113 protein-coding genes, 1 tRNA gene and 2 riboswitches are annotated in these 111,599 nt (G+C 71.2%); of the genes, 48 read left to right on the top strand and 66 right to left on the bottom strand.

The features are described from left to right. Positions 1-25: 25 nt before the first annotated feature. Together A6A25_RS12400 and A6A25_RS12395 are read right to left on the bottom strand one after the other, a co-directional pair. Positions 26-1,936 (bottom strand): S9 family peptidase, encoded by a 1,911-nt coding sequence (locus A6A25_RS12400; protein WP_073888718.1) that lies wholly within the window; start codon positions 1,934-1,936, stop codon positions 26-28. Between the two features lie 63 nt (positions 1,937-1,999). Beyond that, positions 2,000-3,010 (bottom strand): TerC family protein, encoded by a 1,011-nt coding sequence (locus A6A25_RS12395; protein WP_073888716.1) that lies wholly within the window; start codon positions 3,008-3,010, stop codon positions 2,000-2,002. A 292-nt stretch (positions 3,011-3,302) separates the two neighbouring features. On the opposite strand from A6A25_RS12395, the gene A6A25_RS12390 reads away from it, so the two are divergent. Continuing rightward, positions 3,303-6,161, top strand: coding sequence for an alpha/beta fold hydrolase (locus A6A25_RS12390; RefSeq protein ID WP_083668285.1), 2,859 nt, complete (start codon positions 3,303-3,305; stop codon positions 6,159-6,161). Continuing rightward, the gene (locus A6A25_RS12385; RefSeq protein WP_073888712.1) at positions 6,158-7,084 is read left to right on the top strand and encodes an ABC transporter permease; all 927 of its coding nucleotides are present in this window, start codon (positions 6,158-6,160) and stop codon (positions 7,082-7,084) included. The genes A6A25_RS12390 and A6A25_RS12385 overlap by 4 nt, the downstream gene beginning before the upstream one ends. 55 nt (positions 7,085-7,139) lie before the next feature. On the opposite strand, the gene A6A25_RS12380 is transcribed toward A6A25_RS12385, so the two are convergent. Beyond that, positions 7,140-7,493, bottom strand: a complete 354-nt coding sequence (locus tag A6A25_RS12380) for an MmcQ/YjbR family DNA-binding protein (RefSeq protein WP_073888710.1) — start codon at positions 7,491-7,493, stop codon at positions 7,140-7,142. Positions 7,494-7,532: 39 nt separating this feature from the next. Here A6A25_RS12380 and A6A25_RS12375 point away from each other — a divergent pair, with 39 nt between their 5' ends. The 4 genes from A6A25_RS12375 (at position 7,533) to A6A25_RS12365 (ending at position 9,853) form a co-directional block, all read left to right on the top strand. Further along, positions 7,533-7,922 (top strand): hypothetical protein, encoded by a 390-nt coding sequence (locus A6A25_RS12375; RefSeq protein WP_073888708.1) that lies wholly within the window; start codon positions 7,533-7,535, stop codon positions 7,920-7,922. Between the two features lie 103 nt (positions 7,923-8,025). Further along, a complete protein-coding gene (locus A6A25_RS43995) occupies positions 8,026-8,181 on the top strand; it encodes a hypothetical protein (protein WP_158073721.1) in 156 nt (51 codons plus the stop codon). Then, a complete protein-coding gene (locus tag A6A25_RS12370) occupies positions 8,178-8,744 on the top strand; it encodes an RNA polymerase sigma factor (protein ID WP_083668272.1) in 567 nt (188 codons plus the stop codon). Before A6A25_RS43995 ends, A6A25_RS12370 begins: the two co-directional genes overlap by 4 nt. Then, complete coding sequence (locus A6A25_RS12365) at positions 8,741-9,853, top strand: hypothetical protein (protein ID WP_073888706.1); 1,113 nt, start codon at positions 8,741-8,743, stop codon at positions 9,851-9,853. The genes A6A25_RS12370 and A6A25_RS12365 overlap by 4 nt, the downstream gene beginning before the upstream one ends. Here the strand turns inward: A6A25_RS12365 and uvrB are convergent. Together uvrB and A6A25_RS12355 are read right to left on the bottom strand one after the other, a co-directional pair. After that, positions 9,846-12,005: an excinuclease ABC subunit UvrB gene (uvrB, locus tag A6A25_RS12360; protein WP_073888704.1), complete on the bottom strand. Its 2,160-nt coding sequence runs from the start codon at positions 12,003-12,005 to the stop codon at positions 9,846-9,848. The two genes, A6A25_RS12365 and uvrB, sit on opposite strands and share 8 nt — an antisense overlap. Before the next feature lie 61 nt (positions 12,006-12,066). Then, positions 12,067-13,368 (bottom strand): DUF5685 family protein, encoded by a 1,302-nt coding sequence (locus A6A25_RS12355; RefSeq protein WP_073888702.1) that lies wholly within the window; start codon positions 13,366-13,368, stop codon positions 12,067-12,069. 57 nt (positions 13,369-13,425) lie between these two features. On the opposite strand from A6A25_RS12355, the gene A6A25_RS12350 reads away from it, so the two are divergent. Then, the gene (locus A6A25_RS12350; RefSeq protein WP_083668271.1) at positions 13,426-13,944 is read left to right on the top strand and encodes a DUF402 domain-containing protein; all 519 of its coding nucleotides are present in this window, start codon (positions 13,426-13,428) and stop codon (positions 13,942-13,944) included. Between the two features lie 927 nt (positions 13,945-14,871). Here A6A25_RS12350 and A6A25_RS12345 read toward each other — a convergent pair. Both A6A25_RS12345 and A6A25_RS12340 read right to left on the bottom strand, forming a co-directional pair. After that, entirely contained in the window at positions 14,872-15,243 is a 372-nt protein-coding gene (locus tag A6A25_RS12345) for a type II toxin-antitoxin system RelE family toxin (protein ID WP_073888700.1), read from the bottom strand. A 3-nt stretch (positions 15,244-15,246) separates the two neighbouring features. Further along, positions 15,247-15,552 (bottom strand): type II toxin-antitoxin system Phd/YefM family antitoxin, encoded by a 306-nt coding sequence (locus tag A6A25_RS12340; protein WP_083668270.1) that lies wholly within the window; start codon positions 15,550-15,552, stop codon positions 15,247-15,249. 468 nt (positions 15,553-16,020) lie between these two features. Between A6A25_RS12340 and A6A25_RS12335 the strand changes: the two genes are divergently transcribed. Continuing rightward, the gene (locus A6A25_RS12335) at positions 16,021-16,539 is read left to right on the top strand and encodes a DUF402 domain-containing protein (RefSeq protein ID WP_073888698.1); all 519 of its coding nucleotides are present in this window, start codon (positions 16,021-16,023) and stop codon (positions 16,537-16,539) included. Here A6A25_RS12335 and coaE read toward each other — a convergent pair. The 3 genes from coaE to rpsA all read right to left on the bottom strand — a co-directional run bounded on the left by coaE (position 16,515) and on the right by rpsA (position 19,965). Continuing rightward, a complete protein-coding gene (gene coaE, locus A6A25_RS12330) occupies positions 16,515-17,690 on the bottom strand; it encodes a dephospho-CoA kinase (protein WP_073888696.1) in 1,176 nt (391 codons plus the stop codon). The two genes, A6A25_RS12335 and coaE, sit on opposite strands and share 25 nt — an antisense overlap. 28 nt (positions 17,691-17,718) lie before the next feature. Further along, positions 17,719-18,327: a hypothetical protein gene (locus tag A6A25_RS12325; RefSeq protein ID WP_241828611.1), complete on the bottom strand. Its 609-nt coding sequence runs from the start codon at positions 18,325-18,327 to the stop codon at positions 17,719-17,721. Positions 18,328-18,468: 141 nt separating this feature from the next. Next, positions 18,469-19,965 carry a 30S ribosomal protein S1 gene (gene rpsA, locus A6A25_RS12320; RefSeq protein ID WP_073888692.1) on the bottom strand — a complete coding sequence of 499 codons (1,497 nt, stop codon included), beginning with the start codon at positions 19,963-19,965 and terminating at the stop codon, positions 18,469-18,471. A gap of 192 nt (positions 19,966-20,157) precedes the next feature. Here rpsA and A6A25_RS12315 point away from each other — a divergent pair, with 192 nt between their 5' ends. The 5 genes from A6A25_RS12315 to A6A25_RS12295 all read left to right on the top strand — a co-directional run bounded on the left by A6A25_RS12315 (position 20,158) and on the right by A6A25_RS12295 (position 25,103). Then, on the top strand, positions 20,158-20,991 hold the full coding sequence (locus A6A25_RS12315) for a class I SAM-dependent methyltransferase (RefSeq protein WP_073888690.1): 834 nt from the start codon (positions 20,158-20,160) through the stop codon (positions 20,989-20,991). 10 nt (positions 20,992-21,001) lie between these two features. Continuing rightward, the gene (locus tag A6A25_RS12310; RefSeq protein ID WP_073888688.1) at positions 21,002-21,925 is read left to right on the top strand and encodes a GNAT family N-acetyltransferase; all 924 of its coding nucleotides are present in this window, start codon (positions 21,002-21,004) and stop codon (positions 21,923-21,925) included. 84 nt (positions 21,926-22,009) lie between these two features. Next, positions 22,010-22,627: a hypothetical protein gene (locus tag A6A25_RS12305; RefSeq protein ID WP_073888686.1), complete on the top strand. Its 618-nt coding sequence runs from the start codon at positions 22,010-22,012 to the stop codon at positions 22,625-22,627. After that, positions 22,624-24,519 carry a YhgE/Pip domain-containing protein gene (locus A6A25_RS12300; RefSeq protein WP_073888684.1) on the top strand — a complete coding sequence of 632 codons (1,896 nt, stop codon included), beginning with the start codon at positions 22,624-22,626 and terminating at the stop codon, positions 24,517-24,519. The genes A6A25_RS12305 and A6A25_RS12300 overlap by 4 nt, the downstream gene beginning before the upstream one ends. Next, complete coding sequence (locus A6A25_RS12295) at positions 24,516-25,103, top strand: TetR/AcrR family transcriptional regulator (RefSeq protein ID WP_073888682.1); 588 nt, start codon at positions 24,516-24,518, stop codon at positions 25,101-25,103. Before A6A25_RS12300 ends, A6A25_RS12295 begins: the two co-directional genes overlap by 4 nt. Here A6A25_RS12295 and A6A25_RS43990 read toward each other — a convergent pair whose 3' ends face one another. From A6A25_RS43990 to A6A25_RS12270, 6 genes are all read right to left on the bottom strand, one after another. After that, positions 25,104-25,277, bottom strand: a complete 174-nt coding sequence (locus tag A6A25_RS43990) for a hypothetical protein (RefSeq protein WP_158073720.1) — start codon at positions 25,275-25,277, stop codon at positions 25,104-25,106. Between the two features lie 25 nt (positions 25,278-25,302). Further along, positions 25,303-25,896 carry a hypothetical protein gene (locus A6A25_RS12290; RefSeq protein ID WP_083668268.1) on the bottom strand — a complete coding sequence of 198 codons (594 nt, stop codon included), beginning with the start codon at positions 25,894-25,896 and terminating at the stop codon, positions 25,303-25,305. Then, a complete protein-coding gene (locus A6A25_RS12285) occupies positions 25,893-26,489 on the bottom strand; it encodes an AAA family ATPase (protein ID WP_073888680.1) in 597 nt (198 codons plus the stop codon). Before A6A25_RS12285 ends, A6A25_RS12290 begins: the two co-directional genes overlap by 4 nt. A gap of 9 nt (positions 26,490-26,498) precedes the next feature. Further along, positions 26,499-27,791 (bottom strand): Gfo/Idh/MocA family protein, encoded by a 1,293-nt coding sequence (locus A6A25_RS12280; RefSeq protein WP_073888678.1) that lies wholly within the window; start codon positions 27,789-27,791, stop codon positions 26,499-26,501. Between the two features lie 126 nt (positions 27,792-27,917). After that, the gene (locus tag A6A25_RS12275) at positions 27,918-29,228 is read right to left on the bottom strand and encodes a hypothetical protein (RefSeq protein WP_073888676.1); all 1,311 of its coding nucleotides are present in this window, start codon (positions 29,226-29,228) and stop codon (positions 27,918-27,920) included. 5 nt (positions 29,229-29,233) lie between these two features. Next, complete coding sequence (locus tag A6A25_RS12270) at positions 29,234-29,737, bottom strand: GNAT family N-acetyltransferase (protein ID WP_073888674.1); 504 nt, start codon at positions 29,735-29,737, stop codon at positions 29,234-29,236. Between the two features lie 77 nt (positions 29,738-29,814). Here A6A25_RS12270 and A6A25_RS12265 point away from each other — a divergent pair, with 77 nt between their 5' ends. Further along, positions 29,815-30,270: a winged helix-turn-helix transcriptional regulator gene (locus tag A6A25_RS12265; protein ID WP_073888672.1), complete on the top strand. Its 456-nt coding sequence runs from the start codon at positions 29,815-29,817 to the stop codon at positions 30,268-30,270. 475 nt (positions 30,271-30,745) lie between these two features. On the opposite strand, the gene polA is transcribed toward A6A25_RS12265, so the two are convergent. Then, positions 30,746-33,421 carry a DNA polymerase I gene (gene polA / locus A6A25_RS12260; RefSeq protein WP_198932677.1) on the bottom strand — a complete coding sequence of 892 codons (2,676 nt, stop codon included), beginning with the start codon at positions 33,419-33,421 and terminating at the stop codon, positions 30,746-30,748. Between the two features lie 51 nt (positions 33,422-33,472). Here polA and A6A25_RS12255 point away from each other — a divergent pair, with 51 nt between their 5' ends. Together A6A25_RS12255 and A6A25_RS12250 are read left to right on the top strand one after the other, a co-directional pair. Further along, positions 33,473-33,892, top strand: a complete 420-nt coding sequence (locus tag A6A25_RS12255; protein WP_073888670.1) for a hotdog fold thioesterase — start codon at positions 33,473-33,475, stop codon at positions 33,890-33,892. A gap of 81 nt (positions 33,893-33,973) precedes the next feature. Further along, positions 33,974-34,528, top strand: coding sequence for a DUF4352 domain-containing protein (locus tag A6A25_RS12250; RefSeq protein ID WP_073888853.1), 555 nt, complete (start codon positions 33,974-33,976; stop codon positions 34,526-34,528). Between the two features lie 28 nt (positions 34,529-34,556). Here A6A25_RS12250 and A6A25_RS12245 read toward each other — a convergent pair whose 3' ends face one another. The 8 genes from A6A25_RS12245 to A6A25_RS12210 form a co-directional block, all read right to left on the bottom strand. Beyond that, entirely contained in the window at positions 34,557-35,261 is a 705-nt protein-coding gene (locus tag A6A25_RS12245; RefSeq protein WP_073888668.1) for an ABC transporter ATP-binding protein, read from the bottom strand. Continuing rightward, on the bottom strand, positions 35,251-35,991 hold the full coding sequence (locus tag A6A25_RS12240) for an ABC transporter ATP-binding protein (protein ID WP_143193128.1): 741 nt from the start codon (positions 35,989-35,991) through the stop codon (positions 35,251-35,253). The genes A6A25_RS12245 and A6A25_RS12240 overlap by 11 nt, the downstream gene beginning before the upstream one ends. 32 nt (positions 35,992-36,023) lie before the next feature. Further along, a complete protein-coding gene (locus A6A25_RS12235; protein ID WP_073888663.1) occupies positions 36,024-37,187 on the bottom strand; it encodes a branched-chain amino acid ABC transporter permease in 1,164 nt (387 codons plus the stop codon). After that, complete coding sequence (locus A6A25_RS12230; protein WP_073888661.1) at positions 37,184-38,146, bottom strand: branched-chain amino acid ABC transporter permease; 963 nt, start codon at positions 38,144-38,146, stop codon at positions 37,184-37,186. The genes A6A25_RS12235 and A6A25_RS12230 overlap by 4 nt, the downstream gene beginning before the upstream one ends. A 128-nt stretch (positions 38,147-38,274) precedes the next feature. Next, complete coding sequence (locus A6A25_RS12225) at positions 38,275-39,450, bottom strand: branched-chain amino acid ABC transporter substrate-binding protein (protein WP_241828609.1); 1,176 nt, start codon at positions 39,448-39,450, stop codon at positions 38,275-38,277. 278 nt (positions 39,451-39,728) lie between these two features. Then, complete coding sequence (locus tag A6A25_RS12220) at positions 39,729-40,334, bottom strand: ANTAR domain-containing response regulator (RefSeq protein WP_073888656.1); 606 nt, start codon at positions 40,332-40,334, stop codon at positions 39,729-39,731. Between the two features lie 208 nt (positions 40,335-40,542). Beyond that, on the bottom strand, positions 40,543-41,505 hold the full coding sequence (locus tag A6A25_RS12215) for a hypothetical protein (protein ID WP_073888654.1): 963 nt from the start codon (positions 41,503-41,505) through the stop codon (positions 40,543-40,545). A 190-nt stretch (positions 41,506-41,695) separates the two neighbouring features. Continuing rightward, positions 41,696-42,277: a hypothetical protein gene (locus A6A25_RS12210; protein ID WP_198932676.1), complete on the bottom strand. Its 582-nt coding sequence runs from the start codon at positions 42,275-42,277 to the stop codon at positions 41,696-41,698. A gap of 63 nt (positions 42,278-42,340) precedes the next feature. Here A6A25_RS12210 and A6A25_RS12205 point away from each other — a divergent pair, with 63 nt between their 5' ends. Genes A6A25_RS12205 through A6A25_RS12190 form a run of 4 tightly spaced genes read left to right on the top strand, consistent with a single transcriptional unit; the run spans position 42,341 to position 46,468 of the window. Then, positions 42,341-43,924, top strand: a complete 1,584-nt coding sequence (locus tag A6A25_RS12205) for a thiamine pyrophosphate-binding protein (protein WP_073888652.1) — start codon at positions 42,341-42,343, stop codon at positions 43,922-43,924. A 38-nt stretch (positions 43,925-43,962) separates the two neighbouring features. After that, positions 43,963-44,472: a DinB family protein gene (locus A6A25_RS12200; RefSeq protein WP_143193116.1), complete on the top strand. Its 510-nt coding sequence runs from the start codon at positions 43,963-43,965 to the stop codon at positions 44,470-44,472. Positions 44,473-44,502: 30 nt separating this feature from the next. Continuing rightward, positions 44,503-45,594, top strand: coding sequence for a CaiB/BaiF CoA transferase family protein (locus A6A25_RS12195; RefSeq protein WP_073888647.1), 1,092 nt, complete (start codon positions 44,503-44,505; stop codon positions 45,592-45,594). Between the two features lie 43 nt (positions 45,595-45,637). Next, positions 45,638-46,468, top strand: a complete 831-nt coding sequence (locus A6A25_RS12190; RefSeq protein WP_073888645.1) for a S1 family peptidase — start codon at positions 45,638-45,640, stop codon at positions 46,466-46,468. Positions 46,469-46,472: 4 nt separating this feature from the next. On the opposite strand, the gene A6A25_RS12185 is transcribed toward A6A25_RS12190, so the two are convergent. Continuing rightward, on the bottom strand, positions 46,473-47,777 hold the full coding sequence (locus A6A25_RS12185; RefSeq protein ID WP_073888643.1) for a PI-PLC domain-containing protein: 1,305 nt from the start codon (positions 47,775-47,777) through the stop codon (positions 46,473-46,475). A 90-nt stretch (positions 47,778-47,867) separates the two neighbouring features. On the opposite strand from A6A25_RS12185, the gene A6A25_RS12180 reads away from it, so the two are divergent. Further along, entirely contained in the window at positions 47,868-48,287 is a 420-nt protein-coding gene (locus A6A25_RS12180) for a CoA-binding protein (RefSeq protein ID WP_073888641.1), read from the top strand. Here A6A25_RS12180 and A6A25_RS12175 read toward each other — a convergent pair whose 3' ends face one another. Beyond that, positions 48,288-49,484: an MFS transporter gene (locus A6A25_RS12175; RefSeq protein ID WP_073888639.1), complete on the bottom strand. Its 1,197-nt coding sequence runs from the start codon at positions 49,482-49,484 to the stop codon at positions 48,288-48,290. A 70-nt stretch (positions 49,485-49,554) separates the two neighbouring features. Next, positions 49,555-49,938 (bottom strand): RidA family protein, encoded by a 384-nt coding sequence (locus tag A6A25_RS12170; protein ID WP_073888637.1) that lies wholly within the window; start codon positions 49,936-49,938, stop codon positions 49,555-49,557. 92 nt (positions 49,939-50,030) lie between these two features. Between A6A25_RS12170 and A6A25_RS12165 the strand changes: the two genes are divergently transcribed. Together A6A25_RS12165 and A6A25_RS12160 are read left to right on the top strand one after the other, a co-directional pair. Continuing rightward, the gene (locus tag A6A25_RS12165; RefSeq protein ID WP_073888635.1) at positions 50,031-50,831 is read left to right on the top strand and encodes an alpha/beta fold hydrolase; all 801 of its coding nucleotides are present in this window, start codon (positions 50,031-50,033) and stop codon (positions 50,829-50,831) included. Between the two features lie 128 nt (positions 50,832-50,959). After that, a complete protein-coding gene (locus tag A6A25_RS12160; protein ID WP_073888633.1) occupies positions 50,960-52,960 on the top strand; it encodes an NACHT domain-containing protein in 2,001 nt (666 codons plus the stop codon). On the opposite strand, the gene A6A25_RS12155 is transcribed toward A6A25_RS12160, so the two are convergent. Genes A6A25_RS12155 through A6A25_RS12140 form a run of 4 tightly spaced genes read right to left on the bottom strand, consistent with a single transcriptional unit; the run spans position 52,926 to position 56,458 of the window. Continuing rightward, positions 52,926-53,366, bottom strand: coding sequence for a hypothetical protein (locus tag A6A25_RS12155; RefSeq protein ID WP_073888631.1), 441 nt, complete (start codon positions 53,364-53,366; stop codon positions 52,926-52,928). The two genes, A6A25_RS12160 and A6A25_RS12155, sit on opposite strands and share 35 nt — an antisense overlap. A gap of 60 nt (positions 53,367-53,426) precedes the next feature. Further along, complete coding sequence (locus A6A25_RS12150) at positions 53,427-54,224, bottom strand: pentapeptide repeat-containing protein (RefSeq protein ID WP_073888629.1); 798 nt, start codon at positions 54,222-54,224, stop codon at positions 53,427-53,429. Continuing rightward, positions 54,221-56,023, bottom strand: a complete 1,803-nt coding sequence (gene recQ, locus A6A25_RS12145) for a DNA helicase RecQ (RefSeq protein ID WP_073888606.1) — start codon at positions 56,021-56,023, stop codon at positions 54,221-54,223. Before recQ ends, A6A25_RS12150 begins: the two co-directional genes overlap by 4 nt. A 9-nt stretch (positions 56,024-56,032) precedes the next feature. Continuing rightward, complete coding sequence (locus tag A6A25_RS12140; RefSeq protein WP_143193115.1) at positions 56,033-56,458, bottom strand: HNH endonuclease; 426 nt, start codon at positions 56,456-56,458, stop codon at positions 56,033-56,035. 144 nt (positions 56,459-56,602) lie between these two features. On the opposite strand from A6A25_RS12140, the gene A6A25_RS12135 reads away from it, so the two are divergent. From A6A25_RS12135 to A6A25_RS12125, 3 genes are all read left to right on the top strand, one after another. After that, positions 56,603-58,126 carry an AAA family ATPase gene (locus A6A25_RS12135; protein ID WP_241828608.1) on the top strand — a complete coding sequence of 508 codons (1,524 nt, stop codon included), beginning with the start codon at positions 56,603-56,605 and terminating at the stop codon, positions 58,124-58,126. Positions 58,127-58,258: 132 nt separating this feature from the next. After that, positions 58,259-59,155, top strand: coding sequence for a helix-turn-helix transcriptional regulator (locus A6A25_RS12130; RefSeq protein ID WP_073888602.1), 897 nt, complete (start codon positions 58,259-58,261; stop codon positions 59,153-59,155). 125 nt (positions 59,156-59,280) lie between these two features. After that, positions 59,281-60,156: a dioxygenase family protein gene (locus A6A25_RS12125; protein WP_083668266.1), complete on the top strand. Its 876-nt coding sequence runs from the start codon at positions 59,281-59,283 to the stop codon at positions 60,154-60,156. Between the two features lie 91 nt (positions 60,157-60,247). Here A6A25_RS12125 and A6A25_RS43985 read toward each other — a convergent pair whose 3' ends face one another. Then, positions 60,248-60,400, bottom strand: a complete 153-nt coding sequence (locus A6A25_RS43985) for a hypothetical protein (RefSeq protein ID WP_158073719.1) — start codon at positions 60,398-60,400, stop codon at positions 60,248-60,250. A 419-nt stretch (positions 60,401-60,819) separates the two neighbouring features. On the opposite strand from A6A25_RS43985, the gene A6A25_RS12120 reads away from it, so the two are divergent. Next, the gene (locus tag A6A25_RS12120; RefSeq protein ID WP_073888849.1) at positions 60,820-61,020 is read left to right on the top strand and encodes a cold-shock protein; all 201 of its coding nucleotides are present in this window, start codon (positions 60,820-60,822) and stop codon (positions 61,018-61,020) included. 139 nt (positions 61,021-61,159) lie between these two features. Here A6A25_RS12120 and A6A25_RS45415 read toward each other — a convergent pair whose 3' ends face one another. Further along, positions 61,160-61,372 (bottom strand): BRCT domain-containing protein, encoded by a 213-nt coding sequence (locus tag A6A25_RS45415; protein WP_073888600.1) that lies wholly within the window; start codon positions 61,370-61,372, stop codon positions 61,160-61,162. Positions 61,373-61,379: 7 nt separating this feature from the next. Here A6A25_RS45415 and A6A25_RS42170 point away from each other — a divergent pair, with 7 nt between their 5' ends. After that, on the top strand, positions 61,380-63,104 hold the full coding sequence (locus A6A25_RS42170; protein WP_073888598.1) for a tetratricopeptide repeat protein: 1,725 nt from the start codon (positions 61,380-61,382) through the stop codon (positions 63,102-63,104). Positions 63,105-63,114: 10 nt separating this feature from the next. On the opposite strand, the gene A6A25_RS12105 is transcribed toward A6A25_RS42170, so the two are convergent. The 5 genes from A6A25_RS12105 to A6A25_RS12085 all read right to left on the bottom strand — a co-directional run bounded on the left by A6A25_RS12105 (position 63,115) and on the right by A6A25_RS12085 (position 66,380). Then, the gene (locus A6A25_RS12105) at positions 63,115-63,591 is read right to left on the bottom strand and encodes a YbaB/EbfC family nucleoid-associated protein (RefSeq protein WP_241828607.1); all 477 of its coding nucleotides are present in this window, start codon (positions 63,589-63,591) and stop codon (positions 63,115-63,117) included. After that, positions 63,588-64,073, bottom strand: coding sequence for a hypothetical protein (locus tag A6A25_RS12100; protein ID WP_073888596.1), 486 nt, complete (start codon positions 64,071-64,073; stop codon positions 63,588-63,590). The genes A6A25_RS12105 and A6A25_RS12100 overlap by 4 nt, the downstream gene beginning before the upstream one ends. Positions 64,074-64,096: 23 nt before the next feature. Then, positions 64,097-65,458: a putative T7SS-secreted protein gene (locus A6A25_RS43980; RefSeq protein WP_158073718.1), complete on the bottom strand. Its 1,362-nt coding sequence runs from the start codon at positions 65,456-65,458 to the stop codon at positions 64,097-64,099. Beyond that, positions 65,458-65,757 carry a hypothetical protein gene (locus tag A6A25_RS12090; protein WP_073888594.1) on the bottom strand — a complete coding sequence of 100 codons (300 nt, stop codon included), beginning with the start codon at positions 65,755-65,757 and terminating at the stop codon, positions 65,458-65,460. The genes A6A25_RS43980 and A6A25_RS12090 overlap by 1 nt, the downstream gene beginning before the upstream one ends. A gap of 128 nt (positions 65,758-65,885) precedes the next feature. Beyond that, positions 65,886-66,380 (bottom strand): RrF2 family transcriptional regulator, encoded by a 495-nt coding sequence (locus A6A25_RS12085; RefSeq protein ID WP_073888591.1) that lies wholly within the window; start codon positions 66,378-66,380, stop codon positions 65,886-65,888. A gap of 81 nt (positions 66,381-66,461) precedes the next feature. Here A6A25_RS12085 and A6A25_RS12080 point away from each other — a divergent pair, with 81 nt between their 5' ends. Then, positions 66,462-67,211 carry an SDR family oxidoreductase gene (locus A6A25_RS12080; protein WP_073888589.1) on the top strand — a complete coding sequence of 250 codons (750 nt, stop codon included), beginning with the start codon at positions 66,462-66,464 and terminating at the stop codon, positions 67,209-67,211. Positions 67,212-67,326: 115 nt separating this feature from the next. Continuing rightward, on the top strand, positions 67,327-67,818 hold the full coding sequence (locus tag A6A25_RS12075) for a hypothetical protein (protein ID WP_143193113.1): 492 nt from the start codon (positions 67,327-67,329) through the stop codon (positions 67,816-67,818). Between the two features lie 33 nt (positions 67,819-67,851). Here A6A25_RS12075 and A6A25_RS12070 read toward each other — a convergent pair whose 3' ends face one another. From A6A25_RS12070 to A6A25_RS12060, 3 genes are all read right to left on the bottom strand, one after another. Continuing rightward, positions 67,852-70,014, bottom strand: a complete 2,163-nt coding sequence (locus A6A25_RS12070; protein ID WP_073888585.1) for an MMPL family transporter — start codon at positions 70,012-70,014, stop codon at positions 67,852-67,854. Positions 70,015-70,019: 5 nt separating this feature from the next. Continuing rightward, entirely contained in the window at positions 70,020-70,601 is a 582-nt protein-coding gene (locus A6A25_RS12065; RefSeq protein WP_073888583.1) for a TetR/AcrR family transcriptional regulator, read from the bottom strand. 78 nt (positions 70,602-70,679) lie between these two features. Then, entirely contained in the window at positions 70,680-71,027 is a 348-nt protein-coding gene (locus A6A25_RS12060) for a MerR family transcriptional regulator (protein ID WP_073888581.1), read from the bottom strand. A 118-nt stretch (positions 71,028-71,145) separates the two neighbouring features. Here A6A25_RS12060 and A6A25_RS12055 point away from each other — a divergent pair, with 118 nt between their 5' ends. From A6A25_RS12055 to A6A25_RS12040, 4 genes are all read left to right on the top strand, one after another. Continuing rightward, positions 71,146-71,733, top strand: a complete 588-nt coding sequence (locus A6A25_RS12055) for a DsbA family oxidoreductase (RefSeq protein ID WP_073888579.1) — start codon at positions 71,146-71,148, stop codon at positions 71,731-71,733. Positions 71,734-71,775: 42 nt separating this feature from the next. Continuing rightward, positions 71,776-72,096 (top strand): DMT family transporter, encoded by a 321-nt coding sequence (locus tag A6A25_RS12050; RefSeq protein WP_073888577.1) that lies wholly within the window; start codon positions 71,776-71,778, stop codon positions 72,094-72,096. After that, positions 72,096-72,518 carry a DMT family transporter gene (locus tag A6A25_RS12045; RefSeq protein ID WP_241828606.1) on the top strand — a complete coding sequence of 141 codons (423 nt, stop codon included), beginning with the start codon at positions 72,096-72,098 and terminating at the stop codon, positions 72,516-72,518. Before A6A25_RS12050 ends, A6A25_RS12045 begins: the two co-directional genes overlap by 1 nt. 170 nt (positions 72,519-72,688) lie before the next feature. Then, positions 72,689-73,108 carry a hypothetical protein gene (locus A6A25_RS12040; RefSeq protein ID WP_073888575.1) on the top strand — a complete coding sequence of 140 codons (420 nt, stop codon included), beginning with the start codon at positions 72,689-72,691 and terminating at the stop codon, positions 73,106-73,108. Positions 73,109-73,380: 272 nt separating this feature from the next. On the opposite strand, the gene A6A25_RS12035 is transcribed toward A6A25_RS12040, so the two are convergent. The 4 genes from A6A25_RS12035 to A6A25_RS12020 all read right to left on the bottom strand — a co-directional run bounded on the left by A6A25_RS12035 (position 73,381) and on the right by A6A25_RS12020 (position 75,254). Continuing rightward, positions 73,381-73,854, bottom strand: a complete 474-nt coding sequence (locus A6A25_RS12035; RefSeq protein WP_073888573.1) for a hypothetical protein — start codon at positions 73,852-73,854, stop codon at positions 73,381-73,383. A 406-nt stretch (positions 73,855-74,260) separates the two neighbouring features. Then, positions 74,261-74,668 carry a helix-turn-helix domain-containing protein gene (locus A6A25_RS12030; RefSeq protein WP_073888571.1) on the bottom strand — a complete coding sequence of 136 codons (408 nt, stop codon included), beginning with the start codon at positions 74,666-74,668 and terminating at the stop codon, positions 74,261-74,263. A gap of 162 nt (positions 74,669-74,830) precedes the next feature. Beyond that, positions 74,831-74,904, bottom strand: a tRNA-Leu gene (locus A6A25_RS12025). A 68-nt stretch (positions 74,905-74,972) separates the two neighbouring features. Further along, the gene (locus tag A6A25_RS12020; RefSeq protein WP_073888569.1) at positions 74,973-75,254 is read right to left on the bottom strand and encodes a metal-sensitive transcriptional regulator; all 282 of its coding nucleotides are present in this window, start codon (positions 75,252-75,254) and stop codon (positions 74,973-74,975) included. Positions 75,255-75,528: 274 nt separating this feature from the next. Between A6A25_RS12020 and A6A25_RS12015 the strand changes: the two genes are divergently transcribed. Further along, a complete protein-coding gene (locus A6A25_RS12015) occupies positions 75,529-75,870 on the top strand; it encodes a histone-like nucleoid-structuring protein Lsr2 (RefSeq protein ID WP_015104119.1) in 342 nt (113 codons plus the stop codon). 66 nt (positions 75,871-75,936) lie between these two features. Here the strand turns inward: A6A25_RS12015 and pabB are convergent, their stop codons facing one another. The 3 genes from pabB to A6A25_RS12000 form a co-directional block, all read right to left on the bottom strand. Then, positions 75,937-77,955, bottom strand: coding sequence for an aminodeoxychorismate synthase component I (gene pabB / locus A6A25_RS12010; protein ID WP_073888567.1), 2,019 nt, complete (start codon positions 77,953-77,955; stop codon positions 75,937-75,939). Between the two features lie 123 nt (positions 77,956-78,078). Continuing rightward, positions 78,079-79,020 (bottom strand): hypothetical protein, encoded by a 942-nt coding sequence (locus A6A25_RS12005; RefSeq protein ID WP_073888565.1) that lies wholly within the window; start codon positions 79,018-79,020, stop codon positions 78,079-78,081. Further along, positions 79,017-79,520, bottom strand: coding sequence for a SigE family RNA polymerase sigma factor (locus A6A25_RS12000; RefSeq protein ID WP_073888563.1), 504 nt, complete (start codon positions 79,518-79,520; stop codon positions 79,017-79,019). Before A6A25_RS12000 ends, A6A25_RS12005 begins: the two co-directional genes overlap by 4 nt. Before the next feature lie 118 nt (positions 79,521-79,638). Here A6A25_RS12000 and A6A25_RS11995 point away from each other — a divergent pair, with 118 nt between their 5' ends. The 4 genes from A6A25_RS11995 (at position 79,639) to A6A25_RS11980 (ending at position 83,438) form a co-directional block, all read left to right on the top strand. Further along, entirely contained in the window at positions 79,639-80,850 is a 1,212-nt protein-coding gene (locus A6A25_RS11995; RefSeq protein WP_073888843.1) for a metallophosphoesterase, read from the top strand. A 98-nt stretch (positions 80,851-80,948) separates the two neighbouring features. Then, positions 80,949-82,130: a type III PLP-dependent enzyme gene (locus tag A6A25_RS11990; RefSeq protein ID WP_073888561.1), complete on the top strand. Its 1,182-nt coding sequence runs from the start codon at positions 80,949-80,951 to the stop codon at positions 82,128-82,130. 55 nt (positions 82,131-82,185) lie between these two features. Continuing rightward, positions 82,186-82,599, top strand: a complete 414-nt coding sequence (speD, locus tag A6A25_RS11985; RefSeq protein ID WP_073888559.1) for an adenosylmethionine decarboxylase — start codon at positions 82,186-82,188, stop codon at positions 82,597-82,599. After that, positions 82,596-83,438: a spermidine synthase gene (locus tag A6A25_RS11980; RefSeq protein ID WP_073888557.1), complete on the top strand. Its 843-nt coding sequence runs from the start codon at positions 82,596-82,598 to the stop codon at positions 83,436-83,438. The genes speD and A6A25_RS11980 overlap by 4 nt, the downstream gene beginning before the upstream one ends. Positions 83,439-83,586: 148 nt before the next feature. Here the strand turns inward: A6A25_RS11980 and A6A25_RS11975 are convergent, their stop codons facing one another. Beyond that, on the bottom strand, positions 83,587-85,650 hold the full coding sequence (locus tag A6A25_RS11975) for a S9 family peptidase (RefSeq protein WP_073888555.1): 2,064 nt from the start codon (positions 85,648-85,650) through the stop codon (positions 83,587-83,589). 176 nt (positions 85,651-85,826) lie between these two features. On the opposite strand from A6A25_RS11975, the gene A6A25_RS11970 reads away from it, so the two are divergent. Both A6A25_RS11970 and A6A25_RS11965 read left to right on the top strand, forming a co-directional pair. Continuing rightward, the gene (locus A6A25_RS11970) at positions 85,827-87,296 is read left to right on the top strand and encodes a ricin-type beta-trefoil lectin domain protein (RefSeq protein WP_143193112.1); all 1,470 of its coding nucleotides are present in this window, start codon (positions 85,827-85,829) and stop codon (positions 87,294-87,296) included. 93 nt (positions 87,297-87,389) lie between these two features. Then, positions 87,390-88,052, top strand: a complete 663-nt coding sequence (locus A6A25_RS11965) for a hypothetical protein (RefSeq protein ID WP_073888551.1) — start codon at positions 87,390-87,392, stop codon at positions 88,050-88,052. Between the two features lie 68 nt (positions 88,053-88,120). On the opposite strand, the gene A6A25_RS11960 is transcribed toward A6A25_RS11965, so the two are convergent. The 9 genes from A6A25_RS11960 to A6A25_RS11925 all read right to left on the bottom strand — a co-directional run bounded on the left by A6A25_RS11960 (position 88,121) and on the right by A6A25_RS11925 (position 95,915). Continuing rightward, positions 88,121-88,726, bottom strand: a complete 606-nt coding sequence (locus tag A6A25_RS11960; RefSeq protein WP_073888549.1) for a malonic semialdehyde reductase — start codon at positions 88,724-88,726, stop codon at positions 88,121-88,123. Between the two features lie 79 nt (positions 88,727-88,805). Further along, a complete protein-coding gene (glyA, locus tag A6A25_RS11955; protein WP_073888547.1) occupies positions 88,806-90,071 on the bottom strand; it encodes a serine hydroxymethyltransferase in 1,266 nt (421 codons plus the stop codon). Between the two features lie 15 nt (positions 90,072-90,086). Continuing rightward, positions 90,087-91,190, bottom strand: a complete 1,104-nt coding sequence (gene gcvT, locus A6A25_RS11950) for a glycine cleavage system aminomethyltransferase GcvT (RefSeq protein WP_143193111.1) — start codon at positions 91,188-91,190, stop codon at positions 90,087-90,089. 125 nt (positions 91,191-91,315) lie between these two features. Continuing rightward, positions 91,316-91,410, bottom strand: a riboswitch (glycine riboswitch). 1 nt (position 91,411) lies between these two features. Then, positions 91,412-91,499: riboswitch (glycine riboswitch) on the bottom strand. Between the two features lie 63 nt (positions 91,500-91,562). Then, positions 91,563-91,865 carry a DUF3817 domain-containing protein gene (locus A6A25_RS11945; RefSeq protein WP_073888543.1) on the bottom strand — a complete coding sequence of 101 codons (303 nt, stop codon included), beginning with the start codon at positions 91,863-91,865 and terminating at the stop codon, positions 91,563-91,565. 15 nt (positions 91,866-91,880) lie between these two features. After that, entirely contained in the window at positions 91,881-92,267 is a 387-nt protein-coding gene (locus A6A25_RS11940; RefSeq protein ID WP_073888541.1) for a hypothetical protein, read from the bottom strand. A gap of 112 nt (positions 92,268-92,379) precedes the next feature. After that, entirely contained in the window at positions 92,380-92,868 is a 489-nt protein-coding gene (locus tag A6A25_RS11935) for a transcriptional regulator (protein ID WP_073888539.1), read from the bottom strand. A gap of 201 nt (positions 92,869-93,069) precedes the next feature. Then, positions 93,070-93,231, bottom strand: a complete 162-nt coding sequence (locus A6A25_RS44690) for a hypothetical protein (RefSeq protein WP_181319924.1) — start codon at positions 93,229-93,231, stop codon at positions 93,070-93,072. A 409-nt stretch (positions 93,232-93,640) separates the two neighbouring features. Further along, the gene (locus A6A25_RS11930) at positions 93,641-94,765 is read right to left on the bottom strand and encodes a CaiB/BaiF CoA transferase family protein (protein WP_073888537.1); all 1,125 of its coding nucleotides are present in this window, start codon (positions 94,763-94,765) and stop codon (positions 93,641-93,643) included. Between the two features lies 1 nt (position 94,766). Then, positions 94,767-95,915 (bottom strand): acyl-CoA dehydrogenase family protein, encoded by a 1,149-nt coding sequence (locus A6A25_RS11925; protein ID WP_073888535.1) that lies wholly within the window; start codon positions 95,913-95,915, stop codon positions 94,767-94,769. 196 nt (positions 95,916-96,111) lie between these two features. Here A6A25_RS11925 and A6A25_RS11920 point away from each other — a divergent pair, with 196 nt between their 5' ends. Continuing rightward, on the top strand, positions 96,112-97,314 hold the full coding sequence (locus A6A25_RS11920; protein ID WP_073888841.1) for an acetyl-CoA C-acetyltransferase: 1,203 nt from the start codon (positions 96,112-96,114) through the stop codon (positions 97,312-97,314). After that, positions 97,314-99,377, top strand: a complete 2,064-nt coding sequence (locus A6A25_RS11915; RefSeq protein WP_073888532.1) for a 3-hydroxyacyl-CoA dehydrogenase NAD-binding domain-containing protein — start codon at positions 97,314-97,316, stop codon at positions 99,375-99,377. Before A6A25_RS11920 ends, A6A25_RS11915 begins: the two co-directional genes overlap by 1 nt. A gap of 195 nt (positions 99,378-99,572) precedes the next feature. Here A6A25_RS11915 and A6A25_RS11910 read toward each other — a convergent pair whose 3' ends face one another. The 3 genes from A6A25_RS11910 to A6A25_RS11900 all read right to left on the bottom strand — a co-directional run bounded on the left by A6A25_RS11910 (position 99,573) and on the right by A6A25_RS11900 (position 102,035). Continuing rightward, positions 99,573-100,118: a hypothetical protein gene (locus tag A6A25_RS11910; RefSeq protein WP_241828605.1), complete on the bottom strand. Its 546-nt coding sequence runs from the start codon at positions 100,116-100,118 to the stop codon at positions 99,573-99,575. A 117-nt stretch (positions 100,119-100,235) separates the two neighbouring features. Next, positions 100,236-101,228 carry an AraC family transcriptional regulator gene (locus tag A6A25_RS11905; protein ID WP_073888529.1) on the bottom strand — a complete coding sequence of 331 codons (993 nt, stop codon included), beginning with the start codon at positions 101,226-101,228 and terminating at the stop codon, positions 100,236-100,238. A 249-nt stretch (positions 101,229-101,477) separates the two neighbouring features. After that, the gene (locus A6A25_RS11900; protein ID WP_073888527.1) at positions 101,478-102,035 is read right to left on the bottom strand and encodes a DM13 domain-containing protein; all 558 of its coding nucleotides are present in this window, start codon (positions 102,033-102,035) and stop codon (positions 101,478-101,480) included. Between the two features lie 124 nt (positions 102,036-102,159). Here A6A25_RS11900 and A6A25_RS11895 point away from each other — a divergent pair, with 124 nt between their 5' ends. The 5 genes from A6A25_RS11895 to A6A25_RS11875 all read left to right on the top strand — a co-directional run bounded on the left by A6A25_RS11895 (position 102,160) and on the right by A6A25_RS11875 (position 106,328). Beyond that, entirely contained in the window at positions 102,160-102,555 is a 396-nt protein-coding gene (locus tag A6A25_RS11895) for a hypothetical protein (RefSeq protein WP_073888525.1), read from the top strand. Beyond that, on the top strand, positions 102,552-103,652 hold the full coding sequence (locus A6A25_RS11890) for a winged helix DNA-binding domain-containing protein (RefSeq protein ID WP_143193110.1): 1,101 nt from the start codon (positions 102,552-102,554) through the stop codon (positions 103,650-103,652). The genes A6A25_RS11895 and A6A25_RS11890 overlap by 4 nt, the downstream gene beginning before the upstream one ends. 72 nt (positions 103,653-103,724) lie before the next feature. Continuing rightward, a complete protein-coding gene (locus A6A25_RS11885; RefSeq protein ID WP_073888521.1) occupies positions 103,725-104,108 on the top strand; it encodes a hypothetical protein in 384 nt (127 codons plus the stop codon). A gap of 77 nt (positions 104,109-104,185) precedes the next feature. Next, positions 104,186-105,259 (top strand): GNAT family N-acetyltransferase, encoded by a 1,074-nt coding sequence (locus tag A6A25_RS11880; RefSeq protein ID WP_073888519.1) that lies wholly within the window; start codon positions 104,186-104,188, stop codon positions 105,257-105,259. Between the two features lie 82 nt (positions 105,260-105,341). Further along, positions 105,342-106,328 (top strand): LacI family DNA-binding transcriptional regulator, encoded by a 987-nt coding sequence (locus A6A25_RS11875; RefSeq protein WP_241828604.1) that lies wholly within the window; start codon positions 105,342-105,344, stop codon positions 106,326-106,328. A gap of 59 nt (positions 106,329-106,387) precedes the next feature. Here the strand turns inward: A6A25_RS11875 and A6A25_RS11870 are convergent, their stop codons facing one another. From A6A25_RS11870 to A6A25_RS11855, 4 genes are all read right to left on the bottom strand, one after another. Continuing rightward, positions 106,388-107,806, bottom strand: a complete 1,419-nt coding sequence (locus A6A25_RS11870; RefSeq protein ID WP_073888837.1) for a GH1 family beta-glucosidase — start codon at positions 107,804-107,806, stop codon at positions 106,388-106,390. Between the two features lie 8 nt (positions 107,807-107,814). Next, complete coding sequence (locus tag A6A25_RS11865; RefSeq protein WP_073888835.1) at positions 107,815-108,639, bottom strand: carbohydrate ABC transporter permease; 825 nt, start codon at positions 108,637-108,639, stop codon at positions 107,815-107,817. A gap of 23 nt (positions 108,640-108,662) precedes the next feature. Then, positions 108,663-109,577, bottom strand: coding sequence for a carbohydrate ABC transporter permease (locus tag A6A25_RS11860; RefSeq protein ID WP_073888833.1), 915 nt, complete (start codon positions 109,575-109,577; stop codon positions 108,663-108,665). A gap of 62 nt (positions 109,578-109,639) precedes the next feature. Beyond that, positions 109,640-110,914: an extracellular solute-binding protein gene (locus A6A25_RS11855; protein WP_073888517.1), complete on the bottom strand. Its 1,275-nt coding sequence runs from the start codon at positions 110,912-110,914 to the stop codon at positions 109,640-109,642. Positions 110,915-111,599 lie beyond the last annotated feature (685 nt).

Raw genomic sequence — 111,599 nt, 5'->3', positions numbered from 1 at the left:
CGGGCGGTCATCAGGACAGGTGAGCTCAGGACAGGTGGCGCGCCCACCAGTCGAGGACGTGCGCGAACCGCTGCGCCCGGTGGCGCGGCTTGCCCGAGCGGGTCAGCTCGTGCCCCTCGCCGGGGAACACCAGCATCTCGGCCTCGACCCCGTTGCGGCGCAGTGCGACGAACATCCGCTGCGCCTGCTCCAGCGGGCACCGCCAGTCGTGCTCGGAGTGCACCACCATGAACGGCAGGGAGATCTTCTCGGCGTAGGTCAGCGGGCTCATGGCGCGCTGCGCCTCCAGACCCGGCCCGCAGTAGGCGTCGGTGAAGAACCAACCGATGTCCGACGACCCGGAGAACGAGTCCCACGCGTTGACGGCGCGCTCGCTCCACGCGGCGCGGAACCGCTCGCCGTGGTGCGCGGCCAGCCAGGACGTCATGAAGCCGCCGTAGGAGCCGCCCATCACGCCGACCCGGCCCGCGTCGAGCTCGGGGCGCTCCAGCGCGAGGTCCAGCACGGCGAGGATGTCGTCCACGTCGACCGTGCCGAACCCGCCGATCACGGCCTGGCCGTGCGCCTGGCCGTACCCGGCCGATCCGCGCGGGTTGGGCAGCACGACCGCGTAACCGGCCGCGGCGTACACCTGCGCCTCGTCGAAGAAGCCCCAGCCGTGGTACATGAACGGGCCGCCGTGCACGGCCAGCAGCACCGGGTGCGGCCCTTCGCCCTCGGGCAGCACGACCCACCCGTGCACCGGGTAGCCGTCCGGCGCGGTACCGGTCAGCTCGACCGACGGCCGCAGCGGCACGGTCGAGCCGAAGTCCGTCAGCGTGCCGCCGCCGACCAGCTCGACCTCGCCGGTGTTGTCCGAAGTGGTCACCACGGCCACGATCCGGTCACCGTCGGCGGCGAACGACTTCACCTCGGCCTGCTCGCCCGCGAGCAGCTCCAGGTCGGCCAGCACGGCGTTGTCGGCGTCCAGCGGCACGCGGCGCAGCTCGACGGCGCCCCGGTTGCGGACCGCCACGAGCACGCCCGCGTCCGTCACCACCGGCGCACCGGCGGCCTTCTCGCAGTCGACGGTCTCCATGTCGGTGAGCCGGGTGAGGCCCTCGCCGTCGAACCGCCACAGGCTCATGTTCCGGGCGACGGCGGCCGCGCGCGGCGCCTGCTCCGGCGAGTAGAACAGCACGCCGCCGTCGGGCAGCGCGACCGGGTACGCGGCCCAGCCCGGGGTCTGCACGACCAGCTCGGGCTCGCCGCCCGCCGCGGCCACGCGGTAGACGTCGTTGTTGAACGACTCGGCCGCGCCGAGGTCGCGCTCGGCCAGGAACAGCACGGCCTCGCCGTCGGTCGTCCAGGTGGGGTCCAGGGCGGAGAACGTGCCGTCGGTCAGCTCCACCGGCTCGGCGTCCGGGTCGAGCGCGTCGACGGTGAACAGCCGCGCGTGCCGGTCGGTGGTGAAGCCGACGTCGTCCACCCGGTAGTCGAGCCGGGTGATGTGCCGCGGCGCCTCGGCGTCCGGTGTCGGCGCCTCACCGCCCGTGACGGGCGGCGCGCCGTAGCGGCCGGGTTCGGGAACCCGCGAGGTGAACGCGAGCCGCCGCGAGTCCGGCGCCCACACCGGCACGCCCGCGCCGAGCTTGAGGTCGGTGAGCGCACGCGCCTCGCCGCCGTCGGACGGCATCACGTGCAGCTGCGGTGGCTTGCCGCGCTCGGTGACGCGCAGGAACGCGACCCAGCGGCCGTCCGGGGAGATCCGGGGTGCCAGGTCGCGTTCCACCCACGTCCAACGCCTCGTGCCGCTGCCGTCCAGGGCGACCCGGTGCAGGCCGCCCCGGTAGGCGTTCGCGGTGACGTCCGGGGTGGAGACGTTCACCAGGACGAGGTCCCCACGCACCGACACGGAGCCGGGCTGGGTCAACGACTGCAAGTCATCGGGGCGCACGCTTCAGCACGTTACCCCAACGATTATTAGCAAGGCTCACGAGATTTTGACGCTCACAGATGCTCACACGTGGTCGCTGGGAGCGGGGACCTGCTTCACCGCTTCCGGGTTCCGCCGCACCTTGACCAGGCTGGCGATCGTGGTGATGGCCAGCACGCCGATGATCACCGACAGCGACACCTCGATGCCGATGGTCGGCACGTGCAGCGGCTCACCGCCGTTGAGGAACGGCAGCGAGTTGGTGTGCAGCGCCTCCAGGATCAGCTTCACGCCGATGAACCCCAGGATCACCGACAGGCCGATCGACAGGTACACCAGCTTGTTCAGCAGGCCGCCGAGCAGGAAGTACAGCTGGCGCAGGCCCATCAGCGCGAACGCGTTCGCGGTGAAGACCAGGAACGGCTCCTTGGTCAGGCCGAAGATCGCCGGGATGGAGTCGAGCGCGAACAGCAGGTCCGTGGTGCCGATGGCGACGATGACGATGAACATCGGCGTGACGAACCGGCGGCCGTCGATCTTCACGAACGACTTCGAGCCCTGGTAGGTGTCCGTCACCGGGTAGACCTTGCGGACGACCTTGAGCGCGACGTTCTCCTTGTACTCCTCTTCCTCCTCGTCGTGGTCCGTGCGCGCCAGCTTGTAGCCGGTGTAGATGAGGAACGCGCCGAAGAGGTAGAAGACCCAGCTGAACTGCGCGATGACCGCCGCGCCGACGGCGATGAAGATGCCGCGCATGACCAGCGCCATGAGGATGCCGATCAGCAGCACCCTGTGCTGGTGGATCGCGGGCACCTTGAAGGTGGTCATGATGATCAAGAAGATGAACAGGTTGTCGACGCTCAGCGAGTACTCGGTGATGTACCCGGCGAAGAACTCACCGGCGTAGACACCACCCGACCAGAACCAGATGCCGAGACCGAACAGCACCGCGACGCCCACGTAGAACGTGACCCACCGGGCGGCTTCGCCGATGGTGACCTCGTGCGGTTTGCGGTCGACGATGAAGAGGTCGATGGCCAAGAGGACCACCAGGCCGGCGATCGTGGCGAGCCACAGCCACACGGGTACAGACATTGATTAACCCTCCGGTGCATCGCGCGCACGCCAATGACCGGAGGTCTCCTCCGCCGGCTTTGAACGACCGACCGGCGGCACCGGGAACCTCACGCCAGGCTCCGTGCTGACGACACCGCCGCGAGGGAGTACTCCCCTCCACGCCTACACAGTCTCACGCATGAATGCGGTCTCGCGCCAGCGGAGGTGATCAGAGGCACCCGACCGGGCCGCCGGAACCAGCGGGTTCCGCTGAGAGCGCGACGCCGTGCTGACAGCCCGTTCTCAGCTAATCACGCCTATGGTCAACTCCGTGGCCTCCCTCAACCGCCTCCGCGGTAGGTGGTCGCTCCCCGCGCTGGTCGTGCTGGTCGCCCTGGTGGGCGCCATCGTGGTCTTCACGCGCCAGGGGGACGACCCCGCCCCGGTGAGCACCCGCGACGCGGTGATCGACGTGCCGGAAAGTCCGGACAGCGACCGCACCGTGCAGATCGACACCACCCTGTACCTGCCCGAACGCACACCCGCACCCGCCGTCCTGCTGCCGCACGGCTTCGGCGGCAGCAAGGCGAGCGTGGACTCCCAGGCCACCGAGCTGGCCCGCCGCGGGTTCGTCGTGCTGGCCTACTCGGCGCGCGGCTTCGGCCGCAGCACCGGCCAGATCGCGCTGAACTCGCTCGACCACGAGGTCCGCGACGCGCAGAAGCTGCTCGACTGGCTGGCCACCCGCGCGGAGGTGGTCACCGACGGCGCCGGGGACCCGAAGGTGGGTGTGACCGGCGGCTCGTACGGCGGCGCGCTCGCCCTGTCGCTGGCGGGCGTGGACCCGCGGGTCGACACCATCGCCCCCGTCATCACCTACAACGACCTGGCCCAGGCCCTGCTGCCGAACTCGGCGAGCACCGGCGACGTGCCGACCGCCACCCCGGCGGCCAACGCGTTCGCCGACGAGGGCGTGTTCAAGCGGTCGTGGGCGGGCATCTTCTTCTCCGCCGGCTTGTCCGGCGCGGACGTGACCAATCCCGGCCAGGAGGCCTCCGAGCCAGGTCAGGACGATGACGACGACCGGGGCGTGGACAGCGCCGCCGCCGCGGTCACCGCGCCGCCCCAGCAGCAGGGCGACGCCCGGCCCGTCGGACCGGTCAACGGCGCGTGCGGCCGCTTCCAGGCCGACGTGTGCGCCGCGTACACCGAGGTCGCGACCACCGGCAAGGCCGGCCCGCAGACCCTGGAGGTGCTGCGCCGCGCGTCGCCGTCGACCGTGGCGGACCAGATCACCCAGCCGACGCTGCTGGTCCAGGGCGAGCAGGACACCCTGTTCGGCCTCGACCAGGCCGACGCCAACGCCCGCCAGATCGCCGCGAACGGCGCCAAGGTCAAGGTCGTCTGGTACTCCGGCGGCCACGACGGCGGCTCGCCCGGCCCCGAGCTGCGCGGGCAGATCGCCGACTGGATGGCGTTCCACCTGGCGGGCGAGGGCACCGACCCCGGCACGAGCTTCGAGTACACCGTGGTCGGCGCGTTCCGCAGCAGCGGGTCGCCGTCGTTGCGCAACGTGATCGCGCCGAGCTACCCGGGCCTGGCCGGCTCGGTCGTGGAACGGCGTGACGTGCCCTTGACCGGCCGCGAGCAGGTGGTGGTGAACCCGGCGGGCGGCAACCCGGCGGCGGTGTCCAGCCTGCCCGGCCTCGGGTCGGTGGTGTCGCGGTCCAGCTCGCTGTCGTCGCGGCTGTCGATCGACCTGCCCGGCCAGGCGGCGGTGTTCCAGAGCGAGCCGCAGACCGCGCAGACGCTGCTGACCGGCGCGTCCACGGTGCGGCTGCGGGTGGCCGCCGTGCCGGGTCAGCCGGTGCCCGCCGAGGGCGCGGTGCTGTTCGTGAAGCTGTACGACGCCGACGCGAGCGGCGTGCGGACGCTGCCCGGCTCGGCCGTCGCGCCGGTGCGGGTGACGGACCTGCCCGCCGACGGCACGCCGGTCGAGGTCACCGTGACGCTGCCCGGCGCGGTGCGCCCGGTCGAGGCCGACCACCGGTTGCAGCTCGTCGTGTCGACCACCGACATGGCGTACTCGAACGCCGCCGAGCCCGCCGCGTACCGGATCTCGCTGGCCTCGCCCGCGCTGTCGGTGCCGGTGGTGCCGGGCGTGAACGCGACCAGCGAGGTGCCGACCGGCGCGCTGTGGGGCATCGCGATCGTGCTCATCGCGTGCGTCATCGCGGCCGTGATCGCGTGGTTCCGCCGCAGGCTGACCGCGGACGTCGACCCGGAGCTCGAATCCGTGCCGCTGGTGATCGAGAACCTGAGCAAGTCCTACCCCGGCGGGTTCGTCGCGGTGAAGGACCTGTCGTTCCGGGTGGAGCACGGCCAGGTGCTCGGCCTGCTCGGGCCCAACGGCGCGGGCAAGACCACCACCCTGCGGATGCTGATGGGCCTGATCCGACCCACCGAGGGCGGGATCAGGGTGTTCGGCCACCGGGTCAGCCCCGGCGCGCCGGTGCTGTCGCGGATCGGGTCGTTCGTCGAGGGCTCGGGCTTCCTGCCGCACCTGTCCGGCGCGGAGAACCTGCGGCTGTACTGGGCGGCCACCGGTCGCCCGCTGGAGCAGGCGCACGTCGAGGAGGCCCTGGAGATCGCGGGCCTGGGCAACGCCGTACACCGGCGCGTGCGGACCTACAGCCAGGGCATGCGGCAGCGGCTGGCGATCGCGCAGGCCATGCTCGGCCTGCCGGACCTGCTGGTCTTGGACGAGCCGACCAACGGGCTCGACCCGCCGCAGATCCACCAGATGCGCGAGGTGCTGCGCCGCTACGCGGCGGCCGGGCGGACCGTGCTGGTGTCGTCCCACCTGCTCGCCGAGGTCGAGCAGACGTGCACCCACGTGGTCGTCATGCACAAGGGTTCACTGGTCGCGGCCGGTCCGGTGGACGAGATCGCGACGGGCGGCGGCGAGGCCAGCTTCAAGGTCGACCAGCCGGACGAGGCGGCCACCGTGCTGCGCGGGCTGTCCGGCGTGCACGACGTGCACGTGGACGGCGAGCAGGTCCACGCGAGCCTCAACGGCACCCCTCGCGCGTCGGCGCTGCAGGCGCTCGTGGCGGCGGGCGTGGCGGTGGACCAGGCCGGTCCACGCCGGCGGTTGGAAGACGCGTTCCTCGAGTTGGTGGGTGAATGAGCGAGAACGGTGTGCACACCGATCCGGCCGCGATCTCCGATCTGACGGACGCCGCGGAGGCCGAGCACTCGGCGGTCGCGCCGGACGGGTCGAAGGTCGGGTACCGGGCGTCGCGGACGTTGCCGGTGCGGGTGGAGCTGGTGCGGCAGTTGCGCCGCAGGCGGACGCAGTTGGTGCTGGGTTTCCTGGTGCTGCTGCCGTTCATCCTGGTGGTGGCGTTCGAGCTGGGGCAGGCGTCGCCGAACCGGCGGTCGGGCGGGTTCGTCGACCTGGCCACGGCCAGCGGCGTGAACTTCGTGATCCTGACGTTGTTCGTCAGCGGCAGCTTCCTGCTGCCGATGATCGTGGCGCTGTTCTTCGGCGACACGATCGCGTCGGAGGCGTCGTGGTCGTCGTTGAAGTACCTGTTGGCCGCGCCGATCCCGCGGCACCGGCTGCTGCGGCGCAAGGCGGTCGCGTCCGGGCTGATGTCGGTGTTCGCGCTGGCGCTGCTGCCCGCGGTGGCGCTGGCCGTCGGCGTGGTCTGGTACGGGGCGGGTGAGGCGGTGTCGCCGACCGGTGAGGCCGCGTCGTTCGGCGCCGGGGTGTACGGGGTGGCGCTGGCCGTCGTCTACATCTCGATCCACCTGTTCTGGGTGGCCGGGCTGGCGCTGTACCTGTCGGTGTCCACGGACGCGCCGCTGGGCGCGGTGGGCGGCGCGGTGCTGGCCTCGATCGTGTCGCAGATCCTCGACCAGATCACCGCGTTGGAAGGCCTGCGCGACTACCTGCCGACGCACTACGCGTTGGCGTGGGCGGACCTGCTGTCGTCGGACGTGGACTGGTCGGAGATGGCCAAGGGCACGTTCTCGGCGCTGGCGTACGGTGCGTTCTTCAGCCTGCTGGCGGCGCGGAAGTTCGCGCGCAAGGACATCACCAGCTGACCTCCGGTGACGGGCGAACGGCGCATCGGGACGAACCCCGGTGCGCCGTTTCGCGTCAGGAGGCCGACGGCCGCTGGGACTTGGGCAGCTTGGCCACGACGAGCCGGTAGGACAGGTCGAGGAGTTCGAGCAGCTCGTCGTCCGGGACCGAACCGCCGAGCCGCACCCGGTTCCACCCGTGGCGCCCGATGTAGGGGCTGACCGTGACGTCGTCCGGGTACAGCTCGCGCCAGTGCCCCGCGTCGTCGGCGGTGGCGCCCGACTTCACGCCGACGCTGCCGCCGTCCAGGCTGATGAACGCGAAGATCTTGCCGCCGACCTTGCAGCACAGCTCGCCGTCGCCGAACGGGTAGGTCTCCTCGGCTCCGGGCTTGGCCAGGCAGTGCGTGATCACGTCGTCCAACGTCATGGCGCCACGCTAGCCGTTGGTGGCATTTAAGGTGATCACGTGACGGTTTACACGGACGAGGAGAGCCGGATCCTGCGCACCGCCGTTTTCGGCGCGATGGTGCTGGTCTCGACGGCCGAGCCCGGTGCGCTGGACGAGGAGAGCCACGCGGGCATCCGGGCGATGACGGCGTTCTCGCCCCGGCTGCGCCAGGTGCTCGGTGCCGCTCGTCCCGAACTGCCCGGGGGCTCCGCGGCCGACGTGGAGGTCGGCGTGCTGGAGGCGCTGCGTCGGTCGGTCGAGGTCCTGTCGGCGAAGACGCCGGACGAGGCCGCGGCGTTCCCGGCGGCGGTGCTCGCGGTGTGCGCGGAAGTCGCCGGGGCGGACGGTCGCGTGGGTGCGGCCGAGGACGCGGTGCTGGGCAAGGTCCGGGCCGCGTTGGAGGGCTGAGCCCGCAGGGCCGATCGAGTGGTTCACCGGCGCCCGGTGCACGGCGCGGCCGACCGACGCCTCTTACCCCGTGACGGACCAGTCACGGGGAGTGGGGAATCGGATGGACCACTGGTTGGTGGTGCTGCTCGGCGCGCAGGTGGCCGGGTTGACCGGGGCGGGACTGCGGGTGCGGTGGCAGGCCGTGCGAGGACGGCGGCGGGCGCGGGTCACCGTGAGCCTGACGGTCGGGTGGGCGCTCGCGGGTGGTGAGCGGTGAGCGGGGCGGAGCCGGCCGAGGCGCCGGTCGGCGGCACCGACCAGGTCGAGGTACCGGGCCAGGCCGGGCGCGCCCGCGCGGGGCACGAGGTGGCGTTCACCGACTTCTACCGGGCCACGACACCGTCCCTGGTCGCGTTCCTGGTGGTGCGGGGCGCGCGGTTGGCCGACGCGGCCGACGTGGCGCAGGAGACGATGGCCGCGGCCTACCGGCGCCGGCACGACCTGGACCACCCGCGGGCGTGGGCGTTCCGGGTGGCGTCACGGGCGCTGGCCCGGCGGCTCGCGTCGGCCCGGGAGGAGCCGGTCGCCGAACCGCCCGAACCGTCACCGCTGCTGCGGCCGACCGCGATCGAGAACTGGGAGCGGCACCACGACGTCGCCCGCGCGGTGACGCGGCTGCCGGAGCGCCAACGGCAGGTGATGGCGTGGACGCTGGCGGGCAGCACGCCCGCCGAGATCGCCGCCGAACTCGGCCTGAGGGCCGACACCGTGCGGTCCACGCTGCTCAAGGCCCGTCGCGCGCTGATCAGGGACCTGCACGGCAACGGAGGTGACCGGTGAACCCGTCCGAGGAGCACGAACTCGACCAACGGCTGGCCGCGCTGGCAGGTGACGTCGGGGCCGTCCTCGACCTCGACGCCGGGCTCGCCGCGATCCTGCCCGCCACACCGCGTCCGCCGGCCGTGAGCACCGCACGACGTGACCGGGCGGGGACGACCTTGCGCGGGTTCGCGGACCACTTCGCCGCACGGCCGCCGCACGAGCGCGTCGTCGCCCGGAGCTGGCTCCCCCGGCGGGAACTGGCCGCCGCGCGGTCGTTCACCCTGCTCAGGGCCGCGGTGCCGGCCCACGACCACCTCGCCCGCACGCGCGACGTGGCGCTCACCGAACGGATCGAGCACCGGCTCCGCGAGCACGCCTCGCCCCGCGACCTGGTCGCGCTCCGGGCCGACCTGCGGGACCGGGCCCGCGAGCTGGGCCGTGACCTGGACGACGTCCTCGACCGGGCGGTGCTGTCCGCGCTCGACCTCGGCGTCGGGCTCGACTTGGGGCAGGCCCGTGCCGCGGCCGACGACCTGGCTCGCGCGCGGGCCCTGACCACCACCGTGGACCACGCGCTGTTCCTCGCGGTGACCATCGTCGTGGGCACCGCTCGCGGCCGAACGACGACTCGTACTCGGAATCGGCTGCGCGTCCTGCTCGCCGACCTCGACCTGCCGGCGTCGGGGTACGACGTGGGCCTGCTGGTCCGGCTGAACACCGTGCGCGCGGCGGCGCGGGACGTGGTGCTGGCTCGGGAGCGGGACACGGCCGACCTGCTCGCGGTGGTGCTCGACCAAGCCCGCGACCTGGCCCTCGACCAGGCACGGCAACGGGTCGAGGGCTCCGTCGACGCGGCGGCGCGGGCACTGGCCGACGCGCTCGCCACCGGGCCGCACGACGACGTGGCCGACGACGTGGACCGCATCACCGACGCCGTCACGGACGTGGTCGACGCCGACCTCGCGCACGTGCCTCTCGACGGCATCCCTCTGGAGGGCCTGCGCTGGTCGGAGCGCACCCGCTGGCACCAGGCGTGGCAGGACCGCGTCCGGCGCGGCTCGGTCGAGCTGCGGCCCGGCCTCTACGAGGTCCGGGCCGACACCGCCGACGCCGGGGCGGTCACTTGACGCCGGCCGCGTCCATGCCGCGCAGCTCCTTCTTCAGGTCCTGGATCTCGTCGCGCAGCCGGGCGGCCAGCTCGAACTGCAGCTCCCGGGCCGCGTTCATCATCTGGTCGGTCAGCTGCTGGACGAGGTCGGCCAGCTCGGAACGGGCCATGGCGGTGGTGTCGCGATCGGCCAACACGCCCGAGCTGGCACGGCCGCTCGCGCCCGGGTCGCCGGTCGGCTTCTTGCCGCGCGAGGTGTTGCGGCCGGAGCCGCCGGGGGCGATCGCGTCCTCCGCCTCGGCGTAGACCTGCTCCAGGATGTCGGTGATCTTCTTGCGCAACGGCTGCGGGTCCAGGCCGCGTTCCTCGTTGTAGGCGATCTGCTTGGCCCGCCTGCGGTTGGTCTCCTCGATCGCGTGCCGCATCGAGTCGGTGATCCGGTCCGCGTACATGTGGACCTGGCCGGACACGTTGCGGGCCGCGCGGCCGATCGTCTGGATCAGGCTGGTGCCCGAGCGCAGGAAGCCTTCCTTGTCCGCGTCCAGGATCGCGACCAGGGAGACCTCGGGCAGGTCGAGGCCCTCGCGGAGCAGGTTGATGCCGATCAGCACGTCGTACTCGCCCAGGCGCAGCTGGCGCAGCAGCTCGACCCGGCGCAGCGTGTCGACCTCCGAGTGCAGGTAGCGGACCCGGATGCCGAGTTCGAGCAGGTAGTCGGTCAGGTCCTCGGCCATCTTCTTGGTCAGCGTGGTGACCAGGACCCGCTCGTCCTTCTCCGCCCGCACCCGGATCTCGTGCACCAGGTCGTCGATCTGGCCCTCGGTCGGCTTGACCACGACCTCCGGGTCGACCAGGCCGGTCGGGCGGATGACCTGCTCGACGAACTCGCCGCCCGTCTGGCCCATCTCGTACGGGCCGGGCGTGGCCGACAGGTAGACGGTCTGGCCGATCCGGTCGGCGAACTCCTCCCACGTCAGCGGGCGGTTGTCCAGGGCGCTGGGCAGGCGGAACCCGTGGTCCACCAGGTTGCGCTTGCGCGACGCGTCGCCCTCGTACATGCCGCCGATCTGCGGCACCGTCACGTGCGACTCGTCGACGACCAGCAGGAAGTCGTCCGGGAAGTAGTCGATCAGGGTCGCGGGCGCGGTGCCCGGACCGCGGTCGTCGATGTGGCGCGAGTAGTTCTCGATGCCGTTGCAGAAGCCGACCTGGCGCATCATCTCGATGTCGTACGACGTGCGCATGCGCAGCCGCTGCGCTTCCAGCAGCTTGCCCTGCCGCTCCAGGGTGGCCAGCCGGTCGGCCAGCTCGGCCTCGATGTTGCGGATCGCCTTCTCCATCCGCTCCGGACCCGCCACGTAGTGGGTGGCCGGGAAGATGCGCAGCTCGTCCACCTCCTTGACCACGTCACCGGTCAGGGGGTGCAGGTAGTAGAGCTTGTCGATCTCGTCGCCGAAGAACTCGACCCGCAGCGCCAGCTCCTCGTACGCCGGGATGATCTCCACCGTGTCACCGCGCACGCGGAACGTGCCGCGGTTGAACGCGATGTCGTTGCGCGTGTACTGGACGTCGACCAGGGCGCGCAGCAGCAGGTCGCGCTCGACCTCGGCGCCCACCTCCAGCTTGATCGACCGGTCCAGGTACGACTGCGGCGTGCCGAGGCCGTAGATGCACGACACGGACGCCACCACGATCACGTCACGCCTGGTGAGCAGGCTCATCGTGGCCGAGTGGCGCAGCCGCTCGACGTCCTCGTTGATCGAGGAGTCCTTCTCGATGTAGGTGTCGGTCTGCGGGATGTACGCCTCGGGCTGGTAGTAGTCGTAGTAGCTGACGAAGTACTCCACCGCGTTGTCCGGGAAGAACCCCTTCAGCTCGTTCGCCAGCTGCGCGGCCAGCGTCTTGTTCGGCGCCATCACCAGCGTGGGCCGCTGCACCTTCTCCACCAGCCACGCCGTGGTGGCCGACTTGCCGGTGCCGGTCGCGCCGAGCAGCACGACGTCCTTCTCCCCGGCGCGGATGCGCCGTTCGAGCTCCGCGATCGCCGCGGGCTGGTCGCCCGCCGGCTGGTAGTCGCTGACCACGCGGAACTTCCCGTCGGTGCGGGGGATGTCACCGACGGGACGATGCGACGAGTGCGCCTTGACCGGGATCTCGGTTGGGAAAGCCACGGGTACGACGGTACGCCGGGGGTACGACAATTCCGATCCGGCCCAGGTCAGGGGCGAGGGGTCAGCAGTTGCAGTCGCAGCCGCAGCAGTCGCAGTTGCAGTCGCAGTTCGGGCCGCAGTCGCAGTTGCTGCACCACGCCTCGCGCGGCTTGCCGCTGAACGGGCCGGGGTACGGGTCGCGGCAGCAGTACTGGCACGTGCCGCACTGGTAGAGCACGGCCAGGCAGCCCAGGAACGCGCCGCGGGTCACCGGCGGCTGCTTCAGCTTGGGCCAGCACCACAGGCCGCTGCCGGGAGAAGGCGGCTCGTTGCCGCGCCTGCGCTTCTTGCCGCCCTTCGGTGGGTCCGGCGGACCGTTGTGACCGGGTGCGGACGGTGGCGGTACCGGGCCGGGAGGCGGCACGGCGCCGTAGGGGCCGGGTTGGCCGTGCGGTTGGGCGGGCGGCGGGTACACGCCCGGCGCGGGTTGCCAACCGGGCGGCGGCGGTGGCGTGTGCGAGTGGGGCGCGTGGGTGTGGGGATCGCCGAACGCCCGGCGGATCGACTCCTGCACCTCGTGCACCAGCAGGACGTGCACCAACCGGTCGTCGGCGAACTCGACGTCCTTCATCGCCAGCTTGATGCCCAGCGCCGCGTCCTCGCACAACCGCCGCGCCTCGGCGAGCGTCGTCCCGGTCGCGAGCAGCGGGTTCCACGCTCCTGACGCCCGGTCCGCCGCCAGGTCCTCCACCGCGTCCAGCAGGTGCGCCAACCGCCCGAACAGCCGGCCGACCTCGCGCAACGACGCCGCGTTCCCAGGACGCCCGGCCAGCACCGCGGTCTGCGCCACGGCCGCGCCCGCCGCCGTCTCGGTCGGCTCGGTCACGGTCAGCACGGACGACCCGAGCCCGGCCGACGCCTCCACCGACGACTGCCGCCGCACGGCGTCCACCAGCACCGCGGTGTCGAAGCCCAGGTCGAGGCCCGTCTCCGAGGCCTGCGCCGCCCACCGCCGCGCCACCTGCCTGCCCACGCCGCGCATCGGCGCCCGCGCGAACACGCCGTCACCGTCGGCCACGTGGTCGCCCACCTTCGCGGACGCCAGCACCAGGGACACGGAGGCCGCCAGGCGCGCGCCCGTGCCCACGGCGACGTCCGCCGACTGCATGCCCCGCAGGGCGCACGGACCGGCGGCGCGCCGCGCCCGACCCGCCTGCGCCTCCACCAGCGCGGAGATCACCAGCCCGTCGTAGTTGGTGACCACGCGGGCCAGGTGGCCGTGGTCGTCGCGCAGCGCCAGGCACAGCCCGCACAGGTGCGCCAGCCACGATCCACGCAGTTCAGGGCCCAAGCGGTTGCGGCAGGGGCGGATGATGCCGAACATGGCCGGAAGAGTAAGCGATCATCCTGCTTTCGGGTGTCGCAAAGGAGACTTTTGCCGGTGCCGCCGCACATCCACCCGCCGAAGATCGAGTACTTCGACCTCGACGCGAAGAGCAACACCGATCCCAAGGGCCACCTGCGCGGCGTCGAGGAGTACCGGCTGACCCGGCACGGCCTCTACATGTTCCGCCCGGTGCCCGGCCACCCGCACCTGTCGCACTTCGAGTCGTGGCTGCTGCCCGCGCACGGCCTGCGCGTCACCCGGCAGTCGTGGCACCCGGGCCACGAGCGCGACTACGACCTGTACGTGGACGTGGTCGAGATCAGTTCGAGCGGTTCGGTGTGGAAGACCGTCGACCTGTACCTGGACCTGGTGGTGCGCACGGGCCGCAGCGTGACCGTGCTGGACACCGACGAGCTGCTGACCGCGCTCGACCACGGGCTCATCCAGGCCGACCGGGCGCAGTGGGCGTTGGAGACGACCTACCGCGCGGTCGCCGGCATCGCCGCGCACGGGCACGACGCGGTGCGCTGGCTCGCGGCCCAGGGAACGATCACCACCTGGCGTCAGCGGTAATAGAGGGTCACTCCGAGGCTACTCACCTAGGTCCATCGGCGGCACGGACCGCGGCGGCCCTTCCTCTGTGATGTCGATGGGTGTGCCGATGTCGGAGCGTCGCCACCGGTACCTATCGATGTCCAGGAAGCAGATAGTCACCTGGATGTGTGCACTGCCTAGCCCTCCGCATCAGCGCTCTCTACCTGCAGTCCGCTTACGCTCGCCGGGCTGCCTGGCCCGATCAACTGCGCCACGCAGCATCGGCGTTACGACCGGCAACTGCTCGCTCTCGCGACGTCCAACCTGTGCAGACGCCGGCTGCGAGCAGGGTTGAGCAAGAAGTTCTCCAGCCACACCTCCAGGATCGGGCGCGTGCGGTGATTCTCCACCGTGACACCCCGACCGGCTCTCAAGTAGCGCGCGAGCTTGCTCGCTGGGCTTGAACTGGATCATCTCGTACGCCCTGGCGATGGTTCTGGCGAGTGAGGCGCGCGCTCCTGTGCCTTCTTCGCCTCAGTCTCCACAGCGCCTTCTCCGCCAGCCCCGCTTCCCAGCGCCGTCGCCGTTCGGCTCGACTGTCCGGACGATGAGGTATAGCGCCACGCTCACCGCAGCGATGCTGCCGATGCCGCCTGCCCACTACCCCCAGGCGGCGAATACGTCGGTGTCGACGTCCACCAGGGCATCGGTACGTAACTTGCGCGTGCGGAGGTCACCATCGGCGCAGGCTAGACAATCGTCCCCGTCTCCTGCGCGGACCGAACCGGCGAGGTCCGCATACCTCCACACAAGAGGACTACGGCCCGTACAGCGCAGCTCAGCGCGCTGTACGGGCCGTAGCACGTTTCCGATGGCCGTCCGGCCTCCCCAGCAGGGACTGCGCTCAGCCTGGCAGAACCTACTTCAGGCACTACCTGCCAGGCTGAGGCATCGCTTAAGGCGACGTCACTTCCGGGCCGACTGCCAAGCCTGATCCGAAAGGTGCCGAGCCGCATCAGCCAGGTCTCGATCGCCGTGAAGCTCCAGTCGTGAACACGCCAACGTGTAGCACTCTTCGTCGGCGCGCTTGCCGATCACCCAAACGACTACAACCGTGCCATCGCGGTCGATGCGATAGACGATCCTGTAGTCCCGATCTCCCACAACCAGCTTGCGGAACGTGGTCAGGTCGCTGCCCTGTCGACTACCCAGAGGGTCGCCACGCTGCTCGGGTGACGTCTCAAGCTTCTTAAGCGCTTTACCCACAAGCTTCCGTGCTGAGCCGTCAAGCTCTCGGAGGTCTTCGAGAGCGTCGTCGGTCAGCACTACCTCAGCCATGACTCAGTCCTCGTCCTCATCCTCGCCAAGATCGATGTCGAGATCAGCCAGGACGTCATCCAGGCGATGACGTGCACCGGAATCGGTCAAGGCTCGAACCCAAGCGACACTGAGGAGTCTCATGTCATCCTCCAGTTCGTCCAGGCGTTGCAGACGTGTCATGGTCTTGATGTCAACGATGGCGGCGGCGGGTTGATTGTTGCGCATCACGACACGGGTCTGACCAGCGCTTGCCTCTGCGACCAGCTTCGAGATGCCCTTCGCGTTTGCGTCGGAGACGCTGATCATGTCATCAGAGTCGATCTTCATGTGGGGTGCTCCTTGGGCGGGACACCACTACTCTACCCAGAATCCTGGGTAGACGAGACAAGTTTGCATCACTTCACACTTCCAGACGACAACCAGTCGAGACGCGGGTGCACGGCGCTCATCGAAGCATGATCCCAGCAGACCGCGCTTGAACGTGGCCAACCCCAGGCCCGGCCACTCGGTGACCCGAAGGCGAGGCTGCGAGTCAGGCCATTTTCACCCATGAACGAGCCGCGACGACCGGGGAACACCCAACGCCAAGTTGCCAAACGGCCTAGCGCCGACGCTGGCTCGCAGTCCAAAAAACGATCACCAACTGGCGTCAGCGGTAATACAGAGGGTCACACTCGCAGGTCAACCGCCATCCGTGTCCGTCACCTGATAGAGACCGCTTCCAACACAGACCGTGATGTAACGAATCAAACCTGTTAGTTACCAAGGCCACATCTGCGTCTACCCTCGGGTCGCGTGGGAGCGGTCATCACACCTCAGCTCGTTGACGTGGTCGACACCGTCAGCGCAGTTCGCAGCTATTCCAGCGGCATGTCGCGGTACCTGTCGACGTGTCGGGTGGAGCCGTGGGGACTGCGGCTGGAGTGCCCGACGCCGGAGGACCCGTTCTCCGATTCGGAGGTCACCTGGTTGATGCCCTCGCTCGGGCTCCGGCTCACGCACCAGCGGCCCCGGTCCCGGCACGCGCGCAGCGGACCCAGCGTGCTCAGCGCGGTCCGCGTGCAGCGCGACGGCCGCGCCTGGCGCACCACCGACCTGCTGCTCGGCTTGGCCGTGCCGGGTGGCACGACCGCGCGGATCGTGCGCTGCGAGGAGTTCGCCGCCGCCGTCGCCGGACGCGTCCTCGGACCGGGTGACGCCGACCAGGCGCTGCGCATCGTGCACCGCACCCTGGAAGAGGTGAGCCTGCACCGGCACGACCTCGGCTCGTGGCTGACCCACCGGGGCATCTACGACGCCTGGCCGTCCCTGTAGAAGGCGTCCACGCGCGCGGTCGCCGCGGCCATCCACGGGTCCTTCGCGTCGCCGTAGGCGAACCCCTCCGCGTCCCCCTTGTGCTTCTCCGACAGCTCCAGCTTGATCGCCGCGTACTCGTCGCGCGCCGCCGCGTCCGCCCGCAGCCAGTCGCGGAACCGGATCGCCCAGTTCCAGGCCGGACCGCCCTCCACCCGGACGTGCAGGTTGACCCGCCGTCCCGGGTCCGCGCCCCCGTGCAGCCGCTTGAGCCAGTCCTCCTGCTTGTCGCCCTCGTACCTCACGGCGTCCTCGGCATCGCCCCAGCACGGAAAACCCGCCTGCGTCAACGCCTCTTCCAGCTCCGCGGCCTCGGCCAGCGACTTCACGCCCAGCTGGAAGTCGAGCACGTCCTTCGCGGCGAGACCGGGCACGGCCGTGGAGCCGATGTGCTCGACCGTGCGGCCACCGGCGGCGAGCCGGATCCGGGCGGCGATCCGGGCCGCCTGGACGGGCCACGTCTCGTCGTACGGCACCACGATCGGCGGACCGCCGGCGTAGCGGCGCAGCCGGATGTTCGACTCGTACCGCACCAGCCGGTCCGCCCACAGCGCGTCCACCCGCGCCAGCACCAGGTCGGGCGTGCCGGAGTTGTCCAGCCACACGTCGGCCACGGCCCGGCGTCGCTCGTCGTCGGCCTGGGCGGCGATGCGCCGGCGCGCGTCCTCCTCGGCCACGCCGCGGTCGCGCAGCCGGACCAGGCGCTGGTCCAGGTCCGCGTGCACGATCACCACCAGGTGGTACAGCGGCGCCATGTCCTTCTCCACCAGCAACGGCACGTCGTGCACGACGATCGCGTCCTCGGGCGCGGCGGCGATCAGCTCGCCGGTGCGGGCCGCGATCCTCGGGTGCGTGATGCCGTTGAGCGTGGCCAGGGCCTGCTCGTCGCCGAACACCTTCGCCGCGAGCGCGGGCCGGTTCAGCGCGCCGTCCGGGCCGAGGACCTCCGCGCCGAACGCCGCCACGACCTCCCGCAGCCCGTCGGTGCCGGGTTCGACCACCTCACGGGCCAGCCGGTCGGCGTCGATCACCACCGCGCCGTGCTCGGCGAGCCTGCCCGCCACCGTCGACTTGCCTGAACCGATGCCCCCGGAGAGCCCCACGCGCAACATGGCGTCCAGCCTGCCACGCGAAGGATCTTCAGGCTCCCTCAATAGGTGTCATCGCCTGCTGGGCCAGTGCCGCCAGGAACCCGGCGATCGCGTCGTCCGGCAGCACGCCGAGCTTCGCCCGGGCCACGAACGTGGTCTTGCCCAGCGACCCCATGACCAGCCGCTCGTCCTTCGTGCTGACGAACTGGCCCTTCTTCTTGCCCACGTCGACCTCGCGGACCGTCGCGCCCTCCTGGCGTTCGGCGTTGACGCTGTCCGCGACCCGGCCACTGGCCGTCGGCGCGTCGGTGTAGGTGGCCAGGCCGATGATGACCGGCGCGGCGGCGATGGGCTTGCGCTCGGGCACGGCGTAGTAGCAGTCGATCTTCCCGGTGCGGCCCAGCGACGGCTCCGGGATGCCGATGATGGTCTTCAGCTCACCGGGCAGCTCGCGGCCGAGCTTCTGGTGGAACAGCTCGACCGGGACGACCAGCTCGCAGTCGTCCGGGATCGGGCGGTCCACCATCTGCGGGATGCGGCTGAGCGTGGTGGGCGGCAGGATCGTCGGGATCTGCGGCTGGGCCACGGGCTGCGGCTGCACGGCGGCGCAGCCCGCGCACACGAGCACCACCATCGCCGCCAACACCGTCGCCCGCATGTTCATAGCATTCTCAACTTAGCGCACGGCAACCCCAATTCACCCCCGAAGGAGTGAACGACGATCGCCCCCCGCCCGAAGTGGGCGAGGGGCGATCAGGGTCGTTCAGTCAGCCGGCGAGGATCCGCCGACCGGTGCTGCTCAGGCGCCGCCCGACAGCTTCTCGCGCAGCGCGGCCAGCTGCTCGTCGCTGGCCAGCGTGCCACCGGCCTGAGCCGGGGCGCCCGTGCTGGACGACGACGCGGCGGCCGGGGCCTCGCCACCGGACGAGTAGTTCGTCTCGCCCGCGGCCTCTTCCTCGGCGGCAGCGGCCTTGGCGACCTGCTTCATGTGGGCCTCGTAGCGCGTGTGGGCCTCGGCGTACTGCCGCTCCCACTCCTCGCGCTGCTTGTCGAAGCCTTCCTGCCACTCCTGGGTCTCCGGGTCGAAGCCCTCGGGGTAGATGTAGTTGCCCTGGTCGTCGTACTCGGCGGCCATGCCGTACTGGGTCGGGTCGAACTCGGAGTCGACCGTGAAGCCCTCGTTGGCCTGCTTGAGCGACAGCGAGATGCGGCGGCGGTCCAGATCGATGTCGATGACCTTGACCATGACGTCGTCGCCGACCTGCACGACCTGCTCCGGGATCTCGACGTGGCGCTCGGCCAGCTCGGAGATGTGGACCAGGCCCTCGATGCCCTCGTCCACCCGGACGAACGCGCCGAACGGGACCAGCTTGGTGACCTTGCCCGGCACGATCTGGCCGATCGCGTGGGTGCGGGCGAACTGGCGCCACGGGTCTTCCTGCGTCGCCTTGAGCGACAGCGACACGCGCTCGCGCTCCATGTCGACGTCCAGGACCTCGACCGTGACCTCCTGGCCGACCTCGACGACCTCGGACGGGTGGTCGATGTGCTTCCAGGACAGCTCCGAGACGTGCACCAGGCCGTCCACGCCACCCAGGTCCACGAAGGCACCGAAGTTGACGATGGAGGACACGACGCCCTTGCGGACCTGGCCCTTCTGCAGCTGGTTGAGGAACTCGCTGCGGACCTCGGACTGCGTCTGCTCCAGCCACGCGCGGCGGGACAGGACCACGTTGTTGCGGTTCTTGTCCAGCTCGATGATCTTGGCTTCGAGCTCGCGGCCGACGTACGGCTGCAGGTCGCGGACGCGACGCATCTCGACGAGGGAGGCGGGCAGGAAGCCGCGCAGGCCGATGTCCAGGATCAGGCCGCCCTTGACGACCTCGATGACCGTGCCCTTGACGGGCTCGTCCTTCTCCTTGAGGGCCTCGATGGTGCCCCAGGCGCGCTCGTACTGGGCGCGCTTCTTGGAGAGGATCAGCCGACCTTCCTTGTCCTCCTTCTGGAGGACAAGAGCCTCGACCTCGTCACCGACCTTGACGACCTCGTTCGGGTCGACGTCGTGCTTGATCGACAACTCGCGCGAGGGGATGACACCCTCGGTCTTGTAGCCGATGTCGAGCAGGACCTCGTCCCGGTCGACCTTGACGATGGTGCCCTCGACGATATCGCCATCGTTGAAGTACTTGATCGTCTTGTCGATGGCGGCGAGGAAGTCCTCCTCCGTCCCGATATCGTTGATGGCGACCTGCTTCGGCGCAGCGGCAACCGGGACAGTGGTGGTGTCGGTGGACATTAGGTAGGTGGCTCCGGTACGGATTGGGGTTTGTGGCCTGCGGGTTCAACGCTTGCGCGACAGGGCCCGCCCCACCGAGAAGACCGACTCACCAGGTGATCACCGATCAGGACAGCGCGAACCCACTACGCGGGCGATATCGTACGCGGCTTCGAGCCCGCCGGGCAAACCGGCACCCTTGAATGGAGCAGTGTGTCCGACCAGCACGCGAGCGCCGAACTGGCGCTCGGCACCACCGGCATCGCCAAGCGGGACGTGGACGCGGCCGAGTCGCGCGCGGCCAACCGCATGTGGTGGGACGCCGACGCCGACGACTACCACGCCGAGCACGGCGACTTCCTGGGCGCGGCGGACTTCGTGTGGTGCCCCGAGGGCGTCCGCGAGGAGGACGCCGGGTACCTCGGTGACCTGCGCGGACGCCGGGTCCTGGAGGTCGGCTGCGGCTCGGCGCCGTGCGCCAGGTGGCTGGCGTCGCGCGGCGCGCACGCGGTGGCGTTCGACATCTCGGCGGGGATGCTGCGGCACGCGGCGGCGGCGAACGCGGCGACCGGCGTGGCCGTGCCGCTGGTGCAGGCCAGCGCCGACCAGCTGCCGTTCGCGGCGGCCAGCTTCGACGCGGCCTGCTCGGCGTTCGGCGCGGTGCCGTTCGTGGCGGACGTGGGTGAGGTCTTCCACGAGGTGGCGCGGGTGCTGCGGCCGGGTGCGCCGTGGGTGTTCTCGGTCACTCACCCGATCCGGTGGATTTTCCCGGACGACCCGGGACCGGGCGGGCTGACCGTCACCCAGTCGTACTTCGACCGCACGCCGTACGTGGAAGTGGACGACACCGGTCGGGCGACGTACGTGGAGCACCACCGGACCACCGGCGACTACGTGCGGGCGCTCGTCGGCGCGGGCCTGGAGCTGCTGGACGTGGTGGAACCGGAGTGGCCCGCCGGCCACACCCGCACGTGGGGGCAGTGGAGCCCGCTGCGCGGCCGGCTGTTCCCCGGCACGGCGATCTTCCGCACCCGGAAGAGGCCGTAACCTGCCAGGCATGACCGTCGGTCAAGGGTTGATGGAGGCGCAGAGCTCGCGCTTCGCGAGCGTCGACCCGCTGCTGCCGGTGGTGGTCGCGCCGCCGGACGGTGACGTGATCACGGCGGCGCTGCCGGACGGCACGAGGGTCGCGGGCGTGCTGCAGCGCCAGGTGCACGACCTGCGCTCGCCCGCCCGGCTCTGGTCGGCCACCGAGGTGTGGGAGCTGACGCCGCTGCTGGGCGGCGCGGGCGCGGCGGGCATGGACGCGTTGCTGCGCGCCTGGCGCAAGCGGCTGGACCTGCTCGGACCGGCCGAGCGCGATTCGGCGTGCGTGCTGACCTGGCCGAGCCGGGACGCCGAGGCGACCAGGGCGCTGCTGGACCACGGCCTGGTGCCGCTGACCGTGATCGCGGTGCGGCAGGCCCCTCCCCCGCCGGTGACGGGTGCCGCGACGGTCCGCCGCGCCACGACCGCGGACCTGGAGACGGTGCTGGGCCTGGCGCTGGCCGAGCTGCGCTACTCGTCCATGGTGGGCTCGACGGTGCACCGGCCGGACGCGGCGGCGCTGAAGCGGCGGACGCTGGCCGACCGGCTGGCCGCGGGCGGTCCGGCGTGGCTGGCCGAGCGGGACGGCATCGCGGTGGCGCTGGCCGAGTGCGCGGTGGTGACCTCGGAGCCGGGCAACTGGACGGCGACCAGGCTGCCACCGGGCCGCTGGGGTTACGTGAACTGCGTGTCCGTGCTGCCGGGCGCGCGGGGCACCGGGATCGGCCGCCAGCTGATGGCGCACGCGCACCGGGAGCTGCACCGGCTGGGCACGGTCGGCACCTACCTCTACTACAACCCGCCGAACCCGCTGTCCTCGGTGTTCTGGCCGCGCCAGGGCTACCGTCCACTGTGGACGATGTGGGAGGTCCGCCCCGCCGGGGCGTTGCGCTAGGCGTCACATCACGTCGAGTTGCGCGACACCCCCGTCCGGACGACTATTTGAACTGACTGGTCAGTTCAAATAGGAGGTCGCACGGTGCGCATCCACGCTCGGCGCGTCGGCGTCACCGGGCCGCACGGCCCGCTGCTGAAGCCGACGTCACTGCTGGTGGAACCGGGTGAGCCGGTGCTGGTGGCGGGCGATCCGGGCACCGGGCACACCGCGCTGGCGCTGGTGCTGTCCGGCCGGATGCGCCCGAGCACCGGCGAGGTCTCTCCCTCGGCCGCCGAGCTGCGCCGGCACGTCGTGCTGGTCGACTCCCCCGGCGTCAGCGAGCCCGAGGCGGCGCTGACCCTGGTGGGCGTGGTCGGCGAGGAGCTGGCGGTGAACGGCGCGCGCAGCGGGCGCAAGGCGGTGGCCGACTGGCTGGTCGAGCGCGGCGCGGAGGAGCACCTGGACCGCCGGTTCGAGCACGTGCCCGCCGCCACCCGGTGCGCGCTGATGCTGGAGCTGGCCGCGGGCCGTCCCGGCGCGACGACGCTCGTGCTGGACAGCCCCGACCGCTACCACGGCGACCCGGCGGGCTGGTGGGAGCCGGCGCGGCGGCACGTCACGCCCGAGCGGTCCGTCGTCGTCCTGTGCACCACGACCAGCGCCGCCGCGCTCGACGTGCCGCTCGCGCGCATCGGCGCGGACAACGAGGAGTCCGGGTGACCGCCCTCCGGATGGCGTTCAACGAGCTGCGCCGGATCACCTCCGGCACGCTGCCCAAGCTCGCGGTGCTGGCACTGACGCTCGTGCCGCTGCTCTACGCGGCGCTGTACCTGTACGCCAACAAGGACCCCTACGCGCACCTCAACCAGGTGCCCGCCGCGCTGGTCGTGGAGGACAAGGGTGCGACCGCGAGCGACGGCACACGCCTGGACGCGGGCCACGAGGTGGCCGAGGAGCTGGTGCGCGGCGACAGGTTCGACTGGCGTCGGGTGGACGCCGCGCAGGCCGAGCGGGGAGTGCGCGACGGTACCTACACGTTCGCGCTGACCCTGCCCGAGGACTTCTCGCAGGCCCTGCTGTCGTCCGGCGACTTCACGCCGCGCCAAGGCGTGATCGTGCTGACCACCAACGACGCGAACAACTACCTCGGCTCCACGATCGCCAACCAGATGGTGACCGAGGTGCGCCGGTCGGTGTCGGTGGAGGTGGGCGCGGAGGCCGCGGACAAGCTGCTGCTCGGCTTCGCCACGATCCGGCAGAAGACCGCCGAGGCGGCCGACGGCGCGACGAAGCTGGCCGCGGGCCAGCGGGACGCCCACACCGGCGCGCAACAGCTCGCCGACGGCACCGTGCCGCTGGCGGACGGTGCGGCGCAGGTGTCGGCCGGCCTCACCCGGCTGCGCGACTCGACCGCGGACCTGCCGGTCAAGTCCCAGCAGCCGGCGTCCGGGGCCAAGCAGGTGGCCGACGGCAACGAGACCGTCGCCCGGACCGCCGAGGACTACGCCGCCAAGGCGCGGGACCTGGTCGGCCGGCTGGACGCGGTCAACGGCGACGTGGCCGTCAGGCTGCGCGCGCTCGGGTTCACCGAGGAGCAGGTGCAACGCGTGCTGGCGACGTTGGGCGAGGCGCGCAAGCCGGTGGACGACGCCAACGCCGAGGTGCAGGGCACGGCCGGGCAGCTGCGCACGCTCGCCGACGGCGCCAAGCAGGTCTCCGACGGTGCGGACCGGTTGGCCGCCAGCACGCCCGCGCTGACCGATGCCATCACCCGGCTCAACGACGGCGCGGCGCAGGTCTCGTCCGGTGCGGCGCAGGTGCGGGACGGCGCGGGGCGGCTGCGTGACGGCGAGGCGCAGTTGGTGGACGGCTCGAACCAGCTGCGTGACGGGCTGGCCGCGGGCGTCTCGCAGATCCCCGACCCCGACGACCCGACCCGCGAGTCGACCGCGCGGACCATCGGCGACCCGGTCACCGTGCGCGGGGTGAGCCAGACGTCGGCGGGCAGCTACGGCGCGGGCCTGGCGCCGTTCTTCCTCGGGTTGGCCACCTGGATCGGCGCGTTCGTGCTGTTCCTGCTGCTCAGGCCGCTGTCCCGGCGCGGGCTGGCGGCCGGGCAGCCGTCGTGGCGGGTGGCGGTCGGCGGCTGGCTGCCGGGCGTGCTGCTGGGCGCGGCGCAGGTCGTGGTGATGTACGCGGCGGTGACGCTCGTGGTGGACATCCGGCCGGCGCACCCGCTGGGCACGTTGGCGTTCCTGCTGCTGGTGTCGGCGACGTTCGTGGCCGTGCTGCACGCGTTGAACGCCCTGTTCGGCGCGGTCGGCAAGTTCATCGGCCTGGTGCTGCTGATCCTGCAGCTCGTCAGCGCCGGTGGGACGTTCCCGTGGCAGACCATCCCCGTGCCGCTGTACCCGCTGCACTACGGGCTGCCCATGGGCTACGCCGTGGACGGCCTGCGGCACCTCATGTACGGCGGTTCGCTGGGCGGCGTGGGCCGGGACGCGCTGATCCTGGTCGGCTACCTGGCGGCGAGCCTTGCCTTGACGACGCTCGCCGCGTACAAGCAGCGGGTGTGGACGCCGTCTCGCCTCAAGCCCGAGCTGGTGCTGTGACCCGCCCCGGCCGCACCGCCGCGACCAAGCAGAAGCTGTTCGACGCCGCGCTGCGGCTCGTCGGCGAGCGGGGCGCGGCCAGTGTCACGGTCGAGGAGATCGCCGCCGAGGCCGGCGTCGCGAAGGGCACCGTCTACTACAACTTCGCCAGCAAGGACGCGCTGGTGGACGCGTTGCTGCGGCACGGGGTCGACCTGCTGGCGGCACGGCTGAAGGCCGCCGAGGAGCAGGACGACACGGCCGCGGCGATGGCGTCGCTGGTGGACGGGATGCTGGGGTTCTTCGCCGAGTACCCCGCGTTCGGGCAGCTGCTGGTGTCCGAGCTGTGGCGCACGCCCGGTCAGTGGCACGACACGTTGAGCCTGCTGCGCGACGACATCGTGTCCATCGTGCGCGGACAGATGCAGCGGCTGTCCGACGCCGGGCTGCTGCCCGACGGCGTGCAGGTCGGCACGGCGTCGGCGGCGTTGTTCGGCACCCTGCTGGTGACCGCGCTGGACTGGCAGGTGTTCCAGCCCGAACGCAGCCTCGCCGACGTGCGCGAGTCGGTGTTGTCGCTGGTCCGAGGCCTGCGGCCGGGCTGATCAGGGCAGTCGGTGCTCGACCGGCCGACCGGTCCGCAGGTCGCGCAGCACGACCGTGGCCGGCCGGGGGTCGTCCCGACCGGGGCCGAAGTACAGGCCGGGCTGCCGGCGCACGGCGTCGTGGAACTCCAGCACCGTGATGTCGGCGGCGCTGTACCCGTGCTCCTGCCCCATGCGGACACGCTAGCCGGATGACGCCCTAGTGCCGCATCACCCAGGTGTCGATCTCGCCCACCTGGTGCACCGATGGCGGCCTGCCGTCGAGGGCCCGGTGGACGGCTTCCAGCACGCCGACCGAGGCCTCCTCGTGGCTGAGCCAGCGGGTGCTGCCGCCGTGCCGGACGAAGCCGAGCACCACCTGCTGCGTCGGGTGGCCGTCCAGGGCCGGGTCGGGAACCCCCTCCACCGCGTTGATGGAGCCGCTGTCGTGCACCTCGACCACCGGCGCGTGCGGCGCGAGCAGGGGTGCGACGGCCCGCAGCACGGCGTCCCGGTAGCTCGCGTGCACCCACGCCACCAGGAGGTCGGCGGGCCGCTCCAGCACCTCGCGGACCCGGTCGGCCAGCTCGGCCGGTCTGGCCCAGTCCGCCGCCACCGCGACCCGCGCCCCCTGCCCCTTCGTCACCTGCGGCACGTGGTCGCGACCGCGCAGGGCGGCCTTCGCCGCACGACCCAGCACGCCGTCGGGCCGCCTGCTCGGCAGCACCACCTGCCAGCCCTGCGCCAGCAGCTCGTCCGCGCACCCCTTCAGCATCCCGGTACCGCCCAGCACCAACGCCGTCCGCTCGCTCATCGCACCGACTCCTCGCCGCGCTCCGCGGCCCGCCGCAACGGGCCTGACCGCCATTGGTCGACCTCACGCTGCCCGCGCAACCGCACCACCGCGAGCCGGTCCGCGTGCTCGCCGCGGAGCACCTCGCGGACCCGTTCGCCGGTGCGGGCGTGCGACTTCCACGCCCACCGCAACAGGTGCTCCGGATCGGTGAACACCGTGCGCAGGGGCGGTTCGACGTTGCCGTTCCACAGCTCCTGGCGGCGCAGCCGGCGCACCGCCGTCCGCACCGTCACCCGCCGCATCACCACGTGCCGCGGGTGGTCCAGCCAGACCAGCGTGTCGGCGTGCTCCAGCAGCACCGGCCGCGCCAGGCTGTACTGCCACTCGGTGGCCCACGCGTCGCCCTTGACGAACCGGCGCACGTCGTCCTCGAACTCCGGCCTTGGCGTCCACTGTGGACCGTGGAACAGCGAGTCCATCTCCACATAGGACAGCCGGAGGGTGCGGGCGACGAGACTGGCCAGGGTCGATTTCCCGGAGCCGGACGTGCCGGTCACGAGCACCCGGCGCGGCGGGTGCGGCAACTCGTCGGCTGGTCCCAGGAGCGGCACCGAGCCAGGCTACCGCCAACCGACGCCCGGCAACTCCGCCACGCGCACGGGTTCTCCGGTCTCGAAGCTGCGGTTCGCCGCAAAGCCCGTGACCAGCGACAACGCCCCGTCGCGGTGCGTGGCGCGGCGGCCGAGCGGGTCAGGTTGACCCGGTTCGCCGTACAGCACCTCCGTCATCCGCGCGTCCGCGCCGCCGTGCCCGGCGCCACCGGCCGCCAGCGGGATCTCGACGGCCCGCTCGAACAGCGGCTGCACGGTCAGCCGCACGTGCCCCTCCTCGGGGTTGGCCTCCTTGCCGTGCACCGCGGGCTGCTGGCCGCTGACCCAGCTGTTCTCCACGACCTCCAGCTCCAGCCTGCCGCGGCTGCCGTTGACCATCAGCCGGTAGCCCTCCCACGGCGAGTAGGCCGTGAGGTGGTAGGTCAGGTTGGCGCCGTTGGCGTAGCGCACCAGCACCGACATGTCGTCCTCAATGGACACCCCGGGCGCGAACGGGTTGCGGTCGCGGTGGTAGCCGTCGTGGTGCTCGGCGTCGAGGTAGAGCCGGCGCAGCCAGTCGTTCCGCTCGACGTGCAGCGCGAACGGGTCGTCCCGGGCCTCCGGTGAGCCGTGCACCCGGTCGTAGGGCCGGTGGTTGCCGTGGCGCTTGCCGCTCTCGTCGCCGTAGAAGAACAGCCGCCCGTGCGCGTACACGACCTCCGGCACCGAGTCGACCCACCAGTTGAGCAGGTCGAAGTGGTGGGTGGCCTTGTGCACCATCAGGCCGCCGGAACTGGCCTTGTCCCGGTGCCAGCGGCGGAAGTAGTCGGCGCCGTGGCGCACGTCGAGCAGCCACTCGAAGTGCACCGAGCCGATCTCGCCGACCGCGCCGCCGGTCAGCAGCTCGCGGGCCTTCTCGTGCACCGGGTTGTAGCGGTAGTTGAACGTGACCGTGACCTGGCCACCGGTGCGGTCGACCGCGTCGAAGACCTTGCCGACACCGGCCGGGTCGACCGTCATCGGCTTCTCGGTGACGACGTCGCAGCCCGCGTCCAGCGCCTCCACGATGTAGGTGTCGTGGTGGCGGTCGACCGTGCAGACGACGACCACGTCGACCCGCTCGCGCTCGATCATCCGCAGGAAGTCCTCGGCGGCGTAGGTCGGCACCGGCCGGTCGAGGCGTTCGTTGTGCACCGCCATGCGGGTGGGGTTGACGTCGCAGAACGCGACCAGCTCGCCCTGGTCGGAGTGCCGGACGATCGCGTCGACGTGCAGCTCGGCCCGTGCGCCGGTGCCGACGACCGCGTAACGCCTGCGTGCCATGCGTGCCTCCTGGTAAGCGCTTTCCACCACGCTAACAGGCTAGGACCGGACGATGGCCGCCGAGACGAGCCGGCCCGGGGAACGGCCGTGGACTGCCAGACGGGTCCGCCCCCGGGCCGGCCGGTGTCAGCAGGGCGGGAAGAGGCGGCGGGTGCTGTTCGGCGCGGTGTAGGCGGCCGGGTCGCTGAACTCGCAGCCGTAGTCCGGCGCGGCGACGACGGCCGGGTCGTCCACCACGTCCCCGGCGGGCTTGCGGCCGGTGTCCACCCAGGTCAGCAGGTCGTCCCAGGCGGCGCCGACCTCGTTCGGGCTGAACTCGCAGTGGTTGACCGCGCGGATCGCCCGCTGCGCGAGCAGGTGGCCGCGTCCGTTGCGCTCGACGTCGCGCTCGTAGGCCTGCTCCATCGAGAACGGCACGAACAGGTCGCCCAGGTCGTGCAGCGACAGCACCGGCGCGGTCGGGCGGCCGTCGATGCGCGCCACCTCGGTCAGCTTCGGCGTGACGCGGGCCTTCACGTTCTCCGGCAGCACGCGCTGCACCTCGCGGTTGACGTCGACCGGCGCGTTCGGCTCGTACCGGGTCAGGGCGTTGGTGGCGATCTGGCCCGGGTCGGCCGCCAGGCCCTCACCTGCCGACGGCGCGGCCAGGCCGAACAGGAAGTCCTTCCAGAACGCGACCGCCGGCGCCGCACCGGGACGCGGGCCGCCGCTGCGGTTGGTGACGACCGCGGCGAACTGCGCGCCCCGTCCGTTCGGCGTGCCGGTCAGCCCCAGTTCGGCCTGGATCCGCGGCACGACCGAGGTCAGGTAGTCGTCTGGCGCGGGCCACGCGCGGATGCCGCTGATGGCCTGCGCGGTGAGGTTGTAGTCGAGGAAGAAGTCGAACAGCTCGTGGTCACCGAGCACGCCGCACAACGGCAGCGCGCCCCGGTAGAAGCCGGGGAACTGCTCCAGCGACCGACCGATGACGTGACCGCCCATGGAGACGCCGGCGATGAACGTGTCGCGGGGCTTGCCGACCAGCTTGTGGAAGTGCTTGGCCAGCGCGTGCGTGCCCAGCACGCCGGCCTTCACGTCGTAACCGTTGGCGTAGTAGCTGGACGCCGCCCAGGCGAAGCCCTGGTCGAGCAGCTTCTGGCGCAGGCCGTAGCCGGGCGGGTCGACGGTGAGCACGGTGCTCGCGCCGCGGTAGCCGTGCGCCCACATGGCCAGGCGGCCGTTCCAGCGCGGCGGCACCTCGATCGTGTAAGCGGCGTGTTCGTGCACGCCTTGCAGCACCCGCGACGGCTCGCCACCGACCAGCGCCGGAGGCAACGGCGGGTTGTTGATCGTGTAGCCGGGCAGCGGCTGATCACCGGGCGGCGTCGCCGCCGCGGCCGGTGGTGCCAGCAGGACCAGGACGAGCGCCAACCCGAAGATCCGTCGCATAGTGCCCATTCTGCTCACCACCGCAGGTCGGCCACCAGTTCTTCGTGGGTCAACTGGTAGTTCAACGGATAGTTGACCCGGATCACGTCGTCGTCCTCGCGGATCAGGCGCGCACCCAGGAACGCGCGGGCGACCAGGCCGAGCATCGCCTCGTTCTCCCCGAGCACGTCGCCGTGCAACTCCGCGTAGCGCCGATCGGTGGCGAGCCGGACCAGGGCGGTGATCAACTCGGTGCCGACACCCTTGCGCTGCCACGGGTCCACCACGGCCAAGGCGATCTCCGCGGTGTCGTCACCCGTGGCGATCAGCCGGGCGATGCCGATCGGCGTGCCGCGGCACTCGGCGACCACGGCGGCCTTGCGGTAGCCGTCGAGATCGGTCAACCGACGGCGCATGGATGTGGTGAGGCGGGGCACCGGGGCGTGGAAGCGCAGGTAGCGGCTCCGCGGTGACAGGCCGTGGAAGACGGTGTCGACGGCGTGGCCCGCCTCGGCGGCGTGCAGTTCGCGGACTCTCATGACGGACGCCCCTTGGGTTCGGATTCCGAACCCTAGCTGGATCCGTTTTCCGAACGCAAGGAGTATCGTCGTTGGACATGGCCCACGTGAAGGTTGCCGACGAGCTGTGCACCGTGTCGCTGCCCGCCGCCCTGCTGGGCGAGCGGTGGACGTTGCTGCTGCTGAGGCAGGCATTCCTGGGCACGCGCCGGTTCGAGGACTTCCAGACGTCCATGGACATCTCGCGCAGCGTGCTGACCGAACGACTGGGCACCCTGGTCGAGGAAGGCATCCTGCGCCGCGAGGCCTACAAGGACGTCCGAACCCGCTACGAGTACCGACTGACCGAAAAGGGCCTCGACCTCTACCCCGTGCTGATGGCCCTGCGAAAGTGGGGCGACCGCTGGATGTCCCCCGCCGGGGGCCCATCATTCGACCTCCACCACCGCACGTGCGGCGGCGACGTCGGCGTCCACGTCTCCTGCGAGTCCTGCGGCACCGAACTAACCGCCCGCGACGTCCGCGTCACTCCCCTGCGCGACCCCCGTCCTTGACCAAGCCCCGCCCCACAACGGACCCGCCGCCACCCGCCCTTACCGCGCCACAACGGACCCGCAGCCAGCCCACCGAGGCTCGATTTGACATGGGTTCGGGTGCTTTAGGCTGGTCGAAGCCGGCAGGCCCGGCGGGACGCTCTTCCCCGCCGGGCCTGCCGGCTTTGGCCTGCCTGGAGTGCCCGTAAGGGCCCCATGTCAAATCGAGCCGGACTCAACCACCGAGCCGCCTGAACGTTGAACTCAGCTGACCTGAACGTAGGACACGCGCGTTCTGAACGTAGGACACGCGCGTTCTGAACGTTCGACTCACGACCGCGAGGCGAGCACCCGCTCCACCACCGAGATCACGAAGATCAATAGCGCACCGGTCGGCCATGGCCACCCCCTTCGTCACCACGAATGATGAGCGGGCGGTGTGGCGGGCGAAGTACGGGTGTCCGTCGCACCCACCCAGCCTGACCAGGCGAAACAGTCAGTGGGCAGCGGCGTCCCAGGAGCGGCCCACGCCCACCGAGACCTCCAACGCCACCGACAACTCGTACGCGCCACCCATCTGCGCGCGCACCAGCGCCTCGACCTGCTCCCGCTCCCCCTCGGCGATCTCCAGCACCAGTTCGTCGTGCACCTGCAGCAGCATCCGCGACCGCAGCCCCGACTCCTCCAGCGCCCGGAACACGCCGAGCATCGCCACCTTGATGATGTCCGCCGCGCTGCCCTGGATCGGCGCGTTCAACGCCATCCGCTCGGCCATCTCCCGGCGCTGCCGGTTGTCGCTGGTCAGGTCGGGCAGGTAGCGGCGCCGGCCGAGGATCGTCTCGGTGTAGCCCTTCTTCCGCGCGTCCTCGACCACGGCGTGCAGGTAGTCGCGCACCCCGCCGAACCGGGCGAAGTACGCCTCCTTCTGCTCCCGCGCCTCGGCCGCCGAGATCCGCAACTGCTGCGCCAGCCCGTACTCCGAGAGCCCGTAGGCCAGCCCGTACGACATGGCCTTCACCCGGCGGCGCTGCTCGGCGGTGACCTCCGAGGTCGGCACGGAGAACGCCCGCGACGCGACGAACGTGTGCAGGTCCTCCCCGCTGCGGAACGCCTCGATCAGCCCCTCGTCCTCGGACAGGTGCGCCATGATCCGCATCTCGATCTGGCTGTAGTCCGCGGTCATCAACTCGGCGTAGCCCGGCCCGACCACGAACGCCTCGCGGATGCGCCTGCCCTCGTCCGTGCGGATCGGGATGTTCTGCAGGTTCGGGTCGGTGGACGACAGCCGCCCCGTCGCCGCGATCGTCTGGTGGAACGTGGTGTGGATGCGGCCGTCGTCGGCCACCGACTTGAGCAGGCCGTCCACGGTCGACTTGAGCCTGGTCACGTCCCGGTGCGCGAGCAGGTGCTGCAGGAACGGGTGCTGGGTCGACTCGAACAGGTTCTGCAGCGCGTCCGCGTCCGTGGTGTACCCGGTCTTGGTCTTCTTCGTCTTCGGCATCTGCAGCTCGTCGAACAGCACGGTCTGCAGCTGCTTGGGCGAGCCGAGGTTGATCTCCTTGCCGATCACCGAGTACGCGTCCTGCGCGGCCTGCTTCACACCCGCCGCGAAGTGTGCCTCCAACGCCGCCAAGTGCTCGGCGTCGATCGCGATGCCGACCGCCTCCACCTCGTCCAGCACCATCATCAGCGGCAGCTCCAGCTCGGCCAGCAGCGGCTCCTGGCCGGTGGCGACCAGCTCCGCGTCCAGCGCGTCGGCCAGCTCCGCCACCGCGAACGCCCGCACGATCGCCGCCTGCGCGGTCTTCTGCCGCTCCTCGGACTCGTCGGCCAGCAGCGACAGCTGGCCGTCGTCGGGCTCCTCGGCCCGCAGCTCGCGCTTGAGGTAGCGCAGCGCCAGGTCGTCCAGCGCGAACGACCGCTGGCCGGGCCGCACCAGGTAGGCGGCCAGCGCGGTGTCGCTGCTCACCCCGCGCAGCTCCCACCCGCGCGCCCGCAGCTGCCGCAGCGGCAGCTTCAGGTCGTGCGCCGCCTTGGCCACCGACTCGTCGGCCAGCCACGCGGCCAGCGCGTTCTCGTCGGCCTCGGTCAGCGAGCCGACCTCGACGTACCCGCCCTCACCCCCGACCGCGGCCAGTGCCAGGCCCTCCAGCTCGCCGCCGGCGGAGCGGAACGCGATGCCGACCCGCCCCGACCGGGCGTGCGCGTCGAGCCAGGACGCCACCGAACCCGCGGGCACCTCACCGCCGCTGACCGTGAAACCCTCCTCGGCCTCCGGCTCGGCGGTGGACAGGGTGGAGAACAGCCGGTCCCGCAGCACCCGGAACTCCAGCTCGTCGAACAGCCGGTGCACCGCGTCGCGGTCCCACGGCCTGGCCTCCAACCCGGCGGGGCCGACGGGCAGCTCCACGTCGCGCACCAGCTCGGTGAGCTGCCGGTTCAGCATGATGTTGGACAGGTTCGCCCGCAGCGCGTCGCCGACCTTGCCCGGCACCTCGTCGATGTGGTCGATGAGCCCGTTCAGCGAACCGAACTGGGTGAGCAGCTTCACGATCGTCTTCGGACCGACGCCGGGGGTGTTCGGCAGGTTGTCCGACGAGTCGCCGCGCACCGCCGCGTAGTCGGCGTACAGCTCCGGCGGCACGCCCTGCTTCTCCAGCACCAGCTCGGGGGTGTAGCGGGCCAGCTCGGACACGCCCTTGACCGGGTACAGCACCGTCACCTCGTCGGTGACCAGCTGCAACGCGTCGCGGTCGCCGGTGCAGATCAGCACCTCGTAGCCCAGCGCCGTGGCCTGCGTGGTGAGCGTGGCGATCAGGTCGTCCGCCTCGTAGTTGGCCTTGGACAGCACCGGGATGTTCAGCGTGCCCAGCACGTCCTCGATCAGGCTGACCTGACCTCGGAACTCGTCCGGCGTCTCGCTGCGACCGGCCTTGTACTCCGCGTAGGCCTCGGTGCGGAACGTCTTGCGCGAGACGTCGAACGCCACCGCGACGTGCGTCGGCTTCTCGTCCCGCAGCAGGTTGATGAGCATCGACGTGAAGCCGTAGACCGCGTTGGTGGTCTGACCCGTGCCCGTCTGGAAGTTCTCCTTGGGCAGCGCGAAGAAGGCGCGGTAGGCCATGGAGTGACCGTCGACCAGCAGCAGGCGGGAGGCTTCTGAAGTGCTCACGCGCCGAGTCTAGGGTGGGGGTCCGACAGTTCCGCACCGACTGGAGCAACCGTGACGCCAGCACCCGAGGACATCCCCGGCGCCGACCAGGCCGTCGCCCACGAGCAGCTCACCTCGAAGCTGGGCATCGAGATCACCCGATGGGATGCCGACCAACTCGTCGGCACGATGCCGGTGAAGGGCAACCGCCAGCCGTACGGGCTGCTGCACGGCGGGGCGAACGCGGCGCTGGCGGAGACCCTGGGCTCGGTCGCGGCGGCCATGCACGCGGCGCCGGACCGGCTGGCGGTCGGTTTGGAGCTGTCCTGCACGCACCACCGGGGTGTCACCGAGGGCGTCGTCACGGGGGTGTGCACGCCGATCCACCGCGGCCGCAGCACCGCCACCTACGAGATCGTCATCACCGACGACCAGGGCAGGCGCGCCTGCACGGCCCGGCTCACGTGCTTCCTCAAGGATCGCCCGAAATAAGAGAAGCACCGAAAGTGTGAAGGTGCGGTTCGGTCCGCCGAGGTGTGCAATTCAAGGTGACCCGGTGAGTCGGAGGTGGGCGTGCGGCGCGTGGTGGCGGTGATGGCCGTGGTGCTGGTGGCGGCCGGGTGCGGTGACACCCCGGTCGTGGCCGGGCCGGAGACCACGGCGTCGTCGGCGCCGACGTACCCGGTGCCCGCGCAGACCGTGCGGCCGGACGAGAAGCCGCTCAAGATTCCCACCACCGCGGACGGCGACACGGCGTTCACGCTGGTCGGGCTCACCACCGGGATGCCGACGCTGATCGGCAGCCACGCCGAGTTCCACGCCAAGGGCCAGTTCGTCCGGATCCGGATGAGCGTGATCAACAACGGGCGCAGCAGCGTGTCGTTCGACGCGCGCAGGCACGTGCTGATCGACGACCGCGAGGCCGAGCACCAGGTGGACGCGCAGGCCATGACCATCAAGCGGCAGCCGGAGACGATCGACCTCGGCGCGAACGTGCGCCTGGAGTACGACGTCTACTACGACCTGCCCGAGGACGCGAAACCGCTCGCCCTGCGCGTGTACGGCGGTCCGACGCTGACCGACCTGAAGGACGAGTCGAGCACGGAGATCCCGCTGGCCCAGCCCTAGCCGGGCCGGCGGGATCATCCGGTGACCGTCAGTGACCGCCGAGGTACGCCGCGCGCACCTGGGGGTCGTCCAGCAGCTCCGGCCCGGGTGCGCTCTTCACGACCCGGCCGGTCTCCAGCACGTACGCGCGGTCGGAGAGCTTCAGCGCCTGCTGCGCGTTCTGCTCGACCAGCAGCACGGTCGTGCCGCGCTTGTTGATCTCCTTGATGATCTCGAAGATCTGCGCGATGAGCATGGGCGCGAGGCCCATCGACGGCTCGTCCAGCAGGAGCACCTTCGGCTTGGTCATCAACGCCCGGCCGATGGCGATCATCTGCTGCTCGCCGCCGGACATCGTGCCGCCGAACTGGCTCTTGCGCTCCGCCAGCCGCGGGAACAGCTCGTAGACCTCGGCCAGGTCGGCGTCGAGCGCGTCCTTGCGGGTGTAGGCGCCCATCAGCAGGTTCTCCTGCACCGTCATGCCGGGGAACACGCCGCGGCCTTCCGGTGACTGGCCGATGCCCGCCATGACCCGCTTGTGGCCGGGCATCTTGGAGATGTCCTCGCCGTTGAACAGGATCTGGCCGCTGGTCAGCGGGCGCAGGCCCGAGATGGTCTTCAGCGTGGTCGTCTTGCCCGCGCCGTTGGCGCCGATGAGCGAGACGATCTCACCGTCCTCGACCTCCAGGCTGATGCCCTTGATCGCGGCGATCTTGCCGTAGTGGACGTGGACGTCCTTGAGCTCAAGAAGCATCTTCGGACACCCCCAGGTACGCCTCGATGACCTTCGGGTTGTTCTGCACCTCTTGCGGGAGCCCTTCTGCGATCAGCTGGCCGAAGTCCAGCACCGCCACGCGGTCGCTGACGCCCATGACCAGGCTCATGTCGTGCTCGATCAGCAGCACGGTCCGACCGCTGTCGCGGATCTTGCGGATGAGCGTCTGGAGCGCTTCCTTCTCGGCCGGGTTCATGCCGGCCGCGGGCTCGTCCAGCAGCAGCAGCTTCGGGTCCGTGGCCAGGGCGCGGGCGATCTCCAGCCGCCGCTGGTCGCCGTAGGGCAGGTTCTTCGCGGTCTCGGTCATCCGGCCGGGGATGCCGACGAAGTCGAGCAGCTCCCGGGCCAGCTCACGGCCGCGCTTCTCCTCCTTGCGGTGCCACGGCAGGCCGAGCGTGGCGCCGATCGCACCGGTCTTGTGGTGCGCGTCCGCGCCGACCATCACGTTCTCCAGCGCCGACATGTTGTGGAACAGCCGGATGTTCTGGAACGTGCGGGCGATGCCCTGCTTGGTGATCTTGAACCGCTTGGTGCCGTCGAGCCGGGCGCCGTTGAACAGCACCTGGCCCTCGGTGGGCTGGTAGACGCCGGTGACCACGTTGAACACCGTGGTCTTGCCCGCGCCGTTCGGCCCGATCAGGGCGAAGATCTCGCCCTGGCCGACGCTGATCTTCGCTTCGCGGAGCGCGACCACGCCGCCGAAGCGCATGGTCACGTTGTCCAGCTGAAGGACGGGAGTGCTCACTTGGCCGCCTCCGTCGAGACATCGGTGTCCGGACCCGCGACCTCGGCGCCCATCGCGCCCATGCCGCCGGTGCCCTCGTGCAGTTCGGCCTTGCGCCTGCGGGAGGGCAGCAGGCCCTCCGGCCGCAACGCCATCATCAGCACCAGCACGCCGCCGAACAGCAGGATGCGGTACTCGGCCGGGTCCTTGCCCAGCGCTTCCTTCAGCCAGTCGACCTCGCGGAACCGCTCGGGCAGCCAGGCGATGACGAACGCGCCGAGCATGACGCCGGGCAGGTTGCCCGCGCCGCCGAGGACGACCGCCGCGAGGATGGTCGCGGACAGGATGAACGGGAACGTGCCCGGCTCGATGAACACGGCCTTGCCCGCGTAGATGCCGCCGGCCAGACCGCCGATCATCGCGCCGATGGCGAACGCGAGCAGCTTGAACTTGAACGTCGGCACGCCCATCAGCTCGGCCGCGTCCTCGTCCTCCCGGATCGCCGCCCACGCGCGGCCGACGCGGCTCTTCTGCAGCCGCACCGAGAAGATGATCACCACCGCGATGGCGGCGACCATCAGGTAGTAGTACGGGGCGGGCAGCACGCCGAACTCCAGGCCGATCGCCGGCATGTCCGTCGGGTGCGGGATGTTGGGGATGCCGCGCGCGCCGCCGATCTCGTCGGTGTTGTTCGCGGTGATGCGGATGATCTCACCGAAACCGAGCGTCACGATCGCCAGGTAGTCGCCGCGCAGCCGCAGCGTCGGCGCGCCGAGGATGACGCCGGAGACCGCCGCCAGGAAGATGCCGAACAACACCGTCGGCCAGTACCACCAGCCGTGCTCGGTGGCGAAGTAGGCCAGCGTGTAGCCGCCGATGGCGAAGAACGCCACGAAACCGAGGTCGAGCAGGCCCGCTTGGCCGACGACCACGTTCAGGCCGATCGCCAGCAGGATGTAGGTGCCGATCGGGTAGATCAGCACCGTCGTCCAGTCCGCGCCGGGCGACATGAACGAGCCGATCCACGGGGCGGGCAGGATCAGCGCGAACACGAGCGCGCCGAGGTACACCACGGTCCGCTGCCAGGTTTTGGCGCGTTCCCACCAGTCGCGTGCGCCGTCGAACAGGGCGCCGACGCGCCTCAACGGATTCGCGTTGCCAGTCACTCCGTTGCCTTTCATGCGCGGGCCTTCTGCAGGGATTCGCCGAGGATGCCGGTCGGGCGGAACATCAACACGACCACCAGCACGGTGAACGCGATCACGTCCTTCCACTCCGAACCCAGGAAGATCGCGCCCCAGTTCTCGATGAGGCCGAGCACGATACCGCCGAGCAGCGCGCCGCGCAGGTTGCCGATACCGCCGAGGACGGCCGCGGTGAACGCCTTGATGCCGAGCACGAAACCGACGTTGAAGACGGTGTTCTCGAACTCCATCAAATACAGCGCGCCCGCGACACCCGCCATCGCGCCACCGAGGAGGAACGTGACCCGCACGATGTTGTCGATGCTGACGCCCATGAGCACGGCCGCTTCGGGGTCTTGCGCCGTGGCGCGGATACCGCGGCCGATCTTGGTCTTGTTCACCAGGCGGTCCAGCGCGATCATCATGATGACCGCGGCGACCACGACGATGATGTGGTCGGTGCGCACCGCGGCGTTGCCGATGGTGAACACCGTGTCGCGGTCCACGATCCGCGGCGAGGACTGCTGGTTGCGCCCGGCGTTGCCGGTCAACCACGGGATGATCACGAGGGCGAACAGCTCCTGCAGGAAGAGCGACGCGCCGATCGCGGAGATGAGCGCGGTGAGCCTGGTCGCGCCCTTCTTGCGCAGCGGCCGGTAGGCCACGAGCTCCAGCAGCATCGCGGCGCCGCCGGAGATAGCCGCGGACGCCACGATGATCAACAGCATCACGCCGAACAGGGCGATCCCGGTCAGCGGCGCCGCGGGGGCGATCGCCGTGATCACCACCAGCGACGTGAAGGTGCCGATCATGAAGATCTCGGAGTGCGCGAAGTTGATCAGACGCAGCACGCCGTAGACCATCGTGTAGCCGAGGGCGATGAGCGCGTAGATGGAGCCGAACACCAGCCCGCCCACCGTGCTGGGCAGGAACTGGTTGAGGAAATCATCAAGCATGACAGGTTTGCCTCACGAGACGGGCGGGGAGAGAAACTTCGCCATAGTGGTGGGGAGCGGGAGTTGTCGTTCCCACGACACTCCCGCTCCCCAGCGCGCTAGCTTGCTTACCTGATCCGTCTGTCGGATCAGCCCTCGAGCTTCGCTTCCTCCGCGGCACCCAGCAGCTTCACCTTGCCGTCGACGACCTGGTAGATGAAGATCGCGTTGTTCTCCGGCTCGCCGTTCGCCTTGAACTTGATCGGCTTGGAGACGCCCTCGAAGCTGACGCCCTTGAGGAACTCGTTGATCTTCTCGCCGGTGGTGTTGCCCGCCTCCACGGCCTTGATGAACGCGGTCGCGGCGTCGTAGCCCTCGGTCGCGTAGATCGCGGGGTCGACGTTGGCGCTCTTCTTGTAGTTGTCGAAGAACGTCTTCAGCGCGCCGGTCACGTCGGGCGTCGGGATGTTGCACGGGCAGGCGAGGACGGCGCCCTCGGCGGCCGCGGTGCCCGCGCCGGTGACGAGCTGCTGGTCGAGCGAGCCGTCACCGGAGGCGAACGTGGCCGTCACCTTGGCGTCGCGCAGCTGCTTGAGCAGCCGGCCGGCCTGCGCGTAGTAACCACCGAAGACGATCACGTCGGGGTTCGACGCGGCAACCTTGGTGACCGTGGACGAGTAGTCGGACGCGTCCTTGGAGAACTTGTCCCGCTCGACCGTGACGTTCGACTTCTCGAACGACTGGGCGACGGCGTCGGCCAGGCCGACGCTGTACTCCTGGTCGTCGGACAGGACGAACGCCTTCTTCGGGCTCTTGGCCTTCACCAGGAAGTCCGCGATGCCGGGGCCCTGGTCGGCGTCGTTGGCCACGACGCGGTGCCAGTAGGTCCAGCCGTTCTCGGCCAGACCGGGGTTCGTGGCCGACGGCGACACGCTGGGGATCTTGCCCTCTTCCAGCTGCCCGCCGATGGCCTTGGACTCACCGGAGAAGGCCGGGCCGATGAGGGCCACGATCTTGTCCTGGGTGATGGCCTTCGTGATCAACGAGGTGGCCTGGTCCGCCTTGCCCTGGCTGTCGTACTGCACCAGCTCGATCTTGACCTTGGGGTTCTTGGCGTTGTACTCCTCGACCGCCATCACCGCACCGTTCCGGGGCGGGATCACGATCGCCGCGTTCTCACCGGTGAGGTCACCCATGAACCCGATCTTGACCGAGGTGACGTCGCCACCCGCTTCGCCACCGCCGCCGCCTCCGGCACAAGCCGCGAGCACCAGCGACGAAGCCGCCGCCAGCGCCAGAACTCGGCCGAGTCGTGCTCCTGACACCGGAATACCTCCCATGACACCAACCATCCCGCCGGTAGGCGGAGCCCTCACACGAGGGCGTGGGTTAGGGCAGGAACGTAGCTTCAGTTGCAGCCGCTGAACAGGTGGACTTACTGCTCTGTGTCCACATCGTGACGGTTGTCACGGGGAAATCCCCCACGTTAACAAGCTCAAATCCAGCTCAAATCGCCGCAGGTCACATGGTCAATGCGAACAGTAACCGAGAATGACCTGACCGACCGTCCGATACTCGAACGTGTATCACTCTCGGGGATACTTCACCCGAAGTTTTCGATGACGGCTTCGGCCACTGCCTTCATCGTGGTGCGCCGATCCATCGCGGTGCGCTGCACCCAGCGGAATGCCTCGGGCTCCGACAGACCCTGCTTGGTCATCAGCAATCCCTTGGCGCGCTCGACGACCTTGCGCGTCTCCAGCCGCTCGGTCAGCCCGGCGACCTCGTTCTCCAACGCCTGCAGCTCGGCGAACCGGCTCATCGCCAGCTCGATCGCGGGCACCAGGTCGCGCTTGGCGAACGGCTTGACCAGGTAGGCCATCGCACCCGCGTCACGGGCGCGCTCCACCAGGTCGCGCTGGCTGAACGCGGTGAGGATGACCACCGGCGCGATGCGCTTGCCCGCGATCACCGACGCGGCCTCGATGCCGTCGACCTTCGGCATCTTCACGTCCATGATCACCAAGTCGGGCCGCAGCTCGGTGGCCAGCGTGACCGCCTCGTCGCCGTCGGCGGCCTGACCGGCCACCTCGTACCCCTCTTCGCGCAGCATCTCGACCAGGTCGAGGCGGATGAGGGCTTCGTCCTCGGCCACGAGCACGCGCCGGGGCGCGACCTCGGGCTGGGCCTCGGCAGCCTGTTGGGTCACCGGGGTCCTCCTGACACTCTGACGGGCGGCTCGACGCGGTCGCGTCGGACGAAACCGCAGTCTACCGGCGTGCACCGCGCCGTCCGCGCGGTTGGGCCGTGATCACGGCCACCGGCGAGGACTTCGTCGGTTCGGACGGCTCCGCTGGTCCGAACGCCGTGGGTGAACACCTCCCCGGGCAGGTGTCGCCCGCCCGGGGAGGTGCGGCTCACTTGACCGCCTGCGGCGGCTCCCACCAGCCGGTGACGCCTTCGGGCCACTCCATCGCGGCCAGCGCGGGCTCGTGCTCGGGGTCCGGCGCGTCGACCTCGCGCAGGAACAGGTCGTACCAGCCGGTGGACAGCCCGAGGCCGCCGCCCGCACTGGGGATCTCCACCGCGCCGGGCAGGCCGAACACGGGGTGCAGCAGGTGGTCGGCGACCTTCGGCACGCCCAGGCTCGCGGGCCACTCGACCCACCACCGGTCACCCTGCGCCAGCGCGCGCACCCACGGCGCCGCGCTGAACAGGTGGTAGCGGCGCAGCACTGCGCTGCCCACCCCGGTCGGGTAAGGCGTCTCGGCCAGGTGGTCGCGCTCGACGGCGGCCAGCGGGCCGTCGATGAACGCGGCGCTCAGGCCACGGCCCTTGAGCAGCGTGCGCACGTACTTCATGCCGTCGGCCCAGGCCCGCTCGTCCACACCCGCGAGGTGCACAGCCGCGTCCAGCCCGACCAGTCGCAGCTCCACCGAGCGCGGGTGGTGGGTGACGCGCAGCCCGGCCACGCCCGCCACCCACGAGTCGTCGTGGCGCGGCAGCAGCTCGTACAGCAGCGGGCCGAGGGCGTGGTCGGTGAGGTGGACGCGCGGGTGCCTGCCCGGTTCGACGGTGCGGAACGCGTGCGCCGGGCGCAGCATGCTCGCGGGCGGGCGCAGTTGCAGGTGCAGGCCCGCGTCGATGCCCGCCTTCAGCAGCACGCACTCCAGCGCGCGCTGGTCGTCCTCCTCGGCGTCGGGCAAGAACAAGCCCCGCACGTCGGCCTCGCCGCGCAGGGCGTCCACCACGCGTTCGCGGCGGTCGTCGGGCAGGTCGTGCAGCACGGCCTTCACCGCGGGCACGGCCTGGGTGAGGTTCTCGCCGGTGTAGCGCCGGCGGAGGTCGACCAGCTGTTCGGTCAACGATGATCGCGCCATGGCAGTCCTCGCTCCCGCCGCCCGGCTCGGCGCAACAAGGACGCGTCACGCGTCGTTCAACGGACTTCGGTGATCCCTCGTGAGCAGGGGTGCCTTCACCCCGCGGCGGATCACGCCACCCGTTGCCGGGGAGTGGCTCCAGCCTCACGTCTGCTCACACACGCCGTTTCCGACGATAGCAAAACGGGTGCTACAGCGACGACTCCCGCACGATCAGGCGGTAGTGGGCGGTGGTGCGGAAACCGTCGCTGCGGCCGTCGATCAGCAGGTCGTGCTCGCCGGGCGGCAGCGGCGGGATGTGCACCCACAGCCCGCAGGCGTAGGTGCGGAACGTGCCTTCCTCGCCGGTCACCGCGTTGGCCTCGGTGCCGCGGAACGTGATGCGGTCGGGCCCGAGGCGTCGCACGTCCTGCGGTCGCCCGTCGAGCGTGACCTCGCCGTAGGCGTTCTCGGCGGTGTCCGCGCAGGCGTCGGCGGTGTCGGCGGTGTGGTTGACGACGGGCCCGACTAGCTCGCGGCCGGCGGGAACCTCGCAGGTGCGCTCCACCGCGCCGCCGAACGTGCCCGCGACGAACCACAGGTCCGCGGGCTGGTCCACCGCGCAGAACTCGCCGGTGTCGTCGACGACCGGGTTGCGGCTGGTCGGGCTGGACGCGGCCCAGGTCCACCAGCGCGCCTGCACGTCGTCCGGTTCGGGGCCCGGTGCGCCGGGCACCGCCGACGTGCAGCCGGCGAGCAGCGCGAGGAGGACTACCAGGGACAATCGGGGCACGGCGCATGATGACACGACCGGGTGACGTTGCCCGGGAGGCCGTGCGTCCCTAGCGTCTGGCTCATGGTGAGCGGGGCGGAGCGGTTGCTGGGTGTGCTGGCCGCGCACGGCGTCGAGGTCGTGTTCGGGTTGCCCGGCGTGCACAACCTGCCCGTGTGGGAGGCGCTGCGGACCTCCGGCATCCGGCTGGTCGGCGTCCGGCACGAGCAGACCGCGGTGTACGCGGCCGACGGCTACGCCCGCGCCACCGGGCGGCTGGGCGTCGCGCTGGTGACCACCGGGCCGGGCGCGGCGAACTGCCTGGGCGCGACCGGCGAGGCGTACGCGTCGGGGTCGCCGGTGCTGGTGATCGCCACCGACATCCCGTCCACGCTGCGCCGTCCCGGCGAGTACCGGGGCACGCTGCACGAGACGCGGGACCAGCGGGCGATGTTCCTGCCGGTGGTGAAGGGCGGCTGGACGCTGCGGGCGGCCGAGTCGGTCGGCATCTACGCCGACAGCGCCGCGCTGCTGGCCACCGCCGCGCCGCAGGGACCGGTGTACCTGGGCGTGCCGACCGACTTCCTCACCGCGGACGCGGGCGTGTGGAACCGGATCCCGACCCGTGCGCCGTCGGTGCCGGACGTGGCGGCGGGCGTGGAGCTGGTGGCGGCTGCCGAGCGGCCGCTGATCTGGGCAGGCGGCGGCGCGGCGCGGTCGGGCGCGGGTGCGGCGGTGGGTGAGCTGGCCTCGCGCATCGGCGCGCCGATCGTCACCACGTACGGCGCACGCGGGCTGGTCGACCACCCGCACGTGGTGCACGGTCCCGTGCACCTGCCCGAGGTCGGCGCGCTGTGGGACGAGGCCGACCTGGTCATCGGGGTGGGCAGCGACTTCGACGGGATGATGACGCAGAACTGGCGGCAGCCCGCGCCGCCCCGGTTGCTGAACGTCAACGTCGAGGCGATCCGCAACTACCGGCCGGACGTGACGCTGCGCGGTGACGCCCGGATGGTGGTGTCGGCGCTGGCTGCCGCCGTGCCCGAGCGGCCGGACACCGGCGTGGCCGAGCGGGTCGCCGAGCTGAACGACCTGGTGCGCAAGGCGGTGGAGGCCGACGAGCCGCGCGCGGTGCCGTTGCTGGAGGCGCTGGAAGGACACCGGGTCGTGGCGGACATGTGCGTGGCCGGGTACTGGGTCGGCGGGTTCGGCCGGATCACCCGGCCGCGCGGCCTGGCTTACCCGGTGGGGTGGGGCACGCTCGGCTTCGGCTTCCCCGCCGCGCTGGGTGCCGCCGTGACCGGGCGGGTGGTGGCCGTGTGCGGTGACGGCGGTTTCCTGTTCGCCGTGGGCGACCTGGCCACGGCCGCGCAGGAGCAGCTGCCGGTGACCGTGGTGCTGGTGGACGACAACGGGTACGGGATGCTGCGGCACGACCAGGCGCGGGCCGGGCACGAGCCGTTCGGCGTGGACCTGCGGTCACCGGACTTCGTCGCGCTGGTGCGGAGCTTCGGCATCGAGGCGTCCGTTGTGGACGGTTTCGGGAGGGACTTCCGCGCGCGGCTGGACGACTACGCCGCGCGGTCCGGGCCGAACGTGCTCGTGGTGCGCGCGGCGGCGCTGAAACCACCGGTCAACACGTCGCCGCGCTGGTATCGCGCGGCATAGCGCGTTCGGAGATCCCCACATCCCTTAGGGTGTCGAACATGAGTTCGAATCAACGCGTGTGGCCCGCGGCGGACGCACCTGACGAGCTGCGGTTGATGACCGAGTTCCTGACCTTCCTGCGTCTGACGGCCGTGTCGAAGGTGGAGGGCCTGAGCTGGGAGGACGCCTCGGCCTCGCCGATCCCGACGTCACCGGTGGTGAGCGCGCTCGGCGTGCTGCGGCACTTGACGGCGGTCGAGCGGTGGTGGCTGTCGATCGAGGCGGGTGGCGTGGAGCTGCCGTCGCTGTGGGGTGCGGACGCGGACGCGTCGTGGCGCCTGCACGAGGGCGACACGGTCGAGTCGGTGATCGCCGAGTACCGCGCCGAGTGGAGGCGGTCGGCCGACGCGCTGCAGGGGCTCGGCCCGGACGACCGGACGCGCGGCGACCATGACGGCAAGGGTCGCACCGTGCGCTGGGTCCTCGCCCACCTGGTGCAGGAGACCGGCAGGCACGTCGGCCACCTGGACTTCCTGCGCGAGCTGGCGGACGGCGAGAAGGGCGAGTAGCGCGGGGCGGGGCATTCGGACCGGTGGGAGGTGGACGTGGGCGCGTTGGACGGGGTCGTGATCGCGGACTTCGGGCGGGTGCTGGCCGCGCCGTACGCGACGATGGTGCTGGCCGACCTCGGTGCCGAGGTGGTCAAGGTCGAGCACCCGCGCGGTGACGAGACGCGGGCCTGGGGTCCGCCGCACGCGCGCGGTGAGGCCACGTACTTCCTCTCGGTGAACCGGAACAAGCGCTCGCGGGTGCTGGACCTGGCCACGGCGGAGGGCCGTGCGGCGGCGTGGGAGCTCGCGCTGGGCGCGGACGTGCTGGTGGAGAACTTCCGGCCGGGCACCATGCGGAAGTTCGGGCTCGACTACGAGACGCTGGCCGAGCAGCACGGGCGGCTCGTCTACTGCTCGGTGACGGGGTTCGGCGCGGGCCGGGGCGCCCACCTGCCGGGCTACGACCTGCTGGTGCAGGCGGTCGGCGGGCTGATGAGCGTGACCGGCGCGGACGAGCCGACCAAGGTCGGTGTGGCGCTGGTGGACGTGCTGACCGGGATGCACGCGGCCGTGGGCATCCTCACCGCGCTGCGGCACCGCGACGCGACCGGCGAGGGTCAGCTGGTGGAGGTCGACCTGCTGTCCGTGCTGCTGTCGAGCATGGTCAACCAGAGCGCCGGCTACACGCTGGCCGGGGTCGTGCCCGGACCGCTGGGCAACCGGCACCCGTCGATCGCGCCCTACGAGGTGTTCCCGACGGCCGACCGGCCGGTGGTGCTGGCCGTGGGCAACGACCGGCAGTTCACCCGGCTGTGTGAAGCGCTGGACCTGCCGCCGGACCCGCGGTTCGCCACGAACGAGCGGCGGGTCGCGCACGTGCGGGAGCTGGCGGAGCGGGTGGGCGCGCGGTTGCGGACGCGTCCGGCGGCGCACTGGTTCGAGGTGCTGACGCCGCTGGGCGTGCCGTGCGGTCCGGTGAACGACCTGGCCGGTGCGTTCGCGCTGGCCGAGTCGCTCGGCCTGCGGCCCACCGCCGACGTCGACGGGCTGCCGCTGGTGGCGAACCCGATCCGGCTGTCCGCGACCCCGCCGACGTACCGGCTGCCGCCGCCGAAGCTTGGTGGTGACGCGAGCGGGTGAACGGGCGTGCGTCGCCCGGCGACGGCTGATTGGATCAACGCCCATGCGCCACCTGGTCGCGGTGCTCGCCGCGTTCGTGCTGTCCGTGTCCGCCGCACCGGCGTACGCCGCCCATGCCGCACCGTCCGCTCCCCCGCGCGTCGAGGTCGACTTCACCGGCGCCGTGTCGTTGGACGGCTGCTCGGGCTCGGTGGTCCGGCCGCCCGAGCACCAGCCGTCCGACCCAGCCCTGGTGATGACGAACGGGCACTGCGTGCGGTTCATGGACCCCGGCGTGGTCGTGGTCGACCAGCCGTCGGACAAGAAGTTCACGCTGCTCGCCGGCAACGGCGAGGACGAGCTCGGCACCCTGCGCGCGGACACCCTGGTCTACGCCACGATGACCGGCACCGACGTCGCCCTGTACCGGATCACCGCCACCTACGGCGAGATCGAGGCGATGGGCGGCCGGGCGCTGGAGCTGTCGGCGGAGCACCCGGGCACCGGCATCGACATCGGCGTGGTGTCGGGCTTCTGGCGGCACATCTACTCGTGCCAGGTGGACGGTTACGTGCACGAGCTGCGCGAGGGCCGGTGGAGTTGGCAGGACTCGATGCGCTACAGCAAGGACTGCCGCACCAGGGGCGGCACGTCCGGCTCCCCCGTGGTGGACGTGGCCACCGGCAAGGTGGTGGCGGTCAACAACACCGGCAACGAGGACGGCGAGCGGTGCACCGACAACAACCCGTGCGAGGTGGACGAGAACGGTGAGGTGACCGTGCGCCAGGGCATCGGGTACGCGCAGCAGACCTACCAGATCGTGCCGTGCCTGACCGGGGGCGGCCGGGTTGACCTGACCGCTCCCGGTTGCGGGCTGGCGAAACCGGCGGCGTAGAGCTCTAGGGTTCGAATCGCTCACCGGTCAGGGCCTGGACCGCCGCCATCGGGTTGCCCAGGTGGTAGTGGTCCACGGCCAGGTAAGTCGGGGTCTTGCGGGCGGCGGGCTCGCAGAACCGGCGGGCCCGGTCGGCGAGCTTGCCGTTGTCCGTGGTCGCGGTGCCGGTGAACGGGACGTCGCGGAAGTGGTTCATCACGAACAACGGCCGGAATCCGGGCTCGGTGCGGGTCAGCGGCGTACCCCAGCGGCTGTAGCAGGACCAGTCCGAAGTGCCCAGGCCCGAGCCCATCGACCAGTGGTTCTCCACCGTCCACTCCGGCTGGTACATCACGCCGAAGCTGTCACGCGGCACGGCGTCACCGGAACGGCTGTGGTCGGTGAAGATCATCAGGCGCTTGCCGGTGGCGCGCAGGGTGTTCAGCGTGGGCCAGCCGTTCGCCCGCACGCCCGCCTGGTCCGGGCGGAACAGGATGTCGCCCAGGCCCGTGACGCGGCTCAGCTCGGCGCGCAGCACCTCGGCGGAGACGTAGTCCTCCAGGAAGATCGTGACGAACTCGGTCGGGTTGCGGTGCAGGAAGTCCACGACCCGCTGCACGTCGACCCACAGCGCCACCGGGCGGCTGACCCACGTGCAGCTGTTGTGGCACAGGATCGCGCCGTCCGGGGTCTGGCGGACGTCCAGCTGGAACCCGCGCACACCGTCCCTGAGCTGCTGTTCGAGGCCGCGCGCCTGGTTGGGGGCGAGGTTGATGAACGGCGGGGCGAAGCCACCGTCCACGCCGTTGGCGTAGGCGTTGTGCGCGGTGAGGAAGGTGACCTGGTCCAGCCGCCGCTCACCCTCCGGCGGCACGGGCACCCGCTGGGGTGACACCGGGGTGAGGTACCAGCGATCGGCTCCGACCCCGATCCGCACCTGGTCCGTGCCGGACGCGATCAGGTAGCGGTCGACGCCGGGCACCTTCAACCGGAACCGGTCACCGTCCGGCAGCACGTCCCACTGGGCGTCGGCGCTGCCGCAGGACAGCACCACGGCCTGGTCGCCCTGGCGGCCCAGGCACTGGGTGCCCTCGCGCAGCGTGCGGCCGGCCAGCGCCCACTGCTGGCGGTCCTCGTCGCCCTTCGGCCGGCGCTGGAGCACGGACGTGCCCGAAACACCGGCATTCAGGCCCGTGGTGACGCTTTGCACGTAGTAGAGGCCGTCGGCGGGCGCGGCTTGGGCGGCGAGCGGTGCGGCGGCGGCGGCGGTGGTGGCGGCAGTCAGGGAGGCGACGAGCGTGGCGATCAGAGCTGATCGGGTGGCGCGCATCAAGAAGTCCTCTCGAAGGCTCCGCGGCGGCGGGCAGTCCACAGAGTAAACGCGAAAGCCCTTCACGTCAGCCCGTCCTACGCTGGTGCCATGACCGAACCCTGGGGTGACCCCGACAAGATCCGCCGCGTCCTCGCCGACGGCGGCACGTGGGCCGTGGTCGGGCTGGCCGACCACCCGCACCGCGCCGCCTACGGCGTGGCGAAGTTCCTCCAGCAGCGCGGCAAGCGCATCGTGCCCGTGCACCCGGACGCGCCGACCGTGCACGGCGAGCAGGGCTACGCGACGCTGGCCGACATCCCGTTCCCGGTGGACGTGGTGGACGTGTTCCGCCGGTCCGAGGCGGCGGGCGCGTTCGCCGACGAGGCCGTGCGGATCGGTGCCAAGGCGGTGTGGTTCCAACTCGACGTCATCGACGAGGAGGCCTACGAACGGGCCACGGCCGCCGGGCTGGACGTCGTCATGGACCGCTGCCCCGCCATCGAGTGGGCCGAGCACGGGCCGCGCTGATCACCGCCGGACCGCCGGGAAGCCGTGTGAGCGGGCGGCGACGACCACGGTGAGGGCGGGCACGAGGAGCACCAACGCGCTCCACGGCAACGACCCCGCACCGAACCCGTCGAGCAGCAACCCGCCCGCCACACCGCCGCCCGCCATGGCCGCGTTCCACAACGTGACCAGCAGGGCCTGCGCGGAGTCCGCCGCCTCGCCGCCCGCGTCACCGGCCGCCGTGGTCAGCAGCGTCGGCACACCACCGAACCCCAAGCCCCACAACGCCACCGCGACGTAGACGAGGGGCGCGGAGGCCAGGTCGGCGGCCAGCACGGTGACCGCGACCGCGAACAGCACGGCGGCGCCGATCATCAACGCGCGCAACCGGCGGTCGATGTGCGCGCCCACGACCCAGATGCCCGCCACCGACGCCACGCCGAACACGAGCAGCACCGCGTCGACCCGGTCGGCCAGGCCGAGCCGCGCCAGGTACGCGGCGATGTAGGTGTAGAGGATCGTGTGCGCGAGCACGAACACCAGCGTCACGACCATCACCGGCACCACACCGGGCAGCGCCAGCGTCCGCCCGACCGGGATCCGTTCGCCGCGCGGCTGACCGGGCCGGTCCGGCACCACCGCGACCGTCCACGCGATCAGCGCGACCGCCAGCGCCGTCATCGCCCAGAACGCGGCACGCCAGCCGAGCGCGGTGCCGAGGAACGTGCCCGCGGGCACGCCGAGCGACAACGCCACCGGGATGCCGGCCATGACCAGCGCGGTGGCCTTGCCGCGCAGGTGGTCGGGCGCGACGCGGCGGGCGTACCCCGCCAGCAGCGCCCACACCACGCCCGCGGCCACACCGGCGACGAACCGGGCGGCCAGGGTGAGCGGGAAGTGCGACGACACGGCGGTGACGGTGTTGGCGAGGGCGAAACCCGCGACCCCGGCCAGGAGCAAGCGCTTGCGCGGCCAGGTGGACGTGACGGCGGACAGCGGGATCGCCGCCGCGACCGTGCCGATCGCGTAGACGGTGACCAGTTGGCCGGTCGCGGACTCGCTCACGCCTAGGCCGGCGCTCATCCCGCGCAGCACGCCCGCGGGCAACGCCTCGGTCAGGACGGTGGTGAACGCGGCCGTGGCCAGTGCGAGCAGCGGTCGCAGGGGCAGCTTCGCCGTGCGCGGCACGGTGTCGGTTCGAGCAGCGGTGATGCGCATACCACATGGTCGAACCTGACACCGGCGTCAGTTTCAATCCCCGGTGGCGTGAGCCGGGACACACACCGCGCTAGCGGGCCTGGCGACGCGCCGTCACCTCGATCTCGATGCGCATCCGCGGGTCGGCCAGGCCGCACTCCAGCATCGTCGCGGCCGGGCGGACCTCGCCGAACGCCGCGCGCAGCACCGGCCAGCACGGCTCGAAGTCCTTGGCGTCGGGCAGGTAGTAGGTCACGCGCACCACGTCGGCGAAGCCGCTCTCCGCCTCGGCCAGCGCCGCGCCGATGTTGGCCAGGCACTGCTCGGCCTGAGCCACCACGTCGTCGGAGATGGTCATGGTGGTGTAGTCGAAGCCGGTGGTGCCGGAGACGTGCACCCAGTCGCCGTCGACCACCGCACGCGCGTAGCCGATCTGTTCTTCGAACGTGGAACCGGACAGGATCGCTCGCCTCATGGCGTCACCTTAAGCGCCGCCCACGCCGCGCCCGCAGCGTTTTCGGCGCGGTGATAGCCCTGGTGCGGAGCCGGTCGGTAACCTCCCGGGCCATGCCGGTCGTCGCGCTCAACGGGATCAACCTCAGCTACCAGGTGGAGGGCGACGGTGACCTCGTCGTCCTGGTGATGGGCACCGGCAGCCCCGGGCGGGTGTGGCACGCGCACCAGGTGCCCGCGCTGCGCGAGGCCGGTTTCCGGGTGGCGACCGTGGACAACCGGGGCATCCCGCCGACGGACGAGTGCGCGTCCGGGATGGTCATCGAGGACCTGGTCGGCGACGTCGCGGCGTTGATCTCCGAGCTCGGCGGCCGGGCGCACGTCGTCGGCACGTCGATGGGCGCGCGGGTCACCCAGGAACTCGCGCTGGCCCGGCCGGACCTGGTGTCGAAGGCCGTGATGCTGGCCACCGCGGGCCGAAACGACGCCGTGCAGACCGCGTTGTCCCAAGGCGAGCGCGCGCTGCACGACCAGGGGATCACGCTGCCATCGAAGTACTACGCGGCGGTGAACGCGGTGCTGAACCTGTCGCCCGCGACGCTGCGCGACCAGGTGGGCGTGCGGGACTGGCTGGACGTGTTCGAGTACACCGGGTCCGCGGTGAGCAAGGGCGTGCGCGCGCAGATGGAGATGAACGAGTTCGCCGACCGGCTCGACGCCTACCGCGCCATCTCCGTGCCGTGCCTGGTGGTGGGTTTCGCCGACGACCGCGTGCTGCCGCCGCACCTGGCCCGCGAGGTCGCCGACGCCATCCCGGGCGCGCGGTACGAGGAGGTGGCCGACGCGGGCCACTTCGGCTTCCTCGAACAGCCGGCCGCGGTCAACCGGCTCCTGGTGGACTTCCTCAAGGGCTGAACCGGTTCGCCGCCGCGGCCGTTGGTGGAGGTGGATGACCACCGACGGTGACCGGCCGACCACGCTAGCCCGCCTACCCCCGCGTCGCGAACGCCGTTACCGTCGATCGCGACCTGGTGGGAGGGCACATGGACGCGCGACGACTCGGCCGCACCACCCGGCTGGTCGCCTTGATCGCGGTCGGCGGCGTCACGGGTCTCGTGCTCGTGCCCGTCGCGATCAACGCCGCCACCGGCGGTTCGGCGCTGCCCGTCCTCGGCCCGCACGCGCGGTGGCTGTGGCCGGCGCTGGTCGTGCTGTCCGCGCTCACCGCGTGCCTGGCGGCGTGGGACCGGCTCGGTGCCCTGCTGGTGCGAAGACGTCCGGCGCACCCGGCGAACCGGCGCGTGGCGCTGGACCGGGTGGAGCGGTACGTGCGGGACCGGGTGGACGGGTCGCTGGCCGAGCAGCTGCGGCTCAAGCTCGGCGTCGTGCCCAGGGTCGGACCGCGCCTGTCGACGCGCCTGCGCAACCCCGTCGTGGTGACCGGTGAGCCGGGCGCGGGCAAGACGACGTTGCTGCTGGAGCTGGCCGAGGCGCTGCTCGCGCGGGCCGCGCTCGACCCGGTGCGGCCGATACCGGTGGTGGTGGACCTCGGTGGGTGGCGGCGTGACGACGATTTCGGCCGGTGGCTGCTCGGCGTGCTCGCCGAGCGGTACCGGATCGCGCCGCGGGTCGGCCGGGCGTGGCTGCGCGAGCGCAACCTCGTGCTGCTGTTCGACGGGCTGGACGACCTGGCGCCCGCCGACCGGGTCGAGTGCCTGGCCTGGATCACCGCGTTGAACGTGCCGCAGGTCGTGCTGTGCACCGCGAGCGACGAGCACGAGCACCTGCCCCGCTACGACGTCGTGCGGGTGGAACCGTTGTCCCGCACCGTGGTGCAGGAGCTGATCGCCGCGTGCGGCCCGCGCCTGGACGGGCTGCACGACGAGCTGGAGAAGAACCCGGACCTGTGGGACGAGCTGCGCACGCCGCTCGCGTTCGGCCTGCTGGCCCTGGCGTACCGGGCGGGGCGGGCGGAGTACCGGGGCGTGCTGGACACCTACGTGGTCGAGTCGGCGGCACGGGGTGCGGTGCGTCCGGAGCGGACGGTGCGTGCGTTGCGGTTCCTGGCCCGGATCGCGCGGCGCAAGCGTGACCTGGTGGCGCGGTCGCGGCTGCCCGCGCGGCACGTGTGGCTGGACTTCGTCGGCCCGGAGGTGGTGTGGCGGCTGTTCCGGCGGGCCGCGCCGGGTGCGTTGGCGGGTGCGGCGACGGCGTTGTGCTTCGTGGTGGGCGTGCGGCTGGGGCTGGTGGCGGCCGGGGTCGCCGCCGTGGCGACGGTGCTGGTGCCGAACAGCACCTTCCGGGTGACGCGCGGTGACCCGCGGCGGGGAAACCTCTGGGCGGCAACGGGTTTCGTGGCCGGCGCGGTGGTGACCGGCGCGGTGGCCCTGCTCGGCGGGGTGATCGGCACGCAGGTCGCGCGGTGGCCGTGGGCGGTGGGGTTCGGCGTGGTCGTCTTGGTCTCGTTGGGCGTCGCGTACGGCACCACCCGTGACCGCTACCTGGCGGTGGCGTGCGAACTCGTGCCCGTTGGGGTGGTGGTCGTGGTGGGTCCGGCGGAGGTGTTGGTGGGGCTGGGGATCGGGCTCGGCGCGGGCGCGGTGGCGGGTGCGTTCGTCGGCGGTCTGCGGGAGGTGTGGTCGGGGCTGCGGGTGCGGCCGGCCGCCGGGTTGCGCTGGCTGCCGGCGGCAGGTGCGGTCGGGGTCGGTCTGGCGGTGCTCGCGGGCGCGGATGTACGGCTGTCGGCGGTGGGCGCGGTGACCGGGCTGCTGGTCGGGCTGGCCGTGACGCCGATCGCGAACCGGCCGCTGCACCTCGTGGCCGAACTGCTGGCCCGGCCGCTCGCGCTGGACGAGTTCCCGTTGCGGCGCAAGGCGGTCCTGCAGTCGGCGCGGGACCGGGTGCTGCTCGTCGACGAACACCGGTTCCCGCACGACGTGGTCCGCGACCACCTCGCCGAGTGCGACCCGGCGGAGCTGACGGCGAACGTCGAGCGCCGGCGTGCCGGGCTCAGCGCGCCCACCGGGTCCGGCCCCAGGGCTTGAACACCGACAGCACGGTGTTGAACGTGTAGAGCGCCGACGACACGCACGCCGCCGCCAGCACGTCACCGCCCGCCGCCGTGACGCCGTCCGCCGCCTCGTGCAGACCCGAGCGCAGCGAGAACGTCGTGGCGACCACCGCGACGACGGTCAGCACGAACTTCACCAGCACCCACTTGTGCTTCACCAGGCCCCACTTCGTGCCCACCGACAGCACCACGCCGGTGGCCAGCGCGCCTAACGCCAGCGGCAGCACCACGAGGTCGCCGAGCAGCTCCATCGCCTGGTAGAGCTGCGGCGCGTCGAACGCCGCCAGCGCCAGCACGAGCATGCCGACCGTGACGCCGAGCCAGCCGACGGAGGTGATGACGTGCAGCAGCAGCCACGTCTTGCGCGCTTTCGGTTTCATGGCGCACAGCGTGGCCCGCCGTGGTCCGTCACCGCGTCCGCCCGACAGCGGCTCGCTCGCCTACGCCTGTCGACGTACCCAGTGCGCCGGGCGGGTCACGGACTTCGGCAGCTTCGTCGCCTCGTCACCCTTGGCGGCGTCCACCTGGGCCTGGGTGAGGAAGAAGGCCCCGGTGAGGTTCGCGCCGGACAGGTCCGCGCCGCGCAGGTCCGCGCCGATGAAGTCGACCAGCCTCAGGTCCGCGTTGGTCAGCGTGGCGCCGATCAGGTACGCGCCGCGCAGGTTGGACGCCCTCAGGTTCGCGCCCCTGAGGTCCTTGCCGATCAGGTCCGCGCCGCGCCGGTTCTTGCCCTTGCCCCTGGTCAGCTCGCTGGCGCGCAGCAGCAGGGCGTTCGCGCGCTGCCAGTACGGGCCGACGTCCAGCTTCAGCAGCTCCTCGGGGGTGCCGGTGGTGAGCGTTTCGATCGTCTTCTTCAGATCACGTGCGTCGGGGTGCAGCGCGCGGGCGGGTTCCAGGTCCAGCGCCTCGGTGAGGTACCAGAGCAGTTCGTGCAGCTGCCGCATGACCGGGAAGACGTCGAACATCGCTTGCGCGGACGCCGGGTCGTCCCGCCAGCTCGTGCCGCCGAACGTCACCTGCGCCACCTGCTGGCCCGCGCCGAAGCAGTCGTACACCGTGCAGCCGGTGAAACCGGTGTCCCGCAGCTTGGTGTGGATGCCGCAGCGGAAGTCGTCGCGCAGGTTCGGGCACGGCGTGCGGGCCGGTTTGTCGATCGCGAAGTCGACCGACTCGGCGAAGGCGGGAACCACGCAGCACAGGGCGAAGCAGCGCGTGCAATCGGCGCGGAGGTCGTTCATGCGCTCAACGTGTCCAGGATCTGCTGACCGTACTTGGCGAGCTTGTTCTCGCCGACGCCGCTGATCGCGCTCAGCTCGTCCAGCGTGGTCGGCGTGGTCGCGGCGATCTGCCGCAACGTGGCGTCGTTGAAGATGATGTAGGGCGGGACGCCCTGCTCGCGCGCCTGCGCCGTGCGCCAGGCGCGCAGCTTCTCGAACACCGGCGCGGCCTCGGCGGGCATCTCCACCTGCGCGGCCTTGGCCGGCTTGGCGGCCTTGACCTTGGCCGCGCGTTCCGGCTCGCGCCGCATCGGCACCTCGCGGCCCTGGTAGAGCACCTCGTCGGAGGCGGGTGTGAGGACGAGCGTGGAGTACTCGCCCTCGACCGCGAGCAGGCCCTGCGCGAGCAGTTGGCGGATCACGCCGCGCCAGCCGCTCTCGTTCAGCTCGGTGCCGATGCCGAAGACCTTCAACTGGTCGTGGTCGTGCTGGATGACCTTCGCGGTCTTGCGGCCGAGCAGGATGTCGATCGTCTGGCCCGCGCCGAACTTCTGCCGCCGTTCGTTGCGCAGCCGCACCACGGTGGACAGCACCTTCTGCGCGGCCACCGTGCCGTCCCAGGTCTGCGGCGGTGCCAGGCACGTGTCGCAGTTGCCGCACGGCGTGGAGGACTGGCCGAAGTAGTCGAGCAGCCGCACGCGGCGGCACTCGACCGTCTCGCACAGGGCGAGCATCGCGTCGAGGTGTGCCATGAGCTTGCGGCGGTGCTGCTGGTCGCCCTCGGAGTCGTCGATCATCTTGCGCTGCTGCACGACGTCCTGCAGGCCGTACGCCAGCCACGCGGTGGACGGCAGCCCGTCCCGGCCCGCGCGGCCCGTCTCCTGGTAGTAGCCCTCCACGGACTTCGGCAGGTCCAGGTGCGCGACGAACCTCACGTCCGGCTTGTCGATGCCCATGCCGAACGCGATCGTGGCGACCATCACCAGGCCGTCCTCGCGCAGGAACCGCGACTGGTTGCGCGAGCGGACGCCCGCGTCCAGGCCCGCGTGGTAGGGCAGCGCCGGGATGCCGTTCTGGGTGAGGAACTCGGCGGTCTTCTCCACCGAGTTGCGGGACAGGCAGTAGACGATGCCCGCGTCGCCCTGGTGCTCGGTGCGCAGCAGTTCCAGCAACTGCTTCTTCGGCTCGTTCTTGGGCACGATCCGGTACTGGATGTTCGGGCGGTCGAAGCTGGCGACGAAGTGCTTGGCGGCGCCGAGGTTGAGTCGTTCGGCGATCTCGGCGTGCGTGGCCGGGGTGGCGGTCGCGGTGAGCGCCACCCGGGGCACCTCCGGCCACCGCTCGTGCAGGTGCGACAGCGCCAGGTACTCGGGCCGGAAGTCGTGGCCCCACTGGGAGACGCAGTGCGCCTCGTCGATGGCGAACAGGGCGATCTTGCCGCGCGCCAGCAGCCGGGTGGTCTGCTCGGTGCGCAGGCGTTCGGGTGCGAGGTAGAGCAGGTCCAGCTCACCGGCCAGGAACTCGGCCTCGACCAGGGCGCGCTCGTCGGGGAACTGGGTCGAGTTGAGGAACCCGGCGCGCACGCCGAGGTCCCGCAGCGCGTCCACCTGGTCCTGCATCAGCGCGATCAGGGGCGAGATCACCACACCGGTGCCCTCGCGCACCAGGGAGGGAATCTGGTAGCACAGCGACTTCCCGCCCCCGGTGGGCATGAGCACCAACGCGTCCCCGCCCGAGACGACGTGGTCGACGATGTCCTGCTGGTCCCCACGGAAGGACTCGTACCCGAAGATCCTTCGCAGCACCTCTTGCGAAGCCATCGCGCGATCCTAACGGATCCCTCCGACACTCCCTCCGGTCCGACCCCGGAACACGGTGCGGCGATGCCACCGGAAGTACCCCGCCGACCGCTCGTGGAAGGCGTCCGTGACACGGCCCTTCAGGTGTTCCAGGTGCGGGTCGAGCGACCCCCCGGTGGAGGCGACGAGCACCGCGCCGTCGTCGTCCACCGTGATGTGGCCCAGCTCGAAGAGCCGGTCGCAGCCGAACGAGCACGCGAGCATCGCCACGTTGCGCAGGTCGTTGCGCTCGTCGTCATCGCACACCGCCCGCCGCTTGATGTGCGCCGCGACCAGCAGGCCGACCGGGAACACCCGCCCGCACAACGCGCACGGCGCCTCCGCGACCGGTCGGAGGTAGGCGAACTCCGCCGCGTCCCAGGTCACGACATCGAGGACGCCCACATCGCCTACCACCGGAACCTCTGCGTGATCGCACCTCCGAGCGCGCCCGGCAGGCCGTAGGACGGGCGGAGCAAAGGCTCCAGCGGCGGCGGTGGGCCACCGTTCTCCCAGGCGTACGGCGCGGTGTCGTACCCGGCAGCCCGCAGTCTGTGACGGATGCGCGACAAGACCGCTCCGGTGCGTGATGATGAAGGCGAGGGGGTGGAGGCCGTGGGGGAACTCTCCGGGGACGAAGCGAAGGCGTTGGCAGGTAGTTTGCGGCGGCTCATGCAGTTGACCGCGAACCTGGTCGAGCAGGACGGTGAGGGGGCGCCGTTGATCGGGCGCGTCCGTGATCACCTCGGGTGCGAGTTGGCGCAGGTGCTGTCGGTCGCGACGCGGTTCGAGGCGTGGGAGCACGTCAACCTGCACCGAGGTGTCGAGGCGTACCTCGCCGAGCACACGCCGGAGGCCCAGTGGTTCGGGGTCGGTGGGCAGCACCGCGGCCACGAGGACATCATGGGGATGCTCATCGCCGCACGGCACTCGGTCGGGTATGGGCTCGGGTCGGCGGATTACGCGACGGCGGCGGTGGGGCCCGAGGACAGCGTGGAGGTCGTCCAGCTCGGGCTGGTGCCGACGACCGCACCCGACGGCACGCCCGTGCTGGTGGGCATCCGCGGGCCGAACGACTACGGGCCGCCGGCCAGTCGGTTGGAGGTGCTCGCGGCGGACCGCGGGGCGGCGCGGGCGGTCGGTGCGGAGATCGAGCGGTTGATGCGGGAGCACGACGCGTTCCGACGGCAGGTGCTGGCGTTCGGGGTGAGCGAGCACCGGGGCAACGAGCTGGTGACGTTCCTGCCCCGGCCGACGCTCGACGCCGACGACGTGGTGCTGCCGGACGGTGTGCTGGACTCGATCGAGGAGCACGTGATCGGCATCGCCGAGCACTCCGAACGGCTGCTCGCGGCGGGGCAGCACCTCAAGCGCGGCCTGCTGCTGCACGGCCCGCCCGGCACCGGCAAGACGCACACCGTCCGCTACCTGATGAGCCGGTTGTCCGACTGCACGGTGATCCTGCTGACCGGCCAGGCGATGCGGCTGATCGGGCAGGCGGCGGCGTTGGCGCGGCGGTTGCAGCCGTCGATGGTCGTGGTGGAGGACGTGGACCTGGTGGCCATGGACCGCGGGTTCGCGGCCGGACCCACGAACCCGCTGCTGTTCACGCTGCTCGACGCGATGGACGGGGTCGGCGCGGACGCGGACGTCACGTTCGTGCTCACCACCAACCGGGCCGACGAGCTGGAACGCGCGCTGGCCGACCGGCCGGGACGCGTCGACCTGGCCATCGAGGTGCCCCGGCCGGACGCCGACGGCCGCCGCCGGCTGATCGAGCTGTACGGCCGCGGTGTGGACCTGCGCGCCGACCTGGACCCGGTGGTCGAGGCGACCGAGGGCGTCACGGCGTCGTTCATCAAGGAGCTGTTGCGGCGGGCCGTGCTGGGTGCGGTGCGGGCGGACGGCGCGGGCGGCGTGCCGGTGGTGGGCGACGAACTCGCCGACGTGGCACGGACCATGGCCGACGAACGGTCCTCGCTCACCGGGGTCCTGCTCGGCGGCTCGGACGGTCCGCCCGGCGGGCCGGGTCTGCCGCAACCCGGGCCGGCACCGCACATCACGCACCGCCGGTATTCGTGGTGAGGGCGCCCTGGACCTGCCGCGCGCCACATCGAGCATGGCCGCCCCCGTTCCGTTCCCTGGCGCACCCGGTCGTGCCATGGTGACGGGAGCCGGAATTGGTCTGGACCTTCACCGGAGAGGGGACGGTAGGCGATGCGCGGCACCACCGTGTTACCGGGAACGCCCTGCCGGGCGGCACGCGAGGGCGAGCTGCCCCTGCACCGGCTGGAGGTGCCGGTGCCCGACGCGCTGCCGTTCGCGGTCGGCACGTTCGACTCCATCGGGCCGATGTCGCGCGCGTCGTTCCCGCACCGGCACACGTTCCACGAGATCGTGCACGTCACCGGCGGCAGCGGCACGCACGTGGTCGACCTGGCCCGCTGGGAACTGCGCCCGCCGCACCTGTGCGTGATCGCGCCCGGTCAGGTGCACCACTGGGACGACGCCCGCGACCTGCAGGGGTCGGTGCTGCTGTTCACCGACGACTTCCTGCTCGACCACCCCGCCGACCGCGAGCTGCTGCGCCAGTTGAGCGCACGGCCCTGGCTGACCCTGGACGAGCACGCGCACGCCCGGATGGGCCGCACGATCGCCGACCTGCACGACGAGTACCGGCGCGGCGAGGCGGGCGTGGAGACGGTGCTGCGGGCGCTGCTGCACGTGCTCGTCGTGCGCGCGGCCCGGCTGTCCGCGACACCGGCCGCCGCGCCGCCCGCCCGGCCCGGCGCGGTGGCCGAGGAGTTCGCCCGGCTGTCCACCCGCACCGACCACCGGCTGTGGTCCGTGCGGGCGTACGCGGAACGGATCGGCGTCACCCCCGGCTACCTGACCGAGGCGGTGAAAGCGGCGACCGGGCGCACGCCGTCGCAGCTGGTCCGCCAGGCACGCACCCAGGAAGCGCAGCGGCTGCTGGCGAAGACCGAGCTGACCGTGCGGCAGGTGGCGCACCGGGTGGGTTTCGACGATCCCGCCTACTTCTGCCGCTTCTTCCGCCGCGAGACCGGCGTGAGCCCCGGCGCGTTCCGCCGCGCGGCCGGCCGTTCACAGTGAGCGCGAGCGGCAACGGCGACCGCGAGGATCACCACGAACGACGGTGTCAGTCCATCGTGCGCGGCCGGACCGCGTCCGTAGGTTCGTGGTGAATCGGAGAACCGAAGCCCCACGAGGAGCAAGGCATGGACGCATCCACGGACGGCGACCGCGGCACGTCAGGGGAACCCCTCGGCGACGGGACGGACGCCCGCCACCTCAGCCGCAAGACGGTGCTGCGCGCCGCGGTCGCCGCGGGGGTCGCGCTGCCGGTGGCCATGATGGGCGTACCCGCGCTGGCCCGCACGATCGGTGCGAACGGCGGTCCGCTGGAGCTGACCCCGGCGTGCGACGACGGCGACGACCCGACACCGCCGCAGACCGAGGGACCGTACTTCAAACCGAACTCGCCGCACCGCACGTCGCTGGTCGACGCGGGCACGCCCGGCACCAGGCTCACCGTCACCGGCTACGTGTTCGGCCTGGCGTGCCAGCCGCTCGGCAACGTGCTGATGGACTTTTGGCAGGCCGACGTCAACGGCGTGTACGACAACGCGGGCTTCCGGTTCCGCGGCCACCAGTTCACCAACCCGGACGGCACGTTCTCGCTGACCACGATCGTGCCCGGCCTCTACCCGGGCCGCACCAGGCACATCCACGTGAAGGTGCAGGCACCAGGACGGCCGGTGCTCACCACGCAGCTGTACTTCCCTGGCGAGCCGCGCAACAACACCGACAGCATCTTCGACCCGCGGCTGCTGATGGAGGTGCGCAACGTCGGCAGCGGTCGCGAGGCGAAGTTCGACTTCGTGCTGAACGTGCCGCAGAGCACCACCACGCGGCCGACCTCCACGACCACCACCCCGTCGTCACCGGGCGGCGGCACGTGGGCCGCGGGCACGAACTACGCGATCGGCGCGACCGTCACCTACAACGGCGTCGGGTACGTGTGCTTGCAGGGGCACCTCGCCCAGCCGGGCTGGGAACCACCGAACGTGCCCGCGCTGTGGCGCGCGGAGTGACCGCGGCCTGACGCCCGCGAAGGGAACCCCTCGGTGTGCGGAGGCGCCGAGGGGTTTCCCGCGCCTGCGGGGTACCGGTGACCCGGTCGGGTCAGGCGGTGCCGCCGGTGTTCTGCGGCGGCACGTCGACCGGCTCGCGGAACAGGTCGGTGTAGGAGCGCTGCTCGTCGCGGCGCGGTCCGCGCGCGTCCTCGGGCCGGTCCGTGTCCGGGTGGCTGAACAGCGCGTCGTGCGTTGATGACATGTGTTTTCCGACTTTCTTCGCGTCCGGTGCGTGCTCACGGTCGGCGATGCCGGTCCGGAGTTCCCCGCACGGCGCGAGGGTATTCGGGGTTCGCAGACAAAGATCGCCCCGATGCGGCCCACGGTACACGTCGCGGTGCGGTGACCGCCACAGCATTCGGACTTCCCGCGCGGCGGCCCGGCGACACCTCCCACCCCGACCGGGTGACTTGGGCCACCACGGGGAACGAAACCGGTCGCCGCCTGGTTGTACCGGGTGGTCGTCAATTTTGTGTCCGTGTTTCCATCGGAGTTTCGCGGGAATGATGTTGCGGACGAAGTTCTTTCTTTACCTTGCCGGACAAGCTGGAGAAGTCGTCGTCTGAAATCCGACCCGGAGCCCCGACCGGGGCGCCGTCCAGCACCGCCAAGGAGAAGATCATGGCTCAGGGCACCGTGAAGTGGTTCAACTCGGAGAAGGGCTTCGGCTTCCTCGCCCGCGAGGACGGCCCGGACGTGTTCGTCCACTACTCCGAGATCGAGGGCAACGGCTACCGCAGCCTCGAGGAGAACCAGCGCGTCGAGTTCGACGTCAACCAGGGTCCCAAGGGCCCGCAGGCCGTCGGCGTCCGCGCCCTCTGACCTGACGCGCCACCCCGACGCCCTTCGGTTCCTCCCGGAGCCGAGGGGCGTCGGCTTTCCCACCCGTCACGCGGGCCGGTAGGCGCTTCTCCCACACAGGCGCCAACACCGTGGGTCGCCGAACGACGTCCGCAGGTAGTCACACCTCCTGCAGCCGGACGACGTTGAGCAGGCGACCGAAAGCGTCCTCGGTGACGATCGGGATCCCGTACTTGGCGGCCTTCTTCGCCTTGCCGGACAACGAGTCCGGGTCCGCGGCGACGACCACGGCGGTCTTCTTGGTCACGTTGTCCCGCACGACGAGCCCGGCGGCGAGGGCGCGTTCCTCCCACACCTCGCGGGGCACGCTCATCTGCCCCGTGAAGACGACCGGTGCACCGGGCTCGAGCCGGAACTCCCCCGCCGCGTCGTCGATTTCCGCGTCACGGGCCGAGGCGCTCGCCGAGCTCGTCGCCCGCGCGGGCGGGCCGGAGCACGCGTTGCGGCGCTTCGAGCCCGAGCCGGAGCGGACGTTCATCGGCACGGTCGCCGCGCACGCCCACGTGTGCGCGATGGCGGGCCGCTGGGACCAGGCCGTGCAGGAGCTGTTCACGGTCGCCGCGCACGAACCGCACCGGCCGTGGCTGGACGTCGCCTGGCTGCACCGCCCCGACCTGCCCGACCTGCTCGACCCCAACGCCGCCGCCATCGCCGTGGCCCGGTTCGCGCAACCGCTGGCCGACCCGGTGGACGAGGGCGAACGCCCGCCGCTGCTGCCCGCGCTGGCACTGCTGCGCGGCTGCGTCGCCCGCCACCCCGAGCACGCGATGCTGCTGTGGTGCGGTTCGACGCTGGCCCGCCGGCTCGGCGCGTTCGACGAGGCGATCACCTGGGCGCAGCGGTCGTTCGACGTCGAGCCGACCCACCAGGCGGCGGTGGTGAAGGGGTACGCGCTGCGCACCGCCGGTCGCCACGACGACGCGCTCGCCGCCTGGCAGCGTGAAGCGGCACGCACGCCCGAGGACCACGACCTGTTCCTGGACATCGCCGACCTGCTGGAGGCGATGGGCCGCCCGGCCGAAGGGCTGGAGTGGGCGCAACGCGCGGTCGACGCCACCCCCGAGCACCCGAAGGCCCTCGCCACCGCACTGGGCCTGCGGCACGTGCTGGACGACGACGTGCGGCACCTCGTCGCGCTCGCCGACCACCTGCGCGACCACCCCGAGCACGGCTACGCCGCCGACGTGCTCGCGCGGCGCGCCTGGGGCCGGTCGTGGCTGGGCCGCGTGCCCGACCCGACCGAGGCCGTGGTCAACCTGCTGCGCGAGGTGCTGGAGGACCACGAGCCCGCGCCGGACGCCGCGCTGGAGGTGACGCTGTCCGCGCTCGAACCGCCGAGCGCGCTGCTGGCGTTGCGCTCGGCGTTCCCGCTGGCTTCCGTGACGCCCGAGCACGCGCCTGAACCGGACCTCAGACAGCCGGTCGGCGACGTCCGGCACAGCGTGTGGGCCTACGACGGGCTGGTGGCACGCCCCGCCGTGCCGCCGCCGGCACCGGAAGCAGCCGAGGCGGTGCGCGGCGTCGCGGCGTTCCACTGGCCGGCCCTGCCCGCCGCCTACGACCGGGCCGTGGTGCTGTCCGCGCTCGACCCGCGCGACCTGCTCGGCGTGCTGGTCCACCCGCCCGTGCCGCCGGACGACGAGATGGGCCGCGCCCTGGCCAGGCACGCGCCGCAGCTGTGGGTGCGCGGCGTGCAGGCGTGGGCGTGCCTGGGCCTGGCGCACCACCGCGCGGACGAGCCGTGGCCGTCCTCGCGCCGCCGCGAGATCCTGGCGGACCTGCTCAACGGGCCGGAGGACTGGGTGTCGGAGGCCGCCGGCCTGGCGCTCGTGGCGACGGCGTGGGTGGAGCCCGCGACCCGGGCCGACGTCCAGGGGCTGGTCGTGCGCCGGATGCTCGACGCGGCGAAGGCGCGGCAGACCCGCGAGGTCACCGTGCTGGCCTCGCTGTGCGAGCTGGTGCTGGCCGTACCGGAGTTGGACGACCGGTTCGCCGCACTGGCCCGTGACGTGCTCGCCGCCGAGAGGGCTCCGGCGGACGGCTAGCGCCGGGTCCTCACCAGGCGTCGCGGCTGCGGTAGGCGGGTTCCGGCTCCTCGTCCTCCACCGGCGCGACCCGGCGGATCACGCGGGGCGGCACGGCGGGCAGTTCCTGCGGCGGCTCGTCGCCGAACACCCGCCGGTCCTCGGCGAGCACCTGGTCGAGCAGCTTCGCGTCACCCAACGCGGAGCGGACGACCTCGGCCTGCTTGCGCGCCGCGTCGGCGCGGGCCAGCGCGATCACGCGCAGGGTGGTGGACGACAGCGCGGCCGGGTCGGTCGTGCGCACGGCCGGGCCGAACGTGATCGCCTTGACCGCGCCGTCCGACCCGGCGACCACGGTGACCACGCCGTCGTCGGACGTCGCCGTGCCGACCACGTCCCGCAGCCCTTCGGCCATGCGCTGGAACGACTCCGCGCGCAACCGGTTGTCGGCCGCGGCCGTGTCGATGGCCTCGATGCGGCGCAGCAGGATGTCGGCGGACTCCGTCACCGGCTCGCCCCTTCGTCCGGTCGGATGGTCTTCAGGAACGCCTGGAAGTCACCGACCAGGTCCTCGAACTGCCCGGTCGTGGCGCTGAGCACGATCTCGAGCACGGCACGCCTGCGCTCGTCGCGCACGTCCGCCATGGCCAGGAACACCTGCAGCTGCACCAGCTCCACCGGACGTCCGCCGACGGGCGCGGTCAGGCGCAGCACCTGCGTGTAGGCGGACTCCAGCTCGTTGCGCCTGCCCACCTCCACCGCGCCGACGTCTTGCCGCAACCGGTCCGCGGCCCGTTCGGCGAGCTGCGCCAACGTCACGTCGTCGGCCCGGACCTCGCCGCTGATCGTGATGTTCGCGGTGAAGCCCGCGCTCGAACCGGGGTGCAGCGCGACGAACGCCGCCTGCGGCGCGCCGACCTCGTCGGGCGGCGCCGACAGCCACCCGTCGGGCAGCGAGAACTCGATCGGCACCGGAAGGGTGGTGGCCATGCCTGGTGTCCTCCTGGGTGGTTTCATCGGCCGAACAGGCGGCCGATCGCGCGGCCGGCGTTCTCCACGCCCTGGCCGACGTCCTTCGCGATCTCGCCGACGTCGTCCGCGACGTCAACCACCGTCTCCACGACCTCGACCGGGTCGACGCTGACGTCGAACCCGACCTTGCCACCCACGCCGAACGCGAGCCCCACCGACCCTCCGACGTGGAACTTGCCGTCCTCGCCCATGCCGAACTGGCCACTGGCGTGCCCGCCGATCCCGGCCCACGCCTCGCCGTTCACGCCCGCGCCGATGCCCGCGACCTCGGCGCCCGCCTGGCCGGAGACCTTGGCGCCCGCGAACCCCTCCACGTTGCCCTTGGCGCCGAGCAGCCCGATCGAGCCCTTGGCCTCCGCGGCGGCGCCGATGGTGCCCTCGGCGCTGCCGGACACGCTCGCGTGCTGCCCGAACTTGACCTCACCGTCGGCGTACCCGCTGGCCAGGTACGCGCCCGCGTGCGCGCCGACCGACACGCCCGCGTAGCTCGCGGTCGCCGTGTACCCGGCGTCCGCGCCGAGCACGGAGCCGCCGATCCGGCCCTTGCCGGTGACCGGGCCCGCGTCGAAGTCGCCGTCCTTCTCGCCGTGCTTGACGTCGACGTGCTTGTCGTCGCCCCACTCACGTTCGTGCAGGTCGATGCCGAACTTCTCGGCGATCTCACCGAGCGCGTCGGTGAGCAGGCGCTTGGACTCGCTGCCGGACTTGCCCTCGTACGAGCGCCCGTCGACGCTGTACTGCCAGCCGCCGGTGTCCTCGCCGTCCTCGTCCTTCTCGCGGTGCGCCGCGCCGTAGGACTTCTTGCCGAACGACTTCTTGTAGCCGCCCTTGCCGTCGGACTCCCAGCCGAGCGCCTTGGCCACCACGTCACCGATGCCGGACAGGCCCTCGCGGGCGTCGTCCAGCACCTTCTGCGCCTGGGCCGAGCCCGCCTGGCCGGGGTCCTGGAACGGCGCGGCCGGTGCGCCGGAGACGGCCAGCGCGGCGTGCTCGGCGGCGGCCAACCGGGTCGCGGCCTGTGCTTCCAGGTACAGCTCGACGGCGCGTTGCGCCTCGCGCTGGCTCGCGATTAGCGCGTCGGCGTAGTCGGCCAGCAGCTGCCCGCCGCCACCGAGGTGCTCGCCCGCCTGGTACCACCGGGGCGGCTCGGCGTGGAAGGCCGACCGGAACGCGCCGCTCGCCGCGCCGCTCCAGCCGCCGGGGTCGATGCGGCCGAGGCCCTCGCCGACGGCCACGACCGCCCGCAGCGTGCCCACGAGCTGCCGCAGGTCACCGGAGATCAGTTCGGGTTCGCCGGGGACGAGCGCCTTGGGGTCGTTCGTCTCGCCGAGTCGTGCGGCCATCAGGACACCGGCCCGTGCGGGTTGAGGCGGCCGAAGACGTCCGCACGCTCGCCGTCGATGTCCACATAGGACGATGCCGCCGCGCGCAGCCCGATGGCGTGCTCGTCGGCCTCCCACCGCAGCCGCTCCACGTGGGCCTTCATCTCCTCGATGAACAGCTCCCACGCGCCCGCGACCCCGGCGTGCCCGTACTCGCCGCTCGGACCGCGCCACACCAGGCCCGCGGTCCGGTCACCGACGTCGCCGATCTGCCCGGCCGCCCGCCGCAACTCCTCGGGCACCGCCCCGAACCCGCTCATGTCCGCCCCACCAGTCCACTCACCACCACACCGTCGGACGGCGCAGGCCCGTCGGCCGTTCCCACGGGTACACCTATAGCGGTAGGCGCAGTGGCCGCGCGGGCGTTCGGCGGAAAAGGGTTCGTGCGTCAGGAGGTCCGACGTGGCGTGGACGCGGTCGCGGCGAGCAGCGAGCGGGTGCGGGCCGGAGCCGTGGGCGGCAGCACGGCGAGCACGTCCGCGAGCGATTCTGCGGCCAGGGTGCGCCGCCACGCCTCGTGCGCGTCGGCCATCTTCGCGGCGAGCACGCACGTGTCCCGGCAGTCCTGCGGTGGCAGCGCGCCCCGGCCCCGCTGCCGGATCTCCTGGCACTCGTACGGCGAGGACGCGCCGTCGACGGCCTCCACGACCTGCAGCAACGTGATCTCCGCCGCGGGCCGGGCGAGCCGGAAGCCGCCACGCGGACCGGTGGTAGCGGCCAGCACACCGGCCTTGACCAGGGCTTGCAGCTGCTTGGCCAGGTAGGGCGCGGGCAGGTCGTAGTACGCCGCGAGCTGGGCCGCCGACGCGGTGGCGCCGGGTTCGAGCTGCGCCAGGGTCGTCGCGCAGTGCAGTACCCACTCGGTGCTCACAGGCAGCTTCACGCGGACAGTCTATCCAAGATATTGCGGATCTGTTTAGTCCGAGATAGGTTCACGGCGCACACCAGAAGCGGAAGGATCGTCATGCGGATCGCAGTCGCCGGCGCGACCGGCAACATCGGCTCCCTCACCGTCGCCGTCCTGGAGCGCGGCGGGCACGAGGTCGTGCGCATCAGCCGCTCGGCGGGTGTGGACCTGTCGACCAGCGCAGGGCTCGACGCGGCGCTGGCCGGGGTCGAGGCCGTGGTGGACGCCGTCAACGTGCCCTCGGCGGACCGCGCCGAGACCGTGGGCCTGTTCGGCGGGATGACCCGGAACCTGCTCGACGCCGAGGCGCGGGCCGGCGTGCGGCACCACGTGCTGCTGTCGATCGTCGGTATCGCCGACATCGAGGGCAACGTGCACTACGCGGGCAAGCGCGAGCAGGAACGCCTGGTCACCGAGGGTCCCGTGCCGTGGACGATCGTGCCCGCCACGCAGTTCCACGACTTCGCCGAGATGGTCGCGGGGTGGACCGAACAGGACGGCGTGGCCACCATCGCGCCCCTGCTCGTGCAGCCGATCGCGCCGCAGGACGTGGCGGACATCCTCGCCGAGATCGCCGTCGGCGAGCCGCGAGGGCGTTACGCGGACATCGCCGGCCCGGAGACGCAAGACTTGGTCGACCTGGCGCGGCGCACCCACCAGGCACGTGGCCGTGACGTGCGCCTGGTGCCGACGTGGTCGGGCGTGTTCGGCCCCGAGATGGCGGGGAACGCGCTGCTGCCCGGCGAGAACGCCCGCATCGCGCCGACCACGTTCGACGAGTGGCTCGCCAGGTCGGCGCAGGGCTGACGAACGCTCTTCACTCTAACGAGTGATGTCCGGGCCGTTCACCTACCACCGTCCCCGGCTGGAGCGACACCACTGGTGCAGGGTTCGTTCACAGAGGGAGGACACCGTGAACCAGATGCTGACGCTCAGTCGCAAGGCCTTCGCCGATCTGCTGATCCAGGCGTACCCCGCGCCGGACGACGCGGGACCGTTCGGCCCGGTGGTCCTCGGGTTCGGCTCGGTGGCGCTCAACCCCCAGCCGCTCCCGCCCAAGGACCTCGCCTGGCGGGGCGCGGTGGCGGCGGGCGGCACGATCCGCTACGCGCTGGACCGGTACGAGTCGGCCGCGGATTCCGGCCGTGGTCAGGAGCTGGGCCACGACGCGATCGCCCGGTTCGTCCGCGGGTTCTGCGGCACACCGCCCACGGCGCACTGGCCGTGGCCCTGGCCGCCGCCACCGTGGTGGCCCCGGCGGATGACCGACCTGACCGCCACGGACGTCCTGGTCGCGGGCGCCCGGTTCGACCGCGCCGTCCGGACGATCCCGGACGGCGCGTTCACCGGCGACTTCGACTCGGCCGCGAGCTCCCTGTTCGACGCGGGACTGCGCATGCTCGACCAGGCGTGACGCCGGTATCGGACCGGCGTCACCCGGCCGGCTTCATCGGGCCGCGTCGACCAGTACCTTCCGGTCGTCCTCCAGGCCCGCGCCCTCCACGTCGAGGGTGGGCAGCCGGCGCAGCCACTTCGGCAGCCACCAGGCCTTCTCGCCCAGCAGCGCCAGCGCGGCGGGCACGAGGACCATGCGGACCACGAACGCGTCGAACAGGATGCCGATGGCCAGCGCGAACGCGATGGACTTCATCGGACCCTCGCCCGCGGGCACGAACCCGGCGAACACCGAGAACATGATCAGCGCGGCGGCCACCACGACGGGCGCGGCCTGGCGGAAGCCGGTGCCGATCGCGTCGATCGGCGCCTTGCCGTGGTGGTGCGCCTCGTGCATCCGGGACACCAGGAAGATCTGGTAGTCCATCGCCAGGCCGAACAGGATGCCGACCATCAGGATCGGCGTGAGGCTGAGCAGCGGGCCGGTGCCGTCCAGGTTGACCGCGTCGGCCAGCCAACCCCACTGGAACACCGCGACCGTCGCGCCGAGCGAGGCACCGATGGTGAGCAGGAAGCCGAGCACGCCCACCAGCGGCACCAGCAGCGACCGGAACACGAGGACCAGCAGCACCAGGGCGAGGCCGACGACCAGCGCCAGGTAGACCGGCATGGCCTCGTCCAGCGCGACGGCCACGTCCACGCTCACGGCGGTCGCGCCGGTGACGTAGGTCGTGGCGCCGGCCACGTCGGCCAGCCGTTCACGCAGGTCGGTGACCAGCTGCTCGGTGGCCGCGGTCGCCGGGCCGGACTTCGGGATGACGGTGACCATGGCGGCGGTGCCGTCGGCGTTGGGCACCGGCGGAGTGACCAGCGCGACGTCACCGGCGCCCTGGATGCTCGGCACGGTGGCGGCGGCGGTCGCGGCGGCGCCGTCGCCCTCGAACAGCACGATCAGCGGACCGTTGAAGCCCTCGCCGAAGCCGTCCGCGAGCACCCGCTCCGCGCGGGCCTGGGTCGAGTCGGCGGCCGGAGCGGCGACCAGGGTCGTCTCCATCGAGAGCACGGGCACGGAGACCGCGCCGAGCCCGACGATCGCGAGCAGCAGCGCCACGACCCGGTTGCGGGTGATCCCACCGATCCAGCCGCGGAAGAAGCCGCGCCCGTGCGACTCCACGTCCTCTGCGTTGCCCAGGGGCGCGTTGCGCTCCTTGCGCGGCAGCACGCGACGGCCGAGGTAGCCGAGCACGGCGGGCACCAGCGTGACGGCGACCAGCACCGCGACCACGATGGTGAGCGCGGCGGCCACGCCCATCTGGGTCAGGAACGGGATGCCGACGACCGCCAGGCCGGCCAGCGCGATGACCACGGTCAGCCCGGCGGTCACCACAGCCGAGCCCGCGGTGCCCACGGCCGTGCCGATGGCGTCGCCCACGTCCCGGCCCCGGCGCAGCTCGTGCCGGTAGCGGTTGATGATGAACAAGGCGTAGTCGATGCCGACCGCCAGGCCGAGCATCGCGGCCAGGATCGGGGTGGTGGACTGCAGGTCCATGAAGCCGGTGGCGATCGTGACGCCCAACGCGCCGATGCCCACGCCCACGGCGGCGGTCAGCAGGTTCATGCCGGCCAGCACGAGCGAGCCGTAGGTGACGGCCAGCACCAGCAGCGCGATGACCACGCCGATGACCTCCGCGGGACCGCCCACGTGCGGCGGTGCCTGCGTCGCCTCACCGGTGACCTCGACGGTGAGCCCGTTCGCGTCCCGTGCGGCGTCGAGGAGCGCGCTGCGTTGCTCCTCGGTCACGTCACCGGCTTCGGCCTCGTAGGTGACCGTGCTGTAGGCGACGTCCTGGCCGGCGTTCACGGTCGGCGCGCGGGGGTCGAGCGGGTTGCTCGCCGACGTCACGCCGGGCAGCGCGGACAGCTCCTGCACCAGCCCGGCGAGCTTCTGGGCGTTCTCGGGTGAGGTGACCTGTTGTCCCGCCGGTGCCTGCACGACCACGCGGGCGGTCGCGCCGCCACCGGTGCCGAACTCCTCCTTGATCTTGTCCAGCGCGGTGGTGGACTCCTGGCCGGGGATGGAGAAGGAGCCGGACGTGGTGCCGGCCAGGGTGGCGGCGCCGAACGCCGTGCCGCCGAGAACGAGCAGCCACAGCAGGACGACGACAAGTCGGCGCCGGTGCGCGCCGAAGCCGAGTCGGTAGAGCAGACGTGCCATGGTGGTCAGGCCTCCGGGTGGGATGGGTCGCGGTGCCCGAGCGCGTCGAGGCAGGTGGCGATGATGTGCGGCCGCCACGCGGTCTTCTCGCCCGCGTGGTTGGCGGCCAGGCTGAGCACGGCCAGGGCGCTGAGCATCCCGACGACCCGGACCATCCGTTCGGTGTCACTCGTGCCCTCGTCGACGCCGAAGACGGACAGCACGTGCTGCGACAGGGCGTCCAAGCGGTCGCCGTCCACGTCGTCGGCGCCGAGCAGGCTGATCGCGCGGGACTCCAGCGCGATCAGGCCGGGGCGGTCCAGCGCGAAGTCGACCAGCAGCTCCACCGCCCGCCGGTCCCGCGCCGGCCCTTCCGTCACGCGCGTGGCCTGCTCGAACAGCTCCCGGCTGTGCGTGCGGCCGACGTCCCGGGCGGCCTCGAACAGCGCCTGCTTGCTCGGGTAGTGGTGCAGCAGGCCCGCCTTCGACAGCCCGACGGCGTCGGCCAGGTCCTGCAACGACGTGTGGTCGTAGCCGTGCCGGGCGAAGAGGCCGGCCACGCGGTCCAGCAGCCGGTCGTCGGTCTCCCGGCGCAGTGCTCGTGCCATACGTCCACGGTACGCAAGCACCGACCGATCCGGTCGGTAAGCCGACCGATCCGGTAGGTGGGTTCCGTCACTCCGCGCTCAAGGCCGCGCCACCTCGCCGCGCAGGGCCTGCAGGGTGTCGATCTCGCGATCGATGTCGCGCCGCTTGGCCTTGAGGCGTTCGACTTCCTGGGCGAGCAGCTGCTCCATGACGCCGGTGCGCTCCTCGGGCGGCGCCTCCAGGCACGGCAGCAGTTCGTTGACGGTGGCGCTGGTCAGGCCGGCGGCGAACAGGTGCTGGATCATGACGACCCGCTCGACCGTGGAGCCGTCGAAGTCGCGCCACCCGCCGGGCGTGCGCTCGGAGCGGATCAGCCCCTGCTCCTCGTAATACCGCAGGGAGCGGGTGCTGACGCCGCTGGCGTCCGCCAGCTCGCCGATGCGCATGAGACCTCCTCCTGGGCCGCACGCCCGCACGGCGATTCTTGCAGTTGACACCGGTGTGAAGTTCCACCATCGACGGGCCCGCCCCGACAGCGATCCCTGGTGGTACCGGAGGTTCACCGTGACTGCTCGCATCCACGTGTGGTCGGACTACGTCTGCCCGTTCAGCCTGATCGCCCACGAGGTGATCGGGCGCGTGATCGCCGACCGGCCGGAGGTCGAGGTCGTCCACCACGCCCACGAGCTCCGTCCGCGGCCGGCGCCCACCCTCCGGCCGGAGGACCCGCACCTGCCGGACATCTGGCAGCGGGCCGTGTACCCGCTGGCACGCCGCCACGACGTGCCGCTGCGGTTGCCGAGCGTGTCCCCGCAGCCGTACACCGAACCGGCCTTCCGCGGCGCCCTGTACGCCGCGGACCACGGCCGGGCCGGGCCCTACCACCGTCGCGTCAGGACGGCGTTCTTCCGCGAGGACCTCGACATCGGCGACCCCGTGGTCCTGGCCCGGCTGGCAGGGGAAGCCGGGCTCGACCCGGCCGGCTACGCCGCCGCTCTCGACGCCCCGGCGTACGCCGAGCGACACCGGCGGGCGTTGGCCGAGTCGGCCCGGCTGGACATCACCGTCACGCCCACGATCGTCATCGGCACCCGGCGCATCGAGGGCGTCGCCACCGAGGACGTGATCCGCCAAGCCCTGCACGACGCGTGACACGCGACGTTTCCGCTCATACTCCACAAAGGACAGCGACACATGCACTGGCTCTACCTCGGCATCGCCATCGTCTTCGAGATCACCGTCGCCATCGCCGCCGGCAAGGCGCAGGGCTTCACCCGACCCGCTTGGACCGCGGCCACGCTGGTCAGCGGCGGCATCGCCACCTACCTGCTCAGCCTGGCGCTGCTGACCTTCGACGTCGGCGTCGGCTACGCGATCTGGACCTCCGTCGCCGGTGTCGGGATCGCCGTCCTCGGCGCTCTCCTCTTCGGCCAGCGCCTCGACTGGCGCAAGCTCGTCGGCATCGCCGCCGTGATCGCCGGGGTCGTCGGCCTCCAGCTCAGCGGAGTCGCGTGATGCCCCACACCACCAACCCCGAACCCGAGGAACGAACCCGCATGTCCATCGACCACCCGACCACCACGACCCGCGTTCACCGTGCCCGAGCCTGGCTCGTCCTGTTCCTCGCCGGCGCCTTCGAGGTCGGCTACGCCCTCTGCGTCGGCGGCAGCCAGGGCTTCACCGTGCTGTCCTGGTCCCTCGCCGCCGTGGTCTTCTTCCTGCTGACCCTCTTCGCCCTCAGCGTCGCCCTGCGCACCATCGCCGTAGGCATCGGCTACGCCGTGTGGGCCGGCATCGGCGCCGTGGGAGCCGCGCTGCTCGGCCCGGTCTTCTTCGCCGAAACCCTCACCCCGGTGAAGGCGCTCTGGCTGACCGTGATCATCGCGGGCGTCGTCTGGCTCAAGCTCTCCGACAACCCCGACCGCACCACACCCTGACCCGCCCGCCGCACATCTTCCAAGCACGCCGTAGGATGTGCGAAAATACTTTCCACGACAGATCCTGATCGGTCGACACCGACAGTTCCCGTGTCGCAGCGGAGCTTTCGAACAACTGCCCGCCGACGGCCTGCCCATCTTGACGATCAGCACGAGTCACCGAGGTTGACATGACTGGCGGAGAACCTTTTTTCAGCGGCATTGGCGAGATCGTCGGGCGCCGACACCGGATCTCCGGCCTGGATCCCAGGTCCGGCACGTTCGAACTGCACGACGACGATCGAAAGGTCCGCGTCGAGTTGGATTCGAACCTCCTGGCGGAGTACGTCACCCAATTGGACGAGCGTGACATCCCCGGCCTTTCCCACTCGCCGCGGGATGCGCAGGACGAAGTCCGGATCAAGCGCATCGCGATGTGGATCGAGGAGATGTTCGAAGCGGACATCTTCGGGTCGCTTCTCGAGATCCGGCTCGACCGGTCGGCCGATGGCCGCGTTGCCCTTGTCGATCGGCGCGGCCCGGCGCGGCGATCGCTGCCCCTGGCGAACACGGAGGGCGGCCATTGGTCGCCCGACCGACCTGGCAGCTGATCGGCACCTGCCCGGTTGGAGGCGGCACGCTGAATCGCCGGAGAAAAACCTTCGGGGAAACCCATGGCGCTCGTTCGGAGATGGTCTTCCCTCCCGAAAGGCACCCACCACTCCGGGTCGGCACCCGCCGCCCCGACCGCTGCTGAACTGGCTCTACGCCAGCACACCGGGCCCGGTCGGCCGCCCTCCTGAGAGGTCGCCATCGACCGGGCCCGGTGTGTTGACGACGATATCCTTCGTCCTGCGCCGCACCGGTCAGGGTATCGGAGCGGTTACCTCTTGCAGATCGAAGTCGTGGGATAAGCGGTGATGATACGGCCGTCGAGAGCGTTGTAGACAACCTTGAAGCGCTGCTGCCACACTTCGCGGCCATTGCGGTCGTGCAGGTAGAGCAACCGGTCCCGGCAACCGTCAGTCCCGTTCACGATGACGTGGTCGGGGTCTTCGACGTTGTAGTGGATCGCCCAGTGCACCAGATCGCTCCAGTTGAGCCCGCCCGCCCTCGCCAAGTTCTGGAACTGGTCGTAGTGCCCGTCCTTGATGTGGCGGTAACCCCAACTGGCGTTGCCGCACCTCAATTCGAAGGTCTTGAACTGGTAGACCAGTTTCTGGGCGTCGTCTGAAAAACCGCACGCACCCCAGTTGGGCCTGGTGCCCAACTTCACCGCTTGTGCGGGTGTCACTACCGCCAGGCCGAAGCCGAGCGCGAGGAGGCAGGCGAGTAGCGCAACGCGCAATTTCTTCATTTCGACATCCTTTGCAGGTGGCCAATCAAGCCCTACGACGAGATGGGGTCGGGTGCGCAGGGTTCTACACGAATGCGGGCGAAGCACTCCCCAACCGTCGGTTCGAGGAGCAGGACCATCATCGTCGCGACGATTTCTTCGCACTTTCCTCTGGGCGAAAGCACCCAGCCGGCCACAGGTGATGTCGAGGTTCCATCGCGCCGACGCGGTCCCAGGGCCACCTGGACCACCGTGGTCCACAGCAACCGGCACCGCGCCGGCAGGGTCTGCCAACGGCCTGGCGAACAACCGACGACCGATCGGCTAGTGCCCTCACGAGGGAGGACACGAGTCGACGGGCAAAGCACCATCCACGTACGCGACATGGACAGCCGGGTCCACAAAGGATGATCAACCAGGGCGGTCGTCAACCAGCTCGACGGCCCAGCTCGCGAAGAACGATCTCGTAGACGCGCGCCCGTTCCGGCCGCTTGGCCAGGTTGAACCGCCGCCCCGGCGCGGACCAGTTCAAGTGGATCGGCAGCGTCACGACGGAAATGGCCCGGTCCACCGGGAGTCGAGGAAGCTCGCTCAACGTGAAGACCACGCGACCACGCGGGGTCACGTGCTCGACAACCCGCGGCACGGGCACGACCACCATCTCGTGACCGGCTTCAGCCGGCAACCGCCCCAACGTGTCCACCGTGGGCGACTTCCGTCCGCGTTCGTAGGCGGACAGCGTCGGCCGCGAAGTGCCTGCTCGACGTGCCAGTTCCTCTTGACTGAGCCCCGCAGCGCATCTCGCCTGCACGAGCATCTCCGCCATGTGCGCCATGCCGGCCCTCCAGTGACGTATCCGATCGGATCGGTACGCCGTGGGTTCACCTGCGACAACCCGCGCCCAACCGTGCACCCGGCGAGCCGACCAGGCAGAACGAGTTCGGCCCCCGACCAGCAGAACACCGGTCAGGGGCCGAACTTCACATGATTCGCGATGTGCCCCCGGTGCGACTCGAACGCACACTGGACGGATTTTGAGTCCGCTGCCTCTGCCGATTGGGCTACGGGGGCCGGCGCGAGCACTGTACTCGATCAGGTCGCCCGGCCGCCGTTCGGGGTGGCGGCCGGGGACTGGTCGGTCAGGAGCGGACCAGGCGGCCGATGGCGGCGGAGGCCTCGGCGATCTTCTCCTCCGCCACCTCACCGCCCTCGGCGACCGCCTGTGCCACGCAGTGCTTGAGGTGCTCGTCCAGCAGGCCCAGGGAGACCGCCTGCAACGCCTTCGTCGCGGCGGAGATCTGGGTCAGCACGTCGATGCAGTACTCGTCGTTCTCCACCATCCGCTGGAGGCCGCGGACCTGCCCTTCGATCCGCCGCAATCGCTTGAGGTACGCGTCCTTGTCCGCCGTGTAACCGAGCATCGCTCCCGACCTTCCCTACCCTGGGCGGGTATCCGGGTCCAGGATAGGCCACTCGACCGGGTGTGACGGGCACCACGGGGTGACGGGCCGGCGGGCCGCACATTTCGGCCCGGTGCGGTTTGTGTCGCGAAATGACCCGTCCGGGGGCATCAGTCACATTTTCACCGCGAAAGGTTAGGCGATATTCCTCTCGTGCACTATGGTGTCGACTCAAGCGTGTGGCGCAGAACAAGTCGAGGGCAGCACGCGCTATGCGAGCACACACGGAGGAACAGTGGCACAGCAGACCGTCGTCCAACTCATCGACGACCTCGACGGCAGCGAAGCCGCCGAGACCGTGACCTTCGCGCTGGACGGTGTGGAGTACTCCATCGACCTCTCGAAGGACAATGCGGACAAGCTCCGCGAGTCCCTGGCCGACTTCGTCGCCAAGGCGCGCCGCGCAGGTGGCCGCAAGCAGCGCAAGGGCACCGGCAAGAGCACGGTAAAGGCTGGTGACAAGGCGCAGGCCCAGGCCATTCGGGACTGGGCGCGCGCGCAGGGCCACCAGATCTCCGACCGCGGCCGCATTCCCCAGGGCCTGGTCGTGCAGTTCCAGGAAGCCCACGCTTCCTGAGTCCGCGTCGTTTTCCCCTGCGGTGGACTACGCCAACCGCAGGGGAAAACGGCAGGTCAGAGGCCTTCAGGGCAGCGAAGAACGCCCTGGGAACCCGACGCCTGCCAGCCTGAGCAGCGCGGTCGCCTTGACCGCCGTCTCCTCGAATTCCTCCGCGGGGTCGGACAGCGCGATGACCGCGCCCCCGACCCCGAAACTCACCTTGTCGCGGTCCACCACGAGCGTCCTGATGACGATGCTGAAGTCGGCCGTTCCGGAGAGTGAGAAGTAACCGAGCGCCCCGGAGTAGACACCCCTGGGCCCGGCTTCCAGCCCGTCGATGATCTGCATTGTCCGGATCTTGGGCGCCCCTGTCATGGACCCGCCCGGGAACGCCGCCCTAACCACCCGCACGGCGGAACTACCGGAACGCAGTCGGGCCCGAACGGTGCTCACCAGCTGGTGCACCGTCGCGTAGCTCTCCACCTCGAAGATCCTGGGCACCTCGACGCTGCCCACTTCCGCGCAATGGCCCAGATCATTGCGGACCAAGTCGACGATCATGAGGTTCTCGGCGCGGTCCTTCGCGCTGGTAGCCAAGGCCCCGCGCAAAGCCCCGTCCTCCGCCGGGGTGGCCCCGCGGGGGCGTGTGCCCTTGATTGGCTCGGATTCGACGACACCCTGTCGGTCGACCCGGATGAACCGCTCGGGTGAAGTGCTGAGCACGGAGAGCGCACCGAACCGGAGCAGCGCCCCGAACGGCGCGGGGCTTTCCGCGCGCAGGAACCGGTAGGCGTCCCACGGGTCGACCGAGCCGCGCCACGTCACCGTGTTCGTCAAGCACACCTCGTAGCTCTCGCCCGCCGTGATGGCCTCCTGACAAGCCGCCACCAGCTTCAAGTAGTGCGAACGGCGATGCCGCGGCTGCATGGAGTCGGCCCGGGCCGGGCGCGGCGCGGCCGACGGCACGGCGGTGAAATCACGCAGGAAATCGGCCGTTCGGCCCAACCAGCCGTCCTCGTCGGACAACGCCAGCAGGTACACGCACCGCGAAACGTGGTCGAAAACCAGCGCCCGGTCGGCGAACACGAATGCCGCGTCGGGCTGCTCCGAACGGTGCGCCGCCGCCGCGCCGCACTCGGCCTTCAGCTCGTACCCGAGGTAACCCACCCAGCCGAGCGCGAACTCGAACGGCACGTCCGGCGGCGCCACCCGCCACGCCGCCAGGTCGGCCTCCAGCCAGTCGAAGAACGGCCCGGGGTGCATCTGCCCGTCCACCGTCACCTCGCCGGTCCACACGTCGTACGTCGCCACGCGCGCCAGCGGCCCGGAGGCGTCCCCCATCACGGAGAACCGGCCGCGGGCGCCGACGAGGCTGCTGTCCAGCCAGAACGCGTCCCGGGACGCCCCGTACAGGGCCGCGTACACGTCCTCGGGCGACGGGTGCACGTCCACGCGCCGCACCAGCACCTCGCGAACGCCCCCAGCGGCGGGAGGCACGGCCGGCGGAGGCAGCGCGGGCGGCGCGGCCGAGGCGTCGGTCAAATCGCGGAAGTTGGCGAGCAGCTCGTGGCCGTGCGACGTGCACACCGACTCGGGGTGGAACTGCACGCCCCACGCGGGCCGCAAACGGTGCCGCACGCCCATCAGCACGCCGTCGGACTCGGACCAGGCGATCGGCTCCAGCGACGGCGGCAGGTCCGACACGGCCAGCGAGTGGTACCGCACGACGGGCAGCGGCGACGGCAGGCCGGCGAACACGTCCACGCCGGTGTGCCGCACGTGGTCGACCACGCCGTGCCGCGGCGTGACCAGGCCCACGGACGCGCCGTGCGCCAGGCACAGCCCTTGGTGGCCCAGGCAGACACCCAACAGGGGGATGTCGGCGTGCTCGATCACCGCGCGGCACAGGCCGAAGTCGGCGGCGCGCTCCGGTCGGCCGGGGCCGGGCGAGATCACCACGTTGTCGAAGCGCCGCAGGTCGGACAGCCCGAACCGCGGGTCGTCGTTGGTGATGACGACCGGCTCGCGCCCGTTCACCTCGGCGAGGTACTGGAAGAGGTTGAAGGTGAACGAGTCGTAGTTGTCGATGAGCAGCGTCCGCATGGCAAACAGCACGGTACCTGCACGAACACCCGGATGGAGTACCCACGAGCAGGTGAACGCCGCCACGACACCGAAGAGGCCGGGCGCACCTGGCGCCCGGCCTCCCCGTCCCCGGCGGTGGCTCTAGTCGAGGTGGAACTTCGGGTCCGCGGCGATCGCCGCGAGCTGCGCCCCGGTCAGCGCCGGCCGCGACAACGCCGGGTGGCCGGACTCCTTGAACTCGCTCGCGTACCCGACGATCACCCGCGTGCCGTCGGGGTGCCGGTAGAAGGCGGCGGCGTCCATCGTGTTGGCACCACCGTCCACGGTGGCACCGGTGACGACGGCGACCTGCTTGCCGCCGACGTCGACCAGCGCGCACGTGCCGCCCGAGATCGGGTACGGGAACGCGGCCGCCGCCTGGCACCCGTCGAGGTCGCCCAGCCGCGTGTTGCCCTTGGTCTCGACCTGGAGCGTCAGCTCGCCGACACCCGCCTCACCCGTGATGACGACCGGCGTGCGCACCCAGTACTCCCACACCTGCAGGTCACCGACGTACTCGGCGAACTGGGCCTGGTGCCTGGTCATGGGCCCGTAGTCGGCGAACCCGATCCGGGTCCGGTCCTCGGCCTTCACGCCGGGCGGCAGCGACGACGCCAGGTCGTTGAGCACCTTGGCGCCTTTGTCCGCCCGCGGTCCGCTGGTCGCGGTGCGGTCCGTCTGCCCGTTCGGCCAGGGCGTCTCGGTCGACCCGCCCGGAGGCGCCGACGACGGCGGAGGGGTGACCGTCGGCGTGACGGACGGCGGCGCGCTGGCGGTCGGCGTGACCGACGGCCGGGTCTCCGCCGACTGCCCCGCCGCCACCTGCAAGTCGGCACCACCGGCACCGAGGTTCGGCACCACCACGACCGCGCCGACCGCGATGGCCACCACGGCGAACCCGGCGAACCCGGCACCCACCGCCGCCTTCCGCCGGCGCTGGGCACGGCGCCCGTGCTCCAGCGCGGCCTCCGGGCTCATGGGTGGCGGCGGGCTGCTCGCCACCATCACATCCTGCAACGCGCTCTTCAGCTCGTGCTCGTTCATCGCACCATCTCTCCCTGCTGAGGGGTGATCAGGCCGCGCAGCGTCTGCAGCCCCCGCGCGGCCTGGCTCTTCACCGTTCCTTCCGAACAGTGCAACGCCCTGGCGGTCTCCTCGACCGACAGGTCTTCCCAGTACCGGAGCACGAGCACGGCCCGTTGCCGCGGAGGCACCTTCGCCAGCGCCGCGAGCAGCACCAGCCGGTCCTCCGTCGAGCCGCGTGGGACGTCCGCCACGTCGGTGCTCGTCTCGCTCACCCGTTCCTTGCGGAACCAGCCCCGGCGCAGGTCGGACACGAACGTCCGGACGAGCGTCTGCCGGGTGTAGGCGTCGAGTGCCTCGTGCCGGTTGATCCGCCGCCACGCCACGTAGAGCTTGGCGAAAGTGGCCTGGACCAGGTCCTCGGCACGGTGCCAGTCGCCGCACAGCAGGTACGCCGTGCCGCGCATGGCCTCGGACCGCGCCGCGAAGTACTCCGCGAACGCGGTGTCCCGATCACTCATCTGTCCTCCCCCGTGCTGCGGTACGAGGTAATCACGCTCGCGGGCCGCCGGCGGGTTGCACGGCTGCTTCGAGATTCGTGGAAACTGGACTCACCACCACTGGGGAGGCGCCACCTTGTTGTTCTTCGTCATGTTCGCGGTCGTGATGGGCGCAGCCCACTACTACATCTGGAGACGGGCCGTGCGCGCCACGACCCGCCCCGGTCGCGGCCGTCGGATCGGCACCGGCGTGGTGGTGTTCCTCTACCTGCTGCTGATGGCGGCGCTGCTGGTGACCCGTACCGGCGGAGGGCTCGGCCTGGTGGTGGCCTGGCCCGGGTTCATCTGGCTGGCGGGCGCGTTCTACTTCGCGTTGATCATGGCGGTGCTGGAGGTCCCCCGGCTGGTGCTGCTGCGCGCGACGCGGGCGCACGAGGTGCCGGCCGTGGTCGGCGCGCCGGACGCCGGGGTCCAGACGCCCGCGGCGGTGCTCGCCGACCAGCCGGCCGACCCGGGACGGCGGCTGTTCATCGCGCGGTCGCTCGCGGTCGCGGGCGGGGTGGCCACGGCGGGCGTCGTGGGCTTCGGGACCACGCAGGCGCTGGGCGACCCGGTCGTCAAGCGGGTGCCGGTGACGCTGGGCAAGCTCGACCAGCGGCTGTCGGGCTACCGGATCGCGGTGGTGAGCGACATCCACCTGGGCCCGCTGCTCGGCCGCGGCCACACCGAGCGGATCGTGCGGATGATCAACGAGCAGCGGGTGGACCTGGTGGCGATCGTCGGCGACCTGGTCGACGGCACGGTGGAGGAGCTCGGCGAGGCGGCGGCTCCGCTGCGCGACCTGGTGAGCACGCACGGCAGCTTCTTCGTCACCGGCAACCACGAGTACTACTCGGGCGCGGAGCCGTGGCTGGCGGAGCTGGAGCGGCTCGGGGTCAACCCGCTGCGCAACGAGCGGCTGCGGATCGAGCGGGCCGGCGCGTCGTTCGACCTCGCGGGCGTCAACGACGTCACCGGCGAGGGCTTCGGCGACGGCGCCGACTTCGCCCGCGCGCTGGACGGCCGCGACACGTCCACACCGGTGGTGCTGATGGCGCACCAGCCGGTGCAGGTCCACGAGGCCGCCAAGTACGGGGTGGACCTGCAGCTGTCGGGGCACACGCACGGCGGCCAGATGTTCCCGTTCCACCTCGCGATCGGCTTGCAGCAGCCGGTCCGCAGCGGGCTGGAGACCGTCGACGGCACGCAGGTCTACACCAGCAACGGTGCCGGGTTCTGGGGTCCCCCGGTCCGCGTCGGCGCGCCGCCGGACATCAGCGTCGTGGAGTTGCATCACAAGTTCGCCCGCTGATAGCGCATTTTTCGCCTTCACCACCTAGAGTGGACCGCCGTGCCCGAAGACGGTCAGACCGTGCCTGAACACGGTTGCGGAGGGGGACCCCTAGCGAGATGACGACGAGCTTTGCCGACGAACGGCTCCACGAGGCAATGGCTCGTATTCGTCGTTTCCTGGACCACGATCAACCGGACACGCCCTGCCTGGTCATCGACCTGCCGACGGTGCGCGACCGGTTCACGGCGATCCGCGCGGCGCTGCCGCGGGTGGGCATCTTCTACGCGGTCAAGGCGAACCCGACGCCCGACGTGGTCGGGTTGCTGGCCGCCGAGGGGTCGAGCTTCGACGTCGCCAGCCCGGCCGAAATCGACCTGTGCCTGGAGCGGGGTGCCGCGCCGGAGGCCATCTCCTACAGCAACCCGATCAAGAAGGCACGTGACATCGCGTACGCGTTCTCGCGCGGGGTGCGACTCTTCGTGTCCGACAGCGAACAGGACGTGCGCACGCTGGCCGAGCACGCGCCCGGCGCGTCGGTGTTGTTGCGAATCTTGGTCAACAGCAAGGGTTCCACGTACCCGTTCGGCAAGAAGTTCGGCTGCTCGCCGGAAATGGCGACGGATCTCCTGCGGTTGGCCGCCGAACTCGGACTCGTTCCGCTGGGGGTGGCGTTCCACGCCGGGTCGCAGCAGCTGGACCCGAACGGCTGGGACGGCGCGATCGCCGACGCCGCCGAGATCATCGGGAAGCTGCGCGCCGAAGGGCTTTCGCCGACCACGGTCAACCTCGGCGGCGGCCTGCCCGCGGGCTACCTGACCCAGCCGCCTCCGCTCGCGGAGTACGCGGCGGCCATCACCGCGTCGATCGCCCGTCACTTCGGCGTCTCGTCCGGCGGTTTCGCGCCCGAGGTGATGATCGAGCCCGGACGCGCTATCGTGGCTGAGTCCGGTGTGATCCGCTCCGAAGTGGTGCTGGTGTCCCGGAAGTCCTATTCGGACGAACGCCGTTGGGTCTTCCTCGACATCGGCCGCTACGGCGGGCTCGCCGAGACCGAGGGCGAGGCCATCGCGTACCCGCTCGTGACCAACCGCGATGGTGGTCCCGTCGGTCCCGTCGTGCTCGCCGGTCCCACCTGCGACGCGGACGACGTGCTGTACCAGAACACGTGCTACGAGCTACCGCTGGACCTGCGCGCGGGCGACCACGTCGACCTGCTCGGTGCGGGTGCCTACACGGCGAGCTACTCGTCGGTGGCGTTCAACGGCTTCCCGCCGCTGGCCACCCACTGCGTGCGATGAGCACGCCCCCGCCTGTCCTCCGCAGTACCCCTCCTGAAGATGTTTGGAGTGATTGATGTCCGAACTCCCGTGCGAATCCGAGCCGGTTGGCTTGTTCGCAGGACAGCACGTGCTCGCCGAACTGGAAGGCGTGAGCCCGGAACTGCTGGATGACGAGCAGTTCCTGCGACACGCGCTCGGTGAAGCGCTCACCCAGGCTGACGCCACGGTGTTGGAGGTGGTCTCCAAGCAGTTCGAGCCGCAAGGGGTCACCGTGCTGGCCCTGTTGTCGGAGTCGCACGCGTCCATCCACACGTACCCGGAGGTCGGTGCCGTGTTCGTGGACGTGTTCACGTGCGGCACTCGTGCCAAGCCCGCGCTCGCGGTGCAGCTGTTGGCCGAGGCCTTGGGTGCCGTGTCGGCACGGACGGACATGGTCAGCCGGGGGCACCGCGTCCCCGCGCTCGTCGGTGAGGAGAAAGCGTCTTGATCCGCGAACCGCTCGCGGCGGGTATGACCAGGCACTGGGACGTCGAGGAGGTCGTGGTCGACACCAGGACCGAGTTCCAGCACCTGGTGATCGCCCGCACCGCCCAAGGGCTGTCGCTGTTCTGCGACGACGACCGGCAGAGCACCGAGTTCAGCCAGCTGACCTACCACGAGGCGCTGATGGTCCCGGCGCTGCTGCTGGCCGACCGCGTCGACCGGGTGCTGGTCATCGGGTCGTCCGAGGGCGTGGTGTGCCAGATGGCGGTGGCGGCGGGCGCTTCGGTGGTCGACCACATCGACATCGACGCGCAGGCCGTGCGGCTGTGCGCCGAGCACCTGCCCTACGGGTACACGCTGGACGAGCTCGCGTTGGCGGAGAAGGGCGAAGGCCCGGTCCACGTCCGCTACATCGACGGCTACGAGTACATCCGGACCACGTCGGAGCGTTACGACATCGTCCTGGTGGACCTGCCGGACGAGCGCGAGGAGGAGGCGCAGCACAACCGGCTGTACGGCGCCGAGTTCCTGGCCATGTGCAAGGGGTTGCTCACGCCGGGTGGTGTGGTGGTGTCGCAGGCGGGCTGCCAGACGATGTGGCGCAACACCACGCTGGTCCGCATGTGGCAGCGGTTCAACGAGGTGTTCGGCACGGTCGCGTACTACGGCTCGGACGAGCACGAGTGGGCGTACCTGTTCGGGCGCGCCGACGAGGTGGCCGACCCGACCGCGCTGATGGTCGAGCGGCTGGCCGAGTGCGGCTACCAGCCGGAGACGATCGACGACCTGGCCCTGGTCGGCAACTCGATCCCGCCGTACCTGGTCCGCCACTCCCTCGCCTGACCAACCCGCGAGTCCTACGTTCACGACGCGAGAGTCCTACGTTCACGAGCCCTGAGTTCAACATTCGACCGACCAACCGGTATGCCAAGTGTTGAACTCAGGTGCTACGAACGTAGGACTCTCGCGCGCTGGACGTAGGACTCTCGCGCTAGCGGGTGAGGGAGCGGTGGAGGAAGTCGACCTGGAGCAGGAGCAGGTTCTCGGCGACCTGTTCCTGCGGGGTCATGTGGGTCACGCCGGACAGCGGCAGCACGGTGTGCGGTCGGCCGGCGGCGAGCAGTGCCGACGACAGGCGCAGGGTGTGCGCGGCCACCACGTTGTCGTCCGCCAGGCCGTGCACGATCATCAGCGGGCGTTCCAGCTTCGGCGCGTCGGCGATGAGCGAGTTGGCGTCGTACACCTCGGGCTTGTCGGCCGGGTGGCCCAGGTAGCGCTCGGTGTAGTGGGTGTCGTAGAGCCGCCAGTCGGTGACCGGCGCGCCCGCGATGCCCGCGTGGAACACGTCCGGGCGGCGCAGCACGGCCAACGCCGCCAGGTAGCCGCCGTAGGACCAGCCGCGGATGCCGACCCGGGTCAGGTCGAGGTCCGGTTCGCCGGCGGCGACCGCGTGCAGGGCGTCCACCTGGTCTTCGAGGGTGGCGCCCGCGAAGTCGAACGCGATCTCCCGTTCCCAGGCGGGGCCGCGACCGGGCGTGCCGCGGCCGTCCACGACCAGGACGGCGAAGCCCTGGTCGGCCAGCCACTGCGAGGCCAGGTAGGCGTTGCGCGCCGAGACGACGCGTTGCGCGTGCGGGCCGCCGTACGGGTCGAGCAGGACCGGGAGCTTGGTCCCCGGCACGTGGCCGCGCGGGAAGATCAGCGCCGCGCGCAGGTCGCGCTCGCCGACGGTGAGCAGGCGCACTTCCGGCGTCAGCACGGGGGTCTCGGCGAACGAGGCGATCCCGCCGCCGGTGGAGACGGTGACCTCGGGTCCGAAGTGGTCCATCGAGGAACGGGCCAGCACCAGCACCCCGGCCGCGCGGGTGGCGCTGTGCACACCGTCCTCAGTGGACAGTCGCGTCACGTTGCCCTCGTCGACCAGGAACACGTGCGTCTGGGTCGGGTCGTCGGTGGACGCGGTGACCAGCACGCCGTCCTCGGCGACGTCGAGCACCGCGCGGACCTGGAAGCCGTCGGGCGTCCACGGGCGGTCGCCGACCACGAGCCGGTTCGCGTCACCGATCGGCAGCACGCGCACCAGCTCGCCACCCGCGGTCCAGCGCGGCGCGCCCGGCACGACCTCCAGCCAGTGCGGGTCGGTGTCGTCGGCCACGACCTCGGTGGCACCGGTCGCCACGTCCACGGCCAGCACCAGGACCCGGCGCTGGTCACGTGACTGCACCTGCACCAGCGGCTTGCCGTGCGAGGTCCAGGAGACCGTGTTCAGGTACGGGAACGCCTCGCGGTCCCACGTCACGTCGGTCCGGCCGGTGCCGAAGATCGCCAGCTCCACCACGGCATTGGCCTCACCGGCGGCCGGGTAGGCGATCTCGGCGGCGGGCTTGGCCGGGTTGGCCGGGTCGGCGATGTGCCACCGCGGCACGGGCGCGTTGTCGACGCGCGCCGCCAGCACGTGCTCGCCGTCCGGGGAGAACCAGTAGCCCCGGTGGCGGCCCATCTCCTCGGCCGCGATGAACTCCGCCAGGCCCCACGTGACGTCCGGGCCGTCCGGTGACGCGACCACCCGGTCGGTACCCGTCTCCAGGTCCACGACGTGCAGCGCCCCGTCGGCCACGTAGCCGACCTGGCGCCCGGTCGGGTCCAACCTCGGGTCGATCGCCGCGCCGGAGACCGGCAGCTCGCGGACCGCGGCGGTGGCGAGCTCGAGCACGAACAGCCTGCCGGACAACGCGAACACGGCCTGCCGCACGTCGCTGTCGGTGGCGTAGCCGACGATGCCGGCGGCCGACTCGCGGGTGCGCTCGCGGCGTGCCCGTTCCTCCGGGGACAGGTCCTCGGGGTCGGTCAGCAGGGTGCCCGGGTCGGCCAGCAGCGCCTCGGCGCGGGTCGCGGTGTCGAACGCCCACAGGCCGTTCGCCCGGCTCGTGGCCGTGGCGGTGCGGAGGAAGTACACCTTCGTGCCGTCCGGGGACGCGGTGAACGTCCGGGGTGCGCCGAGGGTGAACCGCTGGGTGCGCGCGTGCTGGCGCGGGAAGGAGATCTCGTTGCCCACCCGGACACCCTATGTCCCCGGTGCGGGTCCCCGGTGGCGGGTGAAGATCCTCGGTTCCGGTGAAAAGGAGGTGGCGGACCGCGATCCGGCGGGCGACCTCTTGTACGCGGCTTTATGGTGACGTCGTGGAGTCGGAGAATCCGCAAGCAGAACACCGAACCATAATCGTCGTCGACGTGGAAAAGTTCACCCACGGCAGCCGCAATAATGCGGATCAGCTCGTGGTCCGGGCCGCTCTTTACGGTTCACTGCACCGGGCGTTCCGCGATTCCGGCATCCCGTGGGACGAGTGCCACCGGGAGGACCGCGGCGACGGTGTCTTCCTGCTGGTGCCCCCGACCGTGCCGAAGCAACTCGTGGTCGACCGGTTGCCGGGCGCGTTGGCCGAGGCACTGGCGGAGCACAACGCCGGGCACCGGGCCGAGGAGCGGGTGCGGGCGCGCATGGCGGTGCACGCGGGCGAAGTCCTCCCGGACCCGCACGGCTACACGGCCGGGTCGATCAACCTGGCGTTCCGCCTGCTCGACGCCGAGCGGCTGCGAAACGCGCTGGCACGGTCGTCCGGGGTGGTGGCGCTCGTCGTGTCGGACTGGTTCTACCAGGAGGTGGCCCGGCAGAGCCGGGTGGTCGACCCGCGCACGTTCCGGCCGGTCGACGTGCGGGTGAAGGACACCACGGCCAAGGCGTGGATCGCCCGGCCGGACGACCCTTATCCACCGTCGGCGGCGGGGTCACGGCGAGGACGTGCGGCGGTGGCAGTCGCGGTGCTGGCACTGACGGTGTTCGCGCTCACCGCGGACCGTCCGGGGTCGAGGGGCGGTGAGGTCAGCGGTGTCGGGCCGGATTTTCCGGGCGACCGGGAATTCCTGGCCTACGTCGTCAACCTGGCGACCGGGAAATGCCTCTCCCGGAACGGCGCCTACACACACCCGGACGATTCGGAGAAGCCCGGCGAGAACGTCTACCAATGGGACTGCGCCGACTCGGACAACCCCGGTCACTTCGTGTTGTTGGCGCCGGGGGACGGCGACTGGACGATCCGCAGCAGCGTGCGAGCCGACCTGTGCCTGACCGCCGACCGCAAGCCGGACAAGGACCAGCACTTCCAGCACTGCCGGCCGGGTGACGACCATCAGTCGTGGCGGTTGCGGCGCATCCGCGGGCAGGCGCCGGACGCCGTGGTGATCGAGAACCGGGGCGCGGGCGGGTGCCTCGCCCACCAGGGTGGCCGGCCGGACGTGCACATCCAGGTCTTCCGGCGCGACTGCCCTCCGCTCGGGCAGGACGAGGTGGGCTGGTCGATCCGGCCGTACGCCGTGCCGGGACGTCGGTCGTGCGGCGAGCCGTGGCGCGGTCCGGTGCGGAACAACGAGACCGGGCACCACCTGGCCGACGCCGACCAGGCCGCGCACCGGGCGGCGTCGGGAGCGCCGGTGGTGTCGATCGTGGCGGTCGGCGAGACGCCGCACGGGTGCGGGGTGTCGATCTCCGGGCTGTCGGGGACGTGGGTCGCCGAGTCGTTGGACGAGAACTGGGTGCGGCTGCACACCCGCGAGGACCACAGCAAGTGCCTGGCTTCGGGTGAGAACGGGGTCGCGGTGCGGCGGTGTGACGGCAGCCGGGCGCAGCAGTGGGAGCTCGGGTAGCGGCGACCCCTGTCCTTCGGCGCGCGCTGAACCGCGGAGGAAGGAGGGCCGTAGTCGTCGGTGGAGCGATTGACGGACCAAGGAGGAGTGAGTGTGATCCGACGAAACCGCATCGCCATCGCCGTCGCGGGCGGCATGGCGGCCGTGCTCGCGCTGGTCATGTGGACTTCCAACGCCACCGGCCTGCAGGGCAGGACGGTCGCGCAGACCGAGCAGGTGGGTGCCGCGGCCCAGGGCGACTACGGCGACGTCCAGGAGCCCTTGGCCCCTCCGACCAGTGAGGAAGCGGCGCCCGTCGAAGAGCCCGTCGAAGAGCCCGCCGCGGACGCGCCGGAGGGGCAGGCCGCGCCCGCGCCGTCCGGTCCGCAGGTCACGCTGGTGGGCAAGAGCGTGCCGAAGATGGGCGAGGTCGTGCAGGACGGCGACGGCCGCACGCTGTACCGGTTCGACAAGGACACGCCGGACCCGGCGAAGTCCAACTGCGAGGGTCAGTGCGCCGTGACGTGGCCGCCCGTGCTGTCCAACGGCAAGCCGCAGCTCCAAGGCGTAGACCCGGCGCTCGTGTCGACGGTGAAGAGGGCCGACGGCACCGATCAGGTGACGCTCGACGGCTGGCCGCTCTACACGTACGCGAAGGACGAGGCGCCGGGCCAGTGGAAGGGCCAGGGCGTCGGCGGCACCTGGTTCGTGGTGCGGCCCGACGGCAAGCGCAACGTCGAGTGCCTCCCGCCGGGGGTGACGGCCCCCGCCGCGTAGTCCGCTGTGGAACGCCCTGATCCCCCGGGCCTGGGGTTGGCCGGGGGATCAGGGCGTCGCACAGCGGGTCAGAGGGTGCGGACGACGTCGCGGTAGTCCAGGCGCGGGTTGCGCGGGTGGGTGCCGGAGTGGTCCGGGTGGCCGATGTTCACGATCACCAAGGGCAGGTGGTTGGTGTCGGCGAGGAACTCCCGGCGCACGCCTTCGGGGTCGAAGCCGCTCATCGGGCCCGCGGCGAGGCCGGCGGCGCGGACGCCGATGATGAAGTAGCCGGCCTGGAGCAGGGTGCTGGTCCTGGCGGCCTCGGTGCGCTTGGCGTCGTCGGCGAACGCGTCCTTGGCACCCGGGAAGTGGGGGAACGTCGTGGCCAGGTGCTCGTGGAAGTCGGTGTCCGCGGACAGGATCGCGGTGACCGGTGCGGCGAGGGTCTTGGCCCGGTTGCCTTCCGACAGGTGGGGCGCGAGGCGGTTCCTGGCGTCCTGGCCGCGGACGTACAGCACGCGCAGCGGCTGGCTGTTCATCGCGGTCGGACCCCACTTGACGAGGTCGTGGACGGCGCGGAGCTGGTCGTCGGTCACCGGCTCGTCGGTGAACGCGTTCGCCGTACGGGCCTCGCGGAACAGCAGGTCCTGTGCTTCGCCCGGCAACGTGAGAGTGGCGAGGGTCGCGGTCATGGTGCCTCTTTCGGTTGTCCCGTACGCGGGTTGCGCACGGGACAACCTCCAGTAAGCGCCAGCTATTCCGTGGCGGGCTTCACAGGGTCGGGTAGAGCGGGTGCTTGGCCGCGAGGACCTCGACCCTGGCGCGCAGGTCGGCGAGGTCCGGGTCGGCCTGCAGCGCGGTGGCGATGATGTCCGCCACTTCGGTGAAGTCCGTCGCGCCGAAGCCGCGGGTGGCGAGCGCGGGCGTGCCGATGCGCAGGCCCGAGGTCACCATCGGCGGACGCGGGTCGTTCGGCACGGCGTTGCGGTTGACCGTGATGCCGACCTCGTGCAGCCGGTCCTCCGCCTGCTTGCCGTCCAGTTCGGACGCCACCAGGTCGACCAGGACGAGGTGGACGTCCGTGCCACCGGTGAGCACCTTCACACCCGCCGCGGCGGCGTCGGGCTGGGAGAGGCGGTCGGCGAGGATCTTCGCGCCCTCGACGGTGCGCCGCTGGCGGTCGGCGAACTCGGGTGACGCGGCGTGCTTGAACGCGACGGCCTTGCCCGCGATCACGTGCTCCAGGGGCCCACCCTGCTGGCCCGGGAACACGGCCGAGTTGATCTTCTTGGCGAGGTCGGCCTCGTTGGTCAGGATCACGCCGCCGCGCGGGCCGCCGAGGGTCTTGTGCGTGGTCGTCGTCACGACGTGCGCGTGCGGCACAGGGCTCGGGTGCAGACCCGCGGCGACGAGACCGGCGAAGTGCGCCATGTCGACCATCAGGTAGGCGTCGACGGAGTCGGCGATGCGCCGGAACTCGGCGAAGTCCAGCTGGCGGGGGTAGGCCGACCAGCCGGCGACGATCAGCTTCGGGCGGTGCTCCAGGGCCAGGCGCTCGACCTCGGCCATGTCGACGCGGCCGTCGGTCTCCGAGACGTGGTAGGGCACCACGTTGTAGAGCTTGCCGGAGAAGTTGATCCGCATGCCGTGGGTGAGGTGCCCGCCGTGCGCCAGGTCGAGGCCCAGGATCGTGTCACCGGGCTGGAGCAGGGCGAACATCGCGCACGCGTTGGCCTGCGCGCCCGAGTGCGGCTGGACGTTGGCGAAACCGGCGCCGAAGAGGTCCTTGACGCGCTGGATCGCCAGGCGCTCGATCACGTCGACGTTCTCGCAGCCGCCGTAGTAGCGCCGGCCGGGGTAGCCCTCGGCGTACTTGTTCGTCAGCACCGAGCCCTGCGCCTGGAGCACCGACACCGGCGTGAAGTTCTCCGAGGCGATCATCTCCAGCGTGCTCTGCTGCCGGTGCAGCTCGGCGGCGACGGCGTCCGCGACCTCCGGGTCGAACTCCGCGAGGGAGGTGTTGAAGTGCTCGGACATGTGTGGGTCTCTCCCTTAGCTGGATCGCTTGTAGAAGGGCAGTGCGACGACTTCGACCGGCTCGTGCTTGCCCCGGACGTCGACGGACAGCCGGGTACCGGGTTCGGTGTTGCCGACGGTGACGTACGCCATGGCCACGGAGTACCCGAGGGTGGGCGAGAGCGCGCCGCTGGTGACCTCGCCGATCGGGTTGCCGGACGCGTCGAGCACGGGGTAGCCGTGCCGGGGCGCACGGCGCGAGGTGGTCTTCAGGCCGACCAGGACCTGGTCGACGCCCTGTTCGGCGACGGTGGCGAGGGCGTCGCGGCCGACGAAGTCGCCCGGCTTGTCCAGCTTCACCACCCGGCCGAGGTTCGCGTGGAACGGCGTGTGGTCGCGGCCCAGCTCGTTGCCGTACAGCGGCATGCCCGCCTCCAGCCGGAGGGTGTCGCGGCAGCCGAGGCCCGCGGGCTTGAGGTCGTGCGGCGCGCCCGCCTCCAGGAGGGCCTGCCAGACGTGGGCGGCGTCGTCCGGCGCGACGAACAGCTCGAAGCCGTCCTCGCCGGTGTAGCCGGTGCGGGCGAGCAGGACCGGCTTGCCCGCCACCTCGGTCGGGTACGAGGCGTAGTACTTGACCGAGGTCAGGTCGGTGGGCGTGAGGCCGGCGAGGATGGCGGTGGACTTCGGGCCCTGCACGGCGAGCAGCGCGTAGTCGGTGGACTTGTCCTCGACCGTGGTGTCGAAGCCCTTCGCCCGCTCGACCAGCGCCTCGTGGACGACGGCGGCGTTCGAGGCGTTGGCGACGACGAGGTACTCCTGGTCACCGGTGCGGTAGACGATCAGGTCGTCGATCACGCCGCCGTCGGCCTCGCAGATCATCGTGTACCGGGCGCGGCCGACGCCGATCGCGGACGCGTGGCCGACCAGGGCGTGGTCCAGCGCGGCGCCCGCCTGCGGCCCGGTGAGCAGGATCTCACCCATGTGGGTCAGGTCGAACAGGCCCGCCGACGTGCGCACCGCGTGGTGCTCGGCCAGCTCGCTGTCGTAGCGCAGCGGCATCCGCCAGCCCGCGAAGTCGGTGAACATGGCGCCCAGCGCCTCGTGTTCGGCGTGCAGGGGCGTGCGGCGGCTTTCCATCAGGCGGGCCCTCCCTGGGTGCGGACATGGCGGCGGCGCCGACCGGTCGGGTCGGCGGGCGGCACGTCCGAGAGATTCACGAGCGAAAGGATGACACGGTCCACCGGAGACTCCTCGTCGAGTGAGCCTCCCCCTCTGCCATGAGCCTGAGAGCTTCGCCGCCGGGTGAGGGCGGCTTGCACCGTGGGCGAGGCGCACCGGGTGCGCCTGCTTTCCAGAGTTGCCTTCGTCGGGCGGTACCTGTGCCTGAGAGATTCCGGGGAGGAGTTGCTCCTTCGGCGCCCCGGTCGGGGACTCTCCCGCTCGACATCGACGGCCGTGTTCAGTTGGTACCGCCAGACGCTAGGGGTGCCCGGCGGGCGGGGTCAACCCCGGTCACAGGCTCTTCTCGGCCCGGACGCTCTCGACCACCTTGCGCTCGGCGTAGAACGACACGAACGGGATCGTGCCCGCGAGCAGCACCAGGACGGTGCCCTTGATCGACCAGCGGGCCTTGAGCGCGAGGTCGACGGTGAGCACCAGGTACACCGCGTACAGGAAGCCGTGGACGGGGCCGACGACCTGCATCATGCCCTCGTTGCCGCCCGCGTACTTGGCGATCATGGCGACCACGAGCAGCAGCAGGCCGACACCGACCACGTAAGCCATGAACCGGAACCTGCTCAACGCGCCGCTCATCGCCCTACCTTCACCTCACCGCTGGTCCCGCGCGTGGAGTTCGGCGAGCATGCGGTTGTAGGCCGCGAGCTCTTCGTCCTCGTCGTCGTGCGCGGGTGTTCTGACGGGCTCAACGGTAACGACCGGCCGGGACGGCTCGGCCACCGGCTCCGGCGCGACGTCGGCGGGCGCCTCGGCGGCCTCGGCCTTGCGGCGGGCGTCCAGCCTGCGGATGCGCCACACCATGAACGCGGGGAAGAGGCCGAACAGCGGCCACTGGAAGACGTAGCCGAGGTTCTGGAACGTGCCACCGGCCTGCGAGAACCGCTCCCACTGCCAGTAGGCCAGCCCGCAGCACACGACCAGCGACGCCAGGCACACGGCGACGATGGCCAGCCGCTGGGGGGTGATGAGGCCTCGCACGCCTCAAGAGTACTTCCTACTTCACACGGGGCTGGGGCTCCCCGCACAGGAGCCCGCCCCTGGGAAAGGTGAGGGCTCCAAGACCTCAGGAGCCCGCCCCGACTCGTCGGACCTAGGCCACGCCGTCCCGGCGTTGCCTCTGCAGCCTGGCCACGCACCAGGCCGCCGCACTACCCCGACGCAGGTGCTGGAGCACCGTCATCGGGCCGAGGCGACGACCGAGGTCGGCGGGCGTGAGCCCGGCCGCCCGGTAGTCCAGAGCGCGCTGGTCCAACGGGCTGATGCCCGCGTCCCACCACAGCTCCGCCTCGGACAGGTCACCCACCAGCTGCCAGTAGCTGGCGGCGGCCGCGAGCAGGACCTCGGGCACCTCGGGCGCCCGCTTCCGCATCGCCGCCACGTACGCCGGATCCGCGGACTCGACCTTCACCAGGCCGCGGGAACCGCCATTCGCCCGCTGCACGGGGATCCCCGGTGCGGACGGCGGGGCTTCCGCGAGCCACGCGTCCTTGATCCGGTTCACCTCCTGCAGCTCGGCGTCGTCCGAGCGCTCAGCCGCCCACTGCCGCAACAGCTCGTCGACTCCGGAGTCCTCGACCATTCTGCCTCCTCATCGGTCGAAGATCAGCCAATGCGACGCACCGTATTAGCGGGTACCGACAACCGCTAGACCCCGGTTTGTCTAAAACCCTGTTACCAGGGCGTTATAGCCCTCATTCCACCCGTACGGTGCAACGTCCGGGGCGCATAGTCACCGATCGTGACCGCATTGAGCGGAGTTCGCGGCGGTGCGGCGGGTGATCTAGGCGAAGAGGCTGCGGACGAAGGTGATGATCGACTCGGCGCCGGACTGGAGCCACCCGAGCGCGGTCCTCACCGCTTCGGCGGACTCGTTCGGCTGGGTGATCAGGAGGAACAGCACCAGCGCGACCGCCGCCAGCGTCACCACCTTCTTGACGTTCACTGATCGCTCTCCGTCCGTATCACTGGGCAGGGCGGCCGGGCGCCGCTCCGGTCGTGTCAACGGCCATGGTCCCTCATTCACCCGGATGATGACGGTCGATCCCGCCGCCATCGCCCGACCGGCCGCCGGAACGACCACGCAACCAGGCTGGAACCACCTCGACTGTCACCCGAACGGACGATCAAGGGGACCAGCGGTCCCGCCGATCACCAAGGTACGGGCACTCGCCCACCCCCCAGGCACGGACACCGAGGTTCCAAGACACGTTCATCTCTTCGCCGCCCATCACCTGATTGCGCCGACGTACGCACCGAGCGTGACAAAGGTCGATGCGGGCTGCCACTCAATTCCGGTCCCCCTTCAGGTGATTTACCGCGCCCTTTTCCAGACCAATCGGGCACCGGTCTCCTCAGGCGACGACCCCGGACCGCCGCAACCCCTCGATCTCGTCCTCCCCCAGCCCCAGTTCACCCAGGACGGCGACCGTGTGCTCACCCACCGCGGGCGGTCGGCCCGGCGTGGCCGCGGGCGTCCGGTCGAACCGCGGCGCGGGCGCGGGCTGCGCCACCCCGTCGACCTCGACGAACGTCCCCCTCCGCGCGTTGTGCCCGTACCCGGGCGCCTCGCCGGGGGCCAGCACGGGCGCCAGGCACGCGTCGGTGCCCTCCGCGAGCGCCGCCCACTCATCCCTCGTCCGGGTGGCCACCGCGGCGGCGATGCGTGACCGCAGCTCCGGCCAGTTCGCCGGGTCGTGCCGCCCGGGCAGCCCGGCGTCGGCCAGGCCGAGCACGACCAGCAGCTCGGCGTAGAACTTCTCCTCCAGCGCCCCGACGCTGACGAACCCGCCGTCCGCGGCCTCGTACACGTCGTAGAACGGCGCGCCGCCGTCCAGCAGGTTCTCCCCGCGCGCACCGGGCCAGGCGCCGGCCGACGACATGCCGTGCAGGAACGTCGTCAGCAGCGCCGCGCCGTCGACCATGGCCGCGTCCACCACCTGACCGCGCCCGGACCGCTCCCGCTCGTACAGCGCGGCCAGCACGCCCAGGGCCAGCAGCAGCCCACCGCCGCCGAAGTCGCCGACGAGGTTGAGCGGCACGGTCGGCGGCGCGCCGGCCCGGCCGATCGGCTCCAGCGCCCCCGCCACCGCGATGTAGTTGATGTCGTGCCCGGCGCGGTCGGCCAGCGGGCCGTCCTGTCCCCAGCCGGTCATCCGCCCGTAGACCAGTCGCGGGTTGCGGGCCAGGCACTGCGCCGGCCCGATGCCCAGCCGTTCGGTCACCCCCGGCCGGAAGCCCTCGACCAGCACGTCGGACTCGGCGACCAGGCGGAGCACCAGCTCGGCGCCTTCCGGTCGGCGCAGGTCGACGCCGATCGACCGCCGCCCGCGCCCGAGCAGGGGCACCTCGGTACCGCCGCCGACGCGGTCCACCCGCACCACCGAAGCGCCGAGGTCGGCCAGCACCATGCAGCCGAACGGGGCGGGCGCGAGGCCCGCCAGCTCGACGACCTTGAGCCCTTCCAGAGGTCCCGGCATGTCAGAGGGACCTCGCGATGATTTCCTTCATGATCTCGTTCGTCCCGCCGTAGATCTTCTGCACGCGGGCGTCCGCCCACGCGCGCGCGATCGGGTACTCGGTCATGTAGCCGTAGCCGCCGAACAGCTGCACGCACTCGTCCACCACCTGGCACAGCCGTTCGGTGGCCCACCACTTGGCCATCGCCGCGGTGGGCACGTCGAGCCGGCCCGCCAGGTGGTCCTGGACGCACTCGTCCACGAAAGCCCTGGTCACACGGGCCTCGGTGGCGCACTCGGCGAGCTTGAACCGGGTGTTCTGGAACTTGATCAGCTCGCGGCCGAACGCCGTGCGGTCCTTGACGTAGGCCAGCGTGAGGTCCACCGCGGCTTCGATGCCCGCCACGGACGCCACCGCGATGATCAGCCGCTCCTGCGGCAGCTGCTGCATCAGCTGGATGAACCCCTGACCCTCGCCGGTGCCCAGCAGGTTCGCCGCGGGCACGCGCACGTCGTCGAAGAACAGCTCGGCGGTGTCCTGGCCGTGCATGCCGACCTTGTCCAGCACCCGGCCGCGGCGGAAGCCCTCGGCCTGCGCGGTCTCCACGACGAGCAGCGAGATGCCCGTCGCGCCCTGGCTGGGATCGGTCTTGGCGACGACGATGACCAGGTCGGCCTGCGCGCCGTTGGTGATGAACGTCTTCGAGCCGGACAGCACGTACTCGTCGCCGCGCCGCAGCGCCCGCGTCTTGATGTTCTGCAGGTCGGAGCCGCCGCCGGGCTCGGACATGGCGATCGCGCCGACGTACTCGCCGGACGCCATCTTCGGCAGCCACCGCCGCTTCTGCTCTTCGGTTCCGTAGGCGTTGAGGTAGTGGGCGACGATGCCGCTGTGCACGCTGTTGCCCCACGCGCTGTCACCGCACCGTGCCTGCTCCTCCAGCAGCACGGCCTCGTGCGCGAACGTGCCGCCGCCACCGCCGTACTCCTCGGGGATGGACAGGCAGAGCAGGCCGACCTCGCCCGCCTTGGTCCAGAAGTCCCGGTCCACCTGCTTCTGCGCGGCCCAGCGCTCCTGGTGCGGGACCGCCTCCCTCTCGAGGAACGTCCGAGCCAGCTTGCGCAACTGGTCCAGGTCCTCGGTCATCCATGCGGAACGGCGAGTTGGCATGACTCGACGTTCCCACTGGTCGGACCTGTCCGCCATGACCGCAGCGCGCCAGGGTGACCCGTGATCGTGAGCAAAACGGTCAGGGTCTCGCCCCCGGCCTGGGAGCCCTCAGGACTCGACCCCACGGGATGGTGAGCTATTAAGTCACCTCGCTCGGTCATGGGCAGGGTCGAGTGCCGTGGTTACCGTGGAGTACATGAGCGAAGCCTTGATCTTCGACGCGGTGCGCACACCGCGTGGCAGGGGAAAGCGCGGTTCGCTGCACAGCGTCAAGCCGATCACCCTCGCTTCCGGGGTGCTCGCGGCGCTGGCGCGGCGCAACGACCTGGACACCTCCGCGGTGGACGACGTGGTGTTCGGCGTCGTGTCACCGGTCGGCGAGCAGGGCGCGGACATCGCCCGCACAGCGGTGCTCGCGGCCGGGTGGGACCTGCGGCCGGCGGGCGTGCAGCTCAACCGGTTCTGCGCGTCGGGCCTGGAGTCGGTGAACCTCGCCGCGGCCAAGGTCGCGTCCGGGTTCGAGGACCTGGTCGTGGCCGGTGGCGTCGAGTCGATGTCGCGGGTGCCGATGGGCTCGGACGGCGGCGCGTGGATGGCCGACCCGGAGACCAACATGGCGGTCAACTTCGTGCCGCAGGGCGTGAGCGCGGACCTGATCGCCACGCTGGAGAGGTTCACTCGGGAGGACGTCGACGCCTACGCGCTGCGCTCGCAGCAGCGGGCGACGCTGGCCCGGGACAAGGGCTGGTTCGACCGGTCGCTGGTGGCCGTGGTCGACCAGAACGGCTCGGTCGTGCTCGACCACGACGAGGCGATCCGCCCGGAGACCACGCTGGAAGGGCTGGGCAAGCTCAAGCCGAGCTTCTCGTTCCACGGCGACCTGGGCTTCGACGCCGTGGCCATCGACCGGTACCCGACCGTGGAGCGCATCGACCACGTCCACACCCCGGGCAACTCGTCGCAGATCGTGGACGGCGCGGCGGCGATGCTGATCGGCAACGAACGCATCGGCCGGGAGCTGGGCCTGACGCCCCGCGCGCGGATCATCGCGACCGCGGTCGTCGGATCCGAGCCCACGATCATGCTCACCGGTCCCGCCCCGGCCGCGCGCAAGGCGTTGGACAAGGCGCGGCTGACCGTCGAGGACATCGACCTGTTCGAGATCAACGAGGCGTTCTCGTCGGTGGTGCTGAAGTTCCAGCGCGAGCTGGACCTGCCCGACGACAAGGTCAACGTCAACGGCGGCGCGATCGCCATGGGCCACCCGCTGGGCGCGACCGGCTGCATGATCCTGGGCACCCTGCTCGACGAGCTGGAGCGCCGGGACCTGCGGCGCGGGCTGGCCACGTTGTGCGTGGGCGGCGGCATGGGCATCGCGACGATCATCGAGAGGGTCTGATGGCTATCCACTTCGAGCGGGACGACGAGGGCATCGTCACCCTCACGATGGACATGTCCGGTTCGGCGAACGTGATGAACGCCGAGTACCACCAGGACATGGGCGCGGCGGTCGCGCGGCTGGAAGCCGAGCGCGACGACATCGCGGGTGTGGTGCTGACGTCGGCCAAGAAGACGTTCTTCGCCGGTGGAGACCTGAACGTGCTCATCCGGATCACGCCCGAGAACGCCGCCGAGGCGCTCGGGTTCCTGGAGGAGATCAAGGGCCAGCTGCGGCGGTTGGAGCTGCTCGGCAAGCCCGTCGTCGCCGCGATCAACGGCAGCGCGCTGGGCGGTGGCCTGGAGATCGCGCTGGCGTGCCACCACCGGGTGGTGCTGGACGACGACAAGATCCAGCTGGGGCTCCCCGAGGCGACGCTGGGCCTGCTGCCCGGCGGTGGCGGCGTGACCCGGATGGTGCGGCTGCTCGGCGTGCAGCCGGCGTTGCCGTTGCTGATGGAGGGCAAGCAGCTGCGGCCGGCGCGGGCGTTGCAGGCCGGGATCGTGCACGAGCTGGCGTCCTCACGCGAAGAGCTGATCGCCAAGGCGCGGGCGTGGATCAAGGAGAACCCGGCGCCGCAGCAGCCGTGGGACAAGCCGGGGTACACCGTGCCGGACGTGCGGGTCGGCGACCCGAACCTGTACGGGCTGCTCGCCGCCGCGCCCGCCGTGCTGCGGAAGAAGACGCACGGCGTGTACCCGGCACCGGAGAAGGTGCTGGCCGCCGCGGTCGAGGGCGCGCTGGTGGACTTCGACACGGCGTTGAAGGTCGAGGCGCGGTACTTCGTGGAGCTGGCGGCGGGCCAGGTCTCCAAGAACATGATCAACACGTTCTGGTTCCAGCTGAACGAGATCAGCGCGGGCGGGTCGCGGCCGGCCGGGGTCGAGCGGTCGAAGGTGTCGAAGGTCGGCGTGCTCGGCGCGGGCATGATGGGCGCGGGCATCGCCGAGGTCAGCGCCAAGGCCGGGATCGAGGTCGTGCTGAAGGACGTGACGCTGGAGGCCGCGCAGCGGGGTGCCGGTGACACGCCGGGCATCACGCCGACCGACTCCGACGCCGACCTCGCGGGCTGCGACCTCGTGATCGAGGCGGTGTTCGAGAACCGGGAGCTGAAGAACAAGGTGCTGCCGGCGGCGGAGTCGGCCGCTCTGCCGGACGCGGTGATCGCGTCGAACACGTCGACGTTGCCGATCACCGGGCTGGCGTCGGCGGTGGGTGATCCCTCGCGGTTCATCGGGCTGCACTTCTTCTCGCCGGTGCCGAAGATGCGGCTGGTGGAGATCATCCGCGGGGAGAAGACGTCGGACGAGACGTTGGCGCGGGCGTTCGACTACGTGCTGCAGATCGGCAAGACGCCGATCGTGGTGAACGACAGCCGGGGCTTCTACACGTCGCGGACGTTCGGCACCTACGTCACCGAGGCGGTGTCGATGGTGGCGGAGGGCGTGTCGCCCGCGTTGATCGAGAACGTCGCCCGTCGGGCGGGCATGGCCGTGGGCCCGCTGGCGGTGTCCGACGAGGTCACGTTGACGTTGCAGCTCAAGATCCGGGACCAGACGCTGGCCGACGACCCGGCGGTGGCGGGCGCGTTGGGGGACCACCCGGCGTTCAAGGTGCTGGAGGAGCTGGTCGCCGAGGGGCGCACGGGCAAGTCCGGCGGTGCCGGGTTCTACGAGTACCCGGAGGGCGGCAAGAAGTTCCTGTGGCCGGGCCTGTCCCGGTACGCGCGGGCCGACGCGGGCGTGACCGAGCGGGACGTCGAGGACCGGTTGCTGTTCATCCAGTCGCTGGAGACCGTGCGGTGCCTGGACGAGGGCGTGCTCACGTCGGTCGGTGACGCGAATGTGGGCTCGGTGTTCGGCTTCGGCTTCGCGCCGTGGAGCGGCGGCACGGTCCAGTTCATCAACTCCTACGGCTTGACGGAGTTCGTGGAGCGCGCCGACTACCTGGCCGACACCTACGGCGAGCGCTTCCGCCCACCGGCCTCCCTCCGCGACCGCGCCACCCGCAACACCCCCTTCTAACCCCGCGAGAGTCGAACACTCAGGTCCCGCGTGTCCCACGTTCAGAACGCGCGTGTCCTACGTTCAGGTACCCCGAGTTCAACGCTCAGGACGGCGAGCCGTGTTCTGAGTGTTGAACTCGGGTGTTCTGAACGTAGGACACGGTGGTCCTGAACGTGGGACACGCGGGCGCTGGAGGTTCGACTCACGAGGGGGTTAGGCGGTGGCGCGGGGCCAGGTCGGGAAGGCGGTGGTCACCTCGGTGCGTTGGGTTACGCCGTTGACGGTGACGGCGATGGTGACCTCGGGCGACTTGACCGTGCGGCCGTCCTGGACGCCGACGCCGCGGGGCGCGTTGGAGTTGTTGATGTCGAAGAAGTCACCGTTGACGGCGGCGACCGCGCGGGTCCGGTTCGCCTGGGCGGACAGCGGTTCGGCGGCGGCGACGTGCCCGGGGTACAGGTAGTCGACCTTCGTGCCGGCGGTGAGGTCGACGGTGAGCGCGTCGCCGCGGATCCAGCCGCCGGCGCCACCCAGCTCGTACCAGTCGAACGAGCTCAGCGACACGCCCGGCGCGACCGGGCGGGTGCTGCGTGCGGTCTCGATGCGACGGGCCGGGTCGACGGCGGGCGCGACCGCGACGCCCGGCAGGTCGACGGCGGTGGTGGGCGGTGGAGGCTCGGCGTGCGCCGCGGGCGCGGTGCTCGCCAGGGCGAAGACGAGTGCCCCGGCCAGGGCGGCGGGGCGAGGGCGTGGGAACACGGGCACTCCCGCAGGGGTGGGGTGAGATTCTTACGCGATGTAAGTCCACCGTGTTGACGATTCGCCGGACACGGCCGTTCGGCCGCAGTTGGCGACCCGATCGGCCGTCCGGCGAGGTCAGCTAACAGGCCCGGCCCGGTACGTACCAGGACTGGTGCCCGTCCACCGCTTGAACGCCCGGTGAAATGCGCTCGCCTCGGAGAAACCCAGCCGCAGCGCCAGTTCCTCCACCGACTCACCGCCGCGCACCAGGCTCGCCACGGCCTGGTCGCGCAGCAGCTGCTCCCGCACCTCGCGGAACGACGTGCCCTCGGCCGCCAGCTTGCGCCGCAACGTCGGCGCGCTCATCCCCAGCCGCGCGGCCACGTTCTCCAGCCCCACCACGCCGCCGCCGAGCATCCGCCGCACCTGGCTCGACGCGTCCGCGCCGTAATCGCGCCGGGACAGCAACTCGGCGGGCGAATTGCGCAGGAACCGCCTCAATGCGGCTTCGTCCTGCACCACGGGCATCCGCAGGAATCGCGCGTCGAAGGTCAACGTGGTCGCGGGTGCGGAAAACCGCAGCGGGGCGCCGAAGATCAGGTGGTATTCCGCGCCGTGCGGCGGCTCGGGATAGGCCAGGTCCACCCCGCGCAACGGGATCCGCCTGCCGATCAGCCACGACGAGAACCGGTGCCACAGCACCAGCAGCGATTCCACCAGGAACCGGTCCGGGTCGTCCACGCCCGCCGCGGACAGGGTGAACGCGACCACGCCGTCGTGCTCGCCCAGCGTCATCGCCGGACGCACGTCGAACAGCTCGTAGAACGCGAGCCCGCGCCGCAAAGCGTCCTCCAGTGACGCGCAGTGCACGGCGAGCAGGCACATGGTCGGGAACGTGCCGCGCTTGCTCGGCTTCGGCCCCAGGCCCATGAACTCGTCGTCCAGCGCGTCCCAGAGGGCCTGGATCAGCTTGGTGTACTGGGCGGGCGTGACGCGGGCGCGTTCGTCGGCGAGCAACGCCTCGCTGATGCCGGCCGTCGCCAGCACCCCGGCGACGTCGTGACCACGCCGCACGGCGCCGCGCAGCGCGGCGTTGACGTAGTGGATGGCGATGGTCCTGGTGAGCATCACTCACAGTGTGCATCACGGTCGCCGACAGGCCGTGTGCGGCGGCGCGGAACGGGGAGAGAAAGCGCCGCGCCGCCGCCAACGGTGGCCCACCCCAGTGAGCCGGCTCCTCGTCGATGGGGCATCCGCCCGCCCACCAACGAGGGACGTTGTGGTGCCTACCACTCTAGGTGGTCTAGACCAGATACGTCAATACGGCGAAAAGGCTATAAATGGCCCAGACCACCGCGTATTTGTTTCGCCTATGTGTCAGCCCTGTTCCAACGGCGCTACTCCGAAGCCCTCGGAAAACCTCTTGCACCAGATCACGACGCTGCGGACGGTGCTCAGGTCGAGCTCGGCGGGCACTTCGTAGACCTGGTTGCCGCGATTGGCCTTCAGCTTGCCGAGGTTCGTGAAACCGGAGTCGAACGCCGCCTCGGGCGAGTCGGCGGGCTTGTCCGACAGGTACACGTAGAGGTCCGGACCGTCGCTGGTGTCCAACGCCTCGAACTGCACGGCGCGCTTGCCGTCCGGCAGCTGGACCAACGTCGCGCTCCCGGTCGTGGTGTAGTCCAGGGAGCGGAACGGGCCGGAGGCCAGCGCGACCGGGCCGACGGGCGTCGTCGTCGTGGTCGGTGCCGGGGTCGTCGAGCCGACCGACGCCGAGGACGTGGTCGTGGTCGTCGCTGTCGATGCCGGCAGCAGCAGCGCCTCGTCGGCCGTCCGGTCGGTGAACAGCCGCCACGGCTGGAACAGGTACAGCCCCACCACCAGGGCGACCACCAGCACGCCGGCCACCCCGATCACCACTACCCGCTTGGACATCTCACGCCTTCCGAGGAGTTCGTCTTCCTACCGGACAACTCTGGCGAACCGGACGCCGGTCCGTGGGCGAAACCCGCTTACGAAGTTCTGACGTCTCCCGGTCCCGCGTTGTTAGGGTCGCCACGTGGGTGAACGGGTCGGGTTGGCGATCGTGTGCGCGCTCATGGTGGGCTGCGCCGCGTTCGGCCCGTTCCCGCACCCCGTGCCGCTGCTGTTCCTGGTCGCGGCGGTCGGCGCGGCCAACGCCGCGTTCCCGTTGATGTGCACGTTCGGGTCCGCGCTGCTGGGAGGGGTCGCGGCGGCCGGCATCGGGCTGGCGTCGGTGCCGTTCGTGACCTGCTCCTCGGACAAGTTCACGGACGTGTTCACCTGTACAGGTGATGCACCGACGTGGCACCTGACCGGCTCGGTGCTCGCGGCCGGGCTGTCCGGCGCCGGTCTCGTGCTGGCCCGGGCACTGGGCACGGCGGCGCTGGAGCGCAGGCTCGCGACCGGGCAGGCTCGGGGCGAACGCCGGTGAGCGTGACCTGGCGGCAGGTGGCGGCCTGGCGCACCCGCCGGCACGGCCTCGACGCGCGGCGACCCGCCGGTGAGGCGCTGGACGTGGTGTCCCGGCTGTGCGGCCTGCACGCGCAGCTGATGTCGTCGGCCGGGACGACGTGGCGCGCCCGCGTCGACGGGCTGCCGGACGACGCCGTCGAACAGGCCCTGTGGACCGACCGCACGCTGGTCAAGACGTGGTCTATGCGCGGCACGCTGCACCTGCTGCCCGCCGCGGAGTACCCGCTGTGGCAGGCCGGGTTCGCCACGTACCGGCACTACCTCAAGCCGGTGTGGCTGCGGAACTTCGGCCTCACCGCCGAAGAGCTGACGTCGCTGGTGGAGGCGGTGGGCGAGGCGTTGCGCGACCGCCTGCTCACCCGCGCCGAGCTGGCCGAGGAGGTCGCCGCGCGCACGTCCGCGGACCTCGGCGGGAAGCTGCTGGAGAGCTGGGGCGCTTACCTCAAGCCCGCGTCGTTCCAGGGCAGGCTGGTGTTCGGGCCCGGTGAGGGCCGGTTCGTCCGGTTCACCGACCCGCGCACGTGGCTGGGCGTCGACTTGGAGGCCCGTGACCGCGCGGTCGAGGAGGTGGCGCTGCGGTTCCTGGCCCAGCAGGGGCCCGCGACCAGGGAGGACTTCGCGCGCTGGTGGGGCGTGAGCCCGGCCGACGGCGGGCGGGTGTTCAAGGCGCTGGGCGAGCGGATCGTGCCGCTGGACGTCGAGGGCGCGGCCCACTGGGTGCGGGCGGAGGACCTCGAAAATTTGCGCGCGGCGGAGCCGGTGCGGACCGTGCGACTGCTGCCCGCGTTCGACCAGTACGTCGTCGCGGCAACACGCCACGCCACACACCTTCTCGATGGCGGGACGCCCGAAAAGGTGTACCGACCGCAGGGATGGCTATCCCCGGTACTCATGGTGAACGGGATGCTGGCCGGGGTCTGGTCGCAGGAGCGCACGGGCGGCCGGACGACCGTCACCGTGGAGCCGTTCCGCTCGTTGTCCGCTGCGGCACGGAAAGCCGTGCTCAGCGAGGTGGACCGGTTACCGGGCCCGATCGAGGTGCACTGGGCCGGGTGAGCCGGTCCGCCGGGCGGTACTGTTCAGCCGCTCACCGTTGCGCCACAAGTACGTTCTGTTAGGAGGCTTGCTGTGCGGGTGCTGTGGGCCACGTGCGGCTTGGCCGTGGCGGCGTCGGCGCTGATCGGTGTCCTCATCGGGGTGTACCTCGACGGTGTGAAGGACGAGCAGCAGGCCGAGACGCCCGCCTCGACGTGGATCACCGATCGGCCGTCGACCGCCGGCAGCTCCACCCCGCCGCCGAGCACGATCACCACGGACGCCATCTCGTCGCCGCGTAGTTCGACCACCACGGTCCGGACCACCACGACGACGCCACCGCCGGCCGCGCCGCCGCCACCGCCGGAGACGACGACCGAGGCGCCGCGGACGACGACCACCACGACCAAGGTGAAGAGCACCGAGTGGCCGTGCAGCCCGATCAACCCGCTGCCGCCACCGCACTGCCGGGACTGACCGCGCGGCGGCGATCCCTCACGTCGCCGAAACGCCCACGTCCCCGCCCCGCAACGTGGGCCGAGCAGCCTGGTCGCATGGACACCACACCGAAGACCTGGCGACTGCGCGTGGAGCTGGACGACAGTCCCGGCGCCCTGGCTCGGGTGACCGTCCGGCTGGCGCACCAGGACTGCAACGTGCTGGCCCTGTCCGTGATGCCGGTGCCCGGCGGCGTCCTCGACGAGCTCGTGGTCCAGGCCGGGCCGGGCGTGCTGCCCGCGGACCTGGTCGACGCGGTGCGCGCCGAGGGCGGCCGGTGCGTCGGCATCACCGCCGCCGACGTGCGCGACCTGGTCGACGCGCCGACCGCCGCACTGCGCGCCGCCGCGCGAGCCCTGCGCGACCCGAGCACGGTCGCCGAGGCGCTGCGCACCGTCCTGGGCGCCGACTCGGTCACCCTCGAGCCCACCGAACCACCCGTCCACGACCCCGCACCCGACCACCCCCGCGACTGCGGAGCAGCGGCAATCAAACGGGGCTGGGCGCCGTTCACGCAGGTGGAGCTGGCCCGCGGGCAGGCGTTGCTGGACCTGCTGGCCGCCCACGGCGTGACGACGCCCCAGCCGACCGCGCTGCTGACCGACGACGGCATGGCGCTGGTGCTGCGGCCCGGCCGCGCGGGCGACGAGGACGCGGTCGCCGAGCTGCACTCGCGGTGCTCGATGGGCACCCTGTTCAACCGCTACCACTCGGGCGTGCGGACCGTGCCGAGGCGGTGGCTGCACCGGCTGCTCAGCCCGCCCCGCGGCACCACCGTGGTGGCCCAGTGCGCGGACCGGGTGGTCGCCCTCGGGCAGCTCATCCCGATGTCCACTCCGGACAGCGCCGAGGTGTCGTTGCTGGTGGAGGACGGTTGGCAGGGTCGGGGCGTGGGCACCGCGCTGCTCGGCGCGCTGGCCGGCGCGGCCCGGGCGGACGGGCGGCGCGAGCTGGTCGGCTGGTGCCTGCCCGCGGAGACCGGGCTGGTCCGCACCGCGGCCCGCGCCGGGCTGCCGACCTCGGTGCGCCGCGAGGACGGATTGCTGCGTGTGTCGATCGCCACGGAGGCGTCGCGCGTCACCGGTCCGGGTCCTGTTGAGAGCGCTTCCCGGCAGGTCGCCTCCAGCTAAGCTGGGTTCGTAGGGCGATCGTCGAGGAGTGGTGCTCGTGTCGGTTCAATCGCACTCAGGCGCGCGGCCCACGCTGGAGGACGTGGCGGCGAAAGCCGGCGTTTCCCGGGCGACCGCGTCACGGGTGCTCAACGCGTCGCCCAGGGTGAGCCCGGAGGCGCACGAGGCGGTCACGGCGGCGGTGATGGAGTTGGGCTACCAGCCGAACCAGGCCGCGCGGGCGCTCGTGACCAGGCGTTCCGGCGCGGTGGCGGTGGTGTTCTCCGAGCCCGAGCCGAAGATCTTCGACGACCCGCACTTCGCCTGGTTGATCCGTTCGGCGGCACGGTCGCTGGCCGACGCGGACGCGCAGATGGTGCTGATGCTGGTGCACTCGCCGCAGGACCAGGCCCGCGCCGAGCGGTTCCTGGCGGGCGGGCACGTGGACGGCGCGCTGCTGTTCGCGCCGCACAAGGGCGACCAGCTGCCGACCGTGGCGCGCAAGCTGCCGCTGCCGGTGATCTACGCGGGCCGGCCGTGGGGCTCGCTGCGCGGCATCCACACCGTGGACCACGACAACGAGGGCGGTGGGCTGCTGGCCACCGAGCACCTGATCTCGTTGGGGCGCAAGAAGATCGTCTCGGTGACGGGCCCGCTGGACGAGCACTCGGCGATGGACCGGCTGGCCGGCTGGCGCACGGCGGTCGGCGCGGACGACGAGACCACGGCGTTGATGACGGCGGACGGCGGCTTCTCCCGCGAGGGCGGCCGCAAGGCGATGGAGGCGCTGCTGGCCCGGGTGCCCGACCTGGACGCGGCGTTCGTGGCGTCCGATTACATGGCGGCCGGTGTGCTGGACGCGTTGCGCGAGGCGGGCAAGCGGGTGCCGGAGGACGTGGCCATCGTGGGGTTCGACGACCACCCGATGATCGCACCGCACACCACGCCGTCGCTGACCAGCGTGCGGCAGGACACCAGCGCGCAGGTCCGCCACATGGTCACGCACCTGCTGCGGCTGCTGCGCGGCGAGACGATCCGGGCGCGGCGCGAGGTGCTGCCCACCGTCCTGGTCCGGCGCGAGTCGGCGTAGTCGCCACCGGGGTGCCGGGCGGGGGCCGCCGCGGCGACATGCGGCCCCCGACCGACAGGTCACGGCAGGTCGTACCCGGTGGCCGGAACGGCGTTGGCGCCGATCGCCTTGGCCAGCGCACGGCCGCTCCGCTTCACCGTGCGCACCTGCGTGTCGTAGTCGACGTGCACGATGCCGAACCGCTGGCTGTACCCCGCCGCCCACTCGAAGTTGTCCAGCAGCGACCACGCGAAGTACCCGCGCACGTCCACCCCCGCCCCGATGGCCCGGTGCACCGCGCGCAGGTGGTCCACCAGGTAGCGGGTGCGCGCCTCGTCGTCCACCCGGCCGTCCTCGACCACGTCCGGGAACGCCGAGCCGTTCTCGGTGATCACCAGCGGCAGGCCGACGTCGCGCTGGAGGCGTTCCAGCAGCGCGGTGAGGCCCGAGGCGTCGACCTCCCAGCCGAACCCGGTCACCTCGCCGCGCGGCGGCAGGAAGTCCACGCCGCGCAGGCCCGGGAACGGCCCGTCGTCCACCTTCAGCGGGTCTTCGGCAGGTGCCACGCGGGTCGGGCTGTAGTAGTTCACGCCCATCCAGTCGATCGGCTCGGCGATCACGTCGAGGTCGCCGTCCCGCACCACGGCCGTCCAGTCACCCAGCCAGGCGGTGTCCTCGATGACGTCACGCGGGTAGCCGCGACCGCCCAGCGGGTCGAGGAACAACCGGTTCTGCAGGCCGTCGACCTTGCGCGCCGCGTCCAGCTGCGAGTCGTCGTCCACCGTCAGCGCGCAGAAGTTCAGCACGATGGAGAGCTCGTGGTCGTCCGGCGCCTGGTCCCGCATCACCTGCACGGCCAGGCCGTGGGCGAGCAGGAGGTGGTGGGCGGCTTCCAGCGAACCCTTCGGGTCCACCACACCGGGCGCGTGGATGCCGTTGGCGTACCCGAGGAACGCCGAGCACCACGGCTCGTTCAACGTGGTCCACTGCCGCACCCGGTCGCCCAGGTGCTCGTGCGCGAGCGCCGCGTACTCGGCGAACCGGAACGCCGTGTCGCGGTTGCGCCAACCGCCCGCGTCCTCCAGCGCCTGCGGGAGGTCCCAGTGGTAGAGCGTGACGACCGGCTCGATCTCCCTGGCCAGCAGCTCGTCCACCAGCCGGTCGTAGAACGCCAGTCCCCTGGGCTCCACGCGGCCCGCGCCGACCGGCTGGATGCGCGGCCACGCCAAGGAGAACCGGTACGAGTCCAGTCCCAGCTCCGCCATCAGCGCCACGTCGGAGGGGTAGTGGTGGTAGTGGTCGCACGCCGGCTCACCGGTGTCACCGCCGAGCACCGCGCCCGGTCTGGCCGCGAACGTGTCCCAAATGGACGGACCGCGACCGTCCACCGCGGTCGCCCCTTCGATCTGGAAGGACGCCGTCGCGGCTCCCCACCGGAAACCCGGTGGGAAGCGCAGCAGGTCCTGCCCGACCTCGGTGTCCGGGTCGGTTGTCGTCATCCGCGAGTTCACCCCTTCACAGCGCCCTGCATGATCCCGCCGACGATCTGCCGCGCCAGCAGGATGAAGATCCCCACCACCGGCAGCACCGCGAGCGACGCGCCGGAGAGCATGAGCGAGTAGTCCGTGTAGTAACCGCTGGCCAACGTCGACAATGCCACCTGCACCGTGGGGCTGTCGTTGGGGTCCAGCACGATCAGCGGCCAGAAGAAGTCGTTCCACGCGGTCATGAACGTGAACATGCCCATCACGGCCGCCTGCGGGCGCACCGCCGGGAACGCCACGTGCCAGAACGTCTTCAGCACCGAGCACCCGTCCACCCGGGCCGCCTCGATCAGCTCGTGCGGCACGGACTCCTCGCACGCCTGCCGCATCCAGAACACCGAGAACGCGCCGATCAGCGCGGGCACGATCACCGCCTGCAGCGTGCCGTACCAGTCGAGGTCCGACATCAGCATGTAAAGCGGGATGACGCCCAGTTGCGTGGGCACCATCGACGTGCCGACCACGACCAGGAACAGCGAGTTCGAGCCCCGGAACCGCAGCCGGGCGAACGCGAAGCCGGCCAGCGTGCCCAGCACGACGTTGCTGATCGCCACCGTGCCCGCGACCACCAGCGAGTTCTGCATCGCGAGCCAGAAGTCGACGGTGTCGAACACCCTGGTCAGGTTGTCGATCAGGTTCCCGCCGGGCACCAGTGACGGCACCGCGTCGCCCAGCGCGGAGTTGTCCTTGCTGGCGATGAGGAACGAGTAGTACAGCGGGAACACCGACGCGAGCAGGACCACCACCAGCACGGCGTAGGCGAGCGGCCCGGCCTTCGTGAAGCGCATGGCCTTCGTGGAGCGCACGGCCCTCACCCCTTCGACGCGATGCGCCGCGCCACCGTGAAGTTCACGACCGCGACCACCAGGATCACCAGGAACAGCACCCACGCGATGGCCGAGGAGTAGCCCGCGTCGAACAACCGGAAGCCCTTCTCGTACAGGTACATCACCACGGTCTGGAACTGCCGGTCGTCACCGCCGGTGCCGGTGGCCGTGCCGCCCGGGTCGAACAGCTGCGGTTCCACGAACAGCTGCATGCCGCCGATGGTGGAGACGATGACGGTGAACAGGATCGTCGGCCGGATGCTCGGCACGGTGATCGACCAGAACACCCGCCAGCGGGACGCGCCGTCGAGCATCGCCGACTCGTACATGTCCTTGGGGACCGACTGCATCGCGGCCAGGTAGATCAGCGCGTTGTAACCGGTCCAGCGCCACATCACCATGGAGCTGATCGCCAGGTGTGAGGCCCACGTCTCGGCGCGCCAGTCGACCGGGTCGATGCCGACGAACCCGAGCAGGGCGTTGACGATGCCGAAGTCGCGGCCGAACAGCTGCGCGAACACCAGCGCCACGGCGGCCACCGAGATCACGTTGGGCAGCAGCACGCCCGCCCGCCAGAACGCCCGGCCGCGCAGGCCGCGGTCGAGCAGGGCGGCCAGGCCGAGCGCGGCGAGCAGCTGGGGGATCGTGGAGAGCAGGAACAGGCTGACCGTGTTGCCCAGCGCGTTCCAGAAGTTGCCGTCCGACAGCAGTTCGGTGTAGTTGGCCAGGCCGGTGAAGCCCTGGTCGCCCTCGATGAGCTGCCACTCGTGCAGCGACACCCACGCGGTGTAGAGCAGGGGGTAGAGGCCGAAGATGCCGAACACCACGAAGAACGGCGCGATGATGACGTACGGCGTGTACTTCGTGTCCAGCCGGCCGAGCTTGTCCCGCCACGACAGGCGCTGCGCCGGCGGCGGGGCGGGCGTCGTGCCCCGCCCCGCCGCCCGTTCCGGTGCGACCGTCACTTGGCGGCGTCCCGCGCTTCCCGGACGGCCTGGTCGAAAGCGTCCGAAGTGGACTGCTTGCCGGTCTCCACGCGGGACAGGGCGTTGTTGAAGACCGGGGTGACCTTGGAGTCCTTGGTACCGCGGTAGGTCGGCTTCAGGTTCTCCGCCGAGTTGCCGAAGATCTGGCCGACGGGCGCGGAGTTGAAGTACTCGTTCTTGGTCGAGGTGACCTCGGGGTCCTGGTACGCGGCGGGCTCGCTGGGCAGGTTGCCGGTCTCCTTGAAGATCCGCTTCTGCTGCTCGGGCGCGGTCAGCCACTTGGCCAGCTCGTAGGCTTCCTTGGGGTGCTTGGTCTGCTTGGGCACGGCCAGGAACGAGCCGCCCCAGTTGCCGCCGCCGCCGGGCGCGGCGGCCACGTCCCACTTGCCCGACGCCTCGTCACCCGCACCCGCCTTGATCAGCGCGAGCGCCCAGGCCGGGCAGGTCGTGGTGGCGAAGGACGCCTGCTTGAGCGCGACGTTCCAGTCCTGGCTGAACGGCGCCAGCGCACCGGTCTGCTTCTTCTCGCCGAGGCTCGCGGCCAGCGTGAAGGCCTGCTTGACCTTGTCGTTCCGGTCGCCGATGAACGAGTCGTCGGCCTTGGCGAAGTAGCCTTCCTCGGTCTGGTCGAGGATGGCCTTGTAGACGTTCTGGGCGGTGTCGACGAACTTCTTGTCCGGCAGCTTCGCGCTGAACGTGTCGGCGACCTTGAGGTACTCCTCCCAGGTCGGCCAGAGCTTGCCGACTTCCTCGCGGTCGGTGGGCAGGCCGGCCGCCTCGAACAGGTCACGCCGGTAGCACAGGGCGAGGCTGCCCATGTCGGTGCCGAGGCCCAGCACGAAGTTCCCGCCGTCGGTGGTGCCCTGGTTCCACTTCCAGGCCGCCCACTGGCTTTCCAGGTCCTTGGCGCCGTGGTCGGCGAGGTTGACGAACTTGTCCTTGGACTGGCGGAACTGCGTGATGTTGCCTTCTTCGATGGCCACGATGTCGGCGGCGCCCCGGCCACCCGCGAGCTGCGTGGCGAGCTGCGTGTGGTGCTGCTCCATCTTGACCGTGCGCTGCTCGATCTCGATGTTCGGGTGCGCCGCCTGGTACTCCTTGATCAGGTTGGTGTAGCCGAAGTCGGAGAAGACCCCGATCGACAGCTTGATCTTGCCGTCACCCGCGTCCCCACCACCGCCACCGCACGCCGCCACCACCGTGGCGGCCAACGCCACCGCCGTCACCCGGCCGACCGAAGTCTTGCCCATCCGTCCTCCTCGACGCACTCGCCGGGCTCGGACCCGACGTCATGAGAGCGCTCTCACAGTCGTGAGTCACGGTCCGAGGTGTCAACCCGGGAAGTCCCGGTCGACACCGTTCCGCAATAATCTGAAGCGCTCTCGTGCGCTGATGGTGACCGCCTCACCACGATCCGTGAGGCACCGAAGCCGGGTGGCCCGGCCCTCGCCCGGGCCACCCGGCACTCTGTTAGAGGCGATTCCGAGCCGGATGTGACGCGCCCTCAGCAAAAATTCTGTGACCCACACCGCACCACCGACGACCGGCCAACTCACGCGCCCCCGCCACACTCCCACCCGACCAACCCGACGCCCCCAACGAACCCCCCACCACCCTCCAACCTCACCAACCCGACGCGCCCAACGACCCTGCCGCCCACCCCCAAGGCCACCAGCCCCACCACGCCACAACGGCCCCGCAACCCCACCACCGAGGCCCACGAACCCTCGTGCCCACAACGGCCCCGCAACCACCCCACCAACCACCCCACCGCACCGCACCACAACGGACCCGCAGCAGAACCACAAAGGCCCGATTTTACCTGGGGTTCGGGTGCTTTAGGCTGGTCGAAGCCGGCAGGCCTGGCGGGACGCTCTTCCCCGCCGGGCCTGCCCGGCTTTGGCCTGTCTGGAGTGCCCGTAAGCTTGATCTTTA

The sequence above is a fragment of the Saccharothrix sp. CB00851 genome (assembly GCF_001905065.1).
Taxonomy (GTDB): domain Bacteria; phylum Actinomycetota; class Actinomycetes; order Mycobacteriales; family Pseudonocardiaceae; genus Actinosynnema.
This window is presented reverse-complemented; position numbering and strand designations above follow the sequence as displayed.

What these genes read in the sequence shown, in the direction of transcription:
- A6A25_RS12395 (WP_073888716.1), bottom strand. Translation starts at nt 3,010, where the DNA reads ATGTCTGTACCCGTGTGGCTGTGGCTCGCCACGATCGCCGGCCTGGTG.
- A6A25_RS12240 (WP_143193128.1), bottom strand. Translation starts at nt 35,991, where the DNA reads ATGCGCTTCGGCGGCGTGGTCGCGCTCCGCGAAGCGAAGATCAGCGTC.
- A6A25_RS43995 (WP_158073721.1), top strand. Translation starts at nt 8,026, where the DNA reads ATGGACCACTGGTTGGTGGTGCTGCTCGGCGCGCAGGTGGCCGGGTTG.
- A6A25_RS12040 (WP_073888575.1), top strand. Translation starts at nt 72,689, where the DNA reads ATGACTGGCGGAGAACCTTTTTTCAGCGGCATTGGCGAGATCGTCGGG.
- A6A25_RS12205 (WP_073888652.1), top strand. Translation starts at nt 42,341, where the DNA reads ATGGTGAGCGGGGCGGAGCGGTTGCTGGGTGTGCTGGCCGCGCACGGC.
- A6A25_RS11930 (WP_073888537.1), bottom strand. Translation starts at nt 94,765, where the DNA reads ATGCCGGGACCTCTGGAAGGGCTCAAGGTCGTCGAGCTGGCGGGCCTC.
- A6A25_RS12120 (WP_073888849.1), top strand. Translation starts at nt 60,820, where the DNA reads ATGGCTCAGGGCACCGTGAAGTGGTTCAACTCGGAGAAGGGCTTCGGC.
- A6A25_RS12125 (WP_083668266.1), top strand. Translation starts at nt 59,281, where the DNA reads ATGGACGCATCCACGGACGGCGACCGCGGCACGTCAGGGGAACCCCTC.
- A6A25_RS12280 (WP_073888678.1), bottom strand. Translation starts at nt 27,791, where the DNA reads ATGGCACGCAGGCGTTACGCGGTCGTCGGCACCGGCGCACGGGCCGAG.
- A6A25_RS12215 (WP_073888654.1), bottom strand. Translation starts at nt 41,505, where the DNA reads ATGGCGCGATCATCGTTGACCGAACAGCTGGTCGACCTCCGCCGGCGC.
- A6A25_RS12170 (WP_073888637.1), bottom strand. Translation starts at nt 49,938, where the DNA reads ATGAGGCGAGCGATCCTGTCCGGTTCCACGTTCGAAGAACAGATCGGC.
- A6A25_RS12245 (WP_073888668.1), bottom strand. Translation starts at nt 35,261, where the DNA reads ATGCTTCTTGAGCTCAAGGACGTCCACGTCCACTACGGCAAGATCGCC.
- A6A25_RS12030 (WP_073888571.1), bottom strand. Translation starts at nt 74,668, where the DNA reads ATGGCGCACATGGCGGAGATGCTCGTGCAGGCGAGATGCGCTGCGGGG.
- A6A25_RS12060 (WP_073888581.1), bottom strand. Translation starts at nt 71,027, where the DNA reads ATGCGCATCGGCGAGCTGGCGGACGCCAGCGGCGTCAGCACCCGCTCC.
- A6A25_RS12180 (WP_073888641.1), top strand. Translation starts at nt 47,868, where the DNA reads ATGACCGAACCCTGGGGTGACCCCGACAAGATCCGCCGCGTCCTCGCC.
- A6A25_RS43985 (WP_158073719.1), bottom strand. Translation starts at nt 60,400, where the DNA reads ATGTCATCAACGCACGACGCGCTGTTCAGCCACCCGGACACGGACCGG.
- A6A25_RS12230 (WP_073888661.1), bottom strand. Translation starts at nt 38,146, where the DNA reads ATGCTTGATGATTTCCTCAACCAGTTCCTGCCCAGCACGGTGGGCGGG.
- A6A25_RS12050 (WP_073888577.1), top strand. Translation starts at nt 71,776, where the DNA reads ATGCACTGGCTCTACCTCGGCATCGCCATCGTCTTCGAGATCACCGTC.
- A6A25_RS12160 (WP_073888633.1), top strand. Translation starts at nt 50,960, where the DNA reads ATGGACGCGCGACGACTCGGCCGCACCACCCGGCTGGTCGCCTTGATC.
- recQ (WP_073888606.1), bottom strand. Translation starts at nt 56,023, where the DNA reads ATGGCTTCGCAAGAGGTGCTGCGAAGGATCTTCGGGTACGAGTCCTTC.
- coaE (WP_073888696.1), bottom strand. Translation starts at nt 17,690, where the DNA reads ATGTTGCGCGTGGGGCTCTCCGGGGGCATCGGTTCAGGCAAGTCGACG.
- A6A25_RS12135 (WP_241828608.1), top strand. Translation starts at nt 56,603, where the DNA reads ATGCGCGACAAGACCGCTCCGGTGCGTGATGATGAAGGCGAGGGGGTG.
- A6A25_RS11915 (WP_073888532.1), top strand. Translation starts at nt 97,314, where the DNA reads ATGGCTATCCACTTCGAGCGGGACGACGAGGGCATCGTCACCCTCACG.
- A6A25_RS12380 (WP_073888710.1), bottom strand. Translation starts at nt 7,493, where the DNA reads ATGACGTTGGACGACGTGATCACGCACTGCCTGGCCAAGCCCGGAGCC.
- A6A25_RS12290 (WP_083668268.1), bottom strand. Translation starts at nt 25,896, where the DNA reads ATGAGCGAGCGGACGGCGTTGGTGCTGGGCGGTACCGGGATGCTGAAG.
- A6A25_RS43990 (WP_158073720.1), bottom strand. Translation starts at nt 25,277, where the DNA reads ATGGGGCAGGAGCACGGGTACAGCGCCGCCGACATCACGGTGCTGGAG.
- A6A25_RS12190 (WP_073888645.1), top strand. Translation starts at nt 45,638, where the DNA reads ATGCGCCACCTGGTCGCGGTGCTCGCCGCGTTCGTGCTGTCCGTGTCC.
- glyA (WP_073888547.1), bottom strand. Translation starts at nt 90,071, where the DNA reads ATGTCCGAGCACTTCAACACCTCCCTCGCGGAGTTCGACCCGGAGGTC.
- A6A25_RS12075 (WP_143193113.1), top strand. Translation starts at nt 67,327, where the DNA reads ATGCTGACGCTCAGTCGCAAGGCCTTCGCCGATCTGCTGATCCAGGCG.
- A6A25_RS12200 (WP_143193116.1), top strand. Translation starts at nt 43,963, where the DNA reads ATGAGTTCGAATCAACGCGTGTGGCCCGCGGCGGACGCACCTGACGAG.
- A6A25_RS12185 (WP_073888643.1), bottom strand. Translation starts at nt 47,777, where the DNA reads ATGCGCGCCACCCGATCAGCTCTGATCGCCACGCTCGTCGCCTCCCTG.
- pabB (WP_073888567.1), bottom strand. Translation starts at nt 77,955, where the DNA reads ATGCGGACGCTGCTCATCGACAACTACGACTCGTTCACCTTCAACCTC.
- A6A25_RS11880 (WP_073888519.1), top strand. Translation starts at nt 104,186, where the DNA reads ATGGACACCACACCGAAGACCTGGCGACTGCGCGTGGAGCTGGACGAC.
- A6A25_RS12155 (WP_073888631.1), bottom strand. Translation starts at nt 53,366, where the DNA reads ATGAAACCGAAAGCGCGCAAGACGTGGCTGCTGCTGCACGTCATCACC.
- A6A25_RS12020 (WP_073888569.1), bottom strand. Translation starts at nt 75,254, where the DNA reads ATGCTCGGTTACACGGCGGACAAGGACGCGTACCTCAAGCGATTGCGG.
- A6A25_RS12100 (WP_073888596.1), bottom strand. Translation starts at nt 64,073, where the DNA reads ATGGCCACCACCCTTCCGGTGCCGATCGAGTTCTCGCTGCCCGACGGG.
- A6A25_RS11935 (WP_073888539.1), bottom strand. Translation starts at nt 92,868, where the DNA reads ATGGTCGAGGACTCCGGAGTCGACGAGCTGTTGCGGCAGTGGGCGGCT.
- A6A25_RS12355 (WP_073888702.1), bottom strand. Translation starts at nt 13,368, where the DNA reads ATGTTCGGCATCATCCGCCCCTGCCGCAACCGCTTGGGCCCTGAACTG.
- A6A25_RS11990 (WP_073888561.1), top strand. Translation starts at nt 80,949, where the DNA reads ATGACGACGAGCTTTGCCGACGAACGGCTCCACGAGGCAATGGCTCGT.
- A6A25_RS43980 (WP_158073718.1), bottom strand. Translation starts at nt 65,458, where the DNA reads ATGGCCGCACGACTCGGCGAGACGAACGACCCCAAGGCGCTCGTCCCC.
- A6A25_RS45415 (WP_073888600.1), bottom strand. Translation starts at nt 61,372, where the DNA reads ATGAGCGTGCCCCGCGAGGTGTGGGAGGAACGCGCCCTCGCCGCCGGG.
- A6A25_RS12070 (WP_073888585.1), bottom strand. Translation starts at nt 70,014, where the DNA reads ATGGCACGTCTGCTCTACCGACTCGGCTTCGGCGCGCACCGGCGCCGA.
- A6A25_RS12345 (WP_073888700.1), bottom strand. Translation starts at nt 15,243, where the DNA reads ATGGCTGAGGTAGTGCTGACCGACGACGCTCTCGAAGACCTCCGAGAG.
- A6A25_RS11855 (WP_073888517.1), bottom strand. Translation starts at nt 110,914, where the DNA reads ATGGGCAAGACTTCGGTCGGCCGGGTGACGGCGGTGGCGTTGGCCGCC.
- rpsA (WP_073888692.1), bottom strand. Translation starts at nt 19,965, where the DNA reads ATGTCCACCGACACCACCACTGTCCCGGTTGCCGCTGCGCCGAAGCAG.
- A6A25_RS12385 (WP_073888712.1), top strand. Translation starts at nt 6,158, where the DNA reads ATGAGCGAGAACGGTGTGCACACCGATCCGGCCGCGATCTCCGATCTG.
- A6A25_RS12165 (WP_073888635.1), top strand. Translation starts at nt 50,031, where the DNA reads ATGCCGGTCGTCGCGCTCAACGGGATCAACCTCAGCTACCAGGTGGAG.
- A6A25_RS12065 (WP_073888583.1), bottom strand. Translation starts at nt 70,601, where the DNA reads ATGGCACGAGCACTGCGCCGGGAGACCGACGACCGGCTGCTGGACCGC.
- A6A25_RS12340 (WP_083668270.1), bottom strand. Translation starts at nt 15,552, where the DNA reads ATGAAGATCGACTCTGATGACATGATCAGCGTCTCCGACGCAAACGCG.
- A6A25_RS12000 (WP_073888563.1), bottom strand. Translation starts at nt 79,520, where the DNA reads ATGAGTGATCGGGACACCGCGTTCGCGGAGTACTTCGCGGCGCGGTCC.
- A6A25_RS11945 (WP_073888543.1), bottom strand. Translation starts at nt 91,865, where the DNA reads ATGAGCGGCGCGTTGAGCAGGTTCCGGTTCATGGCTTACGTGGTCGGT.
- A6A25_RS12130 (WP_073888602.1), top strand. Translation starts at nt 58,259, where the DNA reads ATGCGCGGCACCACCGTGTTACCGGGAACGCCCTGCCGGGCGGCACGC.
- speD (WP_073888559.1), top strand. Translation starts at nt 82,186, where the DNA reads ATGTCCGAACTCCCGTGCGAATCCGAGCCGGTTGGCTTGTTCGCAGGA.
- A6A25_RS12235 (WP_073888663.1), bottom strand. Translation starts at nt 37,187, where the DNA reads ATGAAAGGCAACGGAGTGACTGGCAACGCGAATCCGTTGAGGCGCGTC.
- A6A25_RS12325 (WP_241828611.1), bottom strand. Translation starts at nt 18,327, where the DNA reads ATGCGGGCGACGGTGTTGGCGGCGATGGTGGTGCTCGTGTGCGCGGGC.
- A6A25_RS11865 (WP_073888835.1), bottom strand. Translation starts at nt 108,639, where the DNA reads ATGCGCTTCACGAAGGCCGGGCCGCTCGCCTACGCCGTGCTGGTGGTG.
- A6A25_RS12080 (WP_073888589.1), top strand. Translation starts at nt 66,462, where the DNA reads ATGCGGATCGCAGTCGCCGGCGCGACCGGCAACATCGGCTCCCTCACC.
- A6A25_RS11870 (WP_073888837.1), bottom strand. Translation starts at nt 107,806, where the DNA reads ATGACGACAACCGACCCGGACACCGAGGTCGGGCAGGACCTGCTGCGC.
- A6A25_RS12035 (WP_073888573.1), bottom strand. Translation starts at nt 73,854, where the DNA reads ATGAAGAAATTGCGCGTTGCGCTACTCGCCTGCCTCCTCGCGCTCGGC.
- A6A25_RS12270 (WP_073888674.1), bottom strand. Translation starts at nt 29,737, where the DNA reads ATGAGAGTCCGCGAACTGCACGCCGCCGAGGCGGGCCACGCCGTCGAC.
- A6A25_RS12045 (WP_241828606.1), top strand. Translation starts at nt 72,096, where the DNA reads ATGCCCCACACCACCAACCCCGAACCCGAGGAACGAACCCGCATGTCC.
- A6A25_RS12090 (WP_073888594.1), bottom strand. Translation starts at nt 65,757, where the DNA reads ATGAGCGGGTTCGGGGCGGTGCCCGAGGAGTTGCGGCGGGCGGCCGGG.
- A6A25_RS12275 (WP_073888676.1), bottom strand. Translation starts at nt 29,228, where the DNA reads ATGGGCACTATGCGACGGATCTTCGGGTTGGCGCTCGTCCTGGTCCTG.
- A6A25_RS11905 (WP_073888529.1), bottom strand. Translation starts at nt 101,228, where the DNA reads ATGCTCACCAGGACCATCGCCATCCACTACGTCAACGCCGCGCTGCGC.
- A6A25_RS12150 (WP_073888629.1), bottom strand. Translation starts at nt 54,224, where the DNA reads ATGAACGACCTCCGCGCCGATTGCACGCGCTGCTTCGCCCTGTGCTGC.
- A6A25_RS12310 (WP_073888688.1), top strand. Translation starts at nt 21,002, where the DNA reads ATGACCGTCGGTCAAGGGTTGATGGAGGCGCAGAGCTCGCGCTTCGCG.
- A6A25_RS11920 (WP_073888841.1), top strand. Translation starts at nt 96,112, where the DNA reads ATGAGCGAAGCCTTGATCTTCGACGCGGTGCGCACACCGCGTGGCAGG.
- A6A25_RS12005 (WP_073888565.1), bottom strand. Translation starts at nt 79,020, where the DNA reads ATGAACGAGCACGAGCTGAAGAGCGCGTTGCAGGATGTGATGGTGGCG.
- A6A25_RS12265 (WP_073888672.1), top strand. Translation starts at nt 29,815, where the DNA reads ATGGCCCACGTGAAGGTTGCCGACGAGCTGTGCACCGTGTCGCTGCCC.
- A6A25_RS11960 (WP_073888549.1), bottom strand. Translation starts at nt 88,726, where the DNA reads ATGACCGCGACCCTCGCCACTCTCACGTTGCCGGGCGAAGCACAGGAC.
- A6A25_RS12175 (WP_073888639.1), bottom strand. Translation starts at nt 49,484, where the DNA reads ATGCGCATCACCGCTGCTCGAACCGACACCGTGCCGCGCACGGCGAAG.
- A6A25_RS11900 (WP_073888527.1), bottom strand. Translation starts at nt 102,035, where the DNA reads ATGTCCAAGCGGGTAGTGGTGATCGGGGTGGCCGGCGTGCTGGTGGTC.
- A6A25_RS11925 (WP_073888535.1), bottom strand. Translation starts at nt 95,915, where the DNA reads ATGCCAACTCGCCGTTCCGCATGGATGACCGAGGACCTGGACCAGTTG.